This is a genomic window from Nocardia sp. JCM 34519.1, from assembly GCF_020361265.1.
In the GTDB taxonomy this organism is placed as follows: domain Bacteria; phylum Actinomycetota; class Actinomycetes; order Mycobacteriales; family Mycobacteriaceae; genus Nocardia; species Nocardia arthritidis_A.
This window is the reverse complement of sequence record NZ_JAIRBR010000027.1, coordinates 1-110,707: the sequence shown is the minus strand read 5'-3', so window position 1 is coordinate 110,707 and position 110,707 is coordinate 1. Positions and strand designations below refer to the sequence as shown.

The window sequence follows — 110,707 nt, the reverse complement described above, 5'->3', positions numbered from 1 at the left end:
CCGCCTGGCCGCGTTGTCGTCGTCGCCGATACAAACCCGGTATCGGCTCCTCCTCCGCCTTGCCAGGCGACGAGCTGGACCACGGATGCATCCGGCCGGACTTCGACACAGGGCCTAGACTCGAGCGCGAGCCGCGGACGGCCCTGGCGGCAGACACTTACAGGAGGGTGAACGGTGGCAAGGGATACCGAGCGGATCGAGCGAGAGATCGAGGCCGCACGCACTCGGCTGGCGAATACGCTCGACGAGATAGCGGTGCGCGCCGATCCGCAGCGGATCGCCGACGACACCAAGCACATCGTGCTGGCCAAGCTGAATGAGCCCAAGGTGAAATACAGCCTGATCGGCGCGGGCGTCGTGGTGGTCGGCCTGGTGCTGCTGAAGATTTTCCGCTGACCGAAACGCGAAACACCCGGTGTGGCCGCTTGCCGCACCGGGTGTTTCGCGTTTCGAGGGTCAGACCGTCGGGCAGGCCATGCCGGTGCCTTCGGGGTCGAGCGCCGGGGTGTAGCCGGGTTCGCCCCGAAACAGCGGTGCGCGACCGGCCGCACGGGCCTCGTCGCAGTTGGCGAATCCGCCGCCGGCGGAACCGGTTTGGGTCAGGCCGGCGGAACCGGTCGCCCCGATGATCGAGTCCAGGCCGGAGGAGCCGGTGCCGGCGGACCCGGATGGTGCGGGCCCTGCCAGAGCGGTGGGTGCTGCTAGAAGCGTCAGTCCCGCGGCGGCGACGCTGACGGTGAGCCGGCGAACGTTCATGTATTCCTCTGTCGTGTGCTGCGATTGGTTCGTCGTCCTGAGGCGGACGCCGCATCCACTGTTGTGACGCTGGCTGCACTTGTCAACCGAGGGAAGGCCGAACTAGGGGTTTGGCGGAAGATGCCGATCGGTCCCATTGTTGGTGTCCGTGTCAACTAACATCCGGTTAAACTTGTAGTCATGGTCCGATGGCTGAACACCGACGAGCAGACGACCTGGCAAGCCTACATCCGGTTGCGCCAGCGAATGGATGCGGCGATCTCCGCCGGGCTGGCCCGCGACGGCTTATCCACCGCCGATTACGAACTGCTGGTTGCCCTTTCGGCGGCACCGGGCGATTGCCTGCGCGCCAAGGAGTTGGCGGCCGAGGTGTGCTGGGAGAAGAGCAGGCTGTCGAAACATCTGTCCCGCATGGCCGGGCGCGGGCTGGTCGATCGCCGTCCTGCCGCCGACGACGCCCGCGGCATCCTGGTGCGATTGACCCCGGCGGGGCGGCGGGCGTTGGAGAATGCCGCACCCAATCATGTGGAGCTGGTGCGCCGGATCTTCATCGACTCGATGACGCCGGACGAGGCCAAAGCGCTGCGCTCGCTCGCCGACAAGGTGGTGCCCGCGGCCGAGGGCAGCGACAACCTGGCCGACTGCGATCGTTAGCGGCGCAGCAACCTACGCCACCAGCCGACGGATTCGGTTGGCGCGGAACGGGTTCGGGTCGGTGTCTGCCGCGTGGCCGCGCGGTCCGCGCGCCACTGCGCGACGACGGCCTCGGTGTCGAGCGGCCCGATCGGGACGTACGGACCGTGCGGGATCCGCAGCCAGTCGGCGATGCGCCGGTTCAGCTCGGCGACGGTCGCACGCACCTCGCGCTCGGTGGGCATATCGCGCACCGTGTCCTGGATGCGCTCGGATTCCTTGCGCAACACCAGCGATGGCGGCAGCATGGCGTCGGCGCTCACGCCCTCGCGGCGCAAATAGTTGTGCAGCCACCAATTTTCGTCGAGATGGGTGCCCGCGCCGGGAAGCGGTTTGCCCTTACCTGCCAGGTCGTCGAATTCGCCCCGCTCGGTTGCTTCACGAATCTGCTTGTCGATCGTCGATCCATGATTCAAAGGTGAGATCGGGCGGCTTGCGCTCGGTCATACCACCATCCTACGGACCGAATTGTCCTGTTACAGAGGGTCGATCGACTCGGCGAGGCGTTGGGCCGCGTCCTTGTCTATCGGGTTGCGGGAATCGCTGAGCCAGGTCACCCACCAGCGGCTGTCGCCCGCGCGCAGCACGGCGGCGTACACCTCGGCCTTCGGCTGGCCCGCGTTGTCGAATTGGACGCGATAGAAGGCGGAGGCTCCGGTCGTCTCGGCGCCCGCCAAGTGCTTCTGCTCCCGGTCGGTCCGGCGGCCGGAATCCGGGAAGAAGAATTCGCCCATGCCCGCGGCCAACTCGCCTGCCGCCTTCGCATCGTCGGGTTCGTCGGCGGCGAACAGTGCGCCATCCATCTTGCCGATCAGGATGATCTGGTTGTCGTCACCCTTCTGCAGCGCGACCTGACCGTAGACGAGGCCGCTCTTCTCCTTGTCGGGCGTGCGCTGGGTCCAGCCGGGTGGCGGCACGAAGCTGATACCGGCCGCAGCACTGACGATCCGGCCGTCCTCGACGGACGAGGACGGCCGGGACATGGCCAGCCCGCCGATGCCGCCGAGCCCGGCGAGCAGCGCGAGCGCGCAGCCGAGCAGCACGAAGCGGGCGGACCGCCGCGAGAGTGGAGCCTGTTCTAGGTCCATAAAACGACGCTAGCAGGATAAATACGGCATTCCCCGAATCAGGCCCACGGTGCGACCGGCGGCTTCACCCAGAGGATTTTCTCGTCGAGGTGATGTCGTTGTGCCGCAGGGTGATCCGGATGCCGGGCGGCCCAGACATCCTTTTCGTCGAGCAACTGCGCGACGGCCTGCCAGGTCTCATCGGTGCTCGGCGGGTTGGTGCCTGCCGCCCTGGCCAGTTTGCGCAGCACGGCCGCGGGTAGCCCGGTGAGCTCGGCGCCGGTGATGCCGCGCTCCCATACATAGGTGGCCAGCCGCCGCGCTTTGTCGGCGCGGCTGCGATTGGCGAAGTCACCGTGGCTGTAGTCGGCCATGGCCGAAGGAGGCTAGTACGCGGAGTTGACGTTGTCCATCGACCCGTATGTGCGGGCCGCGTAATTGCAGGCGGCCACGATATTGGCGACGGGATCGTAGATATCCCAGGAGGTTCCGTCGATGTGGTACGCCTGGAAGGTCGGGTCGATCACCTGCAGCAGGCCCTTGGACGGAATGCCCGCCGCGGCATTGGAATCCCACAGGTTGATCGCATGCGGGTTACCGGTCGATTCGCGCATCGCGTTGCGGTAGATGCCGTCGTAGCTGCCCGGGATGTTGTGCGCGTGCATGATGTCCAGCGCCTGACGGATCCAGCCGTCGAGGTTGTCCGGGTAGCTGGGGGCGGGCGGGGGCATCGGCGCTGGAACCGGGCTGGGCAGAGGCATCGGCGCGGGCACCGGTGCGGCCTGCACGGCGGGCGCCGCCGGGGCGGGCTCCTGCTGCGCGACCATGGTGATGCGAGACGGGACGCGATCGTCGGCCACCGATACCGCGGACGAGGCGCAAATGGCCATCACACCGACTGTCGCGACGGCGACGGTGATGCCATCGCGGAGCGAGGCACGGCGAAGTAGCGGGATGCGTCTGTCAGGCATTGCGAATCGGTTCCTTGATCGGTTGGGTTCGGGTCCGGCCGCATGCGGCAGCACGGATCCACGACGGGCGCGTTGGTTGCGCTCGCCGATCGGACGCGATGTGCTGTTGTGTGTTTGTGTTGTGACGGGGACGGGTCCCCGGGAAACGCGACGGTCGCGTTTATGACTCCGGCCGCGTCATGGCATGGCCGGGCCGCGCGCTATTGCGCGGAACTCCGCGTCCGGTGACGGGAGTGAGGCGGAAGGTTGGGAATCGCGGGCCCGATGCGGGTCTCCGCTCCGCCGACCGCGGCGGGCACGGTATGTGCCCATGCGGTCGTTTTCCGAATGTGTGTGAACAACTCCTCGGTGTAACCAAACTTCAGGTCGCTTTGTGACCCGATTGCAGAATGGTCACGAAAGGTTAACGGAAGGTGAACGAATGGCCAACGAATGGTTGGTTCGATCTTGGGCGATGTATCGCCGGCCCTCCGGCACCCGAGTTATGCAGGGAGTTTGTTCCTAACCATAATGTGCTGCGGATCACATAACTTTTCCGTCGACGAGCCGAATTCGGCCATCGCGGACGGTCCGTACCGCAGGGAACGAGCGTTCAGCAGTCGGCGATCGGCAGGGTGTAGACCCGGCGCACACTGCTGCCGAGCCTGCCGATGTGGCCGCCGTAGACATGGATCGAAATGGCCTTCTCCGCGCCGCCGTTGCGCACCAGGTGGATATCGCCGGGCGGGGCGAAACCGCAGGTCGATCCGGTGCCGTTGACGGTGTCGGCCACCGGGACGAGGCGGGCCTCGGGGCCTGCGCCGCGCACCTCGTACTGCCGCTCTGTCTCGACGCCCCGGTAGACGCCGGTGACACACCAGGCGACGTGATCGTGGATCGGGGTGGCCTGTCCCGGATGCCAGACCAGGGCGACCACCGAGAAGCTGCCGTCCTCCTCGGCATGCATCAGATGCTGCCGGTAACGCTCCGGATCGCCCTCGTCGCAGCCCGGCGGGAGTAGATCACGTTGCGCGAGAAAAGGTTCGACGCATTCGGCGACCAGGCGGGCCGTTTCCCCCGGCGAGCGCTCCAACCCGACGACTTCCCTTATCGCGCAAACGAGTTCGGCGAGCCGGGGCGTGCTGGGGGCGGTGCTCGGTGCGGCCATACGGCAAGTGTGCGCGCGGTGCGGCCGGGGGACCAGATACAGCTTCTTGCCGTTACCAAAGGAATGCTTATCGGTCGGAATGCTTGTGCGGTAATGGGTTTCGTTTCGTGCCCAGTCCCTGGGCCGCTCTGTCCAGCGCCTCCAGCATCATCCGGGTGACCGGGGCCTTCCGATAGCCCGGAAGCGTGTATGCCCGCACGGTTCTGGCCGCGGCGGGCAGTATCGGGCGGCCGACGATTTCGGGATGCCGCAGGAAGGACTGGACCATCTTCGGCATCACCGCGAGCCCGAGCCCGGCGGCGACCAGACTCTGCACGGCCAGGTTGTCATCGGTGGTCAGATCGATATTCGGTTCGAATCCAGCTGTGGCGCAGGACTTCACGAAGTGACTGCGACATCGCACGCATCCGGCGATCCAGCGTTCGTCCGCGAGTTGGGCGAGCTCCACCGCGGGGTTGCCGGCCAGTGGGTGGGCCCGGGGTAGTAGCACGATCAGCGGATCGTCGAGCAGATCGATGGTGAAAAGGTCGGGCGCGCGCGGCGTTTCGGCCTCGGCGCCGTAGGTGAAGCCGAGAGCGATATCGCAGTCGCCGCGGCGCAGCGCCTCCACCGAATCCGGTGGTTCACTCTCCAGCAATTCGATATGTACCCCGGAATCGACGGATTTGAGCTCCTTCACCGCGCTCGGGATCAGCGTCGCGCTGGCACTCGGAAATGCGCACACCCGGATCCGCCCCGACCGCAGTCGGGTGATCGCGGTCACCTGCTGCTGTGCCGCCGAAATCGCGCTCAGTATGCCGGTGGCGTGCCCGGCCAGGATCTCCCCGGCGTCGGTGAGGCGCAGGCCGCGGCCGACCCGCACGAAAAGCGCGGTGCCGACGGCCTTTTCGAGCGCCTTCATCTGCTGGCTGATCGCGGGCTGGGTGTAGCCGAGGCTGCGCGCCGCAGCCGCGAACGATCCGGTACGCACCACCTCGTCGAAGACTCGAACGTGCCTGGAATCGAACATATTTCGAGAATAGGGAGTACGCGTAACCGGGGAATCAGCTTGCGCTGAGGGTCCGATCGATACCGTCGGTACGGTACCGACGGTATCGCAAAGCTGTCTGAGATGCATTCGGAGCCAACAGATTTGGGGTGTCGTCGCGATTCGACTCACAACCTGATCTGCGGTTTGATGAGGCCCGTGACCACATTCCCAGGTAGTGCGTTGTTACGTAGTATTCGGATGAAGGCATTGACATCGGCGCTATGCGTGGCGCTCGCCGGAGTTTGCACCGCGACGGCCACCGCGGAACCGGCCTATCCCACACCGGATTCCGATCCCTTCTACTCCGCTCCGGGCAACATCGCCGACCTGCAACCAGGTGACGTGGTGCAGTCGCGCCGAATCGATTCCGGATACTTCCCCAATGCCGACGGCTGGCAGATCTCCTTCCGCTCCACCAATTCCTCGGGGCGGCCCATTCTCGGCGTCACCACCGTCTTCCTGCCGCGCGGGGTGAAGAACCCGCCGCTCATCTCGTATCAGGCGCTGATCAATTCGCTCGGAACCAGGTGCCAGCCATCGCGTTCCATCTTCAACGGCGAACTGCAGGACGGTCCGACGGCGATCGTTCCGCTGGCCCGCGGCTGGGCCATCTCGATTCCGGACTACCTGGGGCCCGATGTCGCGTACGGCGCGGCGCGGATGAGCGGCATGGTCACCCTGGACAGCGTGCGGGCGGTGAAGCGGGTCACCGAACTCGGACTCGCCGATGCGCCAACGGTTCTCGCCGGCTACTCCGGTGGCGGTATGGCCACCGCATGGGCCGCCGCCGAACAGCCCGAATACGCGCCGGAACTCAAACTGACCGCCGCGGTGGCTGGCGGCATCCCGGCCGATCTGGAGCAGATGGCGCGCGGACTCGGCTTCACCGCACACCCCGGATTCGGGCTGGCCTTCGCCGCCGCCATGGGTCTGGAGCGGGAATATCCGGACCGGCTGCCGATCTCCGATCAGCTCAATGCCGCCGGGATGGCCTTCCGCGAACAGAACAAGGACGCGTGCCGCCGGATGCTGCTCATCGACGGATTGGGCCACAGCGCAGACGAATTCGCCAAGTCCAAGAAGCTGATGGACACCCCGGAAACCTTTAACGTGCTGCACGAGAACAGCCTGCGATACTTCGACGAGGTGCCGACCGTGCCGATGTACATCTGGCAGGGCAAATACGACGAGCTGACCCCGTTCGACACCGTCTCCGGCATCGTCGACCGCTACAAGAAGGCGGGCGCCCGAGTCGATTTCACGCCTGTTGATGTCTCTGAGCATCTGACGGCCGCTGTCATCGGGTTTCCCGAGGCTTGGAACTATGTGGAGGCACGGCTGCGTGAGGCTGGGGCACGCTGACGTGTTCGGTGGTCGTTTTCTGCTGATGGCCGGTATCGGTCGTGTGGCTGGGGAGTGATCGGTGCGTCGGAGGGGGGTTGCGCCACTACGACGGCTGGATCGCCTGAGGTAGGCGCGGGGTGCGTCGGCGAGCGGTGTTCCGGTTCCGCACCCCGGATGCCGTTGTTCCCGCGAAGGTTTCAGGCTCTCGCGCACGCAATAACGTGCGCGAGAAGCCAATTGCTGCGCGCGAACCGGTTACCTATGTGTTCGAAGGTGAATCCGGGGTGATCTCCGCACTGGCGCTGCAAATCCGGTCTGAGCGGACAAAACCACGCGATTTCCGCCGGATTTCCGCCTATTCGCGCTGATTTTGTCCGCTCAGGCCGAGATCACCTTTGATCCAGTAAGCAACCGGCTCAAAGCACCCCGTCTTCGAACCGCACATTCGATGTGCGGGGTGTGCGGTTCGAAGCCCGGGTGCGGCTGGCTTTCCTTCGGCGTGTGTGTGCTTATGGGCGCTCGGTGGAGGCGTAGGCCGGTTCGGAGGTGGGGCGGGGGGAGCGCTCGGCTAGCCAGCTGATCGCGGTGAAGAGCAGGGTTAGGGCTACCGCGCCGAGGATGGCGGTGGAGGGGGAGGCGTGGTCGATGATGACGGCGCCGACGGTCGCGGTGAAGCCGTAGCCGACGCCGGACGCGGCGTACATCACCGAGTAGGCCGAGGAGTGGTAGGCGGCCGGAAGACGTTCGCGCAGTGCGAGATTGCGCGCGACGATCACGGCGGACTGGAAGAAGCCCGCCACCGCGAGCGCGATGCCGATTCCGATACCGGGCAGCACCGCCAGCAGGGCCACCCATCCGGTGGTCACCACCAGCAGCACCAGCGAATGCGTCCGGACGCTGCCCGGCCAGGCGCGCAGCCCGTAGCAGAAGGCGCCGACGGCGGCGGTCACCGCGAATACGGTCAGCATCGGCCCCGCCCAGCCGACCGGCACCCGCCGGAATTCCAGCAGCGCGGGCAGCAGCAGTTCGGCGATGGCGAGCAGCGACATCGCGCTGGCGCTGGTGAGGTAGATCGGCCAGCCGGATGCCACGGCGCGCCAAGGTGATCCGGTGCCAGCCGGGCGCGGCGTCGCGGACGGTTCGGGGAGCAGGAAGATCAATCCGGCGGCCATCGCCGCGCAGAGTGCGGCCAGCATTATCGGAGCGGCCGCGTCGACGCGCAGGGCGAGCGCGACGACCACCGCGGGCGAAATCGCCCAGATCACGTCGGCCAGCATGGTTTCCGCACTGAGCGCGCGCGGCACATCGCGCTCGGGGACCATCGCGGTGAGCATCGACCGCAGCCCACCCGGGCTCGCCGCCGGTCCGGCGCCCGCGATGCAGGCGAGTACGACGAGTACCGGCAGCGGAGCGTGCCGCGACAGCGACAATCCGGCGAACGCGGCGGCCCCGACCGCAAGGCCGATCGCCAACTCGATCCGAATCCGACTGTGCCGCAACAGCATTCCCTGCATGGACGCCCCGGCCACCTCGCCGACCACATAGCAGGCGGCCAGGGTGGCGCCGAATGCGTAGCCGTCGGTCGCGCGCATCAGGAAAACCAGCGCCAGCGGCGTCATGGCGATCGGAATCTTGCTGGTGAACGAGACCGCCGCCCAGATGAGCAACTCTCGGTTGATCAGTCCGCGATACCCCATATCCGCCCCCGGTCCTCGCTGGAACATTGAAATCGACTGCGCCGCCGTCGCATTGGCTAGACGTTAGTACCGTTCAGAACATTCCGAAAGGTCTGTCTGACGGCGGCCACGCGTGCGGAACCGACCGACTCGAGCTCACACGGAACGTCCCGGTCGCGACACGGCTCGTGCGGGGACATGCCGCGGTCCGAGTTCACGTGGTCACGGCCTCCTCCGCCGATATGGGTGCCCCGACAAGCCGCCGCTGCGAAGTGAGCGGAGGCGCTGTTGGCATGCTGGTGTGGGTGTGGAAGATCTTGGCTGGGCTGGCGGCTGTGGCGGTGGTCGGCGGCTGGTTGCCGGTCGCCGATGCCGTCGATGTCGGTGTGGTGCGGTCGGGGCCGGTGCTGGGTTTTCTCGTCGCGGTGACGGTGCTGGCGGAATTGGCGGATGCGGCGGGGGTGTTCGAGCTCGCGGCGGTGTACTGCGCGCGGCTGGCCCGCGGGTCGACGCCGCTGTTGTTCGTGCTGGTCGCGGTGCTCGCGACGGTGACGACGGTCGGGATGAGCCTGGACACCACCGCGGTGCTGTTGACGCCGGTGGTGCTGGCGGTCACCGACCGGCTCGGGTTGCGGCCGCTGCCGTTCGCGCTGCTGGTGGTCTGGTTGGCGAATACCGCGAGCCTGCTGCTACCGGTCTCCAACCTCACCAATCTGCTCGCGCTGCAGCACGCCGACATCTCGACCGTGGAATTCGCGAGTCGGATGGCGTTGCCGGAGCTGGTCGCGGTGGTCGGGACGACGGTATATCTCGGCATCCTGTTCCGTCGCAGCCTGATGGCGTCACCGGGGGAAGGTCGTTCGCGCAGATCCGGGCGCTACGCGGTGCCGAGCCCGCAGCGTCCCGACGACCCGGTGAGCTGCGCCGTCTGCGCCGTCGCCTGCGCCGGATTCGCGGGCGCGGTGCTCGCCGGTGTCGCGCCGTGGCTCGCTGCGACGGCCGGCGCGCTCGCGGCGCTGACGATATTCGCGCTGCGGGGCCGAAAACAGCTGCACTGGAATCTGTTTCCGTGGCGGTTGGTGATCACCACCGAGGGCCTGTTCCTCGTCGTCGCCGCGCTGGTGAACCACGGTCTCGGGGATCTGCTCACCCGCTGGACCGACCATTCCGGCGCACGCACCACCGCCGTCGCGGCCGCGGCGAGCAACCTGATCAACAACCTGCCCGCCTACCTGGCGATGGAAACAGCCGTCCCCGCGGGCACATCCAACGGCATCTTCGATGTTCTGCTCGGCACCAATATCGGCCCGCTCATCACCATGTGGGGTTCGCTGGCCACCCTCCTGTGGGCCGACCGGCTGCGTGCCCGCGGTGTCGTGATCCGCCCGATCACCTTCGCCGCCATCGGTCTACTCGGCGCGCCACTGCTACTCCTCGGCACCTGGGCCGTGCTGCCGCGCTGAGGTCCGCGCATCGGAAAGCCGCACTGATCGACAATGCGGTGGACATCGCCTGGCTGCTGGCCAAAACGGCGGTGTCGAGCGTGATCCTCGGCGCGAGCAAATCGCGCCAGCTGGCCGAAAATCTGGCGGCCGCCGATCTCGTCCTCGGCGAAGAGGAGATCGCGGAGCTCGATGCCGCGATGCCACTGGCCCTCGCCTACCCGAACTGGGCCATCGACAATACCCGCGACGCCGCGGTGACCAATGCCCTCAACGGAACTCAGGGCCGGAGTGCCCCGGATTCGGCGTCGTAGAGCAGTACCCGATCGGCCTGCGGGACCACCCAGCCCTCGGCGCCCAGCGCGGGCTCATCGGTCTCCGGCACGGTGACGCCGACGCTGAATCCGGTCGCGTCGACGGTGACCAGCGAGGTCGCTCCGAGATGTTCCACCGCGGCGACCACACCGTGCAGTGCGCCCTCCACCGCGGTGTGCGAGAAGCTCAGGTACTCGGGGCGGGCGCCCCAGATCACCGACGGATCGTGACCCACCAGCTCGCCCGGGATCAGGTTCATCGGCGTCGACCCGATGAAGTTGGCGACGAAGGTATCCGCGGGTCGGCGGAAAACCGCACGGGCGGTGCCGATTTGGCGTATTCGCCCCGCATCGAGCACCGCGATCCGGTCGGCGAGCGCCAGCGCCTCGGCTTGGTCGTGCGTGACGAAGACGGTGGTCACGCCGAGCTCGAGCTGCAGTTTCTTGAGGAAGGTGCGGGCCTCCAGCCGCAGCCGGGCATCCAGGTTGGACAGCGGCTCGTCGAACAGGAAAACCTTGGGATGACAGGCCATGGCTCGCGCCAACGCCACCCGCTGCTGCTGCCCGCCGGACAGTTCGGCGGGGCGGCGCGCCAGCAGACCCTGTAGCGAGAGCTGATCTCCGGTCTCGGTCGCCTTGGCCGCGCGCGTGCGCCGGTCGGCGCCGCGAATCTTCAACGGATAGGCGATATTGTCCAGCACGGACATATGCGGGAACAGGGCATAGTCCTGGAAAACCATTGCCACGTCGCGTCTTCCGGGTGAGACCCGGGTTACGTCCTTGCCGTCGATCAGGATTCGTCCGCTGGTCGGCGTCTCCAGTCCGGCGATGGTGCGCAGCAGGGTGGTCTTGCCACAGCCGGACGGCCCGAGCAGCGCGAAGAATTCACCGTCGGCGATCGTGAACTCCAGGCCGTCAAGGGCTTTCACGTCGCCGGGGTAGATCTTGGTGAGCTCCGCCAAATCGATCCGCGCCATCTAGGACTTGATCCCTCCGTGGATCCGGAAGCCGTAGCGCCGGTTGACGAATAGATACATCAGCACCACCGGAATCGAATACAGCAGCGAGAACGCCGAAATCGGTCCGAGCAGCGCACCGCCGCCCTCGTCGTAGAAGGTGCGCACCACCACCGCGGCCGGTTGTTTGTCCTGGTCGCGTAGCAGCAGGAAGGGCACGAGGTAGCTGCCCCAGACGTTCACCACGGTCCACACCGCGATCGTGGCCAGTCCCGGTCTGGCCACCGGCAGCACGATATCGCGCAGGATCCGGAACGGTCCGGCCCCGAATACCCGGGCAGATTCCTCATAGGATCTCGGCACCGAATCCATGAAATCCTTGAGGATGAATATCGCCGCGGGCAGCAATCCGCCCGAGAGCACCAGCACCACGCCCAGTTGCTGATCCAGCAGGCCCAGCTTCCAGATCATCAGGAAGATCGGCACCATCGCCGCGGTGCCGGTGACCACGCTGGACAGCAGCAGAAGCAGATACAGCAGCGCATCGCGCCCCGGAATCCGCACCCGGGAAAGGGCATAGGCCGCCAACGCCGCGGTGCCGACCACCAGCACCGTGCACGCCGCGGACAGCAGCACCGAATTCCACAGCGAGCCCATCGTCAGGCTGTTCTGGAACAAGGACGAAAAATGTTGCAGCGTAGGGTGTTCCGGCAGTCTCGGGGCATACCCCGGATGCGCGTCGAACGGTGCGGAGGCCAACCACAGCATCGGCAGCGCGAATAGGCCGGTCACCACGGCGACGAAGGTGTAGAAGCCGATTCTGGCCAGCAGCTGCCGCGGATTCATGACGCCCTCCGCCGCAGCAGTCGCAGATAGAACAGCGCGAGCACCAGATTGATCGCCAGCATCAGCACCGATGCGGCCGCGCCGTAACCCAGTGTGCCGTTATCGATTCCCTGTCGGTACAGGAAGATCGGCAGGGTTTCGCTGCGATGGTTCGGCTCGCCGCGGGTGAGCAGGTACGGCGTGAAATCGTTGAAGGTCCACAGGCTGATCAGCAGCGTATTGGTCAGGATATGCCGGCGCAGATGGGGAAACACCACATCGCGCAGGGTCTGCGGCCCCGAAGCGCCTGCCAGCCGGGCGCTTTCGAGTTGCGAGGGCGGCACCGTCGACGCCGCCGCCGAATAGAGCAGCATGGAAAACGCTGTGCCGCGCCAGATGTTGAATACGATCAGCACCGGCAGTGGGTAATGGATCAGCCAGGCGTAGCCGGGGGAGTCGAGCAGCCGGTTGACGGTGCCCTGGTCGCGGTCGAGCATCGCGATCCACAGCACCGCGACCACGCTGGACGGCAGGATCCAGGCAAGCAGCACAACGCTTTCCACCACGGCGCGGATCCAGCGGGCGGTCGCGCGCAGCGTCCAGGCCAGTGCGAAGCCCAGGCCGTTCTGTCCGATGACGGCCGAGATGAGCACGTACAGCAGGGTGATCAACAAGCTGTTGCCGAACAGCGGATCATCGATCGCCCTGCCGTAATTGTCCAGGCCGACGAAGGACACATCCACCGAGGTGCGCCCGGATACGGTCAGGTCGGTCAACCCGATCCACAGCAGCCACAGCGCGGGAAATACCAGGAACGCGGCGATCAGCAGCAGTGCGGGCAGCACGAACGCGCTCGCCGTCGCGCGGCCCAGCCCGGCGACGTCGGTGTCGGCACGTTCAGCCATTGGCCACCTTGTCCTTGCCCACCACCTTCGCGACGGTGTCGCGGTATGTCGCGGCGGCGTCCGCGGTGCTCTTGCCGGTGATCACGTCCAGCGTCGCCTGTTGCATCGCCTGCGAGACCTGGGTGTACTCGGGCAGCGCGGGCCGCAGCGCCGTGATCGGCAGCACCTGTTTTGCGATGAAGGTCAGCAACGGATCGCCACTCAGGGTGTCGGTGTTCACGTCCTGCCGCGCGGCGATCCGCGGCCCGCCGCGGGCCATGAACGCCTTCAGCGCATCCGGTGAATTCATGAATTGCAGGAGTTCCCAAGCCAATTGGAGATGCTTGCTCTTCGGGTTGAGCACCCGGCCGCCGCCACCGGACATGCTGACGAAATCCTGCTTGTTCAACCCGGCGCCCGGTGTCCGCGCCGGAATCTTCGCCCAGCCGACGGTGGTGTCGCGGTCGGCCATCGGGTAGCTGCCGCCATCGGTATTCAGCACGCCGCGCCACAGGTAGTCGCTCTCCAGCAGGATGCCGACCTGCCCCTTGGCGAATTTCTCGAAACTCTTCTCCCGGCCCTGGGCGTCCTGCTGCAATTCCGCGTCACCCAGCTTCTCGCCGTACACGGTGCGGTAGAAGTCGAGCACTGTACGGAAATCGGCGGTGTCGCCGATCCATTTGCCGTCTTGATACATGCTCGCGCCGGTACCGGCCAGCAGCGGCAGCACCCCCTGCATGGTGGTCGCCTCGCCGAAGGTCGTCCCCGCATCCAGTTGCAGCGGAAGGACTCCCGGCAGCGCCTTCAGTTTGCGCGCGGCGGCGAGTATGTCGTCCCAGCTCGCCGGTTGCCAGTCGGCGGGCAGGCCCGCCTGCGTGAACAGCTTGCGGTTGAAGAACAGCACCCGTCCGTCGGTCTCCAGCGGGATGCCGTACACCTTGCCGTTGTACGTCATCGACCGCCGCACCGATTCCGGGATCTGCTGCCAGCCGTCCCAGGCCGCGACCTTGTCCGCGCCGAGCAGTTCGTCCAGCGGCCTGATCTGCTGCCCTTCGGCGAATTCGCCGATCCAAATCCCGTCCACCGAAACGACATCTGCACCGGTCCCGGTCTTCAGGTCCTTGGCGATGCGACTCTTGTAATCCTCGTCGGGTACGCCGGTCGCCTGGAATTTCACCTGAACGGTGACACCCTTGGCCTTCTCCATATCGATGAACCGCGGAATCACCCAGTCCGCAATCCATTTCGCCTCGGCCGCGTTCTTCCCGCCCGCCGTGTCGATGGCATTGGCCGTGATCGTCAGCGTATTACCGCCGCCGGACCCGCAGCCGACCGCACCCGTCAACACCAAGCCGAGACTCGCCACCGCCGCCAACATCCGCCGCCTCATGGAACCTCCCGAAGACGTGTCGGTACTTCCATTCAGACGTTGGCACAGGATTCACCGGATCGATGCCCGATCGGTGGAATTGCGTTGGGGCGGATGATTTTCCGGCACAGTTGTCCGGCAGTGCCGCGGCTGCGCGGCCGCGACGTCCGAATCGTGCTGCGGGACGCCGTGGCCGCGCTACCTGCGGTCAATTGCCGTTGTGGTCTTGGGTGGACTGCGGGTCGGCGTCGTGATCGAACGGTTCGCAGTACGGATTCACCTCGCCCGGCGGATTGGGACAGGGCGGTAGCGGGTCGGCCGTCGCGGCGGCCGCGCCGCCGAGCGAAGCCAACGCGATAACCGCTACCGCGAGACCGGCGATGCCCGTGCGTCGCATGATGGCACTCCTTCTGCTGTTGTGATGTCCGGGGCCGATCCAACGCGGTGTTGCTGTGAGTCAGCTGGCTGTCGGCGCAGTGTCCGCTCAGAATCGCTGAATACCAACCGGCACTTGATATTTCGTTATGACCGGTTTGCCGCCTTCGATCGACAGCGGCCTCACCGCGACCATTCAGCAAGTCACCAGACTCGGAATCTACGGTGGCGGGTGATCGTGGGAAAGGAGATCGCGATGTCGGCGCCGACGGTGAAACATGTTGTGTGCGCGCGGCGCTCGGTGGTGTTCCTGCACGGCCAGCCCGGCGCCGGTTCTGACTGGGACGATGTCGTGTCGCTGCTGCCGCCGTCGCTGCGAGCGGTGACGCCGGACCGGCCCGGATACGGTGACAATCGCGGTCCCGCAACGACATTGGCGGACAATGCGCGCTGGCTTGTCGAGCGGCTCACGGACCACAGCGTGCTGGCCGGCCATTCGTACGGCGGCGGTGTCGCACTCGCCGCCGCGGCATGCGCGCCGGAGCGGGTGCGTGGCCTGGTGCTGATCGCCAGCGTCGGTCCCGGCTGCCTGACACCGTTCGACACGGTGCTCGCGGCGCCGATCGCCGGACCGATGCTGTCGATCACGGGACTGTCGCTGCTGCCGTGGCTGGCCCGCCGCTACCCGGGCCACGCCGCCCATCCTGCGCTGCGCACGCTGACCGGACTGCGGCGCAGCCACGGCGCACTGTGGCGCAGCTTCCTGCTGGAACAGCGTGAACTGCGAAATGGCTTGCCGCAGTGGCTCGACCGGATCGCCGGGAGTTCGGTGCCGACCTTGATCATCGCCGACCCCGCCGATAAGGTCGTCCCGTTCGCCACCGCTCGTGCACTACACGATCTGCTGCCCTGCTCCCGGCTCGCGCCGGTCGAACGGGGCGGCCACGACCTGCCGCGACGGGTTCCGCACATTGTCGCCGCGGAGATAGGTGCCTTTGTCGACTCGCTGGATTGACCCGGTGATGCTGCTCGCCCGCGACCGCGTCCAATCGTATTTGCGATCGGACGCGACGGCGGTCGCGATACCGCCCCCGCCCGCCGCCGAACACCGGCTGTGGCGGTGGGTGCTCGACGAGGTGCGGTGGTCGTTCCGGGCGCCGCGACACTGGCTGGAGGGTGTCGGCATCAATGCCGCGCTTTCGCTGCTGTACCTGCTGATCTGGCCGCTGACCGGGAGCACCACCCATCGGCACGGCATGGTGGTACTGGTCGGCACCTACTTCGCGACCTTCATCCTGGCCGATGTCACCACAACCAATGTGCTCGGGCTGGATGCCGAGCGGGTGCGCGCCGCCCTCGCCGACGGCGCCGCGCCGCGCCGCATCCTGGTCACGAAAAACCTTGCGCTGCTGTGCATTGTCGGCCTGCCGACGTTGATACTCACCGCGATCTTCACCATCGCCGACCAGTCGGGCCGATCACTGGCGACCACGCTGCCCGATGTGGCGCTGCCGATCCTGGCGTGGCTCGGCATCGGCAATATCGTCTCGGCGCTGTTCGCCGTGCCGACCCGAACCCTGGTGTGCCGCTGGCGCGAACGCCGCACCGCGGGCACCTTCCGTTGGCTGGTCCATCTGGCGCTGCCGTACGCGCTGTACTACCTGGTGGCCCCGATCGACGGCACCCAGCGCGAGGTGCTGTTCCGCCTCGGCCGACACCTGAGTCCGCACCTGCGCGCCGACCTGCACGCGCTCATCGGCCTCGCCGTCTGGATCCTCGGCACCGCGATCGCTCTGCTCGTCATCCGCCGCCGCGGCCTGCGCTTCTATTGAGGCGCTTGCTATTTCGGGGCGGGTAGGGTGCGGCGGGCCAGGCGGGCGGCCAGCGATGGCGGCGGGTGCCACGGTTCGTAATCGGTTGCGCGCCAGGCATATACGGGTACTTCACGGTGCAGGAGGGTGCGCAGGTCGGATAATTCCAGCGTTTCCGCGGACCAGTTGTACAGGCGCCCGAGGCGGGGCAGGATCATACCGACATCCAGCAAATGGCCGAAACCGTGCTCCATTTCGACATAGGTCGGCACATCGTCGCCGAGCGGGTAGCGGGCCGGGAGCACCCGGGACAGCGAGAGAAAGATTCCGGTCATCCCCAGGCGCGGGTCGCCGAGCAGCGGGGCGAGCGGACCCAGCGGGCCGAGCGCCAGGCGGGGCGCGGCGACCAGCGCATGGGCGTAAAGCACCCGGATCAGCACGAGATTGACGAAGAAACGCTCGACCTTGCCCTCGGCCCACGCCAAATCCTCGTGCTCGAGATAGGCGGAGACGACGCCGACATTGTGCGCCCGGTACCAGGAACGCGCGCTGGGACGCCTGATGAAATCGAGGGTGTGCAGCACACCGGCGCCGGACGGCGCGCCGCCGTATCCGCTGTGTATCGCCTGCGCCTCACAGAAATCCCGGAGCAACCGCTCGTTTATCGCGCGCCACCACGGACTCCCCGGCCGCGCGCCGTCCGCCGGATTCAGCAGTCCGCGCCGCAACTGCCAGCCCATGAACGCCAGCGCGGCCCGGCGATACGGCAGATGCGTGCCGCCCGGCCCCGGCGGCCCCTCGTACAGGCGTCGCATCAGCGCGAACCGCCCGGCCGGGTCATCCAAGACCGCCGTCACCGTGGCCGCCGCGTAATCCGCCGCCGAACGCTGCACGCCCGCGATTATGGCACTCGGTATAGCGCCGCGAGCGGATCGGTTTGGTCGGCGTGAAAGCCTGCGGGGTTGCCGCCGTACGGGACCGGTTCATCCGGGTCGGGCGTGCACGGGCGTTGCTTCGATGTAGCTGCGACCACCGCGGATGTCGCGTTAGGTAAGGCTACCTTACTATCTTCGGGTGGTAGTTGAGACGCGGAACCGAATCGCCCGGCGCAAACAGCCGGTGCTCGCACGTCATCGGGCACTGCGCGAGCTCGTCCGCCGGACGCGGATCGCGCATCGCTGGACGACACCGGTGCTGGGCCTGTTCCTGCTGATCCAGGTGATCTGCGGGACCATCCTGCTGTTCCGTCCGCAACTCGACCAGCTGCGCCATCCGGAACTGTTCGCGAAAACCGAATCGGCGCAAGCGATCACGGCCACCCAGGCGATCGCGGCCGCGCAGGCCGTGAAACCGGACTTGACCGGGCCGATCGCGACCCTGGTCGACGGCGTGTTCCAGGTGCGCAGCGGTAAGGCGGGCGAGGCGGTGTACGTCGACCCGGGCTCCGGCGCGATTCTCGGCACCGCCGATCCGGACGGCGGCGTACTCGGATTCGTGACGAATCTGCACTCCTGTGCCCTGTCCTGCGAGCGGTACCCGGGGTATCAACCGTGGCTCACCGCCAAGGTGCCCTTCATCGAGCTGAAGATCAGCCAGCTGATACTCGGCGGCATCGGTCTGACCTTGGTTTGGTGGTCGCTGAGCGGGCTGCTCATCTGGTGGCCAGGAATACGGAATATCAAGCAGCGGTTGACAATTCACCTACGCCGTGGCGATTACCGGCGCAACCGGGACCTGCACGCGGTGATCGGCGTCGCCTCCTGCGCGTTCCTCCTGTTCTGGGGTATCACCGGCGCCGGCTTCGAACTCCCCGCGATCGGAAAGGTCTGGTACGCACTGACCGGCGGCGCCCCGGCGAAATCGGAATACAATTCGGCCCGCGCCACCGGACCGGATATCGGCGGCGACCGCGCCATCGCCGCCGCGGCCGCGCTCGTACCCGACGGCAGGCTGGTGTATCTCGCCGAACCGTCGCCGAAACCCGCCGACACCTATCGCGTCGCCTTCGCGCTCAATACCGATATGGGCCGTTACGGCGGCACCGTCCCGCTCCCGTCCGTCATTGTCGCGGTGGATCGGCACACCGGCGATACCCACTTCATCAAGGGCGGTACGGATATGTCCCCGAGCACCACCCTGTGGCAGAAATGGAGTTACGGACTGCATTTCGGCTATCTCGCGCCATGGCCGGTGCGGCTGCTCTGGCTGGCCTTCGGCCTCGCGCCGATCGCCTTGGCTATCACCGGCTTTCGCACCTGGTATCAGCGTCGACGCCGGGCCGCGCCGCCGACGTGAGCAGGCGTGGCTCCGCCGCTGCGGCAGCCCACGCACCGAATGCGAAATTCGTTCCCGCGCGGCGGATTTCGACTGCTCCCGAGCCGCCGAGATGTGCCGGTATCACCAATTCCCTTTGATCAGCGGCTTGTTCAAGGATTCGGCGGCGGGTGGTCGCGGCTTGCCGCGGGTCGAGGCACAGGCAGCTGTCGCAGGATGGGTCGAGCAGTTGGATCGGGCTGTGCACCAGGTCGCCGACGAAGACCGCGCGGTCGGCGCCCGACCGCAGGTGCAGGACCGAGGATCCCGGTGTGTGGCCCGGTGCGGATTCCAGAGTGAGGTTGTCGTCTATGCGGTAGCTGCCCTCCCAGAGAACGGCCTGGCCGGCGCGGTGGATCGGGGCGATGCTGTCTTCGTAGAGCAGCCGGTCGTCCGGACGCCTGCCGCCCGCGTAGCCGCCTGCGGGGCCGAAGTAGGCGTCGTCCGCGGCCGGGATGAGGTATTGCGCGCTGGGAAACGTCGGTGTCCATCGGCCGTCGACATCGTGGGTGTTCCAGCCGACGTGATCGCCGTGCAGGTGGGTGTTGATCACGAGATCGACATCGTTCGGATGCACACCGGCCCGGCTCAGGCGGTCGATGAAGTCGCCCTGACGGTGGTGAAACATTGCGCGGCTGGGGCGTTCGCGTCCGTTGCCGACGCCGGTATCGATCAGGATCGTGCGACCACCGCTGCGCAGCACCCAGGTTTGGATCGCGGCCACGACCAGCCCGGTATCGGGATCCCAATGATCCGGCGCCAGCCAGTCCGCGTTATCTCGCCAGGTCTGCTCGGTGGTGTCGGGCAGCAGATCGGGACCCGGCAGCAGTGTGCCCTGCCATTCGATGACGCGGAAGATCTCGACATCGCCCAGCGCAATACTTTGTGAGCTTTCCATGCCTGTGAGCCTATGGATGCGGATTCGAGCCGAACAATGCTTATTGCGCTCACTTTGATACGCAATCGGCTCACGGTTGAGTGTTCTCAGTACCATCGACCCATGGATGTGCTGAGCGACGCGATCGCTGCCATACGCCTGGGGCAACCGTCGTCGAACCGGCTGTATACCCGACAGCCCACCTGGTGCACCCGACTCGCCCCGTACTCCGGCGCGGGCTTCCACATCGTGCTCCAGGGCAGTTGCTGGGTGCTGCCCGATGGGGGTGATCCGGTGACATTGGGAACCGGTGACGCGGTGTTGCTGCCACACGGAACCGGGCATGTGCTCGCCGATCGGCCCACCGACACAAAGGCTTTGGCGCAGGCCGTGCCGTTCGAGCGATGGAGTGCCGAGCAGACAGCCGAAAGATCTTCGGACACAGCCGGATTCGAGGCCCTGTGCGGTAAGTATCGGCTCGACCGCCGCGGGCAGCATCCCCTCGTGGCGGAACTGCCGACGATCATCCACCTACCGGCCCGCATCGGCGACCACCCCGAGCTGCGCGCCGCCATCGACCTACTGGCGCAGGAAGCCGACCAGCGCCGCCCCGGTTCGTGCATCGCCGTTCCGAGCCTGCTCGACCTGCTACTGGTCTACCTGATCCGCGCGTGGATGACCGACAACAAGGCAGGTGTCTGGTCGGCCGCGCTCACCGATCCGGTCACCGCCGCCGCGCTGCGCGCACTGCACACCGATCCGGCCGCACCCTGGAGCAACGACCGGCTCGCCGCCGAAACCGGCGTCTCCCGCGCCACCCTGACCCGCCGATTCGCCACCCTGGTCGGCCAGCCGCCGATGGGCTATCTGACTTGGTGGCGCCTGACCCGCGCCGCCGCGCTGCTCCGCGACACCACCGATCCGCTGTCCGCCATCGCCGACCAGGTCGGATACGCCACTGCCTATGCGTTTTCCAATGCGTTCAAGAAGCAGTTCGACATCTCACCGGGCCGTTACCGGCGTGACCACAGCTCCGCGGCCGTCGGACAGTGAGCGTGCCTGCTACCCGAATCCATTGTCGCCGAAGGCTACTGGATGCGAACGGGCAGCCACTCGAATGGCCGTAACAGCGAAATCCTCAGTGGGCCAACGGCTGGAGCGTGATCCCGAAGCGGCGGCCGAATCTCGAATGGCCGTACCGGAGAAATCCTCGGCAAGCCGCCAGCCGGAGCGTCGTCCCTGAAGTGGCGGCCGGACATGATCTCGAATCTGCCTGTGCTGCAACCATTGTCGACTTCATCGAGTGATCAGGCCAGGTTCGCCCGTGCACTGTCATTGCCGATCGACGTTGGCCCCGGCTCGTTCTCGTGTGATCGATCGAACAGTCCCCTGGGCGGTCGCGCACAGCACCGGATCACCATCGGCGGGAACCGCGAAGACCTGGCATGCGCAGACTGCCTGGCGGCCGGTGGCGTCGATGACGTGGGCGATCGCGCGCAGGCGAACGCCGTCGGCGGGACGCAGATAGGTGATGGTGAAACCGCTGGTCAGAACGTTCGGCCCCAAGGCGACGCCACCGGCGTAGGTGATGGTGTTGTCGGCGAGATAGGCCAGCACGCCGCCGTGGACGTAGCCGAACTGCTGGCGCAGGTTGTCGTGGATCGGGATTTCCAGGGTGGCCCCGTCGGTGTCGAAGGCGGTCAGTTCCGCGCCGAGCAGGACGCTGAACGGCTGGGCGGCCAGCACGGCGCGAGCCAGGTCGAGGGAGGGTGTGGTGGTTGTCATCGGACGACGTCCAAGTTCAGTGTGGTCGCGATGGCATCGGCCAGTTCAACGCCCTTGATCTCGAAGTGGTGGGCGAAGTACGCCAGATGCTCTGCATGCTCGTGGAAGTGGTGCGGCGTGAGCACGGCGGAGAATACTGGGACATCGGTATCGAGCTGAACCCGCATCAGCGCGTCCACCACGGTGGATGCCACGAAGTCGTGCCGGTAGATGCCGCCGTCGACGACCAGCGCGCAACCGGCCAGCGCGACGTACTCGCCGCTGCTGGCCAATCGCCTTATGCGCAAGGGTATTTCGAAGGCGCCCGGAACTTCGAACACATCGACATCGGTGAATCCGCGCTCGGTCAGGCGGGTCCGGCAGGCCGCCACCGCCCGGTCGACGATATCGGCGTGCCAGCGCGCGGCGACGAGGGCGATGCGGTTCGGAGTGGGTGACATGGTTCCTCCTTGCCCGGCCCGCCGTGGAACAGCCTGTCCCAGGCGGGGTCTGGGCGTTGTCGTGCCGAAAGCCTCGGCGTCAGTGCTGATTCTGGTGGACCCTGCTCTTGCGAACCTGGTCGCTGTGGATCCGCCCGCGCAGAAATCGAACGTATCGGCTGTGCCGGCTCCGCGCCGCCGTCCCCGGAACCAGTGCGGTCTCGGCGCGGTCGAGTGCGTCCTCCAATGCGGCATCGTGTAGCCAGCGCCAGGCGAGGGCCCAGGTGAACCGATCCTTTCCGTGGGTTCGCATGATCAGCTCGTGCGTCAGGCGGGTACGTGTGGCGTCCAGCTCTTCGACGATGAATCCGTGCGTCCCGTCGAATCCGGTCGGCCGATGGAACCGGAACTTCACCTCGCGTCCGGGAACGTATTTCACGCAGGTGTAGCGGATCGGTCCATGGCCACCGGTGGCGTCGACTTCCAATGGCCGATCGAACCGCATCGCGGGCCACTGCTGGACCGGCCACAGTCGATCGTCGTCGGTCGCCAGCGTTTCGAGCAGCCGACCCACCGCCTCGGCATCGGCTGCGATCACCCGGCTGTGGATATTGCTCACCATGACCTGGACCTTTCATTTAGCGACTGATCTCTAATTTCAAATTAGAGGGTATTCTCCAATACGTGTCAAGGAAACCAGCGCACACCCTGGACTCGCTGCTGGACGCCGCTGCCGACCTGGCCGCGTCGCGCGGTGCCGCCGCGGTCACCATGAGCGCGGTCGCGGCCGCGGTCGGCGCGCCGAGCGGCTCGGTCTACTACCGCTTTCCCGACCGGTCGGCGCTGCTGGCAGGTCTGTGGTTGCGTAGCGTGGACCGATTCCAGCGCGGATTTCTCGAGGCCTTGCGTATCGACCCGCCGCGGCAAGCCGCCATGCGGGCCGCGCATCACGTCACCGACTGGTCGCTGCGGCATCCGACCGAGGCCGCGGTATTGCTCGCGGGTCCACAAGCCTTCGGGTCCGCGCAGTGGAGTGCCGAATCCCGGGACGTGGCCGCGGCGCAGCAGGCCCGAATCGACTCCGCTGTAAGGGAACTCGGCGATCGGCTGGGTTTCCACAGCCCAGCCGATCGCGAACGACTGGCTCTCCTGATCATCGAATTGCCGTATGCGGCCGTGCGGCGATGCGCCCGCAAGACCGCCGCCGACCTGACCGCCGCCGCGGAGGCCGTCGACCGGATCGTCCGTGACGCGCTCGGCGAAGACGGCGATGCGTTATCGGATTCCGGGCACGGGGGCTGATGTCGATTACCTGGTCGCTTCGGTCAGGTCCGACTGTCTATGAAGTTTGTCCAAATCCCTTGCGGGGTCGAGGTATTGGGTGTCGCTCGCCTGGTGCGGCAATTCGGTCATCGCGTGCGGGGTCCGCCCGAGGTTGTCATCGCGGTGTTCTCGGCGGGCTCGTGTTCCCTGGTCGAGGCGCGGCGCTCCCAGCCTGGCGGTTACAGGGCGAGCATGGCTGCGGCGACCTGGTCGGCCGCGGTGTGGCGCAGGGCGGTACCCATATCGTCGAGGACGAGCAGTCGCGCACCGGGGATTTCGGCGGCGAGGACCTCGGCGTTGCCGACCGGGAAGAACAGATCGGCGCGACCGTGCACCACGAGCGTTGGCATGTCGAGCTCCCTGAGCCGGTGCCGCCAGCGCGGGGCGCAGTCGATCCGGGAGAAGACCATCCCGAGTTGATTGGCCTGATGCACCGCGGGATCGTTCGACGACGTCCGGTCCCAGATCCGGGCCGCCGTCGCCAGCGTTTCCTCCGGGTCGTTGCCCATCGGCTCGGCCCCCGAGGCGGCGAACACCGCGACAGCCTCCCGGTCGGTCCAGTCCGGCAGCGGCCGGGAGAACACCGCGCCCATGACCGCGGGGTCGTGATCCGGCAGGTCCTCGTCGACCGGACCCGGCGCCACCGGCCGAGTACCGACGAGGGTCAGCGCGCGGAACACATCCGGGTGATCCAACGCGGCGACCTGAGCGACCATGCCGCCGACGCCGACGCCACCGAGATGAGCGGTCCCGGCACCGAGCACCTCGACCAGCACGGCCGCGTCGGCGCCGAGATCCCGCAGGTTGTACGCCGGATTCTCCGGGTCGAGGGTCGTCGACGCGCCGGAGTCGCGCAGGTCGTAGCGAACCACGCGCCGCCCGCCCGCCGCGAGCCGCTCACACAGCGCGTCGGGCCAGGACAACATCGTCGTGCCGCCGACCAGCAGGACCAGCGGATCATCCGCACGGCCAAAGCTCTCGACGCCGAGCTCCACACCGTTCGCCCGCACCGAGGTCATCGGTCTCGTCATACCTGGACTCCTGTCTATCGGTATTCCCAGAGGTATCGACGACAGATCCACCCACAAGTCATCGGTGCAGCCGAGACCATGTCCACCCCGGACTCAGTGTCAGTTGGGATCCCCCACTCGCGGCCATTGGCGGGGAGCTATCTGGCCACCGAGGCCAGCCAGTAGCAAACGATCGCGCGGCGGAATCTGGCCGATATGCGGCATGTGCGTGCACTCGGATTCATCTCGTGCCGGTCGGCTGATTGCCCAGTAGGGTCGCGGCTGTGAGTAGTTCGGATTGCCAGTGCGTGATCTGCCATGACTACGGTGATCGCGCCGAAATGCACCCTGGCGATCAGAAATTGGTCGACGACATCGGCGAGCATGGCTGGGGCGTGCTCGGCATCCCCGCGAGCGACATCACCGGTCCTTGGGCGTTCACTGTGGGTTTGTGGCACACCTATCGTGTGCCCGAGGTGGCCATATTCGGGATATCACCGCAGAATGCGATGGCGATGCTCAACCTCGTGGGTGACCAGGTCGCCGCAGGCGCGCGACTCCAAGTCGACCAGTGGATCGACGACGTGCTGCCCGACGACTATCGAATGAGATTGCGGCCGATCGCCGAGTCCTGGCGCAGGCTGTTCTTCGGTACGGCTATTCGCTACTATCGCGCCACTGCGGAATAGCCCGTCCTGCAGTGCGTCTGGCCGGATCGATCTCACCGGTTCCCGGGTGAGGCCGGATCCCCTCCCGAACTCGACGAAAAACAGCCGAGGCTGGAAGTGGAACCGGATGAGTATCCTCATGGCGGCTGGACGGCCTACCACGCGGAGTGGGCAAAGAAGAAGTAGTAGCGCGGACGCTGCTGATACCGCCCGCTCCTCGGCACTATCGGATGTTCGCGTAATCGACTGGCGGCCAACGGCTACGGCTCACCCGAGTGCCCGGAACGAGCCATGAGCGCGTTTGCCGTCAGTATCACGCTACCGAGCTTGCGGTGAGGGTGGTGAGCAGCGTCGCGAGGCGATCGCGGGTGATGGTGAGCTCGTCGAGGGTGGACTGTACGGCGGACAGCTTGCGGGCGACCGCCTCGGCACCGGCCGGGCAGGAGGGAGCCAGCACCTTCTCAGATTCCAGGCAGGGCAGGAAGCCGACGATCTCCTCGGCGGTGAATCCCACCGACAGCAGTCGGCGGATGTTGTCTACCCGGCGTACCGCGCGCTCGTCGTACTCCCGATATCCGTTTGACGTGCGCTGGTCGGGCAGGAGCCCGTGGGCTTCGTAGTAGCGAATAGCGCGGCGGGTCACATTCGTCCGCTCGGCCAGCTCACCGATCCGCATTCCGCCTCACCTCATGCTGCACTCAGACCGCCGTCCACCCGGATCACCTGCCCGGTCAGATAGCCTGCTTCAGGGCGGGCCACGGCCACGAGCCACCAGGCTATCTCGTCCGGTTCGGCCGGGCGGGACAGCGGTATGCGGCTCACATACTGCATAGCCGATTCGATCTGTTCCGATGTCAGGCCGGCGTTGGTGAGGATCGGGGTCTGTGTGATGCCGGGCGCCACCGATACGACGCGGATGCCTCTGTCGGCGAGTTCCAGTGCCCAGGTCTTGGTGAGGAAGTCCATAGCCACTTTGGTCGCGCCGTACACCGAGTTGCCGTGCCAGCCCCGGTCCGGTGTGTTCGACGTGATGTTGATGATGATCCCGCCGGCTCCGATATGCGGCAGCGCGGATTGGGTCAGGAACAGTGGCCCGGTCAGATTGGTGACGAACTGCTGCTCAGCGACGTCCGGGTCGATCTCACCGAGGGCAGCGGGCCGAGTGATCGCTGCGTTGTTCACCAGCACGTCGATCCGCCCGAACTGGCGCACCGCCGCGTCCACGATCGCGGCTCGACCCTCGGCCGTCGCGACATCGGCAACGACGGTGCGCACACCCGTCCCCTCGGCAGTCTCGTTCAGTGTTCCCTCGGTTCGCCCGGTCACGAGGACATTCGCGCCCGCGGCGGCGAACTGGCGTGCCGCTGCCCGCCCGATCCCGGTGCCCCCGCCGGTAATGACCACGGCGAGCCCTTGGAGAGAATTCGATTCGCTCATGCCTGCGACGCTAAACCTTGACCCCGGGGTGAAGGTCAAGCGTCCAACACGGACGACACTTCGTCGACTCGAGGCGACCCGCTTGCGGCACAACATGTTCCAGGCCGTGGCAAATGACACAGAACACCCTGAAAGCGGCATTTTGGCGCGTTCGGGGTATCAGCTAACGATGTGCTCTGCTCCGTGAGCTGGCCGCCTACGGGAACTGGCACTCGATCTCGGCATCCTTGCGGGGCCAGCGCCTCGGTGGCCTGGACGCGCCAGGTATTCGGGTTGATCGGTGTCGGACGAAACTCCTTGTCGGCCAAAGGCTTGGCGCTCGTGGGTCACGAAACTTCTTGCGGTCGTTATAGGAGGCGGGCCGGGGACGGACGGTTTTGCGGCCGGGCCGAAATCCGTGCGGCCATGATGACGAGCGTGGCCACCGCGAGGACGCCTGCGGCGATTTCGAACACCAGGTCGGCGCCGGTTCGGTGAAAGAGCCAGTATCCTCCTAAGGTTTCGCCTCCCAGCGCTCCGGCGAAGACCGCGAGCCGGTGCCGATCCTGCCAGCCTTCGCGGGTCGACCATTCTCGAATGAGCAGATAACCGGCCGCGCCAATAGCGCACTGCGAGAGCAGGATTGCGGGGATCGGCACGTGTCGCAGCCACGGGTCGGGTATCAAGTTCATCCAGAACCATAGAAGCGTTCCAGCCGCCGCGGCCGGACCCACCGCCCACGCCGACGGGGCTCGGCCGGTCGCACGCGCGATCCCATTCGCCCACTTGGTACTCCACCAGCCCAGCAGCGTCAGGACGGCGGCGAACAATGCGACGCCGAGATACCTCGACAGTCCGATTTCGGCATGGACTCCGTAGATTCGCGGCATTGCCACTGAGCGCCAGAACACCCAGGTGAAGGCGGCGTCGAAAACGAAGACGACAACCGCGACGGAGATGCCGACTCCGCCGAGCCAGGACTCATGGCGGCGGCAGTGAAAAATGGTCTCGGTCAACAGAATCGGCAGTGTCATGCTCCAGATCGAATGCAGGCCGGTATTGAATGCGGCGTAGGGCCAGAAGACGCCGAAAGCTACCCCATAGGGATGACCATTCGGCGGAAATATCTGCGGGGTGAGCCAGGTCGGCTCCAGCAGACCTTCCTCGATGGCGGCGTACACGGCCCCGAGTATCAGCATCGACGGCCAGCCGCCGCCGCGCCGCCGCACAACCTCTCGGATCACCAGCGCCCCTGGGCCATACAAGCCCATCTCCACGGGTAGACCGCCGATGATCGACAGCGTTGTCGATCCGGTCAGAATCTCTGGAATCGTCGTCGCGAGCACGGCGAGCACCACCACCGGCCATCCCCGCCATGATCGCACTCGCTGGTGAAAAGCCTGATGAGACATGGTGTTCCGCCCCCTTACCGAAAACCTCAGACCTAATTATCTTAGTCACTGAGATAATTAGAGACTAAGGTAGATTTGGGGGATGGCGCAAGCGGATACGCCCGAACCGGCACAGTCAGGCGAGTTGCTCGGACGCGAGTTCGCCTCGGCCATGGTCAATTTCCACGAAGTCGCCGGCCGGCTGATGGGGCTCAGCGCGACCGAACGGAAGTGCATCGACACGCTCCAACGTCTGGGACCGGTGACGGCCGGGACCATTGCCGAGAGCACCGGCCTGACCACGGGAGCGGTCACGGGTCTGGTCGATCGGCTCGAACAGGCCGGTTACGCTCGGCGCGTTCGGGATCCGCTCGATCGCCGCAAAGTGATCGTGCAACTGGTCGCGAACGAACAGATGGACAACCTGCTCGCCGAGATCTTCCGGCCGTTCATACGAGACATGAACGCGCTCAACGATGGATACAGCGAGGCCGAGCTCCGCGTGATCGGCGATTGGGTGCGAAAGACGACAGATGTGCTGATAGCCAACACGCGACGGATCGCCAACCTGAAAAGCCTCTAGCCGCAGGTCGGACAGATTTTCGACATCGCGCCTACGGCTGGGGTGGACGGTGCACGGTGGACCAGAACCCGCATCGGTGTTCGGCATCGAGGTCCACTGGGTGAACCATGTTGGGGGCCAATGATAGAACGTCTGTCGGGATGCGGTACTTCGGCCAGTTAGGTGTGTTCGCGCCGTTCGGGTCGCCGGTTCGAGCGAAGCGAGTCCAGTAGCCGATCATGGTGTCCGACAGTCGATTCTGCTCGGCGGATAATGGGGTCGGGAATTCGGGGCTGTCGAAGAGATAGGGTATTTCGCCGACGTGCAGTGCGCCGGTCGGGAAGTGCGCCTTGGCCATATCCTTGCCCCACGGTGGGTTGGGATCGGCGAATTCGTATGCGTACGTGGTGGTTTGGGCGGACAACGCATCGTCGGTCAGGAGTGCGGTGCAGGCCCACGTGTAGTCGGAGAACAACCGCGCGAGCGCCTCGCTGGGGGAGCCGTAATCGGACAGCGGATATTTCGCCGCGATCCGATCTGCGTCCGCGCCGAAGGCGCTATCGAGCTGGTTACGGTAGTCGGCGGGTGTGTATACGTGATCGGTGAACGACTCGATGGCCCAGATGAACGTGCTGTGCTCATCGTGGGTGGTGCCGTGAATCACCGGGACCCGGTTGAACTTTCCGGTCGCGATCGCCTCGACCGGTGCGAGCGGCAGCGGTGTGCCCTGTCCGCCGTAGGCCGGGCCGTATCCGGCGCCGTCCGCGGCGGCCAATATTTTCGCGGCGGGGACGGCGCGCAGGCAGGCCGCCGCATCGGCAGCGGCGCCGCAGCCGAGTTTGTCGGCCAGCTCGCGGCCCTGCTGTTCGGCGGCGGCACGCGGCCGGGCGAACCAGTACCCGTCGCCGTAGGGCCACTGATTCGTCTCCGAGCACGGACTGCTCTGCACGATGGCACGCTGGAACAGGCCCGCTGCGGACGGCGAGGCGAGTAGGGAGCAGGTGCTGGTAGCCCCGGCGGACTGGCCGAAAAGCGTTACGCTGTCCGGATTTCCGCCGAAGCGGTCGATATTGCGCCGCACCCAGCGCAGTGCGGCCTGCTGATCGAGCAGTCCGTAGTTGCCCGACGGGGCGTCGGCGGTGTCCAGTCCGGGATGCACCAGGTAGCCCAGCGCGCCGAACCGGTAGTTCAGGGTCACCACGACCACACGGCCCTCGGTGGCCAGGCGGCGAGCCTGGTAGGGGTCGGCGGAGCCGAAATAGAAACCGCCGCCGTGGATCCAGACCATCACCGGCAGTTTTTCACCGTCCGCGTGATCGGGTGCGGTGACGTTGAGGTACAGGCAATCCTCGGAATCACTGGCCGGATCGCCCATCGGGCTCGCGTTCTGCACGCAGGGGTGACCGGGCGCGGTGGCGTCGCGAACGTCGCGCCACGGCACGGGCGGAGCCGGTGGGGCCCAACGCAATCGGCTCACCGGCGGGGCGGCATAGGGGATCCCCTGAAAGGTTCGGTAGCCGTCGGCGGCGGTGCCGCGAACGGGGCCATCCCCGATCTGGACGATCGGATGCTCTTGCGCTGCTGGTGTTTTCGAATCATGTGCGGTGCAGCCGAGCAGGCAGGCCGCCGCGATCAACGAGACGGCGCACAGGCGTGAGTATTTGCGGATCACCGCTCCCCTTGCTTAATGTATTAGATACACTAACTCGAGCGATGGCACCGTGTTGCCGGAGGAATCAGGGGCAGATGTGGAACGGCAAGTGCCGGACGAACTCTCACGACTGTGGCGGTTGCCGGGCGCCGGGCGTACCGGAAGACCCGCGGAACTCGATGTGGAACGCGTGGTGCGGGCGGCGGTCGCACTCGCCGACGAGGCGGGCCTGCAAGCCGCGACACTGCCGAAAGTCGCTGAATCCCTTGGCTATTCGACCATGTCGCTGTACCGCCACGTCGGTTCGAAGGATGAACTGCTGACGCTCATGCTGGACGCGGGTGTCGGCAGTCCACCCGATATTCGTACCGGCCCGGCACAGTGGCGTGACGGGTTGCGCGAATGGACCTATGCGTTGCGCGACGTATATGTCGAAAGGCGTTGGCTGATAGACGTTCCGGTCTCCGGTCCGCCGTCGGGCCCGAACCAGATCGCCTGGTTCGATGCCGGTCTGAAGGTGCTGCGTGCCGCCCGGCTCACCAGCAATGCGAAAATCGCGGTGCTGGCGCTGCTCAGCGGCTATGTGCGCCAAATAGTGACGCTCGCCGCCGAACACAATCCCGGACTCGGTCCGGATCCGGCGCAGACGTACCGTACATACGCCGCGAACCTGGCCCGGCTCGTCGACCGGAACCGATTTCCCCATGCCGCAATGCTGTTCGCCGGGAACGCCTTCGAGGCGCCCGAATACGGCACCGAACCGATCACCGAATTCCACTTCGATTTCGGCCTGAACACCATTCTGCGCGGCATCGCCGAGGACTGATCCCGCTGGGTGGCCACCCGGCTCGCGCGACGAACAAATCTATCAACGGGTGATGAAGTCTGTGATCGCAATTGTTGTGGCGCTGGGGTTTCCGTCGTTTTGGCGGGGTGCGGCGGTGAGGACGTCCAGGTGGGTGTAGCCGATGCCGGTGGCGGCGTCGGGTGGGCGCAGCGGGTGGGAGCCCGGGTTGAGGAGCTGGACGATGGGGGTGAGGAGTTGGAGGGTGTCGTTGACGGTGCCGTTGGTGCCGTAGATGTAGACGGCTCGTTTTTCGAAGGGGCCGTTGGGATATGGCACCGGGGTGGTGTCTTTTCTCGGCGTGCCGGGGAAGAAGGCGTCGAAGAAGACGGTGGGGCCTTCGAACAGCTGGCGGGCCAGCGAGTGGATGTCGGTGTGTTCGGTCTGGGGTGTGGAGTAGACGCGGCCGGTGTTGTCGGGTGCAGCGGGTTGGTCGTAGTTGTTCCAGGTGTAGAGGGCTTTCGGGTCGGCGGGGGCGACCTTGTCGAAGCCGAGCAGAGATTTCTTCAACGGCCAGCCGATGAGTGGCAGGGTGATGTCGGTGCCGGGAATATCGGCCAGTTCCTCGGGCAGCCACAGGTACTTCTCGCGCACGGGTCCGCCGCCGAAGCTGCCGAAGCTGATGTCGGCCGCGGTGAGCGGCATGGAGTTGTTGTCGAGCAGCGCTCCGAGCATGGCGGTGTTGGTGTAGCGGAAGGACCGGACATCGGGGTCGTTGGTGATCAATTGCAGGTGATCGGCGGCGAGCAGGCCACGCAGAATCAGCTCCATATTCGGGCTGTGCGGCAGCATCCGCAGCAGCTGTGATTCCTCGTCGGGCTCGAAGTAGGCGGCGATTGCGGCGATGGAGAACAGTGTCATGGCGTCGGGCACCACACTTTCGGGCAGGATGCCCTGGAAGAAGGACCTGCCTGCGGTGGCCGGTGGGGTGCCCGGATTATCTTGCGGCCGTGATTGTTTCGAGTCGGCTTGGTCGATGGTGAGTGCGGTGTCGAGTACGACGAAGCCCGCGCATTGGGCGTAGCCGGGGGCGGGATGGTCAGCGTTGCCGAATTCGGTGGCGGCGAAGTAGCTCAGGTTCTCCCCGCCTTGCGAATGTCCGGCGCAGTAGACCTTTTTCGCTCGCTGTTGCGGATCGGGGATCGCCTCGGCGATGGCGGTGTACCAGTCGCGGTTCTGCTGGTCCAGGTCATCGGATTTCAGCGCTTCGGTGTCATCGGATGACGGCCAGCCGGGGAAGGTTCGTCCGTCCACCGCTTTGTGGTTGAAGTAGTAGTCGACGGCGACTCGGTAGTCCTTGGCCGCGATGGCGGCATCGAGTCCGGTGCGGTCGTAGTAGCAGGGCGAACGGCGTTGCATGCCCCAGAATTCGACCGCGCGGCCTCGATCGTGGCCGCGCCGCAGTGCTTCCGGGGCCAGTGAGTCGAATTGTTCTGGGCCGCTGAACATTCCGGGCATCGCGGTGACGACGGCATCGGCGTCCCCGGATTGTTGCGGGCCGTCGGCGAGCCGGTACCGCAGATAGTCGACGTAGTCGCAGCCGGGTGGATGCGGGCCCGCCGCCGCGGGCAGCGGGGAGTGCACCTGGACCCAGCTCTTGACCACGCCGGGCCCGGCCTCGCCCAGGGGCTTCTCGATCCGTTGGCCGACCGTCTGATCGGCGTGTGCCGGCGAGACGCCGATCAGCTGGGCCGACAACATGAGCTGACAGACGGCCATACCGGCCACTACGGGTTTGTGTTTCATCGCCATCGCCTCGGCAAAAGTAGAAAACATGAATGTTTCTCACAAAAGCTAACAGCCGAGGCGTTCCGCGAGCGCTAATTGCTCTGGGGAATAGGGGATTTGGGGAATCAGTCGACACTCGGTGGTGGAATATCCACCAGCAGTAGAGCATTCACCACAGCCAGGATCGTCGGCAGCAGATCGGGTAGCCGCTCGGCGCCGTGCGCCCGGAGCTGGGTGGTGAGTAGCCGGGCGACCGCGCCGACGATCGCCTGGGCCACGGCTTCGGAGAGTTCGGCAGGCAGATCGGGGCGCTTGCGCCGCGCCACGGTGACATGCTCACGCAGCGCGGTGGCCGCCTGCGACAGGTACCGCTCGTACTGATCCTGAATCTCGCCGCCGGCCTGTGGAGCGGCCAGCAAGAACACTCGGGCGAAGGCCGGTTTGCGCGCCAGGGCTTCGCATACGCCCCGCCACCCCGCGGCGATCCTGTCGTCCCGCTCGACGCCGCCCGTATCGGTCGCGTTGATGATCTCGACCATCAAGTCCTCGAACCCGTGCTGCAGGGCGGCGGCGAAGCAGGCGTCCTTATCGGCGAAATGCTCGTAGAACGTCCGCCGCGACACACCCGCACGGGCGATCACGTCGGCGACCGTGGCGGTCCGGTACCCCTTCTCCGAGACGACTTCGATTACCGCATCGAACATCCGCAGCCGTTGCGACGCCAGCACGGTGCCGCGGTCGAGCTTGTGCGGCCCCTTCGGCAATGCCCGCCGCGCTCGCCCATCCGGCAAGTTACCCACAAGCCAAACGTACAGCCGCGCAAGGGGGCCGCAATACGACGCCTATGTCGAGTGTGCGAGCCCAAATTGTTGGTCGCCTCGCGCCGGGGCGTCGTGTGAAACTGTGTCCGGGCTACCGTCCGGCCCGTGCGCGGCATGTCGATCGAAGTGCCGTTCTCGACTCGGCGCCGAGGGCGTTGTAGGCGGCGATTACGAGGCTGGTAGCGCGGTTGTCGCCGGTGGTGTTGAGGCCGCCGGTGGAGATCATGTGATTCATGACGTAGGCGACGACCATGCGGGCGTCGAGATCGAGGTAGACCAGGGAACCACCGGCGCCGCCCCAGTAGCAGGTGCGGGGGCCTGCCATCGGGAGTTCGCCCTCGGCGAGGGCGTATCCCATACCGAATCGGAGCTGCCGGTCGAGTATCAGGTCGCGTCCGTCGGATTGCTGGTCGAACACCGCACGGCAGCCGTGTTCGGACAGCAGCCGCACGCCACGGGCCTGGCCGCCGCAGGCCAACACCGATTGGATGGTGGCGACCGAGCGGGCGTTGCCGTGGCCGTTACCGGCGGGGATGTCGGCTGCTCGCCACTGCCGGGTGGACACGATCTCCTCGGGGTGGTCGAGTACGTCGGGTTCCCCGATTACCTTGGCGCGCATCCGTTCCTGCTCGGGGGTGAGGGTCTCCACGTGGGTGCGGAAGGCGTTGGAGACGCGGTGATCATGTTCGGCGGGCAGTCCGAAGTGGAAGTCGGCACCCAGCGGCCCGGCCACCTGCTCACGGAAAAAGGTCGCCACGCTGTGACCGGTGACCCGGCGGATCACCTCGCCGACCAGAAAGCCTTGGGACAGAACGTGATACCCCGACTTGGTGCCGGGCTCCCACCACGGCGCCTGCGCGGCCAGCAGGCTCGTGCACAGCTCCCAGTCGTATATCTGCTCGGGCGCTCGCAGCGGTCGGTCCCACCCGGCGAGACCGGAGGTGTGCGACAACAGATGTCGCACTTGCACATCGGCCTTGCCCGCGGCGGCGAACTCGGGCCAATACTTCGACACCGGCGCGTATAGGTCGATCGCACCTTGGTCGGCGAGGATAAGCGCGCACAGGTTGGTCATGGTCTTGGAGGTCGACCAGACATTGACCAGGGTGTCGCGCTCCCAGGGGCGGGTGCGCTCTCGGTCCGCATGCCCGCCCCAGAGGTCCACCACGGGTTCCCCGTCGATGAACACCGCGGCCGAGGCGCCGCCTTCCCCCTCGGTCAGGGTCTTCTCGAAAGCGTCTCTGACGCAGGCGAATCGGTCATCGCATGCACCATTCATGGGGACCACGTCTGTGCCTTTCAGTCGAGCGGGTTGTTCGCGAACGATCCGGCTGGAATCGGATTCACCGGTGCCGACCTGCTGATGGGGCAGCGCCGCGTCATCGGGGTCGATGAGCACAGGCTGCCCGGCGGCCACGATCTCTCAACTACAGCAGCCGAGATGGACGGCTCTCTAGGCTGTCGCGGACAGTGACGATGGCGGTGATTGTCCGAAATCGACACTCGATGAGATGGAGTAGGCGTGGGAGAGCGCCGCCTCGCGCCCAGAGTGTGGCGGTGACCATAATGTGTGGCGGATGGGGGTGGACTCGGTTAGGGTGGTCGTGCGAGGCGGGGAAGTTCCTGGATCTATAGCTGGGGGCCGAGTTGAGTTCCTCCGCGTCGTCCAAATGTTTTCCGAGCCTCGATCACCGCGATCGAGGCTCGTTCCTGTGTGCGGTGGGACAGTGCCCGCGCAGAGTCAGAACTCGATACCGCCGACCGTTACCGGGATAGCCGGTCCTGGATCCGGCCGCATCGCGTCCACCGGCGAGTCATCTGAAAATGTTGTGCAGCAGGGTGTTTCACTGTCGAATCGGATTCGCTCAGCGCGGCAAGCGATTCAGGCATCGACGAAGTCGGATTCGTAGGCGAGGATCACGGCCTGTGTGCGGTCTCGCACATCCAGTTTGGCCAGGATCGCGCTGACATGGCTTTTGACGGTTTCGGAACCGAGGTGCAGCTGCGCGGCGATTTCGGCGTTGGACAGTCCTCTGGTCATATGCCGCAGCACGGTTTGCTCGCGCTCGGTGAGCGAAGCCCGCTCGAACGTGGTCTGCGCCTGGGTATTGGCGCGTCCGGCCGCGAGGCGGCGCAGCGCTGCCGGATAGAGCAGTGAATTCCCTTCCGCCACAGTTCGAATGGCGTTCGCTATCTCGGCGGGTCGTGCCCGTTTCAGCAGAAAGCCGTCGGCGCCCGCCCGCAGCGCACCGTAGACGTAGTCGTCGTTTTCGAAAGTCGTGATGATGAGGATCTTGGGCGGGTCGGACATCGCGCGCAGAATCGCCCGCGTGGTTTCGATGCCATCCATCAGCGGCATCCGGACATCCATGGCGACGAGGTCGGGTCGCAGCCGCTTGATCAACGGCAGTACCGCGACCCCGTCGGCGGCCTCGGCCACCACCTCGATATCGGATTGAGCGTCGAGGATGGCACGTAGGCCGGAGCGGGCGATGGGTTCGTCGTCGACGAGCAGGACGGTGATCGGCGTCGCGTTCATCGCAGCGGGAGTTCGACGTGCACCTGCCAGCTGTCTCCGAGCGGCCCGAGACGGGCCAGTCCACCGAGGAGTCCGGCACGTTCGCGAATGCCGCGCAGGCCGCTGCCGGTGCGTGATCGGCTCGGTCGTTCTGGTAGCGGGTTGCGCACGCACAGTTCGAGCCGCGCCGTGTCGACCCGCACCGAAACATGTATGGGCCCGGGGCCGTAGTGCCGCAACACGTTGGTCAACGATTCCTGCAGGATGCGATAGCCTTCCCGCGATATCGGGCCGGGTATCGAGTCGACCGCACCCTCGACGACCACCTCCACCGACGCGCCCGCGGAACGTGCCGACTCGAAGAGAGCGGCCGAGGAGGCCAGTGTTGGACGCTCGACGACCGGCTGCCCGGCGGCGCGCAGCACCCGCAGCACCCGATCCAGGTCGTCGAGGGCGGCCCGGCCGGTGTCCTCGACGGCACTCAGCGCACGGTCGGTGAACTGTGCATCCGTGGTGGTCCGGGCGGCGCCGGCCTGCAGGACGATCGCGGTCAGGGCGTGACCGATCGAGTCGTGCAACTCGCGGGCGATGCGATTGTGTTCCAGCAGTTGTTCGGTGCGCGCCTCCAGCATCCGCAACCGTTCGGTCGGTGACGGCCCGAGCAGTCTGCGGGCCGCGACGGTGACGAGTTCGCCGAGTCCCACCACCGTGATCGACAGAATTGCCAGCGGTACCGGGATCGCTACCGCCCACCACCAGTGCGATGGCAAGTGGACCAGGGTGTCCCGGGTCGGTGCGGCGCCGACACTGGCACGGATCAGATCCGTGCACAGCCACACCGTGCCGACCCCGACCGCGAGCAACACCGCGCTGCAAGCGAGCCGAATCTCCAACCACCACACCGTGCGCCAGCGGTCCGGCCAGGTGGTCGCGGGCGCGGCCGTGAGGGAGGCGTCGGGTGTGCCGCGGGTGAGCAGCAGCTCGGCCTGGATTCCTTCGGCCAACCGGGTCACGGGCAAGAGGCCGAGCGGAATCATCAACAGCGCAACCACATACGGTCGGCCGGGGTCGATGAACAGCCAGAGCGCCGCGATCGTCAACGGCACACACAGATGTATGCCGCGGGTATAGGTCAGCGGACGGAACAGGGCGAACACCTTCCCATCGTCGCAGTTCGGGTTCGTCCCGGTCCTCCCCCGTCCGGGGGAAGGCGGCGGTACGCGCGGGGGAGGTCCGCCACGCCGTCTCCGGCCAGGCTGATGACATGACCACGATCGACAGGTACGTGCGCCTGCTACTCGCCGTGTTCGTACTCCTCGTTCCGTGCGTGGCGGGGTGCGCGCGGGACGAGGACATTCGCACTGTGCTGCAAGCGATTCCGGGATTGCGCGTCAAGGGTGAACAGCCCGCATCGGGCGGCAGGTTCTTCGAACTCACCTATCGCCAGCCGATCGACCACGACCATCCCGAGCGCGGCGACTTCGACCAGCGCCTGACGCTGCTGTACCGGGCCACCGATCGGCCCATGGTGCTCTACACGAGCGGCTACGATCTGACTTCGAACGTCGCCTTCCGAGCCGAGCCGACCGAACTGGTCGGCAGTAACCAGATCGTCACGGAGCAGCGGTATTTCGGTTCCTCCCGGCCAGCCGCCCCGGACTGGACCACGCTCGACATCCGGCAGGCCGCTGCCGATCACCACCGCCTCATCGCGGCATTGCGGCCGATATTCCGGGGTGCGTGGATCTCCGCCGGAGCCAGCAAGGGCGGTATGGCGTCGATCTATCATCGGCGCTTCTATCCCGATGATGTAGTCGGCACGATCGCCTACAGCGCCCCGAACATCCTCGACGATGCGGACCCGACCGCCTACGACCGATTTGTCGCCGAGGTCGGCACGCCCGAATGCCGGGCCGCAATCATTGCGGTCCAGCGCGAAATCCTGTTGCGGCGCAAGGAAATCGATGACCGGCTCACCGACTGGGCCCGACGTTCCGGCTATGCTTTCCAGACAGTCGGCGGCGTAGACCGCGTCGTCGAGTTGGTGACGCTGCAGGTGCCGATGTACTTCTGGATGCACCGCGGCGTGGCCGACTGCGGTGCCATTCCGCCCGCCGCGGCAACCACCGAAACGCTCTACACATGGTTGGACGACCTCGTACAACCGGCCTCCTACACCGATCAGGGCCTCGCGGTCGCACTGCCGTCGTTCTATCAGCTGGGTACGCAGCTCGGCACGGCCCGATACTCCGCACCGGGACTGACCGATCTGCTGCGCTATCCGAACATCCAGGACATGCGCAACTATGTGCCACGAGATATTCCCCTGCGTTTCGACCCTGACGCGATGGCCGATATCGACCGCTGGGTCCGACGCGACAGCACCGGGCTGATCTTCATCTACGGCGCGAACGACCCTACGCGGGCAAAACCTTTCCGCCTCGGTCCCAGTCCCCACGGTGACGCCGTCTACCTGGCCCCCGCCGCAAATCATCTCGCCCGTATCGCAAATCTGACAGCTGCCGACCAAGCCGCCGTACTCGCGGCCCTCACCCGCTGGTCGCACGGATCCGGTTCGCATTGATATTCGGGATCCGGCACGCGTGCACCATCCCGGGCCTTCCGATAAATGGCGCAAAATGATCATAATAGGCACCGATTCACATATCATCGGACGCGGTATTCCTCGAATCGCGGGGCCCGGACGGGGCTGCCGCCGCACTTCATCGATGCTGTACCCCATTCGGCAAGGGAGCGAACGATGAGCAATGCGGAACGCGGGTTCGATCCGGCAGATACGCCGGTGGCTTGGCGCGGGAAACCGACCAATCGTCGTCGTCGGCCATTGCAATGGTTGCGGAGCCAGGTGCCCCCGCCACTGGACTACGGATTCTTCGGGCCCGATTCGGTAGCTCGGCGGGTGTGGCTATATCCGACCGCCGCACTGTCCGGATTTTCTCGTGCCGTGGTGATCGAGCAACTCGATCCGTTCCTGGTGGCGGCCGTCGACCACACTCAGAAAATCTATCGAGATACTCCGGCGCGCTACAACCACACGATGGCCTATTTCAGCACCGTGATCTTCGGCGACAGCGTCACCGCGGTGAAATCCTCCGAGATGCTGGTGAAAATCCATGCCAAGCACGGCGTCGGCATCGAGCCGCTATCGGGCCTGCCCTACGACGCCAACAACCCCGACAGTCAACTGTGGATCCTGCTGACCGCATGGCACTCGATCCTCTACACCTACGAATTGTTGGGGCCGGGAAGGCTTTCCGAGGAAGATGAGCGGAGATACTGGGCGGAATGCGCGATCGCCGCGCAGCTGCAGACCTGCGATCCCGAGAAGGTGCCGCGCAGCCGCGAAGGGATTCGCGCCTATTTCGATGAGGTGCGACCACAGCTGTGTGCCAGCGAGGCCACGCAACGGGCGATGGCCCATTTGCTCGAACCCAGGCACATCTACCCGCCCTTGCCGCTTATCCTGCGGCCGACCGGCTGGCTGCTGAACAAGATCTGGCGCGCGGCCACCCTGTCCACTATCCCGCAGTGGCAGCGCGAACTGGCGGCGCAGGATCAATCCAGATTGGTCGACGCGCTCATCCGTCCAATTGCGAAGGGCGTCTACCGACTGCTATCGCTCAGTGATCGAGTGGCGTTGGCACTGGCTACCTGGGTCGCACCGTCGGCGGGTCCGATCCTGGCGCCCGTGCTGCGGCACGTCCCACCACAGCACGCCGAAGTAGTGACCCCGGCCGAAGCGTTCGCGCGGCACGGTGTGCCGACGCCCGCCGAGGTCCGCGCGGGTCTACAGGCGGGTGTCATACCGCACGTGACCATCGGCGACTGAGCCCGTTCTCCGCAACCGGCGCTGCGGCTCGAGTTTGGCCATGCCGCAAGGCTTTCCGGCCCGCGAGTGTGTCGGGGTGGTCTTATACGCTCAGGTCCCGTAGGCCGGTTCGATTTCGGCCTGCGTCGACAATCGGGAGAGATGGGCTATGAGCGACGTTCGCCGGCAGGTTACGGAATTGTTCTGCACCGCAGCCGAATTGCGCGGTCACACCGCGCAGGTGAGCGCCGATGGTGAGGTGACGGTGTCCGGCCCGACCGGGACCACGGTCTACTACCTGGAGAACTTGGTACGCAAAATCGCCGACGCGCCACCGCAGGATTGGGCGGCGCTGGTCGCCGACCACCTCGGTACCGTGCTGAGTCACCACGAGGTCGCCGATACCGAACCCTTGGAGGCGATGGAGTTCGCCGAGGTGCGGGCACTGGTGCGCACCCGGCTGTATTCCGACAGCACCCATGATCAAGTCGCGTGCGTCTGCCGACCATTGGCCCCCGGATTGACCCAGCGCGTGGTGCTCGACGGTGTACATACCATCTCGCCAGTGACCTATCAGCTGTTGGCGAGCTGGGATATCGATGAACGCGATCTGTTCGCGCTCGGTGAGCAGAACACGCGTACCGATGGGCCGCTGGAGGTCGAGCGAGCCGATTTCCCCGAGGACGCCCCGCCCTGGTTTCTGCTCAAAGGCAACGACTACACCAGCGCGCATGCGCTGTGGCTCGGCGACTATCCCGATGTCATCGGCAGTGCCGGTGCGCTATTCACCGTTCCCGCCGAACTCGGCATTTACGCCGCCCCGATCGACGATATCGACGTGCTGGAGGCCGGACAGATCCTCGCCTCGCTGGCGGAGTACCACTTCGCGAACGATCCCTGGCCGAGAAGTCCGCACCTGTATTGGTGGAATGACGGCCGTATCGAGCTGGCTATCCACGTCCAACCAACCAGCGAATCTCTCGAGCTGCAACCCACCGACGAGTTCCTGACCCTGCTGAACCAACTCGCCGTATAGGGGAGCCGCGGCGATTGTCACCACAACACGTTTCGACAGGCAGAACGAATGAAGCCCCGACCGTAACGTCTGGTCAGGGCTTCTTGTGGTGCGCCATCAGGGACTCGAACCCCGAACCCGCTGATTAAGAGTCAGCTGCTCTGCCAATTGAGCTAATGGCGCTTGTTCTGTTGTTGGCCGCCGGGGCGGTGGGCCGTGTTCCGGTGCGGGACAAACATTAACAGGTGGGGGGCTTAGAAGTGAAATCGGTTTCTGACCGGGGGTTTTGTGGCGGGTGGTGTGGGGGGTGGTGGTGGGAAACGGGCAAATCGGGCGGCGGTGGTGTTAGCGTCGGGGTGGGTTGGCTTGGTCCATCCGGGCCGTGTCGGGGTCGTGATCGGGTGGGTTCGGGTGCTCGAGCTGGCAGAATGCGGGTTGTGATCGGGATCGATGCGGTGGATCGGTCGGGTCCGGAGCCATCGGCGCGTTGGTGTGCGCCGAGACTTGAACAGGGGTTGGTATGCGCGGTGGTCGTGGTGGGTGGTCGATCCGGGGGGTTGTGGTCGCGCTGGTGGCGGCCGGGTTCGCGTTGACGGCGTGTTCGGTGCGGGAAGCGGCGAAAGACGTTGCGATAGAACGTAATCCGGTTATCGAAATGATCAAGCCGAAGATGATTTCGCTGGTCGAGGACGGGGCCAAGGGTGTTTCGCCGGGTGTACCGATGGTGTTCACGGTGCAGGACGGGATCTTCACGAATGTGAGTTTGGTCAATGCGCGGGGCGAGTCGGTGCCGGGCATGATCGCGCCGGACGGCCGATCATGGCGGAGCACCGGGGTACTCGACTATGGCGAGACCTATCGTCTGAAGGGCGACGCGATCGGGCTCGGCGGCGCGAACACCACGTCGGTGAGCTTCACCACCAGTTCGCCGCGCAATCAAACCAAGCCGTATCTGCTGCCGGGCGAGGGCGATGTGGTCGGCATCGGTCAGCCGGTGGCGGTGCGGTTCGACGAGAACATCCCCGACCGCGCCGCCGCCCAGGATGCGATCAGAATCACCACCGAGCCCGCGGTGGAGGGCGCGTTCTACTGGGTGAACAATCGCGAAGTGCGTTGGCGGCCGGAACATTTCTGGGCGCCGGGGACGAAGGTCACCATCGATGTGAACGTCTATGGGCGTGATCTCGGCGACGGACTGTACGGCCAGAACAACATTCACTCGGTCTTCACCATCGGCGACGCGATGATCTTCACCGCCGACGACGACACCAAACAGGTGACGGTGGAACGCAACGGCGAGCTGATCCGCACCATGCCGACCTCGATGGGCAAGAACAGCACACCCACCGATAACGGCATCTACATCGTCGGCGACCGCTTCGAGCGGATCATCATGGACTCGTCCACCTACGGCGTCCCGGTGAACTCGTCGGACGGATACAAGACGCCGGTCGATTTCGCGACCCGAATCTCCTACAGCGGCATCTTCTTCCACTCCGCGCCGTGGTCGGTGGGGCAGCAGGGTTCGGTGAACACCAGCCACGGCTGCCTGAACCTGAGCCCGGCGAATGCCAGGTGGGTCTACGAGAACGCCAAGCGCGGCGACATCACCATCGTGAAAAATACGGTGGGCGGCACACTTTCGGGCGTCGACGGACTCGGCGACTGGAATATTCCGTGGCCGCAATGGAAAGCGGGCAACGCCTGAGCCGGATTGCGCTTCCATCACAGTGGTTTCCGGGTCCTGTGCGCCGGACCGCACGGCCGCTACAGTGCAGGATGCACGTGCGCGGACGGGGGTCACTATGTCGAACGGGTTTCGTGTTCTGATTGCCTGGGTGATTACGCCGCCGTTGCTGGTGGGTGCGTACTGGCTGTTCTGGGCCGTCGTCGCACCGGGTTTCGGTCGGCAGAACGGCGTGGAAGCCTGGTGGTACAACGTCTTTCTGCACGGCAACGGGCTGTGGTGGTTCCTGGCCTACGTTTTCGCGGGGCTGGCCGTCTACTTCGGCTACGTCTACTACGAGGTCTGGTTCTTGACCGGGCTCTGCGTGCTGCTGATGATCGGAAGCCTCGGCGTGGCCGGGTATTTCCTGGTCAACCTGGACAAGAACGAGGGCCGCTTCTACACCGGCGCGACCACCTTCTACGTGCACGATCCCGAACACGTGCCGTCGGCGCTGCATCTGCTCGCCGACGGTGGCGCGAAGAACACCGACGGCTGCGCGATCAAGGGCCGTCACGACGTCTACGGTTGCCTGCGGCAGGGCGACTTGCCCAGTGCGGGTTGGGATCCGAGGATCGGTTCGCTGGACGGCGCGGGCGTTGCCCTCGCCCGCGCGACCGGTGACGTGCAGGCGGTGAGTCTGCGCACCGAGACCATCACCTATCTGAATGGCAAGGGCGACAACGGTTCCTGGAGCGGCGTACTCGACGGCAGCGGGATCAACGTCCCGCTCGGCGGGGTCGCCGAATGGTCCGGTCAGGGCAGCGCGACCCAGTGCACCTTCACCGGCGACTACGGCATCGATCGGGCCTTCGGCGGCTCCCGGCGCAACAGCCTGCCCAACCTGCTGAAGGAACGTTTCCCGCTGATCGCGTACAACATGGGCGATGTGTGGGGCTACTGCGACGGCAAGGAGCCGATCGTTGTCATCCCGGTGACCACGCCGATACCGTGGACCCACCGCACCGTCGACGCGCCGGCGGGCGTGATCACCGTGCGCGGCGACCACGGGCGGGTGCGGCTCGACTACCTGCGTGATGTCGCCCCTGGCACGCTGCCCGGACCGGTCTATCCGAAATCGCTTGCGGCCCACCAGCGCACGGAGTCGAAATGGGCAGCGGGCCGGGAGTACATGAACCGCAACCACTTCGGCTTCGATCCGGCGCATTCCGGCGCGCAGAGCGGCAATGTCTCCGAATATCTGCTGCGGGACAAGTCGACCGGGCGATTACAGTGGGTGACGCCGATGACATTGCGCGGCAGCACATCCGAGCTGTTCGTTGCCTATGCGATCATCCCGGCCGACGAGGTGCACCGCGGTTCGCTGAACGCGCAATCGGTGTACGCGCTCGACGACAGCGATCCGCGCCGCATCAATATCGACAACCTGGATGCCGACGCCCGCTCGTGGTTGGCCGCCAACGCGGGCACGGTGATGTCGAACGGCGGGAAACTGGTGGAGTTCACCCCGATCGATGGCGACACCTGGCGCGGCTTCGTGGAATTCAACGGGCGGGTCGCCTACCGGATCGATATCGCGGCGAGCCGCAAGACTCCGGTGCAGTTGGTGCGGCTCGACGACACCGGAGGCGGCGGCCAGCCCGCACCATCCGGTCCGCCCAACGCCGACTGCGGCAAGGCGCTCGCATCCCTCACTCCGGCCCAATTGGCCCAGTGCGCCAAGGTTTTCGTCGACGAACTGGCCAATCGGCAGCCCGCACCACGCTGATCAACGGGGCTGCGTCGCGAGGGAACGCTCCAGCGCGGTAATGAAATACGGGAATTGGGTGGCGAAGCGCCGCAGGTCGCGATCCTTGTCGAAGCCGCCGAACCAGTACAGTCCTGCGGCCATCGGCAGGTCGCGAAAGCCGCGGATCCAGTTGTCCGCACGGCCGGTGACGACCATGCCGCCCGGCGCCGTGGCGTGGCGGAATGATCAGGGGGAGTTCTGGACCGTCGAGGCGCACGACTACGAGGAGTAGCCGTAGCCAGTCTCGCTAACCGTGCGGGTGGTTTCGGGGGTCGTGTCCGTTGTTGTTGTGCCCGTGGTGATTCGGGGCATAGCCATGGTGATTGTGCTTCGGCGGGTGCGGATGATGGGGTGGGGCCGACGGGTGGTGTGGTCGGCCGGGACGGTGCGGTGGCGGGGTGTGGCCACCAGGACCTGCGGGCGGGGGAGCGGGGTGATGCGGGGGTGCCGGTATTTGGGGTACCGGCACCGGTGGGAAGATCGGGGGCGGTGGGACATTGGGCATGGTCGGTGTGGTCGGGGCGGGCAGCGGCAGGATGGGCTTCGCGGGCATTACATAGCCGCTGAGCCGGGACCGGTAGTGCTGCAATGCCGTATCCGCCTCGTCGCGCGAATTCGCCTCTGTGACAGCTCGATACGCCTCGAGTAGGCCCGCACCATTGCCGTGCTGCTGTACGACAGGGCGTTCCAACTCGTGCACCACCCGTTCACCGGCGATCGGACGGACGAGTATGTGCGTGTAGCGCACCTTCGCGCCCGGTTCCGACAGTGCCGCACGCAATTCGGGGTCGTTGTCGAGTGCGTCGCGCAGCAGGTCGTCGTGTTCGTGCGGTGGCACGGTAGCGGTGTGCCGCACGGTCACCACCTCGACGACCGGATGGCCGTCCGCCATATGCAATCCGACTCCGGTGTTGTGCACGGTGGCGTCCTTGGAATGCAGGTATGCCGCAGCTTCGGCGACGCGCAGCCGTCCGGCTATCTCGCGCAGCCGCTCTTTGGACGCCCGCACCTGCTCGTCGACCTCGGCCCGTTCGACGCTGTGGCGGCCCAGTTTGTCGAGCGCACGCACCAATTTCTTGTGCTGCCGGTAGATCCGGTCGCGCTCGGCTTGCAGGTCGCGCACCCGGTCCCAATCCCGGGTGTGCGCGGAGACGGCGTGCGGTTCGCCGACCACCCGCGGCGCGTCCTCGCCGATCAGGTCGACCGTGAAACCCGGTGGTTGCGGCGGTTCGGCCGGGTCGATGGGCGGCGGCGTCCCGGCATCCGGCTCACCGGGGTCGTCGTGTCGCACAGTAGGCGAGGTGAGGTCGGCGACGTGCATGCGGTATTCGGGACCGGAATCGACTCGTACGCGCAGATATTCGATCCGCGCGCCCGGCTCGCGCAGCGCGTCGACCACCTGCCGATGTGCCAGCGCCGCCGCGAGGTGCGCCGCGCGACCGGGTTCGTCCGCGTCGTGGTACTCACCCTCGGTCAACCGGTCGACGACGAGGACCCGTGGCGGTTCGCCCGCGGTGCGGACGACACCGACATGTTCGGTAACCATCTGTCCGCCAAGCGATTCCACGTGATCGCGACCAGCCCGTGCCGTCATCGCATCGGTGAGCCCGCCGAGCGCGGGCCGGACCTGCTCGTGATCCATCCGGTGATATTCGACCGCGGCTTCGGCCAGCTCGTGTAGCTGGTCGGCGGTGAAATGGCCGGAATCGCGCAATTCCTCGAACAGGCCCGGCATCCGCCGCGGTTGCAGGTAACGCTCCGGATCGTCGAGCAGTCCGCGCAGCGCCCGATGGTTCTCCAGCCAATGCCGTGCGGCGTTGTTGTTCTCGAACAGCCCGCGCAACAAGGCATCTCGCTGGTCGCGGACGGCGCGCAGCGGTGCCATCACCGCCTCGCGCTGTGCATCGAGATCGGCGAGATCGGCGCGGGCATGGTCGGATACGTCGACGGGATCGTGGATCAGCACGTACTGCGGCCCGTCGCCGACCGGCTCGATGGTGAAGCCGAGTTCCTCCGGTGCGACCGGCCCCGACGGATCGTCAGGTCCGAGCGTCGGAGCGTCCGAACCGCCAACCGGGCGTGGCGGTTCGGCGACATCCGCCTCGGTCAATTGTGCGATCGCGTATTTGATGCCCTTGCGCCAGCCGGTGAGCGGCGGACGGTCGGAGTCCCAGTCGGCGCCGTGCACGCGGCGGGTGTAGGCGTTGGCGTCGCGCCAGGTCTTATCCGGATTCTTGGCGAGATAATTCGATTCGCCGAGCGCGTCGCGCAGCAGGATCAGGTCCTGCGGCAGGATTGGCGCCGGGTTCTCGTCCACCAGATGTTCCGGCAGGCTCTCCCACGGATTCCCGTCGAGCCGAATCCACGCCTCCGCGACATCGGCGACGTCGTCGAAGGGCCGCCGCACCCGCGCGCCGGTGATGCGGTCGACGGTCCAGAATCCGGCCCCGTCCGGACCACCGCGCATCAGATGATTCTTGATCTGCAGCAGTTGCTCGCGAGTCAGGTCGAATCCGAATATCGAACGGAAGGTGGTGCCATCCGGCAGGCGGTATTCGTTGACGTTGCGCAGGATCCGGTCCAGCTCCGAATCATTCGCTCGATATCCGTCGAGGACCTCGGTTGTCCACTCCTGCACCCGATTCCACGCGGCGACCTGCTCGGACCACGGAATCCGCTTGCGTGACAGCAGGATGCCCGGGTTGTTGTCCGGAATCTCCTGGCGATCCCGCCAGCCGAGGGCCTCGCGCCCGTCATGCTCCAAAAACAGTGGCTGATAGTTCTTTTCGGGCTTGCCGAACCATTCGAACTCCCGGACTCTGCGCACGAAGCGGATGTGCTCGGTCCACGGATGGTCCAGCACCCGAATCGGCTTGGTACGCAACTTGTCCGGTACGTCGTCGCCGTGGAAGCCGATCGGGACCTCGGTGGTGGAACGCAGCTTGCCGATCCATTCGGTGTGGCTGAGCACGAAATCGCCGAACCGGGGGTGCCGCTGGAACCAGGCCCGCATCTTCGGCCTCGACTTGTCGGCGATCAGCACCCACCGCATGGGCGGGTAGGCCGCATCGGCCAACGGGAGCGGTTCCGCCACATGCTCTTCCGGGCCGGGCACGCCCTGCTTGAGCCAGTTCTCGATGGCGCCGTCGAAGGTGAGGCCCTTCGCCTGCTCCTCGGTCAATTCCGGCCAGTGGCCGGTGGTTAGTCCGAGAATCGCGTCCTCGATGGAGGTTTGGAACGGATCGACGCCCAATTGGCTGCTGGTGCCGTCGGGCGGATCCTTGACGGTGTGCCCGGTCGGCTTGAAATCGGCCTTCCTGGCCTCGGCGCGCCGCGGACCGTGCTCCCGCGCGTCATGCCAGTTGCCATCCACGTCGCGCCATGAGGTGAGCGTCATCGGGTCGCGATCGACCCACACGCGGCCGTCGCGTTCGATGATGGATTCGGGCAGGTGCACCCGCCGGATCGCGGGTCCGCCAAGGTGTTCCATGCGCAGGCCGCGATCGACCGGATCGATGCTGACGTGGTGATATTCGATGACGGTGTCCGGGCGGCCGAGCAGCAGCGCGAGGTCGCGGCTGCGGGTCAGCGCCTCGTGCAGCGCCCGATCATGGTCGGCCAGTGGATGATCCGGATCCGGACGCGAGCCGACGACGATCACCCGCGCCGGTTCGCCCTCCGCGACACCGACCCGGTCGGTGATCCGCCAGCTCGTGTGTTCGGCGAGCGCGTCGTTCCAGGCGCCGTCGAATCCGTCGAGCCGGTCGTTCGCGCGGCCCGCCATGGTATCGGCCCGGCGCACCAGCTCCTCGAGTCCGTCGATCGCCGCGGCCCGCCGCACCGGATCCGGCTCGCCGGTGTGCGCGAGTTCCGCCAGCGCGACACGATACTGCTCGAGCCGGGCGGCCGCGGCGTCGCGCTGCCGGACCGACTCCTCGTATTCGGCGATCAGCGCGCGGCGCTGCTCCGTGAGCGCCTGGCGCCGCTGCAGCATTTCGTCGCGGATATCCCGCAGCCGTTCGGCATTGGTGATGTTGTCGGTGGTGCGTTGCCGCGCGGCGAGTTCGGCGCGGCGAGCCCGCACCCGGACCCTGCGCGGCGCCTCGTCGGATAGGTCGGCCTCGCGCGCGCTGATCCGCGCGATCTGATCGCCGATTCGTGCGATTTCCTCGCTCGGCGTCGCCGATCGCGCGAGTCTTTCGAGTTCGATTGCGGCGGCATCCATTTGGGCGCGCAGGTCGGCGACGCCCTCGGCGTGGGTCACCGGGTCGGCTTCGGTGGCGCGCAACAGGTCGAGCGCGGTCTGCAACTGCTTGTGCTGCCGAGCGGCCTCGGCGCGCTGCTGCGCGAGATCTTCGCGCCGGACCCTGGCCTCGGCATCGCGTTCGACGGCGGCGGCATGCACGGCGCCCGCATGCTCCAATTCGACTATGCGGGCGTGCACCTCGACGATCCGGTCGGCGAGATCGTTCACCTCGTTGCTCGAACGGGCAAGTGCCGCAAGCGCTTCCTCGGAATGCCGGAGTGGTCCCGGCAGGAATTGGTCCGGCTCGTCCATACCGCCGCGCAGCATGATCTGCGTGGTTTCCTCGCCGAGGCGTTCCAGGGTGGTTTCCAGGTGCTCGCCGAGCTCGCCGTCGGGATCCCGGATTTCGAAACGCATGGCGAAGTCGTCGCGTTTCGCCTTCGCAGCCGCCCACTTCTTGACCAGATCCGCGTGCTCGGCGTCCGCGTCGCGCAGTTGCGCGTCGATATCGCCGGTCAGATCCGGATGCGCCGGAGCCGGCGGCGCCACTCGTTCCTCGACGGGTGGATCGATATGGGTGACTCGGCCGTGCTCGTCGACCACCACCCGTTTGCCGTCCGGCGGCGGATTCTCCCTGGCCGCGACCTCGGCCGCGGCCAGCCTGCGCTGCTCCTCGACATTGTGCGCGGTGTGGTATTCCTCGAATTCCCTGCGGATTTCGCGGATCAGCGGTGCGCGTTCGGTGGCGGCCCGCAGTGCGTCGCCCAATTCCGCGTGTCCGGCGACGCCGCGGTTTCTGGTTGCCTCTTCCCTTGCGCGCCTCAGCATTTCGCCACCGGCCCGCTCGGCGGCCCCCGGGATCGCCTGTCGCTGTCTGATCTCGTGCACCCGGTCCGCCAGCCCCGGCGTGACGCCGTCGGGCGAGCCGAAGATGGCGTGCTCCAGCTCTCTCGGCGTCATCGCGGCGGCGTCCCCGATACCGAGTTCGGTTGCCAGCTCGACGATCCGATCGTGGATGCGGGCACTGCGTTGCGCGGCGGCCGCGATGCCCCTGCCCATTTCGCGCAACCGCGCCTCGTGCTCGGTGAGCGGTTCGGGGTCGCGGACCACGCGATCGGTCTGCCAGATCCGGCCTCGATCGTCGACGTGCACAACACATTCGTCGATGTGGTAGCCGTCTCGGGCCCAGGCGAGATAGCGGTCCGTCGAATGGTCGGCGCCGACGGTGAAGTGCACGAGCCGCGGCGGGTCGCCGTCCATCCTGCGGGTGAGCGCGCCCGCGGGCCTGCCACCGGCCTCCCGGGTAAGGTGCTGCGCCGCAGCGGTTCCCGCCGATCGGCGGACCGCATCCTCGTGTGCGAGCGCATCGTGGAAGGCGCTCAGGCGCTCCAGAACCAGCGGGGCGCGCTTCATCGCATTGCGGGTCAGGTGGTCGAGCGCCATCCGCTCGGACCAATAGCGGCGCAAACCCATGCGCGCCTTCAGCTCCTTGGCGTATTTGCGCATGGCGAGCGAGCGATCGCGCAACTCGTCGACTCGATCGATGAGTTTGCGTTCCAGGGCATGGGTGCTCTGGGCCGGATCCAGATCCTGGTGGAGGCCGCGCAGCAGAGCGGTGAGGTCTTCGTAGGCGCGGGCCGTGGCCGTGGTCGCCTCGGCGATGCGCTCACCCCATTCCGGCATATTGCCGACATGCCGTGGTGGAGTTGGGGTTTCCTCGGCGAAGCCGTCGGGTATGGATTCCGTGGTGTCCGGGTAGGGCTGTTCGGATGTGGAGTTCGGTTCGGGCGCGGGACGTTCCGAGGCTGTGTGTTCGGCGCCGGTCCCGGCCTTGTTTGCCGTTTCCGGCTGAGCGGTTTCCGCCTCGGACGGTTCCGGCCCGGTACCCTCCTGTGCGCCCTTTTCTGTTGCCGCGAAAAGTTTTTCGAGGTCCGCGCGGGTGTCCGTGACGGCGTCGGACTCGCGCTGGTCGAGCTGGCCGCCCTCCAGTTCGGTGAACCGGCGGGCGGTTTCGAGTTGGTCGCGTAGGTCGGCGATGGCGCGGCGGATTTCGGCGGGCGACATGGTGTGCGGCCCCGGGAGATCCGCTGGGTCGCCGCCGGTGGCGTGCCAGAGGTCGGCGAGATCCCGATAGGTGTCGCCGACGGTATCGCCTTCGCGCACATCCAGCTGGCGGCCTTCCAAATCGGTGAATTGACTACCGGTTTCGAGTTGGTCGCGTAGGTCGGCGATGGCGCGGCGGATTTCCGCGGGCGACATGGTGGCTCGGCCCGGCAGATCGGCCGGGTCGCCGCCGGTGGCGTGCCATAGGTCGGCGAGATCGTCGTAGATATCGCGTTCCGCCGCGCCATTGTGCGGAACCTCTTGTGCGCCTTCGTGTTCGGTGGTCGGTTGGTCGGTTTCGTGCTCCTGCGGGGCGGGCTGTCGGTCGGACACGCCTGGTTCGGGCTGAGGCCGAATCGACGGTTCGTCGGTGCTGGTTTCGCTCCCCGTCCGAGTCGGTGCCTCGTCGGGTGTGCGCTGAGGCTGCTCCTCGGGCGCACCGGCCTCGCGTTCGGGCTCGTTGGGCGTGCCCGGCTCGACAAACGGCTCATGCGGTTTACCGGCTTCAATAATGTGAGGCGCGTGGTACACCTCGGGCGCAACCGGTTCCATGGGCAGCGGGGTGCCGTCGGGCTGGCCCTCATAGCGGAATTCGATATCGTGGAAGCCCGCGTTTCGCAGGTTGCGAAGGACGAGTTCCCGCTCGGTGGCCGGTGCGTGGGCGGTGCTTCCGGTTTCGATGCGTAGCGTGCCGCCGGGGGCGAGCACCCGGAAGATCTCCCGCGCCGCGGTCGACGGAACCTCCAGCAGTGACTTGATATCGACGCGTTCGAAGAAGACCTCGCTGATCGATCCATCCGGAATCGCCGACAGGTCACGGACATCCGCGATCAGGTCGGGCCGGGTGGAATCGGCACGGTTGACGAAGATCTCGCCCGGTCCGGCGGGCCGGTATTCGTGTCCACCGCCGATCACCAGTCGGGCACCGTTGGGTCCGGCCGCGGCCAGCAGTGCCGGGAGGTCATCGGTGGGGGTGGTGCGCCAAGACGGATCGTGCGTAGTCGGCCGCGGTGTCTGCCCGACCGGATCGACCTCGGCGATCCACACATGGCCGTTCCGGTCGATCGCGATCCCGATGTGCTCGGAGTGCCCCTCGGGTGTGGACATGGTCATGACGGCCCGACCGGCCCCGGCAATGTGTTCGAACCTGAACTGGTCGCGGTCGACACCGCGGTCCCGTGCGATTTCCGCGCCGACGGCGGTCACCGCATCGGTCATACCCCAGCCGCGGCGGTCGGCTCGCTGCTGTTCGATCCGGTCGATGGTCTCGACCAGATGCTCTGCCGCCCTTGGCATTGCGCCCTGAGCGCGCAATGCGTGCGCGATGTCGGCGGGGCCGAGTCGATGGGTGTCCGCCAATCCGAGTCCGGCCGCGCGCTGCCGGATCGATTCGAGATAGCTTCGCGGATAACCGATCTCACGCACGGCAGCGGCGACCCTGGCCCGCACCTCGGGCGCGGTCGGCCGGTGTCCGTGCCAGGGCTCACCGAGTGTCCATCGCGGCGGAAGGTGCGGCGACGGCGCACCGAGCGGCGGCGGCCGGTCCGGATCGTACGGGGCGCCGAAGTGCTTCTCCTCGGGATTCGACCGGCTCGATTCGACTGGTCGTTCGCCGCCCGGCAGATCGACGCGTCCGCCGTTGAGATCGAGTGCGATCACGTAGTAGGCCGCAACGTGTTCCGGAGTCGTCTCGGGCAACCTGCCCTCGGTGCCGTTGGCCGGATCGTGCTGCCAGACCTCCTCGCCTGCCCGGGTGACGACGTATGCGTGCCCGAGCCCACCCGGGGCGTGATACACCTCGCCGACCAGCACGACGATATTCGGATCGCCGACCGTGGTGAGCGCGGCGCGCAGATCCCGCAGAGTCCGGAAAACTGTTGGTCCGCTGGCCTTTTCGCCGAGATCGGACAGCGTGTATCCCTTGGGCCCAGGAGCCTCGGGCGGCACGGTGAGCACATCTTCGCCGATGACCGTGTTGATGAACCGGGCGGCCCTCGGCAGGCAGTCCGGGGGTGTCGCGGTCGGGTCGCCGGGTTCGGTGACCGGTGCGCGGTCGGCGAAGGTTTGGCCGAAAACATCGGCGTAGCGGTTCAATTCGGCGTCGACGCGGCGATGTTCGGCCAGCGCGTCGCGCAGTTCGGCGAGCTGTGCGGCCCGATCCGGATGCTCGGCCGCCAGATCCGCCAGCCGCTGCTCGGTGAAGTGCTGCGGTGCACCGGTTCCCGGTGGTATGCCGATATCGCCCGCGAGCTCCCGAATGCGTTCGGTGAGTGCGCGGCGTTGCCCGGCCAGAACGGCGTGACCGTCGGCGACCGCGTCGAGCCAGCTCAATTCCTGCTGCGCCCGAGCGCGTTCCGGCGAACCGTCGGGCAGCGTCGCGGTCTCGCGCAGTGCGGCGAGACGTTGCCGGACCACCTCCGGCAACAGCGAATGATCGAGCCGGTCCTCGGTCGAGAAGACCATGGCGACCGTGGCCTCTGGGTGCTCGGTGATCCCACCGGGGAACTCCAGCCACCGCCCGCTCTCCGGGTCGTACATGCCGATCCGGCCGTCCGCGCCGACCACGAGGTCGTAACGCCGAGCGCCGTGCGGGTTGCCGTCGACAACCACCGCTACCGTGCCCGGTCCGCGCGCGGAGATCTCATCGGCGAGTTGCCGATGACTGTCGTACGGATGGAATTCGGCGTTGTGCCCGAGCTCGAGCTCGTCCGGTGTCAGACCGGCGGCGGGGATCTCGGTGCCGGGGTCGACCCGTGTCGACTCGGAAGGCGGTGTGTCGCGGTGGTTTTCGGCGCTGTTCGGGTCGGCGGCGGTGCGCCCGGCGTTCGTGTGGTCTCCGGAATGATCTGCGATGCCGGGTACGGTTTCCTGCCTTGCCGGGGAACCGGCGTCGCCCGCGATCGGACGAGCGGAGCTCGGGCGAGTACTGGTCTGTTCCGCGTCGGCTCGACCGGCGGTCGGTGCGGCTGCCCGGCCCGATGTCTGACGAGCGTCGACCGGTGTGGTCGGAGTCGCGCGGGTGTCGGTCGACCGAGCCGTCGGTTGACCCGCCTCGCCTGGGCGTGTGCCCTTCGCCGTCTCGGCCGAGCGCGCGGCGTCCTCGGGGGACAGGACCGTGCGGGAATTCGGCTGTACCGCTGGTCGTTCGGCGGCAGGTCGAGCCTCACCCGGGGTTCCGGTGTCGACGCGTCCACTGTTCGTCGGTGCTGCGGGACGATCGTTCGCCGGAGGCGCGGTGTCGACGCGCCCGCCGTTCACCGGGGTCGCGGGCCCGTCGGTAGGCGTCGCCGCGCCCTGCTCCGATGCCGCGGTGTCGTTCTCGGGTTGCACGGGATGGCTGGCCACCGTCGTGCCATTTTCTATTGCCGCGGTGCCGTTTTCGGGTTGCGCGAAATGGCTGGCCGCCACCGTCGTGCCGTTTTCTGTTGCCGCGGTGCCGTTTTCGGGTTGCGCGAAATGGCTGGCCGCCGCTGTCGTGCCGTTTTCTGTTGCCGCGGTGCCATCGTCGGGTTGGACAGGGTGGTTGTCCGCCGCCGCGCTGTTCTCGGTCAGCGCGCCGGTCGGCTGTGCCGTCTCGGCCTGGACGCCCGGCGGGGTCGCCGTATGTTCGGCCTGCACGGGAGTGATCGGCGCACCGGCGTCGCCAGCTACTCCCGCTCGGGATTGCCCCGTCGAATATTGGTCTCCAGCAGATTGTTCGGGAGTGTCGGCGGGTCGGCCGTTCTCCGACCCCGCCGCGTCACCCGCGCGCCCCGGACCGGAACTAGTTGCCGAATCCGGCTGCACTGTGCCAGCTTTGGTATCGCCGGGCGAATCCACCCGCTGGGTGCCCTGTACCGGACGAGCACCAGAGTCCGACTGGGGTGTCCCAGGTTTCGAATCGACGCCACGGGCATTGTTACCCGCGTCGGATGCGCCGGGGGCGGGCCGCGCCTCACCGCCAGGGGCCGAATTGCCCTGTGGCGCAGCCTGACCCGATCCGGCAGTATCGCCGGTGGAATGTCCGGCACCGGGATCGTTGACGACCGGCGGCGGGGCACCTGAATCGCCGTGCGCCAGTGGTTCAGCACTCGCCGGATGCGCCGCCGGGGGCCCGGACGCATGCTGCCCGTTGACGGAACTCGCGTGCTGGCCATTGGGACTCGACTGCTCACCATTCGCACCGGTCGGCGCACCCGCGTGCTGGCCGTTCGCCTCCGGCATTGTCCCTGTTGCCGATCCGCGATTGCCGGTGCCCTCCGGCACGGTGCCCGGATGCCCATTGGTCACGCCCGTATCGCGCACCGGCGATGTCGCACCGTCGAATCCGGCGGGCACCCGCGCCTCGGGTGTACCGCGAAACCTGTTGACCAGCCCGTGGTTTCCGAGCCCGACCGCACCGCCCGCGACGCCGCCGACCAGCATGTGCGCGTCGAGCGGCCCCCATTTGTTGATATCGAATTCGCCCTTGACCAGATTCGGTGCGGCATATCCGGCCAGCGCGCCGGACAACCCGGCCGCTCCGGTGCCGACCAGGGTCTTCACCAGATTCGGTGTGCCCTTGAATATTCCGGTCTTGAAGATCGCGGTCTTGAATATGTCGTTCGACAGGCCGTGGCCCCATTGGCCGCCGATGGCGCCCGCCGCGCCCGCGACTGCCATCGAACCGGATTCACCCCAGTCGATGCCGCCGTGCATCTTTCCGTCGGCGCCCATCCTGCGGTGGCCCTGGAGGTCGAGCAGTTCCTGCATCAGCGCGTCCTGCGCACCGCCGATCAGCGCCGACTTGCCGACGTGCAGCAGCATGAATTTGGTGAGCGCCTTCCAGCCTGCCTTGGTGGTGAGGCTCAGAATGGCCTTTTTCAGCCGGTTGGCGACGATCCGGATGAATCCTCTGGTCACCGCGACCGCGGCGGCCTCCTCGGCGGGTGCGGTCGGCGGGAAGATCCAGGCTGCGGCCATCTCGGCCGCCAGGATGATCAGTGAGGTGATCATCATGCCCTGTGCGTATTCGAGTTCGGAGCCCAGGTTTTCGGCGGCGTCGCCGATCGAGTCGAGGATTTCGGCGAGCATCGGGATGGTCAGCGTGTCGGCTTTGCCATCCCGTGGGGGTTCGGCCATGAGCGCGTCGAACAGTTTCCCCATCGCCTCGCCGCCCTGGCCGGACGGATAGCTGGCCAGCGTGGCCGACTTGGCCGCGCCGACATCCGACAACAGGGCGCGCACTTCGTTGGCGGCCGCCCGCCAGTCGTCGGCGACCCCGAACATGCCGGAATGGCTGCCCTCCGGCCAGTCCGCGCCGGCGACCCAGCCGAGCACGTTCAGGATTTCGTAACCCACATCACCCATGGCAGTAACGCTTTCGCCGATCAGGTGCCGTGTCGTCGCCGGTGCGCCGGGGGAGAGTAGACCATCCAGCCCACGGTGAGCCGTTCAGCGGTCAACCGCGACAGCGGATATCCGGTGGTGTCGAGCCCCTGCTCGATTGAATCGGTTGCACCGTTGGTTGATTCGGAATCATCCAGGGAATCAGGCACCGAAATAGTCGTTCCGCGTCAGCTTGCGCGCGGCGGTGCGCTGGCCGTCGGCGAACGTACCGAACCCATTGCCGAGATTGCCCGCGTTGGTGAACGTCGCATCGCGCATTTTCGCGTAGCCGTTCTTGCCCTCCATGAAACCCTGACCGTAGTGGTCGGCGCCCCACGGCTCGCCGCGGCCGTCCAGATTCGCTTGCAGCCTGCTGAATATCGTCGAGATCTTTTGCTTCACTTCATCGTTCGCGTCCGCGGCGGTACTCAGCTTGTCGGTGTAGGTGTGCAGTCTGTCGACCATCATTGACCTCCGTGCAACCGATCCGAAATCGCGACATCCCATCGCATCAGAGGTTTCCCAACACGATCGGACGCCATGGCGAACGACCGGTGAACGCCGGGACACGCGAAATCTACTGGGCGGTAGTGCCTGTGGCGCTCGTCTCGGCGGCATGGTGAATTCGATGACCGCACAGCCACTTTCGTGACACCGACAGCTCCCGGATCGGCCGGTCAGCGCAGGGTGGCGATGACGTGTCGCGCGGCCTCCGCGATGAGCTCATCGCTCGGTTCGGCGTCGTAGCCGCCCGCGCGATCCGACACCAGCGGTGCGCCGGACGGCGGCCGGACGACGGCGATATCGTTCGCGCGGCCGTAGTCGCCGGTGCCGGTCTTGTCGGCCACCGACCAGCCCGGCGGTACCGCGGCCCTGATGCGCCCCGGCGCGGTTTTGCTGTGCAGCAACCAGTCCGTCAGCATGGCGCGCTTGTCGTCCGGCAGCGCCGAACCCAGCAGCAGCGTCCGGAAATCGCCGCCGATCGCGCGCGGCGTCGTGGTGTCGACCGGATCGCCGGGCGCGGCGCGGTTGAGTTCGGGTTCGTAGTTGTCCAGCCTGCCGACCTGGTCGCCGATTTCGCGCAGATATGCGGTGAGCGCCGCGGGTCCGCCGAGATCGGTGACCAGCAGATTGCCCGCGGTGCCGTCGCTGTAGCGGATCGCGGCGTCGCAGAGTTCGCCGATCGTCATACCGGTGTCGACCCGCTTCTGGGTGACGGGTGAGATCGAGCGGATATCGTCATGGCTGAAGGTCACCCGGGAGTCGAGGTGCGACAACGGGTTTCGGGCCAGCACCGCGGCAACGGCGAGTGCCTTGAAGATGGAACACAGTGCGAACCGCTCGTCCGCGCGGTATTCGAGCGTCCGCCCGGTGCCGGTGTCGATGGCGAAAACGCCGATGCGCGCATTGAAACGCCGTTCCAGTTCGAGGTAGCGTGCCGCCGGTTCGGCCGTCGTGGGCACCGGGGCCGACACCGACTCGGCGCAGGCGGTCAGCAGTGTCGCCATGACGGCGGTCAGCACGGCGCGACGGGTCGGGCCCGCGCGGCGCCAGCGGATATCGGGCGTCAATTCAGCTCCTGGACAGCGATTTTCGCGGCCTTGGCGAGCAGCGCGTTGTCGTAGCTCGCATCCTGTTTCGCGCGGGTCGTCAGCACCGTCAGCACGATCGGGGCGCGGTTCGGCGGCCACAGCACGGCGATATCGTTGCGGGTGCCGTAGGCGGCGGAGCCGGTCTTGTCGGCGACCTGCCAGTCCGCGGGGACGCCGGCGCGGATCACTTCGCCGCCGGTGGTGTTGCGGCGCATCATGTCGGTGAGGATGGCGCGGGCCTCGGGGGTGAGTTCCGAGCCCAGCAGGTACTTCCGGAGATCGGCCGCCAGGGCGCGGGGTGTGCTCGTATCCCGGGTGTCGCCCGGAATCGCCTCGTTCAACGCGGTTTCGGTGCGGTCCATCTGGGTCACGTTGTCGCCGAGGGCGCGTAGGTTCCGCTCGACGCCCTTGGGGCCGCCGAGCCGCGCGAACATGTGGTTGGCCGCGGTGTTGTCGCTATATCGCAGCGCCGCGTCGAGCACTTCGCGCAGCGTCATCCCGTCGGCCACGTGTTGTTCACTGATCGGTGAGTTGGCCACCAGGTCGGCCGAGGTGTAGTTGATCCGCACCTCCAGATCGGCCGGTGCGGTCGTGGCGAGTATCGCGCCCGCGAGCAACGCCTTCGAGGTCGATGCGTAGGCGAACCGTTCGTCGGCGCGATGCTCCACCGTTCGGTCGGAGCCCGTGTCGATGCCGAAAACTCCCAGATGCGCGTCGAATTCGGTTTCCAGTGCGTCGAATTCGCCGGATATCGGCGTCGTCGCGGTGGAGGTCGGGGCGGGCGCCGCGTTATCGGTCGCGCATGCGGCGAGCGGAAGCAACAGGGCCGCCGCGATCGCAACGGCGGCGGATCGGGCGGTGCGAAACCTCGTCATTCGGATCTCCATTCGTCGCGGTTGTTGCCGATGGGCAGCCTCGCACCCGGTGCCGTATGCCGTCCAAGACACAAATGCGGGTATCAATGCTGAATTGGCATACACTGTGGTGCCGTGGATATGGTCGCCGCGTGCCGCGCCTTCGTCGCCGTCAGCAGCAACGGCAGCTTCACCGTCGGCGCGGCGGCGGCCCGGATCCCGCAATCGGTGGCCAGCCGCCGGATCGCGGCGCTCGAACAGCACTTCGGCGCCCGGCTGCTCAACCGGACCTCGCGCAGCGCGACGTTGACGTCGTTCGGGCGGGAGATGCTGCCATCGGCCCGGCGGCTCGTCGAACTCGCCGAGGCGATGGAGCACGAGGCGGAGCGCGCGAAGCTGCGGCCGTTCCGGATGGCGATACCCCAGATATGCGCGCCGCTGCCGCTTGCCCGCTGCGTCGCGGTGGCGCGCGAGGGCGGGCTGAACCTCGACCTGCATTCGGCCGGACCCAGGGAACGCGCGGAACTCGTTCGGACACAAGAGGTTCGGGCCGCGCTCAGCGCGGTGCCGCCGGACCGGGGCAGGTGGCGGGTGCCGCTCGGCCTCGCGGGCACCGCGGGCCCGCATCCGACCCCGCTCTATCTGGAGACATTGCGCGCGGGCCGCGCCGACCGGGACGTTCGGCGTCGCCGGATCTGGATCCAGCCGGAGGACGATACGCCGCACCTGCGCGACCCGCTCACCCGGCTGCGTGACGCGCTCGGTCTGCAACCGGCGCAGGTAATGGTGGCCGATTCGCTGATCACCGCGGTGGCCGAGGTGCTCGGCTCCGACGATCTGCTGCTCGCCTCGCGGTGGCAGGCCGGTGAGCTCGGATTACATTGGCGGCCGATCGGTGAACTAGAGCTATCCCGCGGCTACGAGATCGCGGCCGGGCAGCGCGCGGACGCCGAACGCGTCAGATCGTTGCCCGCGCGCGCGATCGGCGCCTGCCTCGGCGCACCGGACGACGAGAGCGAGGAACGGTAGATGGGGATGAGCACGGCGCTGCGCGAGGTGCATCGAGTACTCGACGACGCGGGCCTGCGCGGCTCATTCCTGGTGCGCGACTTGAATTCCGGCGACGAACTCGGGGTCGAAGCCGAGGCGGAGTGGCCGATCGCATCGCTGGTCAAGGTGCCGCTCGCGGTGGTGACGTTGGTGCGGATCGCCCGCGGTGAACTCGACCCGGCGGCCAGGATCGAGGTCGAGCCGGGCCGCATCGCGACGGCTGGGCCGATGGGTCTCGGCAAATTCCGGCATCCGGCCAGCATCGCGCTCGACGACCTGCTGTATCTGAGCACATCCATCAGCGACGGCATCGCCGCGGACGCCCTGTTCGCGCTGACCCCGCCCGCCGCCGTCACCGCGGAACTGCGGCGGCTCGGCCACGACGGAATCGCGGTGCGGCATCTGATGGGCGAGCTCACCCGGACACCGGTCGAACGCTTCGAACCCGCGCAGGCGCATCTGGCGCATACGCTCGCCATCGAGGCGGGCACCGCCGGGCACGGTCATCCGGTGCCGCAGCTCGATATCAGTTGGGCCAATGCGGGTTCGGCGCGGGCGTTCGTCGACCTGATGCGGGATCTGTGGCGGCCGAGCGCCATTCATCCGGATGCGGCGGCGCGGGTGCGGGAACTGATGGGAGACAACGTGGTCCGGCAGCGACTCGCGCCCGACTTCAGCTCCGATGCGGCCCGCTGGTCGTCGAAAACCGGAACCCTGCTCAACCTGCGTCACGAGGTGGGCGTCGTCGAGCATGCGGACGGTCAGGTGCTCGCGGTGGCCGCGCTCACCGAATCGCGGGTTCCGGCGGCCAATCAACCCGGTGCGGAGGCGAGCATGGCCAAGGCGGCCAGGATCCTGCACGACGAATTGCGGACCGGGCCATGGAATCGATTGTGACGCAGGTCATATCGCGGGGGTGCGCATCCGGAGATGGGACGAATCGCCTATCTTTGAAGTTGCTGTGAATCTTTCTGTGACGGTTGTGCACCTGGTGGCCAGGCTGCACGTGGATCTCGGTCGGCTGGCCGCCCAGCTGTGTCGCTGACGCGTACCCACACAATGTTCCACCCTGACCGTCTCGGAGTTCTGTTATGTCCACACCCCTTTCGCGCGGCCGTACCCTCAATCCGGCGCGCTGGCCCTTCGGTGTCCAGATCCTGCTTGGCCTCGCGGTCGGCATCGCCGCCGGATTCATCGCCCGCGCCACCGGATCCGCCTGGCTCACCAGCACATTGACGCAGGTCGGCGGCATCTTCGTGCAGCTGCTCAAGCTTGCCGTCCCGCCGCTGGTATTCACCGCGGTGCTGGTGAGTATCGCGGGCCTGCGCCACGTCACCAATGCCGCCCGGCTGGCGGGCCGCACACTGCTCTGGTTCATGGGCACCTCGCTGATCGCGGTCGTCGTCGGGATCGCGCTCGGCCTGATCACCAATCCGGGTCGCGGCGTCGACCTGACCCTCACCGGCGCGAAGGCGCCCGACAGCAAGGGCGGCTGGACCGACTTCCTCACCGGCATCATCCCCACCAACGTCATCGGCGCGTTCACCAACGGCAATGTGCTGCAATTGGTTTTCCTCGGCGCCGTGCTCGGGGTGGCCGCGCTGAAACTCGGTGAGGCCGCCAAACCCTTTGTCGCGCTGGCTGAATCTGTGCTACAGCTGGTGCAGAAGGCGCTCTGGTGGGTGATCCGGCTCGCGCCGATCGGCACCGCGGGACTGATCGGCAAGGCCATCGCCAGTTACGGCTGGAATCTGTTGCGGCCGTTGGCCACCTTCACCGTGGCGGTCTATGTCGGCTGCCTCATCGTGCTCGTCGTCGTGTATCCGATTCTGTTGCGCGTCGTCGGCGGAGTGAACCCGGTTCGCTTCTACGCGAAGGTCTGGCCCGCGGTCGAATTGGCGTTCGTCTCGCGCTCGTCGATCGGCACCATGCCGCTCACCCAGCGGATGGTCACCGAAAGGCTCGGCGTCCCAGGCGAATACGCCTCGTTCGCGGTGCCGTTCGGCGCGACGACCAAGATGGACGGCTGCGCCGCCGTCTACCCGGCGCTGGCCGCCATCTTCGTCGCCCAGATCACCGGCACCCACCTCGGCATCCGGGATTACCTGCTGATCGCCTTCGTCTCCGTCGTGGGCTCCGCGGCGACCGCCGGACTCACAGGCGCCATCGTCATGCTGACGCTCACCCTGTCCACCCTCGGCCTGCCGCTCGCGGGCGCCGGCCTGCTGCTCGCCATCGATCCGATACTCGACATGATCCGCACCGCAACCAATGTCGCGGGTCAGATGGTGATTCCGGTGCTGGTCGCCAAGCGTGAGGGCATCCTCGAACGGGAGGTCTTCGACCGCCCGTCGGCGCCGCTCACGACGACCGCGCCGATCGCGGAACCGATCCCCGCGGCCGCCTGATCGCGCCGGGTCGATCGCGAACGCGCGATCGACCCGGGCCCTCAGTTCGACGCCGTCGCGCGGCGATGCTGTGCGGCCTTGGCGCGGTTGCCGCACACCGCCATCTGGCACCAGCGCCGCCTGCCGCCCGCCGACAGATCGACGAACCGCGCGCTGCAGTTGACGCCGCCGCAGATGCGAACCCGGCCGCGGGTATCGCCGCCGAGCAGTTCGGCGGCGTCGAGGGCGATTCGATACAGCGCGCCGCGGGCATCGGTGGGTGCGCCGGTCGTTTCCAGCACCGGCACCCCTTCGTGCACGTCGAGGCGCGGCGGATGGTCTGCCGCGTTGGCCAGCCAGCGGTTGATCACCTGCTGTGCGCTTCGGGGAAAGTGTGTTCCGCCGACGACCGCGCGCACACCGGAGTCGATGGCCTCGCGCAATTGCCTTGCCTCGTCCAGTAATTCCACATCGAAGTCGCCGCGGCACGGGATGAGCCCGGCCGCGGCGAACCAGTCCGCCAGGTCCTGCGGATGCCGAAGCAGCTCGCGGCCGCCCGCATAGCGGTCCCGCATGGTGTTGACGAAATCGATGCTCGGCCGACCGCCGTACCAGACCCAGCGATCCCGTGACTGTTGTTCCGTCTTCATAACCCTATGTTAGGTTACCCCGGAAGTAACCCTATATATGGTTAGTTAGAGGTTGGGATGACAGGGCATACGTCACCGACGAAAACGTCGCTCGCACTGCGGATCTGGTTGCTGGCACTGGGTATGTTCGCGATCGGAACCGATCTGTTCATCGTGTCCGGTCTGCTGCCCGCGCTCAGCCGCGATCTGCACCTGTCGACCGCGGCCGCGGGGCAGACCGTCACGGCTTTCGCCATCACCTACGCCGTCGCGGCGCCGATACTGGCCGGCGTCACCGCACGCGTCGACCGGCGGGTGCTGCTGCTCGCGGTGCTCACCGTCTTCGCCGCGGGGAATGTGTTGTCCGCCTTGGCCGCCAGCTATTGGGTGCTGCTGGTCAGCCGGGTCGTCGCCGGTCTCGGCGCCGCGCTGTTCGCGGCCACCGCATCCGCGACCGCGGTCCGCATCACCACGCCCGAGCGGCGCGGGCGCGCGTTGGCCATCGTGTACGCCGGGATGACATCGGCCATCGCGCTGGGCGTTCCGCTGGGTAATGTGATCGGCGCCGCACTGTCGTGGCGCTGGGCGTTCGGATTCGTGGCCGCGCTCGCCGTACTCACCGCCGCCGGGCTGTGGGTGAGTTTGCCCGGACTGCCGGGCAGCGCGGGCGCGAGCATCGGGGAACGGCTTGCGGCGGTACGGATTCGGCGCGCGCCGACGGCATTGCTCGGCACCGCCCTCTGGGTGCTCGGCACCTTCGTTGTCTACACCTATCTGGGAACGTTGCTGGACAACATCACTCACGCGTCGGAGGATGTACGTCCCTGGTTGTTACTGCTTTTCGGCATCGGCAGCTTTGCCGGAGTGCTGGTCGGCGGTCGCATCGCGGACCGATTCGACCCGAACGCGAGCCTGATCGTTTCGATCGGTCTGCTGGCGGTCGTGCTCGCCGGGCTCGGCCTGGCCGTGCACTCCGTCCCCGGCGTCGCCATCGGATCGGCGCTCTGGGGTCTGGTCCACTGGTGCAGCTTCCCGCTCATCCAGCACCGCCTGCTCGCCATCGGCGGGGCCCGCGGCGACATGCTCTTGGCGCTCAACAACAGCGCCGTTTACCTCGGTCAAACCGGTGCCGCCGTGCTCGGTGGCCTGTTCGCCGATTCCGGCATGCTGGGCGGACTTCCCTTCGTCGGTGTCGCCGCCGAGCTCCTGGCCCTGCTGACGCTGGCCCTGAATATCCGAGCCGCCCGCCCCGCGCCCGCAGTGGATTCGCCCGATCTCGACGCGGCGTCCCAGGGTAAAACCGCCGCGATCACCCGGGCCGAGCAAATTTAGGTCGGATGACCTATATTGAATTCCGTGAACGATGCTCTCGATTTCGATCCACAGGGTCCGGTACTGCTCGTCGGCGGCTATGGGACGGTCGGCGCGGAGCTGACGCGCCTGGCCGCGCCGTCCTTCCCGCTGTTGCTCACCGGGCGCAGCCTGGCTCGGGGGCGCGAGCTCGCCATGGAAGTCGGTGCGGGGCTTAAGGTTTGGGATCTCGCCGCGCCGGAACCGTTCCGGGCGGGCGTGCGTGCGGTGGTCGGCCTCGTCAACGACCCGGACGACCGCGTGCTGCGTGCCGCGGTCGCGGGCGGGGTGCCGTTCGTCGACATCACGCGGTGGACCAGCCGCCTACAGCGCGCCGCGACAGTGGCCGCGCTGCTCGACCCGCGCGCCCCGGTGCTGCTCTCCTCGGCGTGGATGGGCGGTGTGACGAGTCTTGTTGCCGCACACCTGGGTTCGAGGCTGGGCGGCGCCGATACGGTGGAGGTGGCGATCCGCTGGGATCTGCGCGATCGGGCGGGTGCCGATTCGGTCGAATTCCTGGATCGGCTCGGGCTCGACTACGAGGTGATCGAGGGCGGCACGCGCCGGACCATCATGCCGCTGAGCGGTGTGCGCCGGGTCCGCATCGGCGACGCCGTCACCCGGGTAGCCCGCATCGACACCCCGGAACAATTCACCCTCCCGCTGACCCTCGGCGCGGCGACGGTTGCCACGCGCATCGGATTCAGTTCCGGCGCATCGACTTCCGCATTGTTGGCGGTCAAGCGGCTCGGCTTCTTCCGCTGGGGCCGCGGCGAACGGTTCACCGGCGCGCGCCGAGCGCTGCTGTACGCGCCGGGTGACGGCGGCGTCGCCGCCCTGCGGATCGACGTCACCCACGGCGGGCGCACCGCCACCGCCACCCTCACCGACCCCGCCGGACAGGCGCACCTCACCGCGGTCGGTGCGCTGCTGGGTTTGCGCCGGGTGCTCGGACTCGACGGGGCGGCGCCCGAATCCGGCGTGCGCTTTCCGGAACAGACACCGGTCCCCGCCGAGGTACCGGCCATGCTCGCGGCGCACGGCATCGATCTGCGCGTCGACATCGAACGCGAAATCGGCAGTGCCGCATGACCGAACATGCCGCCAGCACCGACAAGGGCGCGCAACGGCGGGTCCTGCTGCTCGATGTGGCCGAACGGATCCTGACCGAATCCGGTTACGGTCAGCTGACGATGCGTGCGGTCGCGGCCGCCGCGCAGGTGCGGCTGGGGCATCTCCAGTACTACTTTCCCAACCGCGCCGACCTCATCGTCGCCGTATTGACCCGTGCGCTGGCTCGCTCGCTCGAGCGGCTCGCCCCGCTGCTCGGCTCGCCCGCGCCCGCCGCCGACATGGTGCGAAAGGTGTTGGCGGAGCAGGACGATCGGGAACTGGTCCGGATGTACACCGAGATCTGGGCGCTCGCGGGCCGCGACGAATCCGTCGCCGCGGCCGTGCGCGAGTTCTACCGCGCCTACCAGGGGCAGGTCGCCGACGTCATCAGAACGCGGAATCCCGAAGCGTCCGAAGAGATCTGCCGCATCAACGCACGCATCTTCACCATGCTCGTCGAGGGCGCGGCGCTGTTCCGGTCGGGTATCGCCGATCATGCCGATCCGGTCACCGATACCGCGCTGACCGAAATCGCGGCGGCCCTCCTCGATCCGGTGGTTCGTTGATGATGAAGCCGAATGTGCCGCTGCGGCCTGGTATCTCCCCGGGTTGCGGTTTACCGCCGCGTCCTATCTGATCGAAAGCACATATGCGAAATCGCCGGGCCGCCGTCGGTGGCCGAGGCGATATCGATCTGCCGCGTGACGCTCGACAGGCGACTTGCGGTTGGCGTGCGAAAGGCGGAACCTCAATGGCCACAACAATTCCCGTCGGAGTCGTAGTCTTCCCGCCGCCGGTGCGTCCCGTACTCGACGCGATCATGCGGGCGGAGGACGCCGGTGTCGGCACGGCCTGGGTGCCCTCGTGGCCGGTCGGGCCCGACGGGCTGAGCATCATCACCGCGGCCGCGGCGCGCACCAGCCGGATCGGGCTGGCCAGTGGGATCTCGATCACCTATCCGACACATCCGCTGGCGCGTGCCAACGAGGCGCTGGTCGCTGCCGAGTTGGCACAGGGGCGTTTTCGGTTGGGGATCGGCGCGAGTCATCAGGTGGCGATCGAAGGGCATTACGGCCTCCCGTTCGGCAGGCCGCTGGCGCATCTGCGGGAATACGTCGCGGTGTTGCGCGGGATGCTGTGGGACGGGCACGTCGATCTGGACGGGCAGCACTTCCAGGTGCACGCCGCGCTACCGCCGGGGCTCACGCCGCCCCGGCCGCCGATCGTCCTGGCCGCATTGCGTAAGAACATGCTGAGCCTGGCGGGTGAGCTCACGGACGGCGCGATGATCACCTGGGCGGGGCCCTCGTATGTGCGCTCGATCGCCATACCGGCACTGGAGGCGGGCGCGCGCCGGGCGCAACGCTCCCGGCCGCCGTTGATCGTCGGCGCGACCGTCCTGCTCACCCGCGACTTCGACGTGGTGCGTCAGGCCGCGCAGACCGCCTTCGGCGCCTATTCGACATACCCCACCTACGCCGAGATGTTTCGAGACGCGGGCCATCCGTTGGACGCGCAGGGTCGGTTGAGCGACGAATTCATCGACGAGGTCATCGTTTACGGCGACGAGGAAACGATTCAGCGCCGCCTGCTCGCCCTGCACGAGGCAGGTGCCGACGAAATCGCGGCCGCACTGATCCCGGTGGGCGATCCACAGCGCGACGAAGCCGCGTTCCTGAAGGTCATCGCCGAGATCTCCACGTAACCCGTTGCACCGCAGGGACTTCGATTCGACATGGTCGGGCTCGTGCAGGAGGATCCCGAATCCGACTGTCACGCGGCCCCTTTCAAGAGCGCGTCGATCCGAACAACGTATCCACCACCTCACCGATGACATCTTCAGGTGACGCGGGCAGGACGGGGGAGCGCCAAGCGACGAACTGGTCGGGCCGGACGAGCAGCGCTCCATCGGGTTCGATACCGGCCATATCGATGAACCCATCGGCAAGCTGACGTACCTGTATGCCCAATCCCGCTGCCTGCGTGGCGGATTGCCATGCGGCGCCGCGCGGTCCGGTCAGCAGCGACCACTGCGTGCCGACCAGGTCGAGGGTGGACAGCCCGGCCGTCAGCCAACGGTGCGGCAGGCGGCGTCCTGGCACGGCCTGCCCGGTGAGAACATCCGAATCAGCTTGTCCGTCAAAAATTACCGCGCCTTCGGTGTACTGGTAGCACATCATCCCGCGCAGATAATCGGCGGCGAGCTGGGCGTAGAGCTCGTTGGTATCGCCCTGCGCCTGATAACCGCGAAGCATGCGCTGGGACAACGCCAGGGAAGCCGTTGCGGCGGTTCGGCGTTCGGGTTCGTAGCTGTCGAGCAGCGTCGCAGCCGCCTGCCCGCGCAGCACGGCGGCGAGTTTCCAGGCGAGGTTGTGACCGTCCTGTATGCCGGTGTTCATGCCGAGACCGCCCGCGGAACTCTGCGTATGCGCGGCATCACCGGCCAGGAACACCCGGTCGCGCCGGAACTCGGCCGCGATGGCGATCGCCGCCTCCCATGCGTTGCATTCGAGCAGATCGATCGGCACCGAATCGTCGCCGATCGCGTTGTGCAGCAACCGAATTGTCTGTTCCGGGGGCAGGGTCGTCAGCTCGGCGGGTTTGCCGGGGTAGTCCATGATGTGCGACGACCACTGCTTGCCGTCGGCGCCCTTGGCGAAAAGCGTGCAGTAGACCTGATCGTTGCGGATGAAGCAGAACCGCGTCGCCGACTCCGGCAGCAGCCGCCCGAGATCGGCGCGGAAGAACGCGGTGTTCAGCCGGGCCGCGACCTGCCGGTCCCGCATTTCGATGTCGAGCAGTTGTCGTACCCGGCTGCGGGCGCCGTCGGCTCCGATCAGATAGGCGCAGGACACCTCGTCCTCCGCGCCGGTCACGGTGTCGGCGACGGTGGCGCGAACACCGGCCGGGCCGGTGTCGAAGCCGACGAGTTCGGCATCGAATCGCACCCGACCACCGCGGCGCCGGAATTCGTCGAGCGCGATCCGCTGCACCTCGTACTGGGTGACGGAGCGGCGGATATTCACCGGGCTACCGGATTCCAACCAGTCCGTGTACTCGGGCGGCGGAGCGGCAGTGTGCCGAACCGCGCCGATCGCGCTGTATTTGACCACCGAGTGCAGCGGTGCGGGCGCGTCCCAGGCGATCTCGTCGAGTTTCGGTCCCAGCCCGATCGATCGGAACAACTCCAGCGTGCGCACCGAGGCGCTGGCCCGCGGCGGCGCGTTGAGCGGGTCGCGTTTGTCCACCACCAGCACCCGGATGCCGCGGTCGGCCAGGAACAACGCGGTTGTCAGGCCGACCGGACCGGCTCCCGCCACGATTACCTCGAACATGTTTCCCTCCTTGATCATTGGAGGTAAACGATGCGGGCTCGAGCCGGGTTGAGTTCAAGTCTCAGGACGCCGTCAGGGCTCGGCCGGGGTGACGAGCTGGATCAGATTTCCGCAGGTGTCGTCGAAGACCGCGGTGGTCACCGGTCCGGCCGCCATGGGTTGCTGGGTGAACCGCACCCCGAGCGCGTCCAGCCGCTTGTACTCCGCACACACATCGGTGACCTGGAACGAGGCGGCCGGAATACCGTCGGCGACGAGTGCGGCCTTGTACGGCTTCACCGCGGGGTGCCCGTCCGGTTCGAGCAGCAGTTCGGTGCCGTCGGGATCCTCCGGCGAGACCACCGTCAGCCATCGGGCCGCGCCGAGTGGGACGTCGTGCCGCTTCGTGAAGCCGAGTTTCTCGGTGTAGAACTCGAGCGCCTTCTCCTGGTCGTCGACGAACACGCTGGTGAGGTAGATCCGCACGGTGCCTGTCCTTTCCTGGTGATCGGCCGGGTATTGGACTCTCCCGCCACTGGAGACCCCACCATGATGGCAGTGCGAGTTCGATCGTTGCGCAGAAAGGCATTGCATGACCACGGTGACCGGCGTCGACGCCCCCGGTACGCAGCACTGTGAGACGACGGCGCTGGCGGTGTTGTTGCGGCACCAGGGAATCGAGTTGTCCGAACCCATGCTCTTCGGCCTCGGCTCCGGCCTGTCCTTCGTCTACTGGGACAGCAAGGCCATGGGATTTCCCTTTCTCGGAGGTCGGATCAAACCCTTCGAGCTCACCCGAATTCTGGCCGCCGGGCTCGGGTTGGAATTGCGGGTCCAGGAGACCACCTCTGCCCGCAAGGCTTGGGAGAACGTGGTCGCCGGTATCGACGACGGTCACCCTGTCGGTCTGCAGCTCGACAGCCACTACCTCGACTACTTCACCTCCGACGTGCATTTCGGCGGCCATTTCGTCGCCATGTACGGCTACGACGACCACGACGCCTACCTGGTGGATACCGATCAGCAGGGCGGAACGGTGTCCACCAGCCTCACCAGCCTCGCTCTGGCCAGGGCCGCGCGCGGTCCGATGACCGCCAGACACCGATCCTTCACCTTGACCGCCCCGAAATCCCCGCCCGCGCTACGAGAAATCGTCGTCCCGGCCATCACCGCCTGCGCCGCCGCCTTTCTCGAGCCGCCCATCGCCAACCTCGGCCACCGCGGCATCGAGAAGGCGGGCAAGTTGGTGCGCACCTGGCTCGAGCGGACCGACGACCCGCGACGGGACCTACCGCAGGCCGCACTGCTGATGGAGCGGGGCGGCACCGGCGGCGCGCTGTTCCGCAACTTCTACCGCGACTTCCTCGCCGAGTGCACCCGGCTGCTCGATAACCGCCACCTGCGCACCGGTCACAAGCTGTACACCGAGTCGGCCACGCTGTGGACCGAAGTCGCGGCACTGATCACCCGGGCCGGAGAAACCGGCGATGCGCGATTCCTCGCGGAGGCGGGTGGCCTTCTCGGCGATCTTTCACGTATCGAACGCGAGGCCATGCGCTGTCTGGCCGAGGTGGGCGTAACCCCTTAGGAATGCCGCATTCGGGACGTTGCAGGACCTGTCGATCGAGCTCTTCTCTCCCTCCGACGAGAAGACCGAATCGGCACTGCGCCGCCAGGCCCGGACGCGAGCATGACCTGCGGGTATCGGTGCGCGGTGTGGCGGACGTCACCTTCGCGTGCTCTGATCCTCCGCTCGAGTCACAGTGGATTGTCGGGAGCGCTATCCCGAGAAAGGTGATCGTCGCGGTCTCCGTGATCGGTTGTCGACCGGAGTCCTATTGCTGACCCGAGGCGGTAACTGGATGGCCGATATCGGATCGTTGTTGCGAGCCTGGTGGCGGGACGGGGTCGATTATCGCTGGCTGATCGAGACGTTCGAATCGCATTCGGCCCTCGCTCCGATGAAGATCATGATCGGGTCCGCGGGCATCGTCATGGCGTCGATAACGGCCCTCGCCCTGCTGTCGCAGGCGGGGCAGCGGGGTGCGGTGGGAGTGACTCAGGCCGTCGTCGCGATCGCGCTTGCCCTGGCCTGGACGCTGCGGTGGTGGTTGCTGCCGTGGCCGCGCGAAGGCGAGTCGCTCGCATGGATCGCGGCGATCGATGTCACCGTCACCGCCAACAACGTCCTGGTCCAGGACCGCCTACTGGGAGCTTTGGGCATCGTGCTGCTGGTGACCACCGGCGGATATGCCACGATCTTCCACGGTCCGCGGATCCTGGCCCTGCACGTCGGCTGGTCGTTTGTGTCGTTGGTACTGGTGGGGATCTTGATGTTCGTCGGAAGGCCGGGGAACACCGGACACGGGAAGGGCGACCTGCTCCTGTGCGTCGGAGTCATGATGTCCAACATCTGTGTGACCGGCGTCGTGCTCCCCATCGTGCACTTCTCGCATTGGCTGGTGCAGCGGGACGCGCAATCGGATCCGCTGACCAAGCTGCTGAACCGGCGCGGTCTCGACAGTCGCCTGTCGCGATTCTTCGACCCCGCCGCCCGCGGCGGCGTGTACGCGGTGACCTTCGACCTGGACCGGTTCAAATCCGTCAACGACACCTTCGGTCATTCGCTGGGCGACGAGGTGCTGGTGCGCACCGCGAAATGCCTGCGCGAAGCGGCCCCGCCGGGCGCCGTCATCGCGCGCACCGGCGGCGAGGAATTCGCGGTCGTCGGATACCTGAACGATGACTGCGTCGGGGCTATCGCCGAACGGCTGCGCGGCGCGATCGAAACGATGACCGATCTGCCGATCACCATCACCGCCAGCGTCGGAGCCGCCGTCACCACGCTGAACGGAACCGGCGAGACCCGCACGGCCCCACTGCGCCAAAGCCTGTTCCGCTCCGCCGACACAGCCATGTACGAGGCAAAACGCTTGGGCGGCAACAGTGTTGTGATCGCCGAGGCCCCGTGCCGCGAGCCATGCGCGGAAACAACCTGTGCGGTAGGCCAGGTCGGACAGTAGGCCGGTCTTGAGGTGCGCGACTTCAATCGGTCGGCCACGAATCGGCTCAACCATAGGCTGGTGTCCATTGGGTATGACGGTATACTCCAGGTATGTCAGATATGACCACGATCAAGGTGCCGAAGACGGTTCGGGACCGGCTGCAGCGAGTCGCGGTGTCGAATGGGGTGACCCTGGCGCAGGCTATTGATCAGTTGCTCGACCGGGCTGATGCGCGTCCGAAACCGACGATTGGGGGCTACCGCAGTGATCGGCCGCTGTCAGCCGAGGAGATCGATCGGGAGCTGGGCCGGGGATTCGGGGCCTGATGTCGATCATCGTGGACACCAGCGCCATCATTGCCCTGTTCGACGAATCGTACCCGGAGCACAAGGAGTTGGCGCGGATCGTCAGGAAAGGCGATGAGCGGCTGGTGGTTTCGCCGATGGTGGTCGCCGAGGCCGATTACATGCTTTATACGAGGCTCGGTACCCGCGCGGCGCGCGATTTCGCGTCGGATGTCGCCGGCGGGGCCTATGACCTGGCGGAGTGGACCGCCAATCAGCACGCCGCCGCGCTGGCGGTCACCGCGCAGTACGACGACAGCTATATCGGTATAGCCGACGCGTCGAATGTCGTACTCGCGGACCGGGAACGAACCGATCGGATCATGACGCTCGACCAGCGCCATTTCCGGGTCCTGAGGCCGTTGTGGGGCTTCTCCGGTTTTGTTCTACTGCCGTACGACGTCTGATCGTCGTTGTTTGGAACTAGAGACCAGGGACGACTTCCACGCCCATCACCGACGCATCGCCCACTCGTATCTCCGGTTCTGGCTCGCTTTTCTGCAGCGTGCGATCTCGCTTGTCGAAAGGGGCAGGGGCGATCTGGCTTTGGAGCGGATCGAGCGATCCTGGACGACGTGGCGAGGTCGAGCGATCGAGCCGGTGATCCGGGAATCGTTGCAGCGCTTGCTGCCTGACGACCGATGGCCTGACACCGAGGCGGTCGGCGGCTGGTGGAACCGGCAGAACAATCCCGAGATCGACCTGGTCGGCGCCGATCGCGAGCCGGTAGCGGGTGCGGTGCGATCCGTCGGATCGATCAAGTGGCTGGAAGACCGGCCATTCGACCGGCACGATTACGACGACCTCAGCCGTGCCGTACTCGCGGTTCCCGGTACGCAATTCGATACCCCGCTGGTGGCGGTCTCGAGGTCTGGGGTCGAAGGCGACCTGCCGATCGCCGCGCATTGGGGGCCGGGGGATCTGTTGCGCGCGTGGCGGTGAGGGCGCTGCGACAGATGTCAAGTCAAACCAAAAGGCCCAGATCGGAGAATTGTCTCCGACCTGGGCCTGCCGGGTCCCTGACGTCCCGGCATACGAACCGCGAAATCCTGGTTGATGGGCAGGAAATCGTGGTCCGGCCGGTCAGGACGGTGATCCGGTAGCCACGTGCCGCAGTGCGGGTGTATTGCTGGTTGTGGGTGTGGCCTGCGTTTCCGGGGCGTAGCTCTTGACCAGGTCGCAGGTTGGTGCCTTCGGCGGGGCACTATGAACATGGGAACCGGGATGACCTGCGGTTTTCCTGTAGACAATTGACGATCGAAGCCGAATACCAGCTGTGAGCAGCCCAAGATCGGGCCGGGTGGCCCGACTCGATCGCTGGGTTAACAATGTTGTCGCTTCGATGCACTGGCCAGCGTGGGATGGCCAGGCCACGTACCGCTGTTGAGTGCTGAACGAGCGACTACTTTTCGACGTTCTCGAAGTCGAATAGGCCGTTCCAGGACAATGATACATGTCGTACCTTATCTGAATATCCCGCGATTGCGATGGAGTCGAATACCGGAATGTCTGGCATATCCTGGAACAGGATGGTCTGCGCCTGCGCCACCAGGTTATAGGACCCCTCGGGCGCCGGTGCCGCCAGTGCGGCGGCGAGGAGCTTGTCGAATTCGGTGTTTACGTAGCCGATGTCGTTACTGGCCGAGTCGGAAAGATACTTCGGCATCAGAAAGTTCAGCATTGTCGGGTAGTTGCCCTGCCAGCCCTTGCGAAACGCCATATGAATGGTCTTGCCGACGATCTGGTCGCGCATGGTCTTGAACGTGGCGTAAGGTACGCCCTGGGCATCGATGCCGAGAGTGTTCTTGACGCTGTTGGCAATCGCGTCGATCCATGCCGCGTGATCGCCGTCGGAGTTGTAGGCGATCTTGAAGGGACCCGACCACGGCGCAATTGCGTTGGCCTGAGTCCACAATCTGCGAGCCTCGTCTGGGTTGTATTTCAGCAGTTCTGAGCCGGCCAGATTGCCGTTGAAACCGGGCAGGCTGGAGGAGGTGAAATCCCGCGCCGGGATTTTGGTGCCATGCCATATGGCATCGCAGATCTGCTGTCGGTTGATCGCCAGCGAGATCGCCTTGCTGCGCAGCACGCCTTCCTCGCCGGCGAAATGAGGCATGGTGGGCTGGAATCCGATGTGCTGGTACTCCGCGGTGGGCTTCTTGATGACGCGGTCGCCGAGATCGGCCTGAAAGGTGGTCAGCGCATTGTTGGGGATGGTGTCGAGCAGGTCGAGGTTGCCGGCCAGCAGATCTGCATAGGCGGAGTCGTAGGACTGGTACATCACGAACCGTAGTCCTTTGTTCTTGGGTTGACGATCTCCGTGATAGTCCGGATTGGGCACCAGATCGATCTTCACATTGTGTTGCCAGGCATCTGGACTCTCGAACTTGTACGGTCCGTTGCCGATCGGGTTCGCGCCGAAGGCCTTCATGTTCTTGTATGCGGCCTCCGGCAACGGGTAGAACGGTGGGAACCCTAGTGAGAGCTCGAAATCGATCGATGGGCGGGTGAGATCGACGGTGAAGGTGCGGTCATCGATCACCTTCAATCCCGACATTGTCTGTGCCCTGGGCGGATTCGCCGATACCTCGTCGTAGCCGGCGATCGATGCGAATGCCCAGCTCTGCAGTTGACCGTTGGTTCCGAGCGCGCCGTAGTTCCACGCTTCGACGAATGATTTCGCCGACACCAGGGATCCGTCGGTGAATTTCCAGTTCGGTTCGAGAGTGATCCGGTAGTGCTGCCGGTACGGCTGAGCCCTGCCCAATGGGCGCAGCTGATGGGTGGATATACCGTTGGCAACGTTGTGTTCGTGGCTATGGGTTTGGCTATTGGCTACAACCTCTCCCCAAAGGCAGCCGGTCCCGTGTCCACTGTTGTGTACTTGGTGCTCTCCTTCGCTAGCGGAATGTTCGTACCCCTCGATCAACTACCAAGTCTGGCCGAGCACCTCGCGCCGATTCTGCCGACTTGGCATTTCGCCCGCATCGGCTGGGGTGCTGTCGGCGTCGATCCAGGCTTCGGACTCCCTTCATTTCTTATTCTTATCGCCTATACTGCTGCATTCACTGCCATCGCTATGATGGGGTACCGTCGTGAACTCAAGACGCGCTTCTTCTGAGCGCGCGGTGCTAGAAGTTTCCCGGTCGGGGGACTGCGGCACGAGGTGCCGACCCGGCAAATATCAGATTGATGGCTGGCATTCGTACACAGCGACAAGGCCATACGATAAACGTGTCTGCTAAGGAATGATGTGAAAGCGGTCGTTGTCAAAAAGTTCGGCGCCCCTAAGGATATTGAGATCAGCGAGATTTCTACTCCGCAGATCGTCGCTGGCGCGGAGCTCGTCGATGTGGAGTACTCTGGAATCAATTTTTCCGATCTGCATAAGATAGCGGGAACATACCTCAAGAAGAACGAACTCCCATTCATTCCCGGCACCGAGATTTTTGGTAGAGATTCCTCCGGGCGACGGGTACTCGGATTTGTCGACGAAGGCGGCCACGCGCAGCACGCCGCAGTTTCGGCAGAATTTATGGTCCCCGTTCCGGACTTCGTTACCGGCGAGGAGGCTCTGGCTCTCGGTCTCCAGGGATTTACCGCCTGGCATTTGCTGCGCAAGTGTGTTCGCAGCGTGCGCGGACAGTCAATCGTCATCCACGGGGCAGCTGGTGGAGTCGGATCCGTCGCAGTGCAACTTGCCAAGGCATGGGGGGCGTCTCGTGTGATTGCAGTGGGATCGACCCCGGACAAGCGCAATCTCGCAATGTCTATCGGCGCTGACACCGTTGTTGACTCGGGCACAGAAAATATGACTGCAGCACTCCTGGATGCCAATGCCGGCAGACCGGTGGACATAGTCTTGGAGATGGTGGGTGGGCAAACACTGAACCACGGGCTTGCTGCCCTTGGTGCTCATGGGCGCATGGTGGTGTACGGGACGGCTTCGAATGAACCATCGACTCCCGTGCATTTGGAGTCGCTTATTGGTGGTTCCCGTTCTGTCGTTGGATTTTGGGCCGAAGATTTGGTTCGCACGAATCCGCGTGCCCTGGCCGAGACGGCCGCCGGCTTGTTCGGCATGGTCAAGAACAATCAGCTGAAACCTGTTATCGGTGGAGCATACCCTCTGGACGATGCGGCGAAGGCGTTCAATCTAGTTGCCGAGCGATCGACGGTGGGCAAGGTTGTCCTTAATATGGCCGAGAGCTGACAGCTGGCCCAGATTCTCCCCTCCGAACCACATAGCAACCCCGAAGGCCTGGCATGTCTACCACAGACGAGGAATACACCAACTTTCTGATCCACCGCCGATTCGATGCACGGGTTAAAGAGAATCCGCAGGCACCTGCTGTAATTCATCAGGGACGGACCGTAAGCTACGGAGAGCTGGACGCATCCGCCAACTGCTTGGCGGCCACGCTGAGCGCAGCTGGCATCGGCCCGGATGTTCTCGTCGGTGTTCTGCTGGATCGGTCGCACGAGGCGATTACTGCGATTATGGCCACATGGAAGGCTGGCGGCGCCTACGTGCCTCTCGATCCTGCTCAGCCGAGGCAACGCCTTGCACAGATCGTCGAGGACTGTAACCCGACGGTGATCGTGACATCGTCACACCTGGCGGATCAAGTTCCATCCAACAATGCTCAGCTGGTTCTAATAGACCAGAATTTCGTGTCCGAGATCCAGGATGAACCGGTCCGTGTTGTATCCGGTGTCCGGCCCGACAACCTTGCATATACGATTTATACATCGGGATCGACAGGACACCCCAAGGGTGTGGAGGTCTCCCACCGAGGGCTCATGACCTCATACCTAGGTTGGGAGGAGGCCTACGATCTTCGGGGCAGTGTCCGTAGCCACCTCCAGATCGCGGGTTTCGGATTCGACCAGTCGACCGGCGATTTCGCCCGGGCCCTACTTTCCGGCGGAGTGCTCGTGTTGTGCACCGGGGAGGACCTACTGCGACCGGAAAATATGTATCGGCTTATTACCCAATATAAACCGGACATGATAGAAATCACGCCCGCGCTGCTGCGGGTGCTGATGGAGCATTTGCAGTTCAATGGCGGCCGTCTTGACGATTCCCGAATTGTAACAGTGGGCGGAGAAGGTTGGCCGTGGCAGGACTACATGCAATTACGTGCACTTGTCGGCCCGCAAACCAGAGTCTTCTGTGCTTACGGCGTAACTGAGTCGAGTGTGGACAGCACCCTATACGAAACGCTCCTCGACGAGCAGCCCTGCGGGCCCACGCTGCCTATCGGGCGCGCCTTCCATGGTACCCGGACCAAAGTGCTTGATTCCGAATTCGACGAGATCGAAGATGGGGCTGAAGGTGAACTTTGCCTCACCGGCGCCGGACTCGCCCGCGGATACCGCGGCAATCCCGCTCTGACTGCCCTACGATTTCTACCCGACTCCGGTGGTTGGCGTATCTATCGTTCGGGCGACAAAGTTCGTCGCCTACCCAATGGGGACCTTGAGCATCTCGGCCGTATCGACTACGAGGTCAAGATCAACGGAGTGCGTGTCCAGACAGCGGAAGTGGAAACCGCCTTGCGTGGGCATCCCGGCGTCGGTCACGCGGTTGTGGTGGCAGCCCGCGACACAGGGCGTGTGAGGCTCTATGCGTATATCACGGTGGTGGGGCCAATGGCAGTGACGCCCCGCCAAGTGCACGACTACGCGAAGCGTGTCCTTCCTGCGGCGATGGTGCCCGATGGGGTAACCGTCCTGGATGCTTTGCCGCTCAACGCCAGCGGCAAGGTCGACCGGCGCCGTCTCCCTGATTTTGTCCGGAACGACGATGGTACGTTCGAAGCTTTGGCCGGCAGTACCGAGATTCGGATCGCGGAAATCTGGCAATATTATCTGCGGCTTCCGCGAGTGGGCGCCTTGGACGATTTTTTTATGCTGGGCGGTGATTCGATCCAGTCAGCCTTGATCTCCGCACGGGTTCGTAGAGAATTCCAGGCTGACCTTCCCTCCAGTGCCGCACTTATCTGGCCAACCGTGCGTAAATTTGCTGCGGAGATTGACCGGTTGACACCTGAGGTGGATCCTCCCATAGCGCATTCTGCCCCCGACGAACGTTATCCACTGTCGCCGACTCAGCGTCGGCTGTGGCTGCTGAATCTCATTGATGGAACCAATTCTACATACAATATACCCATTGCTTTCAGCATCAAGGGTCCCTTGGTTCTAGCTGCGCTCGAGACCGCGCTCAACCGGATCGTGAGTCGGCATGCGACGCTGCGTACCCGAATCATAATGGCGGACGGAGAAGCGCTACAGGAGGTGGTACCCAATTTCGATTTGGATATTAGAGTTATAGATCTCCGCCATGATGCCGATTCTGAAGCGAGGGGATCGAGTGTGTTGGCCGACCGGGTTCGGGAACCTTTCAATCTTGCAACGGGCCCACTTATCCGAGTGGATCTCCTGTGGATGGATCAATGTATATACAAGGTGCTGGTAACCGTTCATCATATCGTCTTCGACGGCTGGTCCGCTGAGCTGTTTCTCCTGGAACTAGGGCAAGAATATGAGGCGGCACTGCGCGGTGAAGCAGCCGCTTTGTCTACGCCTGAACTGTCCTATGGGGACATCTCGGCCTGGCAGGATCGGCGCCATCGCGAAGGTGCGTTTGCCCAGCAACTGGATTACTGGAAGGGGAAGTTCAGTACACTCCCACCCTCACTCGACAGTCTTGCGGACAGACCAAGGTCGGATCCTGGCGGACGTGCTAAGGCCGGATGTGTCACGCAGTGGCTTGACCCTGCGCTGACTACCAGCGCACGGGCCTGCGGGCGGCGGCACGGAAGCACTCTCTTCGTTACCCTGCTCAGCTGCTTCACTGTTCTACTGTCCCGCCTCACCGGAGAGCAGGACGTCACTGTTGGTACGCCGATTGCGGGACGGGACCGTGAACAAACACAGGGCCTTATCGGCTTCTTTGTCAATACAGTTGCTATACGCACAAACCTCAACGGCGCGCATACGTTTATTGATGTCCTGATTCGTGTGCGCGATGAGGTACTGGATGCCCATTCCAACCAGAGTATTCCATTCGAGGATGTGGTTGCTGGTGTATCGGCTGCCGGTACTTTTGGCCGCAACCCACTATTCCAAACTTGGTTCAATTTACTAGGTCCCCCCGACCATCCGCCAAGCATGCCAGGATTGGAGACGGAGATGCTCGAACTTCCTGCGCATGCTGCCCTCTTCGATCTCAGCCTTTACATCGTCGACCACGAGGACCGGCTCCGACTCGATCTGGTCTACGACTCGGAGCTATTCAGCGATGCTCGGGCTTCGAACATCCTTGAACAGCTCATTCATGTCATCAAGGTTGCGACCGCCGGCACCGACGTGAATATTGACAAGATGTCGCTGGTCGCCGACGCCCATCGAAACGTGCTGCCCGACGTAACGGAAAATTTCGGATTTGCCTCGCGCTCCGGTATTTCTGCCGAAGTGCGTAAGGGCATGGTTACGTCCGTGGTCCACGATGCGAGTGGAAGAGCGCTTACGGGGAAGCTGCTGGTCATGCTCATTTCTCACGTAGTCCACACACTGGGTGAACTCTGAGTGGCTGAAGGGGACGTAGTCGCGCTCTATGCGGCACGTACCGTCGAGCTCGTGCCACTTCTCGTGGGTATTATGGAAAGTGGTGCGACGTTCGCGTTACTGGACCCGGCGCATCCTCCTGCCCGATTGCGGGCTCAGATGGCGGCCGTGAAACCGTCGCTGCTGATCTGGTCCGAGGAAGCCGGTCCGTTGCCCGAGATAATCGCTGGCGTTGGCATAAATGTATCGCAAGCCAGTCGCCTATTGGGGGCGCCGGAAGGGTCGGCGCCTATGCCCAGTGCACGCGCGGTGCGTCCCTCGTATATCATGTTTACCTCGGGATCGACAGATCTACTGCCTCGCGCTGTTATCAGCGGATCGGCTTCCCTTGCTCACTTTCTTTCCCGGTATGTCTCGGAATTTGATATAGGTCGGGACAGCCGCTTCGCGTTGCTCTCTGGACTCGGACATGATCCGCTGCTGCGTGACGTCTTCACGCCCTTGTGCGTGGGAGGCGAACTTCATGTTCCTGACGTCGAACTCCGCAGGGATCCGCTGGCGCTTCTGCGTTGGTTGGCAAAGCGTCGAATCACGGTCCTTCACCTCACTCCGCCACTTGCACGGCTGCTGGCGATGGCTGCGGTGGAATCGGGGATTCGGCTGCCGGACGTCCGCCTGATCTGTTACGGAGGCGACATCCTGCGGTATGGCGATGTGAAGGCGGTTACCGCGATTATGCCGTCAGCTCAGCATGTTAATTTCTACGGAACCACTGAAACCCCACAGGCAATGGCTTTCCACGTGATCAATCCGAAGGAAGTAGGTCTTGCTGCAGATGGTGCCCCGGTGCCGATCGGCAGAGGAATTAAAGATGTTCAAATTCTCGTTATCAACAATTCCGGGCAGTTGGCCGGAATAGGTGAGATCGGCGAAATTGTGGTTCGAACCCCATTTCTGGCTAAAGGCTATATAAATGCTTCCGATACAGGAGGATTTCAGCTCGACCCGACGCCGGGGACGCGCCGTTTCGAAACTGGAGACAGGGGTCGCTATTTGTCAGACGGTTCTGTCGAGACTCTCGGCCGCATTGATCGTCAGGTGAAGGTCATGGGGTTCCGTGTGGATTTGACCGAGATCGATGCGGCCTGCATGCGATTGCCGGGTATAGATCGCGCGGTGACGGTCGCGAGAAGTTCCACCGGCGAGGCCATTCGACTGACAACATACGCTTTGCCGATTGACGGCTCGGAGTCGGCGGTCGATCAACTGTGCGCGGACCTTGCGGCGCTACTGCCCGAATACATGATCCCTCATGAGGTGATAAAGATTAGCGACATCCCTCTGACGCCCAATGGCAAGATTGATTACCGTGCCCTTCCTTCTGTTGCATCTATAAGTGGGCCTGATGATCTGCGGGGATCAGAAGGCGATTTGGAAGAGGCCATCAGAAATATTTGGAAGAGTGTGCTGGTAGTGAGTGACGTCGCGCCGGACGGCAATTTCTTCGACTGCGGTGGTACTTCCCTTCTCATGGTTCAAGTCCAGTCGCTCCTGCGTGAACGGCTGGGTGTGAGCCTTGAGCTTGTAGCGCTCTTCAAATACCCAAGCATAGGATCACTTGCTCGTCATCTCGAAAGTGCAGCAATTCCATCCCTTGCTGTGAGCGTTCAACGTCATGAACGCCGTCGTAGCCATTCGGCAGTGCGCATTAAGAGGCGTCAGCACCGAGGCGAGAGCTCATGACGCTGGCCGTGTTGTGAAACCGTACCTCGCGGTGGATGTCAACTGAGCCTACCTTCTGATACGCGGACGCGAGTGCTGTCTTTATTGCGATCCGGAGGCTTGCTCCTGCGTGTCATTTTCGGTTTTGGTATGACCGCACGGGTGTCGCCCACAGACATGACCTGGTTTCACATAATCCTTGCTCAAGGCAGTCGGGGATGGTCTCGCAGATCTGATCGTTGCCACCAACTTCTCAATTCGTTGTAATGAAAGGACTCAATGGTGAGAAGCTTTGTCCACGAAATTCATACGGTCGACAACTGGACAGTTGAGCGCCGCGAAGTGCCCACCGACGTATTGCGGGCCGTGTCTGAACTCAGTACTGAGATCAGTCTCGCACTCAGCGATCTCGCCGATATCCGGCGACTCGTTGACCTAATCGATACCCGGGTTACTGAACTCCCGGCCGGTACCCGCACCCTCCTGCGGCCGCCGCAGACCTCCGCCGGTGCCGCCGTCCTCGGCACCCTACCTGTCGACGACGTCGAACTCGGACAGACCCCGCCGGACTGGCAGACTGCGGCCCGCCCCGACTGCAGTCGACCGGCGTCGCTGTGCCTCGACATCGCGCTGCTGCTGCTCGCACGCAGCATTGGAATTCCGTTTGCTTGGGCCAACCAGCAGAACGGCCAGCTTGTCAACAATGTTGTTCCAACCATCGGCCACGAAAACGAGCAATTGGGCTCCGGGTCACTCACCCTTCTGAGTCCACACACTGAAGACGCCTTCCACCCGCGCCGCGCAAACCTTCTGCTGCTCGGCTGCCTCCGCAACCCTGACGGTGTGGGCACCACCATTTCGTCGGTCCGCCACATCCGGCTCACCGCTGGTCAGCGCCGAGAACTCCTGACCCCGAATGTGCCAATTCTTCCCGATATCTCCTACGGCACGGGGCATCTCGGCAATCCGGGACCTGCTGTGCCGACTCTCTGGCAGCCAAGCGAACCAGAGGGCCTGACTCTCCGGTACGAACCCACGTGCACGCCCCTCGATTCGGCTGGAGCTGAGTTCCGCGCCGCCTACCGAGAACTCGGCGCCGAACTGGAACGTGTTTGCAATACTGTCATCCTCTCGCCTGGAGAAATCCTGTTGCTGGACAACGACGTTGCCGCGCACGGTAGGGTGCCGTTCCGACCTCGATACGACGGCGGCGATCGATGGCTGAAACGGATCAACATCCGGCTGCCGCACCGGCGACGGAACCCAGCCGAGGCTGACGAATCCGGTTACGGTCAGCAAATTGTCGCTCCGTTCCGAGGGATAGAGGACTGTCCATCGATCGGTGGATAGCCGGGTTCAACTTCCCGGATGACCCGGAAGTCCCAGCGCGGCAACAGGCTTGAGTCATGACAGCAGTGAGGGTGCGCGGCTTGCGCAAGGAGTATCCGGGGCAGGTTGCCGTGGCCGGGCTCGATTTCGATATCCGGCAGGGTGAGGTGTTCGCGTTGCTCGGTCCGAACGGCGCAGGCAAGACGACGACAGTGGAAATCTTGGAGGGTCACCGGGATCGGACGGCGGGTGAGGTCAGTGTCCTCGGTGAGGATCCAGGCCGGGCAGGCCGGGCGTGGCGGGCGCGGCTGGGCATCGTTCTGCAGACCGCGAACGACGCGGCCGAGTTGTCGGTGGCGGAGACGGTCCGGCATTTCGCGAAGTACTACCCCGATCCGCGTGATCCGGAAGAGGTGATAGACAAGGTCGGGCTGACCGAGAAGGCGGGGACGCGGGTGAAGTCGCTGTCGGGTGGGCAGCGGCGGCGGGTCGATGTTGCGCTGGGCATCATCGGCCGTCCCGAGCTGGTGTTCCTCGACGAGCCGACGACCGGGTTCGATCCCGAGGCTCGCCGCCGGTTCTGGACGCTGATCGGCGGGCTCACGCGGGAGGGCACCACGATCCTGCTCACCACGCACTACCTGGACGAAGCCGAGGCGCTGGCCGACCGAGTCGCGGTAATCGCCCGCGGCCGGGTCGTCGCCGAGGACACCCCGCATGATCTCGGTGGCCGTGCCGGTGCGGAGGCGACCGTGCGCTGGGTAGACCAGCGCGGTGAGCACGTCGAGCGCACGGCGTATCCGACGAAGCTCGTCACCGAGCTCTCCGCTGGGGGTGGGGAGCTCGGCGAGCTGACCGTGACCAGGCCCAGCCTGGAGGACATCTACCTCCAGCTGATCGGAGAGACAGCATGACCACGCTCGCCCTGCCCGGCACGTTCTCGCTGGGCCTCACCCGCGGCGGCGCGGAGCTGCGCCAGTTCTTCCGCAACAAGGAACAGGTGGTCTTCACCTTCTCCCTGCCCGCGATACTGATGATCCTGCTCGGATCCATTCTGGACCGTCCGACCACGCAGGCGTCGGTCAGCTCGGGGCAGCTACTCGCTGCGGGCATGATTGGCGCAGGCATCGTCTCGACGTCGTTCAACAGCATGGGCATCGGCCTAGCCGCCGACCGCGAGAGCGGCGCGCTCAAACGGCTTCGCGGGACACCGATGCCCGCGGGGTCGTATTTCATCGGCAAGATGGTGCTGGTGGCGGTGACCAGCGCAGTCCAGTCGGCGCTGATGATCGCGATGGCAGTGCTCATGTTCAAGCTGCACCTACCGCCCGAGCCGGCGCAGTGGCTGACACTGGTTTGGGTGTTCGTGCTGGGCACCGTGTCCTGCACCCTGCTCGGCATCGTGATCGGCTCGATGCCCCGGTCGACGAACGGGGTCGTCGCGCTGGTCAACCTGGTCTATCTGGTGTTGCAGTTCATGTCGGGGGTGTTCGTCACCCCCATCACGCACCTGCCGAAGGTTATGGTCTACGTTGCGTCGGTATTTCCGCTTAAATGGGTTTGCCAGGGCTTCCGCTCGGTGTTCCTGCCCTCGGAGGCCGCGGCCCAGGAAATGGCGGGGACATGGGAACTTTCGATGGTGGCGCTGGTACTCGGCGCCTGGTGCGTAACAGGACTACTGCTAGCGAGGCTGGCGTTCCGCTGGACGAACGAGCGCCGGTGAATCCATTATCGCTGAGTGCGTGGCAGCGCTTCCGCTGGGTCTGGGATGTGGTGTTCGGAGTGGCGTATGTCGGGACAGTGGCGTACGTCCTCACCGAGGAGCCGACGACGGCGGTAGCGGCCCGACTGGTCAGTGTCGCGGCGCTGACTGGGATCGCGATCGTCTACCTGCTCCAGGGCCGCCGAGTCGTCGCCAGCGAGAACAACGACGCGCAGCGGTGGCTGTTCGCTGGGGTTGTGCTGCTACTCATCGTCGTCGCGATGTTCGCCGACTCCAAGGCGAGCTTCGGCCTGTTCATCGTCTGCCCGCTGGTGTACATGACGCTGGACTTCAAACCGGCCGCCGCGCTCACGTCGCTGACGATCATGCTGAGCCTGGTCGCTTCGATCGTCCACAACGGGGCCGAGGCCCTGGCCATCCTGGTGCCGATGATCGTGATCGTCTTCAGCATGCTCACCGGGCGCTACATTACCGGCATCATCGAGGAGAGCCACGCCCGCGCCGAGCTAATCGAGCGGCTGGAAGCCAGCCAGGCCGAGGTCGCCCGGCTCTCCCGGGAGGCGGGCACGGCCACCGAGCGTGAGCGGTTGGCCCGCGAGATCCACGACACGCTGGCGCAGGGATTCACCAGCATTGTCACCCTCACCCAGGCGATCGAGTCCGAAATGGACACCGACCCCGCCGCGGCGAGGCGGCATCTCGGCCTCGCCGCCCGCACCGCGCGGGAAAACCTCGGCGAGGCACGGACGATGGTGGCGGCGCTCGCGCCTTCCGACCTGACGGCGGGATCGCTGGAGGAGGCGCTGCGACGGCTCGCCGACCGGCTCGCCGAGGAGAGCACCCTCACGGTGACATACGAAGTGGACAGGCCATTGCCGAGACTGCCGATGGCGACCGAGGTGGTTCTCCTGCGTGCCGCGCAGGAAGCACTGGCCAACATCCGCAAGCACGCGTCGGCGTCGGCGGTGCTCGTCCGAGTGTCCGTTGTCGACGACTCGGTACGGTTGCTGGTGCACGACGACGGCGCGGGTTTCGACCCCGGCGCACCGGCGGACGGGTTCGGGCTTTCCGGGATGAGGTCGCGGGCGGGGCAGATCGGCGGACGGCTCAGCATCCATAGTGGATATTCCGAGGGAACGGACGTGGAGCTGGAGGTGCCCGCGTGATCACGATAATGCTGGTCGACGACCATCCCGTGGTGCGGGAGGGACTGCGCGGGATGCTGGAGTCAGAACCGGACTTCAGAGTGGTCGGCGAGGCGGGGTCCGGCGACGAAGCCGTCGCGCTCGATCGGGTCAAGCAGCCGGACGTAATCCTGATGGACCTGCGGATGCCCGGCCTCGACGGCGTCAGCGCGACCAGGAAGATCCTGCGGCAGACGCCCGGGCGCCGGGTCGTCGTGCTGACCACCTACGAGACGGACGCCGACATCCTGCGCGCGGTCGAGGCGGGTGCGTCGGGGTACCTGCTCAAGGACGCGTCGCAGACGGAGCTGGCCGGGGCGATCCGGGCAGCGGCACGCGGGGAGACCGTGCTGGCGCCGTCGGTGGCCGGGAAGCTGGTGAACCGGGTGCGGAACCCGGAGCCGCCGCCGTTGTCGGCCCGCGAAACGGAGGTGCTGCGGCTTGTCGCAAAGGGCGGGACGAACGCCGACATCGGGCGCGCGCTACACATCAGCGAGGCCACGGTGAAGACGCACCTGCTGCGCGTGTTCGGAAAGCTCAGCGTGTCCGACCGGACCGCCGCCGTCACCACCGCCATGGAGCGCGGACTCCTCGGCTGACCAGCCAAAGCCGCCACTTATCGGTGGTCAGGTGGAACGACACCACTGTGTATTGAGCGTTGTTCTGTCTCAGTAGAACGGAAATTTCCGCAAACCGTGCCAGACACTATTGAGAAAGTTCGGGGTTCCCAACGTGTTGGTATTCGAACCGCGCGAAACCCTGGTCCAATGGTCGGTAGATTGTGATCCGGCGGGTCGGGGCGGCAGCGTGCCGTCGACTGGTTTGGCTAGTTGGCTGCTTCCTGATCGATCGGATTGATCACGCCAAATTGGGAGCTTGGACCTACAAAAGTCCGGTTGCTTTGGCGAAGGCAACCATCTGTTCAGCGGTCAGGCTTCTCTCGAAGCCGAAGTCGATCACCAGCATTCGTGGGGAGTTGATGTACCTTGCCTGGGTATCGTTGCTCACGGACAACTGTGCTGATTTGTCAGAATTCCAGATCAGATGATCGGAACTCGGAACAAGATCTTTGTCTCGGTTGATTACGTACTTTGAATCTTTGCTGCTGACCCACGCTTCGAAGATGCCGGAGTACAGGTTCGGTGGGGCCGAACCGAGGCTGGCGGGCTGGATGATTCGGCAGGTCACTTCGACGGCATTCATGCGCCCGTCGTGACCATTGTCGACCTCGATGTTTTTCGGCACGCATTGCGAATTCGCCACCGATAGTTCAGCAGGAAACGCGGACATGACATCGGCCGCAGTCTTCGAGACGGTCGTGTAGGTCGGCTGCAGTTTGCGATACACCACGAACCCGGTGACCGCGAGCACCGCAACGACAACCGGTGCGGCGATCAGAACCCACCGGCGGCTCTTCGAAGGCTTCGTCGGCATCGGTGACTGCCTCGGATACTGGGGCGCAAGCAGCGGATTCGCCTGCGGCGTCGCCATCAGATGGCGCTGATCGTAGACCGGTGGTGACGGCGACATCCGCTGCATCACGGTCGGCTGCGCCGGACGACTCTGCCATGTACCGATCGACGGCACCGCCGTCGCTTGCTCGCCCGCCACCACAGTCGGCGCATTCGCCGACTGTAAGACACCGACCACCGTCGCTACGAACTCGCCACAGCTGTCGTACCGGTCGTTCGGGTGCTTGGCCAGCGCCCGGTACAGCACGGTATCCAGGTCGGGTGGCAGGTCCGGACGGAGTTTGCTCAACGGTGGTGGCGGCTGGCGCATCTGTGCTTCGATCACGGCCACCGGGTTGGTCGCCGCGAATGGTGCACCTCCGGTAAGTAACGCGAAGAAGGTGCAGGCCAGCGAATACTGGTCGCAGCGGTGGTCGACCGGGCCTGCGGCCAGCTGCTCGGGCGAGGCGAACGCCAAGGTCGCGGTGAACGTACCCGTTTGCGTCAAACCGCCGACGTCGTCGCGAAATCGAGCGATGCCGAAGTCGGCCTTCGAAAGACATGCTTCTTGAAGCGTGCGCCGGGACGGTAGCTATTGACCATCCAGTGCTCCAGGCCGCATACGAGCTGGTCGGCCTGCATGAGGCACGCCGCGACGCAGTCCCGGACGCGGTGGGCGTGATCGATCGCGAGCGTTCCCGCTGGGTGCGCGCAATCGATCGCTGGGTTGATGGACAGAAGCCTCCGGCATTCAGCGCCGCCTGTGTGCATACCGAAACGGTGGGCATGGTCGTAGATCGTCTCGCCGAGTTTTCGGTTTCCGCGCGCGATATTCCGGCCTCGGATCCATCGGGTGAGCAGGTCCGCTCCGCACAGCATCGCCTCGATGAGTTGGCCCTTGCCTACAGCGACCTTGCTTTCGAGATCACCTCCGGAGTGCGGCGTCTTCCAGACTTCGGATTCCCTGCTGAGGACCAAGCTTCGAACGGGGGATAGTTCGATGAAGCGGCATTCGGATACCCGAATGGTCGGAATCGCCGCTGTACCAAACGAATTCAAGAGTGAACAAGCTGCGCGCGCCGAGTCAACTCGTGGGCGATGGTCGCTGCGGAAGCGGGGATGACCACACATTCGTTGTTGTCGACGGTGATCAGGTAGCGGCCTGCTGCGGGTAGTCCGTCACGGATGTCGATCCAGCTCGAATAGGTTGGCGGATAGTGGTGTCGAGCATGCAGTGATCGTTCGATGCGCAGATGGCCCTCGGCGTTGCGCGGTAGGCGCAGTAGGGCGCGAATTCGCTCCTCCGGCGGATATTCGCCGCTCCGCGACGGTGTCCACGACATGGGAGGTTCGTCGCCTCGGACACGTGGGGTGTAGCCGATCGTCGTTTCCACGGTGCCTGCTGGTGCGGGCGGCATGGTGGCGGCGATGTGCTTGCCGAGGTTGTGGCGCTGGGTGACTACCAGTTTGATGTCGCTGCCGAAATCGGCTGTGGTGCCGGACTTTTGGAACAAGATCACGCCGAGGTCGGCGACGGCGACACCGAGCGCGCGAACTCGCTTGTGGGAGTTGTGTGATCGGCCTTTGCAGACGATGCGTACGTCGGGATTGGCGAGTGCCCGTAGCGGTCCGGTCAGATCCGGGTCGGCGTGGCGCGGGTAGCGTGTGCTGATTTCTGCGGTCAAGCGTGCGTATTCGTCTGTGGTGGTGGGAGTTTCGATGATCCTGATTGGATCCGGGTACTCGTCGAGTCCGGTTTCGGCCCAGACCCAGGCGAATTCGTCCGGAGTGAAGTTCCAGACCGTCTGCGTTTTCACCGATCGTTACTCGCCGGTGGAGGGGACTGGTCAGCGCCGGACTCGGTTGCCGGAGCCGAGATCGTTTCCACGCTCCAGCCATACTCGGCCAAAAGATCGTCGATCGCCGGCCCGGTTCCGGAGAACCCTCCGGTGTCGGAATTGCTTGCAGCGCTTTCTGTTTCACGCGCTTCTGATGCAGCGGCGCTTGGTGTCGGGGGTGTTTGGGCAGGAGGGCTCGCCGGGCTGGCCGGTACGGGTGGAGGTGGGCTGTCGATGCTCACCATGGTCGGCGTCGATGCAGCGGGTAGCACCGGCGGTGGCGGCAGTGGATCTGACCGGAACAACGGGTCGTCTTCATGGATCAGGTCGGCACCGATGACACCCACCGGCGTCGCCAACCCGGCGGTCCAGTCGTCGGCGACTCCGCGCAGATAATCGGGTGCGCGGTGTTCGCCTTCGTCGTCCTCTTTGCGTCGGCCGCCCGCACCGGGTGCCATCGGTCCTGTCGATGTGCGGGCCGCCGCTGATCGTGCGGTTGTCGATGTTCCCGGCACGGGTGTGCCCGTTCCCGGCACGCCTGGGATGGGTGCGCCGGGACGTGGGGTGCCGTGGCTTCCCGTGCGGGAGTCGGTTCGTGGTGTGCTGGATACCGGCTGGCCAGGGCTGGTGCGTGTAGGGCTGGGTGTACCCGGTGAGGTGGGGGAGGGGCTGAGCCCAGCAGGTGTTGTAGTCGTGGCCGGAGTCGTCGGTGTTCCCGCGGGTTGTCCGGTCCCGGTGGGGCTGACGGTTGACGGGTTGGTGCCAGACGGATTGGTGCTTGACGGGTTCGTCGAGGTCGGTTGGGTAGCGGTGGGGTCCTTGGGATTTTGACCGGACGGGTCTTGCGGTGCGGCGGGGTCTTTGCCGGGCGTTTTGCTCGGGTCGTTCGAGTCCGTCGGGTGCGGGGCGGTGCTCGGATCGTGGCTTGTTATTGGGCTGCCGACGTTCGCGTCGGGGTTGGCCGCTACCTGCGCCACATCGGCATACGTGGGCACTCCGGATCCGGATGGAGGGAAGCTTCCCTTGTAGACCGTGTTCAGCGCGCGGATAGCGGCTTGGCGTGCTTGTTCCTTGGCGGAGTCTTGCTGATCGGAGTAGCTGGGGTTGATCAGCCCCGGCAGGATGGATTCCACCTGGTTGTTCGGGTCCGGAGTCACGGTCGTGGTGGCGGGTGGTGCCTGGACCGCGAGCTTGACCGCCTCGGCGGCCCAGGCGAGGCCATCGAGTCGGGAGCTCATCGATTCGAAAACGCGTCCGACCTGGTTGGCGACATGCCCGTACAGCTGTGACGCGGTCTGCGCCGCACTGCCGCTGGCACCCTGCCAGAGGCCGTTGCCGAAGACCCGGTTCATACCCATGAGGTTGAACGACGCCGCGTTGACCACGTCGGAATAGCAGTCGTACCAGGTCTGCCGCATCGAATGCAGACCAGCCGCGTCCATCCCGCCGCTGCCATCGGCACCGCCGTGCACTGCGGCGTACAGGGCCTCGAGCGTCATACTCTCGAAGTGTTCATCGGTCTGGACGTAATCCGGGTCGGTTCCGGCACCGAGCTCGGCATCGTGACGCTGGGTGGTGGCCTTCGCGTCCACAGCCTTCTGCACGGCCGCCGCAGCGCTGCCCTGGTCGATGACATCCTGCAGACCCACTGCAGAAAGCCCGGTCGGCTTGTCGTGTTCGCCCATGTGGTTCTCCCCCTTGATGAGCTGCAAGGCCGGTACCCCTGAGCGGCCAGACTAACACGGCTGCCGGACAACGGATCTCGATGAGGCTGGCATCGGACACGCCAGTACATGTTGACGGGTACAGCGCGCCAAAAGCTAAGCCCGCCATAGCATTCGACCTGGTTGCGGATAGACCCCCGATGCTAGGGTGGCCTCGTTCATGCCGGTTGGAGTCACCGCTGACGAGGGGGGCTTTGTGGATACGTTCAAGGCGGATCTGGAGATCCTGGGCAAGCTCGGATCGACACTGCAAGAGTTGGCGCGCGACGCCGACGCGGTCAAGCCGAACCGAGACCACGACGCATCGAAGCATTCACCGCTGTTGTCGGCCACCGCAGCCGACCTGATCGAGCGCGAGCTATTTCTGGAAACGCTCATGCCGACGGTCAAGGAACGGTTGACCGAAACCGGGGACGTCATGGCCAGCGTGGCTCGGCAGTACAAGGACAGCGATGGGAGCAACGCCGACATGATCCTGGACTTGTATCGCAAATCGACCGGCGACTGGACCGCGTAAGGACACCGACCGTGACCCCGAAATCCTGGATCGAGCAATGCGATCCGTCCGTCCTGACCGCGACCGGTGACTCGTGGATCGCCTTCGGGACCGACCTCGAGCACCTCTTCGACCGCTACGTCGACGCGGTCACCAAGGTCAACGGCACCTACTGGGAAGGCCAGTGTGCCCAAGCGGCCCACGACCGCGCCACCGCGGATCGGAAAACGATCCAGACGATCGCCGAAAAGATCAACGCGGTCGCTCAACGCGCCAAACAGGGCTACGACGAAATCGACGCACCACTGCGTCGCGCCCGCGGTGCCCTCATCGAGGCCAACCGCCGCGGCTACACCATCGCCGACAACCTCGCCCTGAGCATTCCACCCGGCAAATCCGTCTCCGACGATGACAAACGCGCACTGCTCGAACTACAGAACGAGCTCAACGGGGCGTTCCGCTCCACCATCGACGTCGACAGCAAAGTTCGCGAAGACCTCAACAATGCCCGCAGCGGGCTGCGTGCCGCGTTCGTCTCCACAGCCGCGCTGGGCGCCGACAAAGGCAAATCCGACGGCACGGACCTGACGACCCAACCAGTCAACCTCTCGGCAGAGGGGATTCAGCGCCTCATCGACGCCGGCCAGCTCACGCCGGACCAGATCGCTGCCTTGCAGCGCGGAGATACCGCGACCGTTCCGGCCTCGCAAATGGAATACCTCAACGGGCTCAGCCGAGCACTCGACGGCAAGAGCCCACAGGAAATTCAGCAGATCATGAGCAAGCTGCCGCCCGATGCGCAAAAGGCGCTTGCGAATTCATTCCAGATCATCTCGAACCCCTCGATCAACGCCGGAGCCCTCGACGACAAGACGCTGCCCAACAACGGCAAAGGCTCATTGGGATTGCTGCCCAAGCAGATCCGGGAGTCGCTGACCCGCGAGGATCTGGTCACCAACAAGTCGAAATACCTTGTTGACCACGAGATCAACCTCAACGGTGTCGCCGACAACCAAGCCATCGCCAAGATGATCGGCACAGGCGACCCGCAGTACCGGCTCGGCAGCGACGTCGACCGCAAACTGCTTGAGGTCGGCTCGAAGTACCTCGACGGCTACGAACAGTACAAGAACTCCTCCCACGGCCTGATCGACGGAACCTCACTCAAGATCGATGGCGGCGACGGTAACCAATTCCTCACTCAACGCGGGATGCGTATCTCCGAGGACATGTTCGACGCAGCAGGCAAGGACAAGGCCGCCGTCCAAGAACTGGTCACCGGCAAAGACCACGACAAATTATTCAAGAACATCTTCACCCACGAATGGACCGATCAGGGGACCGCTGTGTCGTCGATGTTCAAATTCGATCATGACGCGGTGGTTCATGATCCGAATAACTTGGTCGAGGTGAAGACTTCGGAGCAGCAGGGCAAGATCATGTGCTCTGTTGCCGAATACATCGCTGGCGATGGCGACCCTGATAAGCGATGGAAGGAACTCACCGGAATCGACTATCAAGGAAAACACAATGTCGGTGCGCTCAACCCCGCGCTCATCAAAGGGCTCTCCGAGGGGATGTCGCCATATGTCGATGCGCTAGCGGGCCACCAGCGTCCCGAATTGCCGGGTTTCGACACCCCGCGCCATGTTAATGGTGACAAAGTGGTAAGCTGGCTCGATCCTGAGGGAAATCACACATACAAGGGTACCGCCAACATATTTGCGTTGATGGATACCGATAGTAAGGCCGGAAACGACTTCAACAGCGCAGCGTTGGCGAGCGTCGTACGCAACGAGGCGGCCTACGCGTTGAACCCGAACCTGCCTGGAGCCACCGACGGATTGATGACGGCTGGCAGGCTCAGTGGGTTGGTGGACAAGGGCTTGTTCATGGATTCCAAAGCCCAGCATGATGGAGACTATGCCGACGCAAAGGACATGTGGGAACGTAAGCGCAACGCCTACGACGGGATAAAGTCGGTACTGGGCCGCGGATTCACGGAGTCGCTTCCCTTCGGGAAGAGTGTTGGTGACATTATCACAGCTGGTGGCGACGATATGAAAGCTGGCTACACTGGCGAGAAACCCGAGGTAGCCGAGACGCGTACGGTAGCGGCGCCCAACTTCACTCAACGTAACTATGAGGTGCTGTCTTTCGCTCAAATCCCTCCAGAGCTGCAAAACAATTATCAGGATCTTTTCGAGAATGGAAAGCTCAGGTCCTGGGAGTCGATTCAGCTGGACCCGAAGCAGGAACGCCTAACGTCCGATGTTGCCGAATTATTCAACATGCTCGGTCGGCATGACGGCCACGGTGAAACGTTCCGAAACTCCTACAGCGATATCACTCGTGGCATCCAGGGGGCCAAGTGAAGTGGGAACGTCTACTCAAGCGGTGGCCATGGGCGGTGGTATTTTTTTCCGTCGCACTGGTCGGCTCTCAGATGTATGCGTGTACCACGAAACCAGCGCCGCCGGAGTCTGATATTCCATATGCCAATGTTTGGTCCGCTGATGCTGGAGTCGATCTCTTCACGCGTGGAGCGGAACTCATTCGTGCTTCTCATGAGTCCGCGTGGCTGGTCAAGAACGGTGGTCTGAGTCGCGCGTACTCGGGGTATCGTGAGGCATTGGTCGATATCGGTGATGAATCCAAAATGGAGTACTTCTTCACCCAGACCGAAAAGGGAACGAGGGGCCCGGACTGGGTCAAGGATGCGAACGAGAACTTCTACGAGCACATCACCGCGTACTCTGCCGATGACAAGACGGTTACCGCAACCGTCTGTCAATACGTTGTACCTACCAAGGGGCTGGAAAAAGGGCCGACACAGTCGAACATCTTGACCCTGGACATGTCAGTTGTCGACATTCGATTGGAAAACTCGTCGAGTCAGCCTGGGAAGGCTGGAATTGCCAATAGAGACCCCGCCAAGCATGACCCGGCGGCCCACCGACCGCCGCGATGGAATGTGTTCGGAACATGGAAGATCACCAGGATCAGCAGAAATCGCGACTCCGACCCAGAAGGCTGCAAAGTTTGGTTCAAGCAGCAACTTCCAGACTTGCGAGAGGTACCCGAATCAAAGCTGCTGAAGGTGCCTGATTCTTTCGGAATCCTGCCTCAGCCGCTCGCCGCCCAATACCCTGAATGGGTCGGACCGGTAAATTAGTCTTCGAATGGAGCGGGTACTCCTTACTTGAGACCCAGAGTTGGCTCTATTAGTCCGGCAACATCGCGGATCCGGTCACAGGGCTTCTCGCTAGTAAACGGCCCGCTGACGCTTGTTTGGACATCGAGGGACCCATCATTTGTCTTCATAACTATGAAGCAGGCTTCGGCGTCCGGTCGGTTATAAGTGATCGCATCCCGGCCGTTGACCTTTATTTCAGTAGCTGAGGCGCCTTCCCGCTTACGGAATTCGTCCAAGGTGATATTTGTTGAGCTAATCGTCAGAGTTCGAGTAGGAACTTTCTGACCTCGTACTATTTCTTGGTGGTCAAATTTGCAGCCGATGAATGAGTAGGAGTCGTGTATTTCATCGTTTCTCTCGCGGGTGCTGGGGTCGAATCCAGCCTGCGATACGACTGCGTCACCGACATTTGTGCATGGATCGAAATTTACTGACCGCCGACCTTGGTTGTACTGCGTCGGAGCAGGCTTCACCGACACCGCGATGCTTGGCGTCTCCGGTGTGGACGATGCGTTCGGAGGGTTGTTATCCGTCTTGCTTGCCGTGCAGCCGGTGACGAGTAGGGCAATAGAGATCAGCGGCATCACGACCAAGATACGACTCATAGGCGCGCGTCATTCCTTATCGTGGGTTCGTTCAAGAATTTGAGCATGTCCGCGTTGCGCTGATCGGCCTCTTGTATCAGGTCGCCTGCGCGTAGGTAGGCTTCCTGTAGCCTCATTGCGCCTTCGATGAGTTGGCTGATAACTTCGATGCCTTCGCTGGCTTTCCCGGAGAATCCGGCCTGTAGCTCTTGCCCTGAGGTAAATCCTCCGAAACCCTTGCGGTCGCGTAGTGTGCTGAGCTTGTTCCGTACGCCAACCAGCTGCTTGATCATCGTGTCGTACAGCCGCACCGCCTCCCGTACGGCCTGCTCATCGAACTTGATGCTCCCTGCTCGCGCAGCCTCGTTGAAGGCTTTGATCTCGTTGCTGCCGAAGTTGATCTGCACGTCGGCCATCGCTACCCCCGATCGAGTGTCTTGGTCGAGGGTATCAGTCGCCCAGCGACACGAGCTGTTTCAATCTCTACACCTCAGAATCATGGTGTCCACCGAGGTCGGCACTGTCTTCGTGTCGGGATCGCGAGATACCACGGGCAGGCCAGGGGTCTCATACCCGCTCGACGGTGGAGGCAGCTCCTGGCCCGCTCGCCACTGCCCAGTCGCCATGAGGTGTCGCGGAGGAATTCTCGGTCGTCATGTCCATTTCTGACTGAATTTGATGAGTCCTTCCGGTGAAGAACCGAGCCAACGACGTACCGGAGGCGATTGACATGTTCGACCGCGATGATATGCAACAAACGACTCGGTCGGTGCGCGGTACCGGGTGCCGCCAGCGCGCAGATTCGGTAGGCGGCAGCGAGCGCAAATCTTCGCGATCTAAGGTGAGGAAGTCTTGGTTCGTAAAATGTGAGACGGAGGAGTTAACGCAGGACCAGCGGGTCCGCGCCGTTATCGCATTGTCGGTGCTTATTGGGCGATGGAACGACAAATCGTGGTTGAATGAAAACTCTTGATATGCTGCGTGATTTTTGCAATTTTCGCCGTACACTATCGGTTGCCGCCGTGTAGATATTTTGGATCTGATGTTTAGTTTACGCCGGGCGGGATGTACTGGTGGAGGAATTAAATCAGGAGGAAATTGCTGATATGACTCGAAAGGTCAGTAAACGGGCGAACGTCGAGTTCGGTTCCGACGTTCGAGTTGGAACCTACGTGCGCCGATCCACCGACGAAGAACACCAGCCATACTCTATCGATGCTCAGGATGTCCGGCTCGATTCCTATATCGCCTCGCAGCCCGGCTGGCATCGAGTCGCACGCTTCGCCGACGATGCCTCCGGAGCCACAACTAACAGGCCGGGTCTGCAAAAAGCGATCGCCGCCGCGAAGGCTGGGTTCATCGATGTGCTTCTCGTCTACAGAGTCGACCGTTTCTCGCGCAACTTCCGAGACATGGTGACGATGCTCGATGAACTCGATGTGGCTGGGGTTGTGTTTCGTTCCGCGACAGAGCCCTTCGATACTTCTACGCCGATGGGTCGCATGCTGGTGCAGATGCTAGGTATGTTCGCTCAGTTCGAAAGGGACACGATTATTGATCGGACGATCGCAGGCATGGAACGTAAAGTGGCGAAAGGGAAGTGGAAAGGCGGAAAGACGCCCTTCGGATATATGCTCGATCCGGTCTCGCATACTTTGATTGTCGATGAACAGCAGTCCGTGATCGTTCGTAAGATTTTCAGCGAGTATGGGCGGAGCCGGTTCGGGTCACGATCGATCGCCAAGTTCCTGAACAATCAGGGGCATCGCACTACCAACGGAAGGCCGTGGTCCGGTCGGCAGATAGTTCGGATATTGGCGAATCGCGTGTATCTGGGAGAGCTGACTTTTCGCTCGAATACGGTTGTCCAGGCGCATGAGCCGATCGTGGATATCGAGACATGGAATCTTGTTCAAGCGATACTCAAGACGCGCGGCGAGAGCCCCGCGCACCGGGCTGCATCGGGATCGGATTACCTGCTGGCGGGGAGGCTGCGGTGCCCACGATGCGGGCGGTCGATGGTTGGGACGCGGGCGAACGGACGTAGTCAGACGTACCGGTATTACACGTGCTGGAGTCGATCGCGGTACAGCACTGACGAGTGCGATCAGCCTCGCCTGGATGCCGACTCGGTCGATCAGGCGGTGGTGGATGCGATGGCTTCGTTCTATCGACGTCAGCACGCGTTGATTGCCGACGCGGTCGAGGCGAATCGTCGGCAGCACTACGCGACGCAGGAAGACCGGCAGGCCGAGTTGGCGACCGTGGAAGCTGATCTCGGGCAGGCGCGGCAATCGGTCGATCGCTATCTGGCCGCGTTTGAACGGGGCACGCTGGAGGAGGAGGTTCTCGGACAGCGTGTCGGTGAGCTGCGTGCCACGATTGGGCAGCTGGAGATGCGCCGACGGGATCTGATCCGAACGATGTCTGCTGCGCCGCAGGCACCTACCCCTGCCGAGTTGAACGTAGTCGCCGATCACATCCGTGATGTAATTCACACCGGGACGCACAACGAAACGAAGGCGCTGATCGAGGAACTTGTAGCCCGGGTAACGATCGTCGCCCCGGATCGGCTGGCACCTGTGTTCCGAATCCCGGTAGAGAATACCGCCGACAGTTGTGAATCCGCTGGTCACAGTGCGCGAACCGCCCCGAGGGGGCCGGTTCGCGCACCGGGACGTTTGGGGTGAGCGACGGGACTCGAACCCGCGACAGCCAGGATCACAACCTGGTGCTCTACCAACTGAACTACGCTCACCATCGCCGGTGATTATCCGGCGCGGTCGATACTAGCGCGAAACTGGTTACAAACCCTAATCGGTTTCCGACGTGCTGTTTTGTGGGGCCGGGGGGCCGCTGAGGTCGGCGGCGACGGCGGCGATGTCGGCGGTGGAGGGGCCGGGGGCGGGGACGAAGGCGGTGCGCCGGTAGTACTCGAGCTCGCGGATGGATTCCTTGATGTCGGCTAGCGCGCGGTGCGAGAGGCCCTTCTCCGGCTGGCCGAAGTAGATGCGCGGATACCAGCGGCGGCACAGCTCTTTGATGGAGCTCACATCGATCATCCGGTAGTGCAGGTGCTCGTCCAGCAGCGGCATATCGCGGGCGATGAAGCCGCGATCGGTCGCGATGGAGTTACCTGCCAGCGGCACGGTACCGGGGGTCGGCACGTATTCACGGATGTAGTCGAGGATCTTCTGCTCGGCGTCGGCGAGCGTGACGGTGGAGTTTCGGACCTCGTCGGTGAGGCCGGATCGCGCGTGCATCTCGGCGACGACGGGAGGCATGGCGGCCAGGGCCGCGTCGTCGGCGTGGATCACGATGTCCACGCCCTCACCGAGGATGTTCAGATCGCTGTCGGTAACCAGCGCGGCCACCTCGATCAGCTTGTCGCTGTCGAGCCGCAGCCCGGTCATCTCGCAATCCATCCACACCACATATTTGTCGGACACCTGGGCAACATTAGTCAGCCGTCATCGCGGTGTGTCCGATTGCCTCCGTTGTGTGATGACCCGCCCGCATCGGCTTCACCTCCTGCCGTCACCGGGTGGCGGCGATAGAGTGGCGACCAGCATCCCGTATGCGTTTCGGTGCGACAGCAGTACTTGCGTTCAGCAGTCGGAGTCAGACCAAGACGGAGGACGTGCGATGACCAGCCCGCAGGAGAAGGCGGCCGCGGCCAGGAAGGCGGCGGAGGAGGCGGCTAGGAAGGCGGCGGAGGCAGCGGCTGCCGCGGAAGCCGCCGAAGCGGAGGCGGCCGCGCAGGAGGCCGATGCGAAAACAACTGCGCCACAAGAAAGTGACGCGCCACGGGGCTCGAAAAAGTCTGCGTCGCAGTCGGATTCGAAACCCAGTGCCGCACAGGAGATCGCCGCCGGATACGCATTCGACGGCGCCGCACTGGAATTGGGCACGGTCCTGGTCGACGGACAGGTGGATCCCACTGCGCGGGTACGGATTCCGATGCGCACCATGAACCGCCACGGGTTGGTCGCGGGCGCGACGGGCACCGGTAAGACCAAAACGTTGCAGGGCATCGCCGAGCAGCTCTCCCGCGCCGGTATTCCGGTGGTGCTCGCCGACGTCAAGGGCGATCTGTCCGGATTGAGCAAACCGGGTGAGTCCAATGACAAGATCGTCGCCCGCGCCGCGGAGACCGGCGACCCGGACTGGCAGCCGACGGGCTATCCGGTCGAATTCGTCTCGCTCGGCACCAACGGCATCGGCGTGCCGATCCGTGCGACCATCACCTCCTTCGGCCCGGTTCTGCTCAGTAAGGTGTTGGGGCTCAACGAAACTCAGGAATCGACGCTGGGCCTGATCTTCCACTGGGCGGATAAGAACGGCCTGGCGCTGCTCGACCTGAAGGATCTGCGCGCCGTCATCACCCACCTCACCAGTCCGGAGGGCAAGGAGGATTTGAAAGGCATCGGCGGCGTCTCGGCGGCCACCGCGGGCGTGATCCTGCGTTCGCTGGTGAACCTGGAGTCCGACGGCGGCGACACCTTTTTCGGTGAGCCGGAACTGGATCCGGCGGACCTGTTGCGCACCGCGGGCGGGCAGGGCGTGATCACGCTGTTCGAATTGGGCGCGCAGGCGGCGCGGCCGGTGATGTTCTCCACCTTCCTGATGTGGGTGCTCGCCGACCTGTTCCAGACGCTGCCCGAGGTCGGCGATATGGATAAACCCAAGCTGGTGTTCATCTTCGACGAGGCGCACCTGCTGTTCGCCGACGCGTCGAAGGCGTTCCTCGATCAGGTTGAGCAGACCGTCAAGCTGATCCGCTCCAAGGGCGTCGGCGTATTCTTCTGCACCCAGCTGCCGACGGATATCCCGAATCCCGTTCTCTCCCAATTGGGTGCGCGCATCCAGCACGCGCTGCGCGCGTTCACGCCCGACGATCAGAAGGCGCTGTCCAAGACGGTTCGCACCTACCCGAAGACCGGAAACTACGATCTGGAAAAGGCTTTGACCTCACTTGGCACGGGTGAGGCCGTCGTGACGGTGCTGTCGGAGAAGGGCGCGCCGACTCCGGTGGCGTGGACCAGGATCGCGCCGCCGCGCTCGCTGATGGACACCATCGGCGATGACGCGATCAAATCCCGGTCGCTGTCCAGCTCGCTGTACAGCAAGTACGGCCAAACCATCGATCGGGAGTCGGCATACGAGATCCTGGCCGCGAAAGTCGCTGCGGCGGAACAGGCTCCGGAGGCACCGCCGGCGCCGGGCCGGTCCTCGAAGAAGGAGGAGGAGACCACCGCGGAGCGGATCATGAACAATCCGGCGGTCAAGAACTTCCTGCGCTCGGCGGCGACGGCGGCGGGCCGGGAGATCAGCCGCAGCATCTTCGGCACCCGGCGGCGCTGAATCGCACAAGAACTCGCGGCCGCACCGGGGCAGGTGCGACCGCGAGTCCCTGTGCGGGACAACAGGTCCGGATCTAGCAGCCCACCTCGCGGGCCAGCAGATCCTCGACGGTCTCCCGGCGGATCAGCTCCCGGCAGCGTCCGTCGCGCACCGCGATGATCGGCGGGCGTCCGACGCTGTTGTACGCCGAGGCCAGGCTGTGGTGGTAGGCGCCGGTGCACGGCATGGCGAGCACCTCACCTGGCCGCAGATCGGCGGGCAGTTGCACGTCGACGGCGAGCACGTCGCCCGCCTCGCAGTAGCGGCCCGCGACCGTCGCGGTCATCTGCGGGCCGCACGGGTGCCGGTTGGCCACCACCACGTGGTAGCGGGCGCCGTACAGCGCGACCCGCGCGTTATCGCCCATACCGCCGTCGACGGTGACGTAGGAATGCCCGTCCGCGACATGTTTGATGGACAGCACCCGGTACAGCGTCACCCCGGCGCGGGCCACGATCGCCCGGCCCGGTTCCATCGCGATGGCGGGTCGCGGGAAGTGGTGGCGGGCGCAGGCCGCGTCGAGCGCGTCGTCGATGATGTCGGCCAGTTCGGACAGGTTCATCTCGGCGTCGCCCGCGCGGTAGGCCACCGCATGGCCGCCGCCGAGGTCGAGTTCGGTCAGGATGACGCCGTGATCCTGGCGGACGTGCGCCATCTCGGCGACCATCCGGCGCACCGCCTCGCCGTAGTGGTCGGGGTCGTGGATCTGCGAGCCGAGGTGGCAGTGGAAGCCGACCAGTCGCAGATTCGACTGCCGCAGTACGCGCTCCACCGCCTCGGCGGCCGTGTCGCTGCCGATCGGGAAGCCGAATTTCTGGTCCAGCACACCGGTTTTCACGGCCGGGTGCCCGTGCACGTCGATGCCGGGGGACAGGCGCAGCAGCACCTTCTGCGGCTTGGTGGCCAGCGCGGACAGCAGGGTGATCTCGGTGAGCGAGTCCACCACGATGCGCCCGACGCCCGCCTTGACCGCGATTTCCAGCTCGTCGAAGGATTTGCCGTTGCCGTGCATGACGATTCGCTGCGGGTCGACGCCCGCGGCGAGTGCGATGGCGAGTTCGCCCGCCGAGCACACATCTACCGAGAGGCCTTCCTGGGTGACCCATTCCGCCACCGCCCGGATCATCAATGCCTTACCCGCGTAGATGATTTCGGCCTCGGGGAAGGCCTTGCGGTAAGCCCGGCAGCGAGCCCGCACCTCGTCCTCGTCGAGGACGTAGGTCGCGGTGCCGTATTGATCGGCGATATCGGCGAGCGCGACACCGCCGAGGGTGATCCTGCCGTCGCCGTCATAGTGCGTGTCCTGCGGCCATACCGCGGGATCGAGGCGCGAAGGCATTCCCGTCTTCAACGAGGGGAATATGTCGAGCAGCGTCACGGTATTTGTTCTCCTGGGTGCGTCCCCGCTTTCTCGGAATGCGGGGCCGCTGTCAGGACTACGCCTGATAGTAGGCGTGTGGTCAGGCGTTAGCGGCTTCCTGACCAGCGATGATGCGATCTTGACGGGTCCTTGATACGCGTTGTGAGCGCCGTCATCCGCCCAGTTTTTTGTAGAACGCGCCCGCGATGGGCGCGGTGAGCGCGCGCGGGCCGTACTGGCCGGCGACGCTCATCCCCTTGCTGATGAGTCCGGGCACCACCCGCATCTTGTTGCGGGCCAGCGCGTCGATCGACATCCGCGCGGTGGTCTCGGCGGATACCCAGATGAATTCGGGAATCTTGTTGGAGGCGACGAAGGCCTCGGTCTGTTCGGGCGCGTCGGTGCGCACCGGGCCCGGGGCCAGCAGCGTGACGTTGATACCGCTGCCCTTCAGCTCGCCGCGCAGCGATTCGGCGAAGCTGTTGGTGAAGGCCTTGCTCGCCGCGTACGTGGCATTGTTCGGGATGGGCATATTTCCGGCCGCCGAACCGGTGATCAGGATGCCGCCACCGCCGCGGGCGATCATCCCGGGTAGCACCGCGAGGGTGAGATCGTGCACGGCGACCGCGTTCAGCTCCATTACCGCGCGCTCGTTCGCCAGATCCAGTCCGGCGAGCGGGCCGAAGGTGGCGACGCCGGCGTTGTTGCACAGGATCGCGATATCGCGGGCGGCCAATTCCTCGGCGAGTCCGCCGCGCTGGTCGCGGTCGGACAGGTCGACCGCGCGCACCTCGGCGGTGACGCCGTGCGCGAGGGTCAACCGTTGGGCCAGTTCGGTGAGCAATTCGCCGCGGCGGGCGATCAGGATCAGCGAATAGCCGCGGGCGGCCAGTTCCGCGGCGAGGGCGGTGCCGATGCCGGAGGAGGCGCCGGTGACGACGGCGCGATTGTCCGCGGTGGGGGAGGGCAGGCTCACGGGAGCGAGCTTAGGTGAGCCGCATATCGCGCTCACGGCGCGGTTCCTCTTGCTCGGCTGAGCAAGAAGGTCTATCGTTTTGCTCATGCAAGCAAGAAGCAGCTCGACTAAGCAAGATCGTACGTTCACCGAGAACGCGCGCCGCGCGCAGGTGGTGGAGGCCGCGATCGAGGTGATCGCCGAGCACGGCATGCCGAACGCTTCATTCGCGAAGATCGCCAAACACGCCGGGCTGAGCAGTACTGGCATGATCTCGTACCACTTCCGGGGCAAGGATGATCTGATCCGCGAGGTGGTCGCCGAAATCATGCGCGTCGCAATCGGATTCGTGACCACCGAACTCGAGGGCGAGACCGACTATGTGGCCCGGCTGCGCGGAAACATCACCGCCAACCTGGCTTTGCTCGACGCGTACCCCAAGCATATGCGGGCGCTGAACAGCATCGTCGCCAATGCCCAGCCCGACGATCTGAGCAAATTCGGCCTGCTCGAACGCGTCGCCGAATTCGGCCGCCTGCAGGCGGAGCGGATCCGGGAGGCGCAGCGCGCCGGGGTGTTCCGGGAATTCGACGCCGAGATCATGGTGCTGGCCATGCGCGGCGCGATCGACGCCGCCATCGGCCGCGCCGCCATCGACCCCGGCTTCGACACCGCGGCCTGTGCCCGCGAACTCGCCGACCTCTTCGAAAACGCGACAAGGAAATAAGTATGAGCACCACCGGAGCCGACATCATGAACGAGCAGACCATCGCGGCATCGCGCACGCCGGAACAGAAACGCGCCGCGCTGCGCCGCCACCTCGCGCGCCAGCTGATCGTCGAACTGGCGCTGCCGATCGGCGGCTACTACGGCATGCGGGCGGCCGGTGTGAATCCGTGGCTCGCGCTGATCGCGCCCGGCTTACTTGCCGGGCTGTTCATCGCCTACCGCGCGATCAGGGAGCGTCGGGTCGATATGACGGCGCTGTTCGCGCTTGCCATGATCGCGGTAGGTGCGGTGACGTCACTGCTGACCGGTGATCCCCGCACGCTGTTCCTGCGTGACAGCCTGATCTTCGGCGCCATCGGCCTGTGGATGCTGGGCACCCTGCTCACCGAGCATCCGTCCATGCGCAGCGCCGCCCGCGCGATCGTCACCGCGAAAATCGGCGAAGAGGGCTATCGCGAGTGGGATGCCCGCTGGGACAACGATTCCCGTTTCCGTGGCCAGCTGCGGCTGCTGACAGGGGTATGGGGCCTCGGCTTCACCCTCGACGCGGTGGTGCGCGCGGTGCTCGCCTACACCCTCCCGGTCGACGCGGTCCCGCTGGTGAGCACCCTGCAGTGGCTGGTCGTCCTCGCCGTTCTGCTGACCTTCCACATCGTCTACGTCACCAAGAAGGGCCTGAAGGTCTGATCCGGGAGAGGGCGCCTCATCGCGCTTCGGGATCCAGGGCGAGCACGGATCGGCCACCATCGACCGGGATGCTCGCACCGTTGACGAAACTCGCCGCGGGAGACAGCAGGAAGGCGACGACGGCCGCTACCTCGTCGGTGGTGGCGACCCGGCCGATCGGGTGCAGCGTCGCCATCTGGTCCCGCACCCGTTCGGCTATCGAATTATCCAGTCCGGCAAGGAATTCCGTATAGCGCTCGGTCTCGACCGAACCGGGTGCGACGGCGTTCGCCCTGATTCCCCTGCCGCCGTACTCCACCGCCACTGCCCGGGTGAGCCCTTCGATCGCGGCCTTCGCGGTGCTGTAGGGCAGGGCGCCGGGTACGGCTCGCTGTGCCTGATGCGATGTCATATTGACGATCGAGCCGCCGGAACCGGCGGCCAAGAAACGTTGGACGGCCGTCGTGCAGCCGACAACCGCCGGTGCGAGATTGGCGTTGATCAATTCCAAGGTCCTTGTGGCGGAGGCCGAATCGATCGAGGCGTCCGCGAATACGGCCGCGTTGTTGACCCATCCGGCGAATGTTCCCGCCCGCTGGGCGAGATCGGCGGCCCGCTCTGCGGTTTCCGCCGAGGTCGCGTCACCGATGACCGGAATCACCTGTCCGCCAGCCCATTCGAATGACTGCTCATCTCGTTCGACCACTACGACCGCATGCCCGGCATCGAGCAATCGCGTCACGATCGCCTGCCCGATTCCGCGCCCACCGCCGGTTACCACATATGCGTTCGCCACCAGCTCGAGCTTAGTTCGAACATCTGGGCGTTGTTCGGATTCGGTGACCGCCGATGTCACAGTCGCGGGCCCTGCGTCGTCGGTCAGGCAGGCAAGCAGGAAATGCTGAAAGGAAAAGGGTTCCAATGAACATCGCGTATCACATTGTCGGAGTTGTCGCCGCACTGTGGATCGGATTCTCGGGGTATTCGTTGTTGACGAAGCAGAAGTTCGTCGCCGAGCCACTGGTGCAGTACGGGGTTCCGCGCACATGGTGGAATCCGTTGGCGCTGGCCAAGTTGGCCGGGGCGCTCGGATTGATCGTCGGATTCTTCGTGCCGGTGATCGGGATCGCGGCGGCCGCCGGTCTGATCGTCTACTTCCTCGGCGCGGCGGCGACCACCATCCGGGCGCACTCGTACGGGACCACCGTATTCCCGCTGCTGTATTTGGCGCCGGCCGCGGCCACGCTGGTTTTGCAGCTGGCTCACTGATGGCCGCGCCGGGGCGGCCGGACCGGGAGCACCGCGACCAGTCCGGCCACCAGGACGAGCAGGATTCCGGCGATACCGGCCCGCTCGGTGCCGAAGGACCAGACGAAGAAGCCGAAAAGCGTTGGGGCCAAGAAGGATACGGCCCGTCCGGTGGTCGTGTAGAGGCCGAAGAGCTGCCCTTCGCGACCGGGCGGCGCCACCCGGGTGAGGAAGGAGCGGGCCGACGCCTGGGCCGGGCCGACGAAGATGCACAGCAGCAGGCCGAAGATCCAGAACATGAGCGGTCCGGACACCATGAGCAGGATGGATCCGAATACGACCATGGCGGCAAGCGAGCAGACGATCACCCGCTTCGGCCCCACCCGGTCGTCGAACAGCCCGGCCGTCACCGCGCCAAGCGCCGCAACGACATTCGCGGCGACGCCGAAGAGCAGCACATCCGAATCGGCGATACCGTACACCCGCACGGCGAGGATCGCGCCGAAGGTGAATACGCCGACCAGCCCGTCGCGAAAGATGGCGCTGGCCAACAGGAATCCGACGGTGTTGCGGTCGACGCGCCACAATTCACAGATATCGCGGAACAGCACCCGGTAGGAGCCGAAGAATCCGGCGGTCGCCGCGCCGGGATCCGCGCCGGTGCGCGGTAATTCGGGCACGGAGAAGAAGATCGGCAGCGCGAAGCCCGCGAACCACACCGCCGCTAGCAGCGTCACCAGCCGGATATTGAGCCCCTCGTCGGTGGGCACGCCGAACAGGCCGCGATTGTCCCCGTGTCCGGAGATGAAGCCGAAGTAGCAGATCAGCAGCAGCACGATGCCGCCGAAATAGCCCATGGACCAACCGAATCCGGAGACCCGGCCGACATTCGCCGGTGTCGAGACCTGGCGCAGCATGGCGTTGTAGGGCACCGTCGCCAGCTCATGGAAGGTCGCGCCGAAGGCCAGCAGGACCAGACCGAGCCACAGATAGTGGTAGTCGGCGCGCACGAAGAACATTGCCGCCATGGTGACGATCGTCAGCGCCGTGAGCAGGCCGAGTGACCGTTTACGTTTCGCGGTGGCGTCGAAGCGTTGCCCGCTGACCGGCGCGGTCACCGCGACCACCAGCCCGGCGAGGCCGAGCGCCCAGCCGAGCCACGCGCTCGCGGATATGCCGCCGGGCAGATCGGCGCCGACCTTGTCGGTGAGGTACACCGAGAATACGAAGGTGAGGATGACGGCGTTGAACGCCGAGACGCCCCAGTCCCACAGCCCCCACGCCACCACCTGTCCGCGTCCGGCCGCCTGTCCGATGGTGGCCGTCGCGTTCGCCTCGGTCATGCGCGCAGCATAGTGGCCGTTTTTCCGGCGCACCCCGGCTTTTCGCCGAGCCGAAACCGGTTATGCACTCAGTTGCATAGTACTGGGTGTTACGTCTACTCTTGCGACATGGCCCTCGAGCATGCGTTGCTGGTTTCGCTGACCGAGCGCGCCGGTTCGGGATACGAGCTGGCGCGCCGGTTCGACCGGTCGATCGGCTATTTCTGGAGCGCCACCCACCAGCAGATCTATCGCGTGCTCAAGCGGATGGAGGAATCCGGTTGGGTCACCGGCGAATCGGTGACGCAAGAGGGTAGGCCCGATAAGAAGGTCTACTCGGTGAGCCGGGCGGGCCGCGCCGAATTGGCCCGCTGGATCGCCGAACCCACCGATTCCGAGATCCCGCGCATCGAACTCGGCGTGAAGATCCGCGCCGCCGCGTACGGCGATATGGACGCCCTGCGCGCCGAGGTCGCCCGGCACCGCGAGCAGCACACCCAGCGGCTCGAGGTGTATCGCCTCATCGAGAAGAAAGACTTCCCGGCGCCGGAACGACTTTCCGGCACCGCCCTGCACCAATATCTGGTCCTGCGCGCGGGCATCCGCGTCGAGTCCGGATTCGTCGAATGGTGCGACGAAGTTCTACACGCCCTCACCCCGCGCGCGTCAGCCCCGCCCGCGGATACCGGAGAAAGGTAAAGCTCGCCGATGAGTCCCTTCCCCCACCTCTTCGAACCGCTCGACCTCGGATTCACCACGCTGCGCAACCGGGTGGTGATGGGGTCCATGCACACCGGCCTGGAAGATCGCGCCTGGGACACCAACAAGCTGGCCGCCTACTTCGCCGAGCGTGCCCGCGGCGGCGTCGGCCTGATCATCACCGGCGGCTACGCGCCGAACCGCACCGGCTGGCTGCTGCCGTTCGGCGCGAAGCTCACCAACAAGACCGAGGCGTACCGGCACCGGGCGATCACCAAGGCGGTGCATCGGGAGGGCGGCAAGATCGCCATCCAGATCCTGCACGCCGGCCGCTATTCGTATATGCCCGGCAGTGTTTCGGCCTCATCGATCAAGGCGCCGATCAACCCGTTCAAACCGCGCAAGCTGTCCGCGAAGGGCGTCGAGCAGACCATCGACGACTACGCCCGCTGCGCCGCGCTGGCCAAGCTCGCCGGCTACGACGGCTGCGAGATCATGGGCGGTGAGGGCTATCTCATCAACCAGTTCCTCGCGCCGCGCACCAACCGGCGCACCGACAAATGGGGCGGTTCGGCGGAGAATCGCCGCCGTTTCCCGGTGGAGATCGTGCGCCGGGTGCGCGCCGCGGTCGGCGAAGACTTCATCATCGTCTTCCGGCTCTCCATGGCCGAACTGGTGGAGAAGGGCCAGACCTTCGACGAGATCGTCGCGCTGGCAAAGGAAATCGAGGCCGCCGGGGCGAATATCCTGAACACCGATATCGGCTGGCACGAGGCGCGGGTGCCCACCATCGTGACCTCCGTTCCGCGTGCCGCTTTCGTCGAGTTCACCGCGAAGATCACCGCGGCCGTCGACATTCCGGTGTGCGCGTCGAACCGGATCAATATGCCCGAGATCGCCGAGGAGATCCTGACCCGCGGTGACGCACAACTGGTTTCGCTGGCGCGCCCGTTCCTGACCGATCCCGAATGGGTGAACAAGGCCGAACAGGACCGGGTGGACGAGATCAACACCTGCATCGCCTGCAACCAGGCCTGTCTGGACCACGCCTTCCAGCACAAAACCGTGTCCTGCCTGCTGAATCCGCGCGCGGGTCACGAGACCGAGCTGAAGCTGCTGCCCACCCGGCGAAGTAAGCGGATCGCGGTGGTCGGTGCGGGTCCGGCCGGTCTGTCGGCGGCGGTGAGCCTGGCCGAAAGGGGCCACCGCGTAGACCTTTTCGAGGCCGACGACAAGATCGGCGGCCAGTTCGACATCGCGCGGCGGATTCCGGGCAAGGAGGAATTCGACGAATCCATCCGGTATTTCACCCGCAAGATCGAGATCACCGGCGTCACGCTGCATCTGGGCAAGCGGGTGAGCGCGGACGAGCTGATCGCGGGCCGCTACGACGAGGTGATCCTGGCCACCGGTGTGCGCCCGCGCATTCCGGATATCCCGGGTATCGACCATCCGATGGTGCTCTCCTACGCCGAACTGGTGCGCGACGGCAGGCCGGTCGGCAAACGGGTCGCGGTGATCGGCGCGGGCGGGATCGGTTACGACGTGAGCGAATTCCTCACCGTCGACGGCCATCCCGCGCTGAAGCTGGACGAGTGGAAGGAAGAGTGGGGCGTCACGGCCGATGACGAACAGGCGCCCGGCCAGCTCACCGAACCCAGGCCCGCGCCCGCGGCCCGGGAAGTGGTGCTGCTGCAGCGTAAGTCGGGCTCGTTCGGCAAGAGCCTCGGCAAAACCTCCGGCTGGGTGCACCGGGCCGCGCTGAAGGCCAAGGGTGTCGAGCACGTCGGCGGCGTGAACTACGAACGCATCGACGACAGCGGCCTGCACATCAGCTTCGGCGAGAAACACGAACGACCGCAATTGATCCCGGTGGACAATGTGATCGTGTGCGCGGGCCAGGAGTCGGTGCGCGAGCTGGAGGCGCCGCTGCGTGCCGCCGGCATCACCCCGCACCTGATCGGCGGTGCGGATCTGGCCGCCGAATTGGATGCCAAGCGTGCCATCGACCAAGGCACCCGACTCGCCGCCCGGCTCTGAGGGTTACGCAAATACCTGCTATTCCGGTGCCCCTGGCGTTCATCGGCGGTTAAGCTCGCCGTGGTTGGGGAGGAACCGAGATGAAGTTTATTTTGCACGCAGGGTGGGTATTGCTAATGCTCGTGCCGATCGCGGGATGCGCGGCGACGCGGCAGCCACCGGAATCGTCGACGCTGGTGGCACGCCAGTCACCGGATACGCCCGCGGCGCGGCGGAATCTGACGCAGGCGGATCTGCCTGCCGGATACCAGCTTTCGAGCGATTCGCCGATGTCGCCGAATCCGGCCGATACGACGCGGGCCGAGCGGCCGAGCGACTACGCGGTCGATCCGGCCCGCTGTCCGCTTACGCCGGTGCTGCCGGACACCGAATTCCACGGCCGGTTCACCAGGACCTCGGCGGATAACCGGGCCGCGGCGAGCGGATTCGCCTTCGGCTGGTCCACCGATACCGCGGCGGCATTCAATTTCGTAGCGCTGGAACGGGATCTGGCGCAATGCGACCATGTGCTCGCGACCAGGCCCGACGGCTCGTACCGCGATATCACCAGCACCCGGCTCGACACCCGCAAGCTGGGCGCCGACGAATGCTTCGGCGTCTCGACGATCACGTTGCGCGCCAGTGCCGCCGATGCGCCGCCGCAGTCGGAGAAGGCGGCCCGCATCGGATGCCGGGTCGGGGCGGTCTCGGTATTCGGGGTGCTCGGCGAGAACAGCCAGGGGGAGAAGCTCTCCAGCATGGGTGATTTCGTCGACACCATGCGGCTTCAGGTGCGCAAGGTGCGCGAGGCCGGTTGAGAACGGTTGTGCTCAGCGGTCTTTCGCGGGCCACCAGGCCGCCATGCCGAGGGCGATGATGCGGACCTGGGCGACGGTGCGGTCGATCACCGCGGCGCGTTCGCGCGGCATGGCGGAGATGTAGGCGGCGATGCCGTCGGCGACGGTGGCGACGATGAGGTCGGCCGCGGTCTCCAATTCCGTGGGCGCCCAGGCGTCCAGCGCGCGTAGCCGGGAGAGATCGGCCACCAGCTCGCGCACGATCAGCTGCAATTCCAGTGCGATGGCGTGGCGCAGCGCCGCGGAGCCGCCGTGCCGCTCTCGGGTGAGGAAGCCGAACAGCTCGCGTTTGGGCTCCACTTGATCGAAGACGAAGCGCACGCTGTCCGACAGCCGGGCGTCCGGTTTGCGGCGCACCTCGCGCAGGGCCAGCCGCAGCGCCGTGACGCTCTCGTCGACCAGGGTGGCGCCGAGATCGTCGAGCGAGCCGAAATGCCGATAGAAGGCGGTGGGCACGATACCGGCCGAGCGGGCGATCTCGCGCAGGCTCAGCGCGGCGAAGCCACGGTCGGCGGCCAGTGCGAGGGTGCCGTCCATGAGGGCCTGCCGGGTGCGCTCATTGCGCTCGTTACGGGTTTCCGCCTGCTCGCTCATTACCGTGAGCATACATCCGTTCACTATGCGCTCATTCCTTGGATGTTGCCCGGGTCACACGTTTTGCCGGTTGACACCGACATGTGTCTATCAGTCACACTTACTGAGTGTACAGACGTGCACTGAAATCGGAATGCGCGTCAGCCGACGGAGCGGAGAACCTGACGATGGATCTCATCGATCTCGTGCAGACCTTGACCACGCCGCATCCCCTGGATCGGTACCTGGAGCTGGTCCACCCGGCCCTGACCGTCCGGCAGCTGCGCGCCGAGGTCGTCGGCGTCGACCGGGCGACGCCCCGCGCGGTGACGCGCACGCGGCGGCCCCCCCCGCGCGGGCGCGGCCCCCCCCCAGGCCCCGTCGTCCACATCGGCGGGGTGATAGCCCGGGTGCGGCA

General features: G+C 65.3%; 100 protein-coding genes, 2 tRNA genes and 1 pseudogene. 53 read left to right on the top strand and 50 right to left on the bottom strand.

Annotated features, from left to right (window positions below):
* Positions 1 to 174: 174 nt before the first annotated feature.
* On the top strand, positions 175 to 396 hold the full coding sequence (locus LGY53_RS39215; RefSeq protein ID WP_167472815.1) for a DUF3618 domain-containing protein: 222 nt from the start codon (positions 175 to 177) through the stop codon (positions 394 to 396).
* Between the two features lie 60 nt (positions 397 to 456).
* On the opposite strand, the gene LGY53_RS39210 is transcribed toward LGY53_RS39215, so the two are convergent.
* Positions 457 to 756, bottom strand: coding sequence for an excalibur calcium-binding domain-containing protein (locus tag LGY53_RS39210; RefSeq protein WP_167472816.1), 300 nt, complete (start codon positions 754 to 756; stop codon positions 457 to 459).
* Between the two features lie 180 nt (positions 757 to 936).
* Between LGY53_RS39210 and LGY53_RS39205 the strand changes: the two genes are divergently transcribed.
* Positions 937 to 1,410, top strand: coding sequence for a MarR family winged helix-turn-helix transcriptional regulator (locus LGY53_RS39205; protein WP_167472817.1), 474 nt, complete (start codon positions 937 to 939; stop codon positions 1,408 to 1,410).
* On the opposite strand, the gene LGY53_RS39200 is transcribed toward LGY53_RS39205, so the two are convergent.
* The 6 genes from LGY53_RS39200 to LGY53_RS39175 all read right to left on the bottom strand — a co-directional run bounded on the left by LGY53_RS39200 (position 1,407) and on the right by LGY53_RS39175 (position 5,643).
* Positions 1,407 to 1,865, bottom strand: a complete 459-nt coding sequence (locus LGY53_RS39200; protein WP_308103073.1) for a DUF1992 domain-containing protein — start codon at positions 1,863 to 1,865, stop codon at positions 1,407 to 1,409. The genes LGY53_RS39205 and LGY53_RS39200 overlap by 4 nt on opposite strands.
* 60 nt (positions 1,866 to 1,925) lie before the next feature.
* Positions 1,926 to 2,537: an alanine and proline-rich secreted protein Apa gene (locus tag LGY53_RS39195; protein ID WP_225731743.1), complete on the bottom strand. Its 612-nt coding sequence runs from the start codon at positions 2,535 to 2,537 to the stop codon at positions 1,926 to 1,928.
* 38 nt (positions 2,538 to 2,575) lie between these two features.
* Entirely contained in the window at positions 2,576 to 2,890 is a 315-nt protein-coding gene (locus LGY53_RS39190) for a hypothetical protein (RefSeq protein ID WP_225731742.1), read from the bottom strand.
* A 12-nt stretch (positions 2,891 to 2,902) separates the two neighbouring features.
* On the bottom strand, positions 2,903 to 3,487 hold the full coding sequence (locus tag LGY53_RS39185) for a transglycosylase SLT domain-containing protein (RefSeq protein ID WP_225731741.1): 585 nt from the start codon (positions 3,485 to 3,487) through the stop codon (positions 2,903 to 2,905).
* Positions 3,488 to 4,079: 592 nt separating this feature from the next.
* Entirely contained in the window at positions 4,080 to 4,634 is a 555-nt protein-coding gene (locus LGY53_RS39180; protein ID WP_167472822.1) for a cysteine dioxygenase family protein, read from the bottom strand.
* Between the two features lie 67 nt (positions 4,635 to 4,701).
* Positions 4,702 to 5,643 carry a LysR family transcriptional regulator gene (locus LGY53_RS39175; protein ID WP_225731740.1) on the bottom strand — a complete coding sequence of 314 codons (942 nt, stop codon included), beginning with the start codon at positions 5,641 to 5,643 and terminating at the stop codon, positions 4,702 to 4,704.
* A gap of 219 nt (positions 5,644 to 5,862) precedes the next feature.
* On the opposite strand from LGY53_RS39175, the gene LGY53_RS39170 reads away from it, so the two are divergent.
* Positions 5,863 to 7,026 (top strand): lipase family protein, encoded by a 1,164-nt coding sequence (locus tag LGY53_RS39170; RefSeq protein WP_225731739.1) that lies wholly within the window; start codon positions 5,863 to 5,865, stop codon positions 7,024 to 7,026.
* A 119-nt stretch (positions 7,027 to 7,145) separates the two neighbouring features.
* Positions 7,146 to 7,376: a hypothetical protein gene (locus tag LGY53_RS39165; protein WP_225731738.1), complete on the top strand. Its 231-nt coding sequence runs from the start codon at positions 7,146 to 7,148 to the stop codon at positions 7,374 to 7,376.
* A gap of 141 nt (positions 7,377 to 7,517) precedes the next feature.
* Here the strand turns inward: LGY53_RS39165 and LGY53_RS39160 are convergent, their stop codons facing one another.
* The gene (locus LGY53_RS39160; protein WP_225731737.1) at positions 7,518 to 8,705 is read right to left on the bottom strand and encodes a hypothetical protein; all 1,188 of its coding nucleotides are present in this window, start codon (positions 8,703 to 8,705) and stop codon (positions 7,518 to 7,520) included.
* Positions 8,706 to 8,977: 272 nt separating this feature from the next.
* On the opposite strand from LGY53_RS39160, the gene LGY53_RS39155 reads away from it, so the two are divergent.
* A complete protein-coding gene (locus LGY53_RS39155) occupies positions 8,978 to 10,147 on the top strand; it encodes an SLC13 family permease (protein ID WP_225731736.1) in 1,170 nt (389 codons plus the stop codon).
* Positions 10,030 to 10,440 carry an aldo/keto reductase gene (locus tag LGY53_RS39150; protein ID WP_225731735.1) on the top strand — a complete coding sequence of 137 codons (411 nt, stop codon included), beginning with the start codon at positions 10,030 to 10,032 and terminating at the stop codon, positions 10,438 to 10,440. Before LGY53_RS39155 ends, LGY53_RS39150 begins: the two co-directional genes overlap by 118 nt.
* Here the strand turns inward: LGY53_RS39150 and LGY53_RS39145 are convergent.
* From LGY53_RS39145 to LGY53_RS39125, 5 genes are all read right to left on the bottom strand, one after another.
* Positions 10,407 to 11,417, bottom strand: a complete 1,011-nt coding sequence (locus LGY53_RS39145; RefSeq protein ID WP_225731734.1) for an ABC transporter ATP-binding protein — start codon at positions 11,415 to 11,417, stop codon at positions 10,407 to 10,409. The two genes, LGY53_RS39150 and LGY53_RS39145, sit on opposite strands and share 34 nt — an antisense overlap.
* Entirely contained in the window at positions 11,418 to 12,242 is an 825-nt protein-coding gene (locus LGY53_RS39140) for a carbohydrate ABC transporter permease (RefSeq protein ID WP_225731733.1), read from the bottom strand.
* Complete coding sequence (locus LGY53_RS39135; protein ID WP_225731732.1) at positions 12,239 to 13,126, bottom strand: carbohydrate ABC transporter permease; 888 nt, start codon at positions 13,124 to 13,126, stop codon at positions 12,239 to 12,241. Before LGY53_RS39135 ends, LGY53_RS39140 begins: the two co-directional genes overlap by 4 nt.
* Positions 13,119 to 14,495 (bottom strand): extracellular solute-binding protein, encoded by a 1,377-nt coding sequence (locus LGY53_RS39130; RefSeq protein ID WP_225731731.1) that lies wholly within the window; start codon positions 14,493 to 14,495, stop codon positions 13,119 to 13,121. The genes LGY53_RS39135 and LGY53_RS39130 overlap by 8 nt, the downstream gene beginning before the upstream one ends.
* Before the next feature lie 187 nt (positions 14,496 to 14,682).
* On the bottom strand, positions 14,683 to 14,871 hold the full coding sequence (locus LGY53_RS39125) for a hypothetical protein (protein ID WP_225731730.1): 189 nt from the start codon (positions 14,869 to 14,871) through the stop codon (positions 14,683 to 14,685).
* Positions 14,872 to 15,105: 234 nt separating this feature from the next.
* On the opposite strand from LGY53_RS39125, the gene LGY53_RS39120 reads away from it, so the two are divergent.
* Both LGY53_RS39120 and LGY53_RS39115 read left to right on the top strand, forming a co-directional pair.
* Complete coding sequence (locus tag LGY53_RS39120; protein WP_225731729.1) at positions 15,106 to 15,864, top strand: alpha/beta fold hydrolase; 759 nt, start codon at positions 15,106 to 15,108, stop codon at positions 15,862 to 15,864.
* Positions 15,839 to 16,681: a hypothetical protein gene (locus LGY53_RS39115; RefSeq protein WP_225731728.1), complete on the top strand. Its 843-nt coding sequence runs from the start codon at positions 15,839 to 15,841 to the stop codon at positions 16,679 to 16,681. The genes LGY53_RS39120 and LGY53_RS39115 overlap by 26 nt, the downstream gene beginning before the upstream one ends.
* A gap of 8 nt (positions 16,682 to 16,689) precedes the next feature.
* On the opposite strand, the gene LGY53_RS39110 is transcribed toward LGY53_RS39115, so the two are convergent.
* Positions 16,690 to 17,553 carry a hypothetical protein gene (locus tag LGY53_RS39110; protein WP_225731727.1) on the bottom strand — a complete coding sequence of 288 codons (864 nt, stop codon included), beginning with the start codon at positions 17,551 to 17,553 and terminating at the stop codon, positions 16,690 to 16,692.
* 181 nt (positions 17,554 to 17,734) lie between these two features.
* Here LGY53_RS39110 and LGY53_RS39105 point away from each other — a divergent pair, with 181 nt between their 5' ends.
* The gene (locus LGY53_RS39105) at positions 17,735 to 18,955 is read left to right on the top strand and encodes a PepSY domain-containing protein (protein ID WP_225731726.1); all 1,221 of its coding nucleotides are present in this window, start codon (positions 17,735 to 17,737) and stop codon (positions 18,953 to 18,955) included.
* Here LGY53_RS39105 and LGY53_RS39100 read toward each other — a convergent pair.
* Positions 18,900 to 19,871 carry an MBL fold metallo-hydrolase gene (locus LGY53_RS39100; protein WP_225731725.1) on the bottom strand — a complete coding sequence of 324 codons (972 nt, stop codon included), beginning with the start codon at positions 19,869 to 19,871 and terminating at the stop codon, positions 18,900 to 18,902. The two genes, LGY53_RS39105 and LGY53_RS39100, sit on opposite strands and share 56 nt — an antisense overlap.
* Before the next feature lie 102 nt (positions 19,872 to 19,973).
* Between LGY53_RS39100 and LGY53_RS39095 the strand changes: the two genes are divergently transcribed.
* A complete protein-coding gene (locus tag LGY53_RS39095; RefSeq protein WP_225731724.1) occupies positions 19,974 to 20,903 on the top strand; it encodes an AraC family transcriptional regulator in 930 nt (309 codons plus the stop codon).
* 279 nt (positions 20,904 to 21,182) lie between these two features.
* On the opposite strand, the gene LGY53_RS39090 is transcribed toward LGY53_RS39095, so the two are convergent.
* From LGY53_RS39090 to LGY53_RS39080, 3 genes are all read right to left on the bottom strand, one after another.
* On the bottom strand, positions 21,183 to 21,635 hold the full coding sequence (locus LGY53_RS39090) for a PaaI family thioesterase (protein WP_225731723.1): 453 nt from the start codon (positions 21,633 to 21,635) through the stop codon (positions 21,183 to 21,185).
* On the bottom strand, positions 21,632 to 22,075 hold the full coding sequence (locus tag LGY53_RS39085) for a 6,7-dimethyl-8-ribityllumazine synthase (RefSeq protein ID WP_225731722.1): 444 nt from the start codon (positions 22,073 to 22,075) through the stop codon (positions 21,632 to 21,634). Before LGY53_RS39085 ends, LGY53_RS39090 begins: the two co-directional genes overlap by 4 nt.
* Positions 22,076 to 22,154: 79 nt before the next feature.
* On the bottom strand, positions 22,155 to 22,676 hold the full coding sequence (locus LGY53_RS39080; RefSeq protein WP_225731721.1) for an SRPBCC family protein: 522 nt from the start codon (positions 22,674 to 22,676) through the stop codon (positions 22,155 to 22,157).
* A gap of 62 nt (positions 22,677 to 22,738) precedes the next feature.
* On the opposite strand from LGY53_RS39080, the gene LGY53_RS39075 reads away from it, so the two are divergent.
* The gene (locus LGY53_RS39075; RefSeq protein WP_225731720.1) at positions 22,739 to 23,356 is read left to right on the top strand and encodes a TetR/AcrR family transcriptional regulator; all 618 of its coding nucleotides are present in this window, start codon (positions 22,739 to 22,741) and stop codon (positions 23,354 to 23,356) included.
* A gap of 200 nt (positions 23,357 to 23,556) precedes the next feature.
* Here LGY53_RS39075 and LGY53_RS39070 read toward each other — a convergent pair whose 3' ends face one another.
* Positions 23,557 to 24,396 carry an alpha/beta fold hydrolase gene (locus tag LGY53_RS39070; protein WP_374111305.1) on the bottom strand — a complete coding sequence of 280 codons (840 nt, stop codon included), beginning with the start codon at positions 24,394 to 24,396 and terminating at the stop codon, positions 23,557 to 23,559.
* A 353-nt stretch (positions 24,397 to 24,749) separates the two neighbouring features.
* Here LGY53_RS39070 and LGY53_RS39065 point away from each other — a divergent pair, with 353 nt between their 5' ends.
* Positions 24,750 to 25,076 (top strand): DUF4262 domain-containing protein, encoded by a 327-nt coding sequence (locus tag LGY53_RS39065; RefSeq protein ID WP_225731718.1) that lies wholly within the window; start codon positions 24,750 to 24,752, stop codon positions 25,074 to 25,076.
* 292 nt (positions 25,077 to 25,368) lie between these two features.
* Here the strand turns inward: LGY53_RS39065 and LGY53_RS39060 are convergent, their stop codons facing one another.
* From LGY53_RS39060 to LGY53_RS39050, 3 genes are all read right to left on the bottom strand, one after another.
* Positions 25,369 to 25,731 carry a MerR family transcriptional regulator gene (locus LGY53_RS39060; protein ID WP_225731717.1) on the bottom strand — a complete coding sequence of 121 codons (363 nt, stop codon included), beginning with the start codon at positions 25,729 to 25,731 and terminating at the stop codon, positions 25,369 to 25,371.
* An 11-nt stretch (positions 25,732 to 25,742) separates the two neighbouring features.
* Complete coding sequence (locus tag LGY53_RS39055; RefSeq protein ID WP_225731716.1) at positions 25,743 to 26,531, bottom strand: SDR family NAD(P)-dependent oxidoreductase; 789 nt, start codon at positions 26,529 to 26,531, stop codon at positions 25,743 to 25,745.
* A gap of 308 nt (positions 26,532 to 26,839) precedes the next feature.
* Positions 26,840 to 27,832 carry a hypothetical protein gene (locus tag LGY53_RS39050; RefSeq protein WP_225731715.1) on the bottom strand — a complete coding sequence of 331 codons (993 nt, stop codon included), beginning with the start codon at positions 27,830 to 27,832 and terminating at the stop codon, positions 26,840 to 26,842.
* A gap of 133 nt (positions 27,833 to 27,965) precedes the next feature.
* Here LGY53_RS39050 and LGY53_RS39045 point away from each other — a divergent pair, with 133 nt between their 5' ends.
* Positions 27,966 to 28,445, top strand: coding sequence for a MarR family winged helix-turn-helix transcriptional regulator (locus LGY53_RS39045; RefSeq protein ID WP_225731714.1), 480 nt, complete (start codon positions 27,966 to 27,968; stop codon positions 28,443 to 28,445).
* 31 nt (positions 28,446 to 28,476) lie between these two features.
* Here LGY53_RS39045 and LGY53_RS39040 read toward each other — a convergent pair whose 3' ends face one another.
* Entirely contained in the window at positions 28,477 to 30,096 is a 1,620-nt protein-coding gene (locus LGY53_RS39040; RefSeq protein ID WP_225731713.1) for a carboxylesterase/lipase family protein, read from the bottom strand.
* Positions 30,097 to 30,172: 76 nt separating this feature from the next.
* Here LGY53_RS39040 and LGY53_RS39035 point away from each other — a divergent pair, with 76 nt between their 5' ends.
* Complete coding sequence (locus LGY53_RS39035; RefSeq protein ID WP_225731712.1) at positions 30,173 to 30,901, top strand: TetR/AcrR family transcriptional regulator; 729 nt, start codon at positions 30,173 to 30,175, stop codon at positions 30,899 to 30,901.
* Between the two features lie 42 nt (positions 30,902 to 30,943).
* On the opposite strand, the gene LGY53_RS39030 is transcribed toward LGY53_RS39035, so the two are convergent.
* From LGY53_RS39030 to LGY53_RS39010, 5 genes are all read right to left on the bottom strand, one after another.
* Positions 30,944 to 32,665 (bottom strand): hypothetical protein, encoded by a 1,722-nt coding sequence (locus tag LGY53_RS39030; protein WP_225731711.1) that lies wholly within the window; start codon positions 32,663 to 32,665, stop codon positions 30,944 to 30,946.
* Positions 32,666 to 32,772: 107 nt separating this feature from the next.
* Positions 32,773 to 33,447 (bottom strand): TetR/AcrR family transcriptional regulator, encoded by a 675-nt coding sequence (locus tag LGY53_RS39025; protein WP_225731710.1) that lies wholly within the window; start codon positions 33,445 to 33,447, stop codon positions 32,773 to 32,775.
* A 112-nt stretch (positions 33,448 to 33,559) separates the two neighbouring features.
* The gene (locus LGY53_RS39020; protein WP_374111304.1) at positions 33,560 to 34,756 is read right to left on the bottom strand and encodes a serine hydrolase domain-containing protein; all 1,197 of its coding nucleotides are present in this window, start codon (positions 34,754 to 34,756) and stop codon (positions 33,560 to 33,562) included.
* Between the two features lie 594 nt (positions 34,757 to 35,350).
* A complete protein-coding gene (locus tag LGY53_RS39015) occupies positions 35,351 to 36,007 on the bottom strand; it encodes a response regulator transcription factor (protein WP_225731708.1) in 657 nt (218 codons plus the stop codon).
* Positions 36,004 to 37,143: a histidine kinase gene (locus tag LGY53_RS39010; protein WP_225731707.1), complete on the bottom strand. Its 1,140-nt coding sequence runs from the start codon at positions 37,141 to 37,143 to the stop codon at positions 36,004 to 36,006. The genes LGY53_RS39015 and LGY53_RS39010 overlap by 4 nt, the downstream gene beginning before the upstream one ends.
* Positions 37,144 to 37,250: 107 nt before the next feature.
* On the opposite strand from LGY53_RS39010, the gene LGY53_RS39005 reads away from it, so the two are divergent.
* The 3 genes from LGY53_RS39005 (at position 37,251) to LGY53_RS38995 (ending at position 40,851) form a co-directional block, all read left to right on the top strand.
* Positions 37,251 to 38,570 carry a S28 family serine protease gene (locus LGY53_RS39005; RefSeq protein WP_225731706.1) on the top strand — a complete coding sequence of 440 codons (1,320 nt, stop codon included), beginning with the start codon at positions 37,251 to 37,253 and terminating at the stop codon, positions 38,568 to 38,570.
* 282 nt (positions 38,571 to 38,852) lie between these two features.
* Positions 38,853 to 39,836, top strand: a complete 984-nt coding sequence (locus LGY53_RS39000; protein ID WP_225731705.1) for an oxygenase MpaB family protein — start codon at positions 38,853 to 38,855, stop codon at positions 39,834 to 39,836.
* 148 nt (positions 39,837 to 39,984) lie between these two features.
* Positions 39,985 to 40,851 carry a hypothetical protein gene (locus LGY53_RS38995; protein ID WP_225731704.1) on the top strand — a complete coding sequence of 289 codons (867 nt, stop codon included), beginning with the start codon at positions 39,985 to 39,987 and terminating at the stop codon, positions 40,849 to 40,851.
* An 86-nt stretch (positions 40,852 to 40,937) separates the two neighbouring features.
* On the opposite strand, the gene LGY53_RS38990 is transcribed toward LGY53_RS38995, so the two are convergent.
* A tRNA-Lys gene (locus LGY53_RS38990) sits at positions 40,938 to 41,013 on the bottom strand.
* A 337-nt stretch (positions 41,014 to 41,350) separates the two neighbouring features.
* On the opposite strand from LGY53_RS38990, the gene LGY53_RS38985 reads away from it, so the two are divergent.
* Both LGY53_RS38985 and LGY53_RS38980 read left to right on the top strand, forming a co-directional pair.
* Complete coding sequence (locus LGY53_RS38985; protein WP_225731703.1) at positions 41,351 to 42,538, top strand: Ig-like domain-containing protein; 1,188 nt, start codon at positions 41,351 to 41,353, stop codon at positions 42,536 to 42,538.
* Between the two features lie 130 nt (positions 42,539 to 42,668).
* Complete coding sequence (locus LGY53_RS38980; RefSeq protein WP_225731702.1) at positions 42,669 to 44,285, top strand: hypothetical protein; 1,617 nt, start codon at positions 42,669 to 42,671, stop codon at positions 44,283 to 44,285.
* On the opposite strand, the gene LGY53_RS38975 is transcribed toward LGY53_RS38980, so the two are convergent.
* The 5 genes from LGY53_RS38975 to bla (LGY53_RS38955) form a co-directional block, all read right to left on the bottom strand.
* Positions 44,286 to 44,462, bottom strand: coding sequence for a hypothetical protein (locus LGY53_RS38975; RefSeq protein WP_225731701.1), 177 nt, complete (start codon positions 44,460 to 44,462; stop codon positions 44,286 to 44,288).
* Between the two features lie 91 nt (positions 44,463 to 44,553).
* The gene (locus LGY53_RS38970) at positions 44,554 to 55,983 is read right to left on the bottom strand and encodes a hypothetical protein (protein ID WP_225731700.1); all 11,430 of its coding nucleotides are present in this window, start codon (positions 55,981 to 55,983) and stop codon (positions 44,554 to 44,556) included.
* Between the two features lie 180 nt (positions 55,984 to 56,163).
* On the bottom strand, positions 56,164 to 56,469 hold the full coding sequence (locus tag LGY53_RS38965) for a hypothetical protein (RefSeq protein ID WP_225731699.1): 306 nt from the start codon (positions 56,467 to 56,469) through the stop codon (positions 56,164 to 56,166).
* 209 nt (positions 56,470 to 56,678) lie between these two features.
* Entirely contained in the window at positions 56,679 to 57,509 is an 831-nt protein-coding gene (gene bla, locus LGY53_RS38960) for a class A beta-lactamase (RefSeq protein WP_225731745.1), read from the bottom strand.
* Positions 57,510 to 57,568: 59 nt separating this feature from the next.
* A complete protein-coding gene (bla, locus tag LGY53_RS38955; protein ID WP_374111303.1) occupies positions 57,569 to 58,480 on the bottom strand; it encodes a class A beta-lactamase in 912 nt (303 codons plus the stop codon).
* Positions 58,481 to 58,588: 108 nt separating this feature from the next.
* Here bla (LGY53_RS38955) and LGY53_RS38950 point away from each other — a divergent pair, with 108 nt between their 5' ends.
* From LGY53_RS38950 to LGY53_RS38940, 3 genes are all read left to right on the top strand, one after another.
* Positions 58,589 to 59,476: a LysR family transcriptional regulator gene (locus LGY53_RS38950; RefSeq protein WP_225731744.1), complete on the top strand. Its 888-nt coding sequence runs from the start codon at positions 58,589 to 58,591 to the stop codon at positions 59,474 to 59,476.
* On the top strand, positions 59,477 to 60,394 hold the full coding sequence (locus tag LGY53_RS38945) for a serine hydrolase (RefSeq protein WP_225731697.1): 918 nt from the start codon (positions 59,477 to 59,479) through the stop codon (positions 60,392 to 60,394).
* A 194-nt stretch (positions 60,395 to 60,588) separates the two neighbouring features.
* Entirely contained in the window at positions 60,589 to 61,905 is a 1,317-nt protein-coding gene (locus tag LGY53_RS38940) for a dicarboxylate/amino acid:cation symporter (protein WP_225731696.1), read from the top strand.
* Between the two features lie 41 nt (positions 61,906 to 61,946).
* Here LGY53_RS38940 and LGY53_RS38935 read toward each other — a convergent pair whose 3' ends face one another.
* Complete coding sequence (locus LGY53_RS38935) at positions 61,947 to 62,534, bottom strand: ABATE domain-containing protein (protein ID WP_225731695.1); 588 nt, start codon at positions 62,532 to 62,534, stop codon at positions 61,947 to 61,949.
* Between the two features lie 57 nt (positions 62,535 to 62,591).
* Between LGY53_RS38935 and LGY53_RS38930 the strand changes: the two genes are divergently transcribed.
* The 4 genes from LGY53_RS38930 (at position 62,592) to LGY53_RS38915 (ending at position 66,681) form a co-directional block, all read left to right on the top strand.
* Positions 62,592 to 63,845: an MFS transporter gene (locus LGY53_RS38930; protein WP_225731694.1), complete on the top strand. Its 1,254-nt coding sequence runs from the start codon at positions 62,592 to 62,594 to the stop codon at positions 63,843 to 63,845.
* A gap of 24 nt (positions 63,846 to 63,869) precedes the next feature.
* Positions 63,870 to 64,955, top strand: coding sequence for a saccharopine dehydrogenase (locus LGY53_RS38925; protein WP_225731693.1), 1,086 nt, complete (start codon positions 63,870 to 63,872; stop codon positions 64,953 to 64,955).
* Positions 64,952 to 65,542, top strand: a complete 591-nt coding sequence (locus LGY53_RS38920; protein WP_225731692.1) for a TetR/AcrR family transcriptional regulator — start codon at positions 64,952 to 64,954, stop codon at positions 65,540 to 65,542. Before LGY53_RS38925 ends, LGY53_RS38920 begins: the two co-directional genes overlap by 4 nt.
* Before the next feature lie 185 nt (positions 65,543 to 65,727).
* Entirely contained in the window at positions 65,728 to 66,681 is a 954-nt protein-coding gene (locus LGY53_RS38915; protein ID WP_225731691.1) for an LLM class flavin-dependent oxidoreductase, read from the top strand.
* A gap of 82 nt (positions 66,682 to 66,763) precedes the next feature.
* Here LGY53_RS38915 and LGY53_RS38910 read toward each other — a convergent pair whose 3' ends face one another.
* Together LGY53_RS38910 and LGY53_RS38905 are read right to left on the bottom strand one after the other, a co-directional pair.
* Positions 66,764 to 68,311 carry an FAD-dependent oxidoreductase gene (locus tag LGY53_RS38910; protein ID WP_225731690.1) on the bottom strand — a complete coding sequence of 516 codons (1,548 nt, stop codon included), beginning with the start codon at positions 68,309 to 68,311 and terminating at the stop codon, positions 66,764 to 66,766.
* A gap of 72 nt (positions 68,312 to 68,383) precedes the next feature.
* The gene (locus LGY53_RS38905) at positions 68,384 to 68,776 is read right to left on the bottom strand and encodes a VOC family protein (RefSeq protein WP_225731689.1); all 393 of its coding nucleotides are present in this window, start codon (positions 68,774 to 68,776) and stop codon (positions 68,384 to 68,386) included.
* 106 nt (positions 68,777 to 68,882) lie between these two features.
* Between LGY53_RS38905 and LGY53_RS38900 the strand changes: the two genes are divergently transcribed.
* The 5 genes from LGY53_RS38900 (at position 68,883) to LGY53_RS38880 (ending at position 72,581) form a co-directional block, all read left to right on the top strand.
* A complete protein-coding gene (locus LGY53_RS38900) occupies positions 68,883 to 69,878 on the top strand; it encodes a BtrH N-terminal domain-containing protein (RefSeq protein ID WP_225731688.1) in 996 nt (331 codons plus the stop codon).
* Positions 69,879 to 70,152: 274 nt separating this feature from the next.
* Complete coding sequence (locus tag LGY53_RS38895) at positions 70,153 to 71,313, top strand: diguanylate cyclase (protein ID WP_225731687.1); 1,161 nt, start codon at positions 70,153 to 70,155, stop codon at positions 71,311 to 71,313.
* Positions 71,314 to 71,414: 101 nt separating this feature from the next.
* Positions 71,415 to 71,621 carry a hypothetical protein gene (locus LGY53_RS38890; RefSeq protein ID WP_225731686.1) on the top strand — a complete coding sequence of 69 codons (207 nt, stop codon included), beginning with the start codon at positions 71,415 to 71,417 and terminating at the stop codon, positions 71,619 to 71,621.
* The gene (locus LGY53_RS38885; protein ID WP_225731685.1) at positions 71,621 to 72,046 is read left to right on the top strand and encodes a PIN domain-containing protein; all 426 of its coding nucleotides are present in this window, start codon (positions 71,621 to 71,623) and stop codon (positions 72,044 to 72,046) included. The genes LGY53_RS38890 and LGY53_RS38885 overlap by 1 nt, the downstream gene beginning before the upstream one ends.
* Positions 72,047 to 72,056: 10 nt before the next feature.
* Positions 72,057 to 72,581, top strand: coding sequence for a DUF234 domain-containing protein (locus LGY53_RS38880; RefSeq protein WP_225731684.1), 525 nt, complete (start codon positions 72,057 to 72,059; stop codon positions 72,579 to 72,581).
* A 460-nt stretch (positions 72,582 to 73,041) separates the two neighbouring features.
* Here LGY53_RS38880 and LGY53_RS38875 read toward each other — a convergent pair whose 3' ends face one another.
* The gene (locus tag LGY53_RS38875) at positions 73,042 to 74,406 is read right to left on the bottom strand and encodes an ABC transporter substrate-binding protein (protein WP_225731683.1); all 1,365 of its coding nucleotides are present in this window, start codon (positions 74,404 to 74,406) and stop codon (positions 73,042 to 73,044) included.
* 12 nt (positions 74,407 to 74,418) lie between these two features.
* Here LGY53_RS38875 and LGY53_RS38870 point away from each other — a divergent pair, with 12 nt between their 5' ends.
* From LGY53_RS38870 to LGY53_RS38830, 9 genes are all read left to right on the top strand, one after another.
* Entirely contained in the window at positions 74,419 to 74,760 is a 342-nt protein-coding gene (locus LGY53_RS38870) for an ABC transporter permease (RefSeq protein ID WP_225731682.1), read from the top strand.
* 132 nt (positions 74,761 to 74,892) lie between these two features.
* On the top strand, positions 74,893 to 75,852 hold the full coding sequence (locus LGY53_RS38865) for a zinc-binding dehydrogenase (protein WP_225731681.1): 960 nt from the start codon (positions 74,893 to 74,895) through the stop codon (positions 75,850 to 75,852).
* A gap of 53 nt (positions 75,853 to 75,905) precedes the next feature.
* Positions 75,906 to 79,232 (top strand): non-ribosomal peptide synthetase, encoded by a 3,327-nt coding sequence (locus LGY53_RS38860; RefSeq protein ID WP_225731680.1) that lies wholly within the window; start codon positions 75,906 to 75,908, stop codon positions 79,230 to 79,232.
* Complete coding sequence (locus tag LGY53_RS44315) at positions 79,233 to 80,954, top strand: non-ribosomal peptide synthetase (RefSeq protein ID WP_225731679.1); 1,722 nt, start codon at positions 79,233 to 79,235, stop codon at positions 80,952 to 80,954.
* 258 nt (positions 80,955 to 81,212) lie between these two features.
* Entirely contained in the window at positions 81,213 to 82,283 is a 1,071-nt protein-coding gene (locus tag LGY53_RS38850; RefSeq protein WP_225731678.1) for a TauD/TfdA family dioxygenase, read from the top strand.
* A 56-nt stretch (positions 82,284 to 82,339) separates the two neighbouring features.
* Positions 82,340 to 83,176, top strand: a complete 837-nt coding sequence (locus LGY53_RS38845) for an ABC transporter ATP-binding protein (protein WP_225731677.1) — start codon at positions 82,340 to 82,342, stop codon at positions 83,174 to 83,176.
* A complete protein-coding gene (locus LGY53_RS38840; RefSeq protein ID WP_225731676.1) occupies positions 83,173 to 83,985 on the top strand; it encodes an ABC transporter permease in 813 nt (270 codons plus the stop codon). Before LGY53_RS38845 ends, LGY53_RS38840 begins: the two co-directional genes overlap by 4 nt.
* Positions 83,982 to 85,151 carry a sensor histidine kinase gene (locus tag LGY53_RS44310; RefSeq protein ID WP_225731675.1) on the top strand — a complete coding sequence of 390 codons (1,170 nt, stop codon included), beginning with the start codon at positions 83,982 to 83,984 and terminating at the stop codon, positions 85,149 to 85,151. The genes LGY53_RS38840 and LGY53_RS44310 overlap by 4 nt, the downstream gene beginning before the upstream one ends.
* Positions 85,148 to 85,768: a response regulator transcription factor gene (locus tag LGY53_RS38830; RefSeq protein ID WP_225731674.1), complete on the top strand. Its 621-nt coding sequence runs from the start codon at positions 85,148 to 85,150 to the stop codon at positions 85,766 to 85,768. Before LGY53_RS44310 ends, LGY53_RS38830 begins: the two co-directional genes overlap by 4 nt.
* 283 nt (positions 85,769 to 86,051) lie before the next feature.
* On the opposite strand, the gene LGY53_RS44305 is transcribed toward LGY53_RS38830, so the two are convergent.
* Entirely contained in the window at positions 86,052 to 87,128 is a 1,077-nt protein-coding gene (locus LGY53_RS44305) for a hypothetical protein (RefSeq protein WP_308103071.1), read from the bottom strand.
* Between the two features lie 53 nt (positions 87,129 to 87,181).
* Here LGY53_RS44305 and LGY53_RS44535 point away from each other — a divergent pair, with 53 nt between their 5' ends.
* Entirely contained in the window at positions 87,182 to 87,616 is a 435-nt protein-coding gene (locus LGY53_RS44535) for a DUF4254 domain-containing protein (protein WP_225731673.1), read from the top strand.
* Between the two features lie 59 nt (positions 87,617 to 87,675).
* Here LGY53_RS44535 and LGY53_RS38815 read toward each other — a convergent pair whose 3' ends face one another.
* Both LGY53_RS38815 and LGY53_RS38810 read right to left on the bottom strand, forming a co-directional pair.
* Positions 87,676 to 88,437 carry an ESX secretion-associated protein EspG gene (locus tag LGY53_RS38815; RefSeq protein ID WP_225731672.1) on the bottom strand — a complete coding sequence of 254 codons (762 nt, stop codon included), beginning with the start codon at positions 88,435 to 88,437 and terminating at the stop codon, positions 87,676 to 87,678.
* Positions 88,434 to 90,143, bottom strand: coding sequence for a hypothetical protein (locus tag LGY53_RS38810; protein WP_225731671.1), 1,710 nt, complete (start codon positions 90,141 to 90,143; stop codon positions 88,434 to 88,436). Before LGY53_RS38810 ends, LGY53_RS38815 begins: the two co-directional genes overlap by 4 nt.
* A gap of 187 nt (positions 90,144 to 90,330) precedes the next feature.
* On the opposite strand from LGY53_RS38810, the gene LGY53_RS38805 reads away from it, so the two are divergent.
* Genes LGY53_RS38805 through LGY53_RS38795 form a run of 3 tightly spaced genes read left to right on the top strand, consistent with a single transcriptional unit; the run spans position 90,331 to position 93,853 of the window.
* Positions 90,331 to 90,699 (top strand): hypothetical protein, encoded by a 369-nt coding sequence (locus tag LGY53_RS38805; protein WP_225731670.1) that lies wholly within the window; start codon positions 90,331 to 90,333, stop codon positions 90,697 to 90,699.
* A gap of 11 nt (positions 90,700 to 90,710) precedes the next feature.
* On the top strand, positions 90,711 to 93,053 hold the full coding sequence (locus LGY53_RS38800; RefSeq protein ID WP_225731669.1) for a hypothetical protein: 2,343 nt from the start codon (positions 90,711 to 90,713) through the stop codon (positions 93,051 to 93,053).
* The gene (locus tag LGY53_RS38795; protein ID WP_225731668.1) at positions 93,050 to 93,853 is read left to right on the top strand and encodes a hypothetical protein; all 804 of its coding nucleotides are present in this window, start codon (positions 93,050 to 93,052) and stop codon (positions 93,851 to 93,853) included. The genes LGY53_RS38800 and LGY53_RS38795 overlap by 4 nt, the downstream gene beginning before the upstream one ends.
* A 23-nt stretch (positions 93,854 to 93,876) precedes the next feature.
* On the opposite strand, the gene LGY53_RS38790 is transcribed toward LGY53_RS38795, so the two are convergent.
* Both LGY53_RS38790 and LGY53_RS38785 read right to left on the bottom strand, forming a co-directional pair.
* Positions 93,877 to 94,479 carry a DUF3558 domain-containing protein gene (locus LGY53_RS38790; RefSeq protein WP_225731667.1) on the bottom strand — a complete coding sequence of 201 codons (603 nt, stop codon included), beginning with the start codon at positions 94,477 to 94,479 and terminating at the stop codon, positions 93,877 to 93,879.
* Positions 94,476 to 94,874: a hypothetical protein gene (locus LGY53_RS38785; protein WP_225731666.1), complete on the bottom strand. Its 399-nt coding sequence runs from the start codon at positions 94,872 to 94,874 to the stop codon at positions 94,476 to 94,478. The genes LGY53_RS38790 and LGY53_RS38785 overlap by 4 nt, the downstream gene beginning before the upstream one ends.
* 657 nt (positions 94,875 to 95,531) lie before the next feature.
* Between LGY53_RS38785 and LGY53_RS38780 the strand changes: the two genes are divergently transcribed.
* Positions 95,532 to 97,148, top strand: a complete 1,617-nt coding sequence (locus tag LGY53_RS38780; protein WP_225731665.1) for a recombinase family protein — start codon at positions 95,532 to 95,534, stop codon at positions 97,146 to 97,148.
* Here the strand turns inward: LGY53_RS38780 and LGY53_RS38775 are convergent.
* Both LGY53_RS38775 and orn read right to left on the bottom strand, forming a co-directional pair.
* Positions 97,141 to 97,216 (bottom strand) — tRNA-His (locus LGY53_RS38775). The genes LGY53_RS38780 and LGY53_RS38775 overlap by 8 nt on opposite strands.
* 55 nt (positions 97,217 to 97,271) lie before the next feature.
* Positions 97,272 to 97,907: an oligoribonuclease gene (orn, locus tag LGY53_RS38770; protein WP_167472971.1), complete on the bottom strand. Its 636-nt coding sequence runs from the start codon at positions 97,905 to 97,907 to the stop codon at positions 97,272 to 97,274.
* A 196-nt stretch (positions 97,908 to 98,103) separates the two neighbouring features.
* On the opposite strand from orn, the gene LGY53_RS38765 reads away from it, so the two are divergent.
* Positions 98,104 to 99,822 (top strand): helicase HerA-like domain-containing protein, encoded by a 1,719-nt coding sequence (locus LGY53_RS38765; protein ID WP_225731664.1) that lies wholly within the window; start codon positions 98,104 to 98,106, stop codon positions 99,820 to 99,822.
* A gap of 73 nt (positions 99,823 to 99,895) precedes the next feature.
* Here the strand turns inward: LGY53_RS38765 and lysA are convergent, their stop codons facing one another.
* Together lysA and cmrA are read right to left on the bottom strand one after the other, a co-directional pair.
* Positions 99,896 to 101,239, bottom strand: a complete 1,344-nt coding sequence (gene lysA, locus LGY53_RS38760; protein ID WP_225731663.1) for a diaminopimelate decarboxylase — start codon at positions 101,237 to 101,239, stop codon at positions 99,896 to 99,898.
* Positions 101,240 to 101,393: 154 nt separating this feature from the next.
* On the bottom strand, positions 101,394 to 102,197 hold the full coding sequence (gene cmrA / locus LGY53_RS38755; protein WP_225731662.1) for a mycolate reductase: 804 nt from the start codon (positions 102,195 to 102,197) through the stop codon (positions 101,394 to 101,396).
* 85 nt (positions 102,198 to 102,282) lie between these two features.
* Between cmrA and LGY53_RS38750 the strand changes: the two genes are divergently transcribed.
* Complete coding sequence (locus LGY53_RS38750) at positions 102,283 to 102,903, top strand: TetR family transcriptional regulator (RefSeq protein ID WP_225731661.1); 621 nt, start codon at positions 102,283 to 102,285, stop codon at positions 102,901 to 102,903.
* Between the two features lie 2 nt (positions 102,904 to 102,905).
* A complete protein-coding gene (locus tag LGY53_RS38745) occupies positions 102,906 to 103,592 on the top strand; it encodes a VC0807 family protein (RefSeq protein ID WP_225731660.1) in 687 nt (228 codons plus the stop codon).
* 16 nt (positions 103,593 to 103,608) lie between these two features.
* Here LGY53_RS38745 and LGY53_RS38740 read toward each other — a convergent pair whose 3' ends face one another.
* Positions 103,609 to 104,367: an SDR family NAD(P)-dependent oxidoreductase gene (locus LGY53_RS38740; RefSeq protein ID WP_225731659.1), complete on the bottom strand. Its 759-nt coding sequence runs from the start codon at positions 104,365 to 104,367 to the stop codon at positions 103,609 to 103,611.
* Between the two features lie 125 nt (positions 104,368 to 104,492).
* Between LGY53_RS38740 and LGY53_RS38735 the strand changes: the two genes are divergently transcribed.
* Positions 104,493 to 104,840 carry a DoxX family protein gene (locus tag LGY53_RS38735; RefSeq protein WP_225731658.1) on the top strand — a complete coding sequence of 116 codons (348 nt, stop codon included), beginning with the start codon at positions 104,493 to 104,495 and terminating at the stop codon, positions 104,838 to 104,840.
* Here LGY53_RS38735 and LGY53_RS38730 read toward each other — a convergent pair.
* Positions 104,834 to 106,162: an MFS transporter gene (locus LGY53_RS38730; RefSeq protein WP_225731657.1), complete on the bottom strand. Its 1,329-nt coding sequence runs from the start codon at positions 106,160 to 106,162 to the stop codon at positions 104,834 to 104,836. The genes LGY53_RS38735 and LGY53_RS38730 overlap by 7 nt on opposite strands.
* A 108-nt stretch (positions 106,163 to 106,270) precedes the next feature.
* On the opposite strand from LGY53_RS38730, the gene LGY53_RS38725 reads away from it, so the two are divergent.
* The 3 genes from LGY53_RS38725 to LGY53_RS38715 all read left to right on the top strand — a co-directional run bounded on the left by LGY53_RS38725 (position 106,271) and on the right by LGY53_RS38715 (position 109,677).
* Positions 106,271 to 106,840: a PadR family transcriptional regulator gene (locus tag LGY53_RS38725; RefSeq protein WP_167472979.1), complete on the top strand. Its 570-nt coding sequence runs from the start codon at positions 106,271 to 106,273 to the stop codon at positions 106,838 to 106,840.
* A gap of 9 nt (positions 106,841 to 106,849) precedes the next feature.
* A complete protein-coding gene (locus LGY53_RS38720; RefSeq protein WP_225731656.1) occupies positions 106,850 to 108,880 on the top strand; it encodes an NADPH-dependent 2,4-dienoyl-CoA reductase in 2,031 nt (676 codons plus the stop codon).
* A gap of 116 nt (positions 108,881 to 108,996) precedes the next feature.
* Positions 108,997 to 109,677 (top strand): hypothetical protein, encoded by a 681-nt coding sequence (locus tag LGY53_RS38715; RefSeq protein WP_225731655.1) that lies wholly within the window; start codon positions 108,997 to 108,999, stop codon positions 109,675 to 109,677.
* A gap of 12 nt (positions 109,678 to 109,689) precedes the next feature.
* Here LGY53_RS38715 and LGY53_RS38710 read toward each other — a convergent pair whose 3' ends face one another.
* Positions 109,690 to 110,310 (bottom strand): TetR family transcriptional regulator, encoded by a 621-nt coding sequence (locus tag LGY53_RS38710; protein WP_225731654.1) that lies wholly within the window; start codon positions 110,308 to 110,310, stop codon positions 109,690 to 109,692.
* 167 nt (positions 110,311 to 110,477) lie between these two features.
* On the opposite strand from LGY53_RS38710, the pseudogene LGY53_RS38705 reads away from it, so the two are divergent.
* Positions 110,478 to 110,707, top strand: a pseudogene (locus LGY53_RS38705) (ferredoxin reductase); the annotation flags it as partial.

Bases quoted from the DNA above. Each gene is read 5' to 3' on its own strand.
- LGY53_RS39210 (WP_167472816.1), bottom strand. From the start codon at position 756: ATGAACGTTCGCCGGCTCACCGTCAGCGTCGCCGCCGCGGGACTGACG.
- LGY53_RS39205 (WP_167472817.1), top strand. From the start codon at position 937: ATGGTCCGATGGCTGAACACCGACGAGCAGACGACCTGGCAAGCCTAC.
- LGY53_RS39195 (WP_225731743.1), bottom strand. From the start codon at position 2,537: ATGGACCTAGAACAGGCTCCACTCTCGCGGCGGTCCGCCCGCTTCGTG.
- LGY53_RS39190 (WP_225731742.1), bottom strand. From the start codon at position 2,890: ATGGCCGACTACAGCCACGGTGACTTCGCCAATCGCAGCCGCGCCGAC.
- LGY53_RS39185 (WP_225731741.1), bottom strand. From the start codon at position 3,487: ATGCCTGACAGACGCATCCCGCTACTTCGCCGTGCCTCGCTCCGCGAT.
- LGY53_RS39180 (WP_167472822.1), bottom strand. From the start codon at position 4,634: ATGGCCGCACCGAGCACCGCCCCCAGCACGCCCCGGCTCGCCGAACTC.
- LGY53_RS39175 (WP_225731740.1), bottom strand. From the start codon at position 5,643: ATGTTCGATTCCAGGCACGTTCGAGTCTTCGACGAGGTGGTGCGTACC.
- LGY53_RS39170 (WP_225731739.1), top strand. From the start codon at position 5,863: ATGAAGGCATTGACATCGGCGCTATGCGTGGCGCTCGCCGGAGTTTGC.
- LGY53_RS39160 (WP_225731737.1), bottom strand. From the start codon at position 8,705: ATGGGGTATCGCGGACTGATCAACCGAGAGTTGCTCATCTGGGCGGCG.
- LGY53_RS39155 (WP_225731736.1), top strand. From the start codon at position 8,978: ATGCTGGTGTGGGTGTGGAAGATCTTGGCTGGGCTGGCGGCTGTGGCG.
- LGY53_RS39145 (WP_225731734.1), bottom strand. From the start codon at position 11,417: ATGGCGCGGATCGATTTGGCGGAGCTCACCAAGATCTACCCCGGCGAC.
- LGY53_RS39140 (WP_225731733.1), bottom strand. From the start codon at position 12,242: ATGAATCCGCGGCAGCTGCTGGCCAGAATCGGCTTCTACACCTTCGTC.
- LGY53_RS39135 (WP_225731732.1), bottom strand. From the start codon at position 13,126: ATGGCTGAACGTGCCGACACCGACGTCGCCGGGCTGGGCCGCGCGACG.
- LGY53_RS39130 (WP_225731731.1), bottom strand. From the start codon at position 14,495: ATGAGGCGGCGGATGTTGGCGGCGGTGGCGAGTCTCGGCTTGGTGTTG.
- LGY53_RS39125 (WP_225731730.1), bottom strand. From the start codon at position 14,871: ATGCGACGCACGGGCATCGCCGGTCTCGCGGTAGCGGTTATCGCGTTG.
- LGY53_RS39120 (WP_225731729.1), top strand. From the start codon at position 15,106: ATGTCGGCGCCGACGGTGAAACATGTTGTGTGCGCGCGGCGCTCGGTG.
- LGY53_RS39100 (WP_225731725.1), bottom strand. From the start codon at position 19,871: ATGGAAAGCTCACAAAGTATTGCGCTGGGCGATGTCGAGATCTTCCGC.
- LGY53_RS39095 (WP_225731724.1), top strand. From the start codon at position 19,974: ATGGATGTGCTGAGCGACGCGATCGCTGCCATACGCCTGGGGCAACCG.
- LGY53_RS39090 (WP_225731723.1), bottom strand. From the start codon at position 21,635: ATGACAACCACCACACCCTCCCTCGACCTGGCTCGCGCCGTGCTGGCC.
- LGY53_RS39085 (WP_225731722.1), bottom strand. From the start codon at position 22,075: ATGTCACCCACTCCGAACCGCATCGCCCTCGTCGCCGCGCGCTGGCAC.
- LGY53_RS39080 (WP_225731721.1), bottom strand. From the start codon at position 22,676: ATGGTGAGCAATATCCACAGCCGGGTGATCGCAGCCGATGCCGAGGCG.
- LGY53_RS39070 (WP_374111305.1), bottom strand. From the start codon at position 24,396: ATGACCTCGGTGCGGGCGAACGGTGTGGAGCTCGGCGTCGAGAGCTTT.
- LGY53_RS39060 (WP_225731717.1), bottom strand. From the start codon at position 25,731: ATGCGGATCGGTGAGCTGGCCGAGCGGACGAATGTGACCCGCCGCGCT.
- LGY53_RS39045 (WP_225731714.1), top strand. From the start codon at position 27,966: ATGGCGCAAGCGGATACGCCCGAACCGGCACAGTCAGGCGAGTTGCTC.
- LGY53_RS39030 (WP_225731711.1), bottom strand. From the start codon at position 32,665: ATGAAACACAAACCCGTAGTGGCCGGTATGGCCGTCTGTCAGCTCATG.
- LGY53_RS39015 (WP_225731708.1), bottom strand. From the start codon at position 36,007: ATGAACGCGACGCCGATCACCGTCCTGCTCGTCGACGACGAACCCATC.
- LGY53_RS39005 (WP_225731706.1), top strand. From the start codon at position 37,251: ATGACCACGATCGACAGGTACGTGCGCCTGCTACTCGCCGTGTTCGTA.
- LGY53_RS38995 (WP_225731704.1), top strand. From the start codon at position 39,985: ATGAGCGACGTTCGCCGGCAGGTTACGGAATTGTTCTGCACCGCAGCC.
- LGY53_RS38985 (WP_225731703.1), top strand. From the start codon at position 41,351: ATGCGCGGTGGTCGTGGTGGGTGGTCGATCCGGGGGGTTGTGGTCGCG.
- LGY53_RS38975 (WP_225731701.1), bottom strand. From the start codon at position 44,462: ATGGTCGTCACCGGCCGTGCGGACAACTGGATCCGCGGCTTTCGCGAC.
- LGY53_RS38970 (WP_225731700.1), bottom strand. From the start codon at position 55,983: ATGGGTGATGTGGGTTACGAAATCCTGAACGTGCTCGGCTGGGTCGCC.
- LGY53_RS38965 (WP_225731699.1), bottom strand. From the start codon at position 56,469: ATGATGGTCGACAGACTGCACACCTACACCGACAAGCTGAGTACCGCC.
- bla (WP_225731745.1), bottom strand. From the start codon at position 57,509: ATGGCGACACTGCTGACCGCCTGCGCCGAGTCGGTGTCGGCCCCGGTG.
- bla (WP_374111303.1), bottom strand. From the start codon at position 58,480: ATGGAGATCCGAATGACGAGGTTTCGCACCGCCCGATCCGCCGCCGTT.
- LGY53_RS38950 (WP_225731744.1), top strand. From the start codon at position 58,589: ATGGTCGCCGCGTGCCGCGCCTTCGTCGCCGTCAGCAGCAACGGCAGC.
- LGY53_RS38945 (WP_225731697.1), top strand. From the start codon at position 59,477: ATGGGGATGAGCACGGCGCTGCGCGAGGTGCATCGAGTACTCGACGAC.
- LGY53_RS38940 (WP_225731696.1), top strand. From the start codon at position 60,589: ATGTCCACACCCCTTTCGCGCGGCCGTACCCTCAATCCGGCGCGCTGG.
- LGY53_RS38935 (WP_225731695.1), bottom strand. From the start codon at position 62,534: ATGAAGACGGAACAACAGTCACGGGATCGCTGGGTCTGGTACGGCGGT.
- LGY53_RS38930 (WP_225731694.1), top strand. From the start codon at position 62,592: ATGACAGGGCATACGTCACCGACGAAAACGTCGCTCGCACTGCGGATC.
- LGY53_RS38920 (WP_225731692.1), top strand. From the start codon at position 64,952: ATGACCGAACATGCCGCCAGCACCGACAAGGGCGCGCAACGGCGGGTC.
- LGY53_RS38915 (WP_225731691.1), top strand. From the start codon at position 65,728: ATGGCCACAACAATTCCCGTCGGAGTCGTAGTCTTCCCGCCGCCGGTG.
- LGY53_RS38910 (WP_225731690.1), bottom strand. From the start codon at position 68,311: ATGTTCGAGGTAATCGTGGCGGGAGCCGGTCCGGTCGGCCTGACAACC.
- LGY53_RS38900 (WP_225731688.1), top strand. From the start codon at position 68,883: ATGACCACGGTGACCGGCGTCGACGCCCCCGGTACGCAGCACTGTGAG.
- LGY53_RS38895 (WP_225731687.1), top strand. From the start codon at position 70,153: ATGGCCGATATCGGATCGTTGTTGCGAGCCTGGTGGCGGGACGGGGTC.
- LGY53_RS38890 (WP_225731686.1), top strand. From the start codon at position 71,415: ATGACCACGATCAAGGTGCCGAAGACGGTTCGGGACCGGCTGCAGCGA.
- LGY53_RS38885 (WP_225731685.1), top strand. From the start codon at position 71,621: ATGTCGATCATCGTGGACACCAGCGCCATCATTGCCCTGTTCGACGAA.
- LGY53_RS38870 (WP_225731682.1), top strand. From the start codon at position 74,419: ATGGGTGGATATACCGTTGGCAACGTTGTGTTCGTGGCTATGGGTTTG.
- LGY53_RS38860 (WP_225731680.1), top strand. From the start codon at position 75,906: ATGTCTACCACAGACGAGGAATACACCAACTTTCTGATCCACCGCCGA.
- LGY53_RS38850 (WP_225731678.1), top strand. From the start codon at position 81,213: ATGGTGAGAAGCTTTGTCCACGAAATTCATACGGTCGACAACTGGACA.
- LGY53_RS38845 (WP_225731677.1), top strand. From the start codon at position 82,340: ATGACAGCAGTGAGGGTGCGCGGCTTGCGCAAGGAGTATCCGGGGCAG.
- LGY53_RS38840 (WP_225731676.1), top strand. From the start codon at position 83,173: ATGACCACGCTCGCCCTGCCCGGCACGTTCTCGCTGGGCCTCACCCGC.
- LGY53_RS44535 (WP_225731673.1), top strand. From the start codon at position 87,182: ATGCTTCTTGAAGCGTGCGCCGGGACGGTAGCTATTGACCATCCAGTG.
- LGY53_RS38810 (WP_225731671.1), bottom strand. From the start codon at position 90,143: ATGGGCGAACACGACAAGCCGACCGGGCTTTCTGCAGTGGGTCTGCAG.
- LGY53_RS38790 (WP_225731667.1), bottom strand. From the start codon at position 94,479: ATGAGTCGTATCTTGGTCGTGATGCCGCTGATCTCTATTGCCCTACTC.
- LGY53_RS38785 (WP_225731666.1), bottom strand. From the start codon at position 94,874: ATGGCCGACGTGCAGATCAACTTCGGCAGCAACGAGATCAAAGCCTTC.
- LGY53_RS38765 (WP_225731664.1), top strand. From the start codon at position 98,104: ATGACCAGCCCGCAGGAGAAGGCGGCCGCGGCCAGGAAGGCGGCGGAG.
- LGY53_RS38750 (WP_225731661.1), top strand. From the start codon at position 102,283: ATGCAAGCAAGAAGCAGCTCGACTAAGCAAGATCGTACGTTCACCGAG.
- LGY53_RS38745 (WP_225731660.1), top strand. From the start codon at position 102,906: ATGAGCACCACCGGAGCCGACATCATGAACGAGCAGACCATCGCGGCA.
- LGY53_RS38735 (WP_225731658.1), top strand. From the start codon at position 104,493: ATGAACATCGCGTATCACATTGTCGGAGTTGTCGCCGCACTGTGGATC.
- LGY53_RS38730 (WP_225731657.1), bottom strand. From the start codon at position 106,162: ATGACCGAGGCGAACGCGACGGCCACCATCGGACAGGCGGCCGGACGC.
- LGY53_RS38725 (WP_167472979.1), top strand. From the start codon at position 106,271: ATGGCCCTCGAGCATGCGTTGCTGGTTTCGCTGACCGAGCGCGCCGGT.
- LGY53_RS38720 (WP_225731656.1), top strand. From the start codon at position 106,850: ATGAGTCCCTTCCCCCACCTCTTCGAACCGCTCGACCTCGGATTCACC.
- LGY53_RS38715 (WP_225731655.1), top strand. From the start codon at position 108,997: ATGCTCGTGCCGATCGCGGGATGCGCGGCGACGCGGCAGCCACCGGAA.
- LGY53_RS38710 (WP_225731654.1), bottom strand. From the start codon at position 110,310: ATGAGCGAGCAGGCGGAAACCCGTAACGAGCGCAATGAGCGCACCCGG.